Below are 85,721 nucleotides of genomic sequence, written 5' to 3' on the forward strand. Positions count from 1 at the left end.
TACGAGCCCAAAATCGGTCCCTGTATGCTAAATCAAAGCCCGATTGCATGGAAATCGGCACAGCCAAAACGGTAGATCAGACGTTCCTTTTCACAATGGTGGTTCTGCACCGCCGGTTTGAAGCCATTATCCGCGATATGATAAACGCGCTGTTCAAGTCCGGCCGTTCGGGCGTTCTGAACACCGCGATGGATTTTTCCTGCAGCCTGACGGACGACAAGTTCCAGACCGTGAGCCTGACGCTGGGTCTGCCGGTGCATGTGGGCGCCATCGACCTGATCCCGCGCGCCGTGGCCGAGAAATTCGGCGACGACATCCGGCCCGGCGACTGTTTCGTGAACAACAGCAGCTATCTGGGCAACACGCATTGCGCCGATTTCACCGTCTGCACCCCGGTCTTCGTGGGCGGCGAGGTGGCCTTCTACACCATCGCGCGCGCGCATCTGGGCGACATCGGCTTTCCGACCCCCACGACCTACAGCGCGCGGGCGCGGGATCTCTATGAAGAGGGGCTCACGCTGCCCTGCGTGCGCATCCAGCGCGATTACAAGGACGTGCCCGAGGTCATCGACATCTGCCGGGCCAACATCCGCGTGCCCGACCAGTTCTATGGCGACTACCTCGCGGTGCTGGCCGCGGTGCGCACCGGCGAGGCGCGGCTTCAGGCGCTGTGCGAGAAATACGGCATCGGGCGCCTCAAGTCCTTTCTGGATTCCTTCCAGAACTATGCCGAGCGCATGGCGGTCGAGGCCATCGGCAAGCTGCCGAAAGGGCGGACCACCAAGGAAATGCTCTACGATTCCGAGCTCGACGCCTATCCCGACGGCATTCCCATCCGGGCCACGATCGAGGTCGACCCGGACGCGGGGAATGTGACCATCGACCTGCGCGACAACATCGACAACCTGCCGCTGGGGATCAACATGACCGAAAGCACGACGCTGGCGTCGTGCATGACGGCGGTGCTGACCGTGCTCGGGCCGGACGTGCCCCGTTGCAGCGGCTCGTTCCGCCGGGTGAAGGTGCTGATGCGCGAGGGCTCCGCCATCGGCAAGCCGCGCTTTCCGGCGGCGACCTCGGCGGCCACCACCAATCTCTGCCAGGCGCTTGTGCCGCATCTTCAGTCGATGTTCGCGGAGATGCGCGACGGTCTTGGCACCGCCTATGGCACCAGCGGCATGCCCGGTTCCTGCGCGGTGGTCAGCGGCACCCATATCGGCGCGCCCGACCGTCCCTTCGTCAACCAGCTCATCCTCGGGCACTGGGGCGGGCCCGCGCTTTCGGGCCATGACGGCTGGCTGACCTACGGCAGCGGCGGCTCGCAGGGCATGCTGCTTCAGTCCAGCGTCGAGATGGTCGAGCAGCAGCAGCCGATCCTGATCGAGAAGCTCGAGGTCCGGCAGGATTCCGGCGGTGCCGGGCAATACGAAGGCGGGCCGGGATCGGAATGCATCATCCGTCCCCGCGCGGGGCAGGTGCGCTTTATCGCCAATACGGCGGCGCGGGCCTTTCCGCCCGAGGGCGTGCGCGGCGGGCAGCCGGCCGCGCCGATGTATGTCTACCGCCTCGACGCGGCGGGCGCGCAGCACCTGCTGCCGATCTCGGTCGATGTCACCATCGGGCCGGAGGAACGCTACCTGTCGCAAAGCTGCGGCGGCGGCGGATACGGCGACCCGCTCGACCGCGACCCCGAGAAGGTGCGGGCGGGTGTGCTGTCCGAGCGTATCTCGCGCGGGCGGGCAGAGCAGGTCTACGGGGTGATCCTTTCGGACAGCGGCGAGGTCGATCCGGCCGCAACCGAAACGCTGAGACAGAAACGACGCGCGGAAAGAGTGGCGACGGCATGAGAATTGACATTGCGGTAGACGTGGGTGGAACCTTCACGGATCTCATCCTGCGTGAATCTGGCGGCCGGGTCCGCTCTTACAAGGCGCCGACGACACCGGGCAGCATCGTGGACGGCATCCTCGACGGTCTGACCCTTATCGCGCAAAGCTACGGGATCGACCGGCCCGCGCTGCTGGCGCGCTGCGACAAGATCGCCTGCGGCACAACCGTGGCCACCAATGCGATCCTCGAGGGCACCTATGCCCGCACCGGGCTTTTGTGCACCGAAGGGTTCCGCGACACGCTGCTGATCCGCGAGGGCGGCAAGGACGGCCCCGACGCGATCCGCATCGCGATGGATTATCCCGAGCCCTATATCCCCAGACACCTGACCTTCGGCATCCGCGAACGCATCGACAGCGACGGCGGCGTGGTGACCGAGCTTGACGAAGGCAGCGTGCTCGATGCCATCGAACGGCTCAAGGCGCAGAAGGTCGAGGCCATCGCGGTCTGCCTGCTCTGGTCCATCGCCAACCCCGCGCATGAGCGCCGGATCGGCGAGCTGCTCGACGCGCATTGCCCCGAGATCCCCTACAGCCTCAGCCATTACACCTGCCCGACCCTGCGCGAATACCGGCGCAGCTCGACCACGGCCATCGACGCCTCGCTGAAGCCGGTGGTGCGCAGGGCGGTGAGCGAGCTGGAAGGCAAGCTGCGCGAGGCCGGGTTGCAGGGGCTGCTCACGCTGGTGACCTCCTCGGGCGGGCAGACCTCGCTGCAGGAGGCGATGGAGCGTCCGGTGGCGCTCTGCCTCTCCGGCCCGTCGGCGGCACCGGAGGCGGCCCGCACCAGCATCGCGGCGCAGGGCGCCGAAAGCTGCAACGCCATCGTGGTCGACATGGGCGGCACCAGTTTCGACATCAGCATCGTCAACGACTGGGACATCTCGATGCACCGCGAAGGCATCATCGCGGGCAATGCCTTCAGCATCCCGGCGGTCGAGGTGAACACCATCGGCTCGGGCGGCGGGTCGCTGGCCACGGTGGATGCGGGCGGGCTGATCCATGTCGGTCCGAAAAGCGCCAAATCCTATCCCGGCCCGGCCTGCTACGGCCGTGGCGGCACCCACGCCACGGTGACCGACGCCAATCTGGTGCGCGGCTTTCTCGACCCCGAGAGCTTTGCCAGCGGCACCATGACCCTCAGCCCCGGCAATGCCGAGGCGGCCATCAAGGCGGATGTCGCCGATCCGCTCGGGCTCGGGACCGAGGAGGCGGCGAGCCTCATCGGCTTCACCGTCGAGCAGGACATGGTGGCCGCCATCGAGGAGTTCACCGTGCGCCGGGGGATCGACCCTCGGGAATATGTCATGGTCGTCGGCGGTGCCGCGGCGGGGCTGCACGCGGTGCCGATTGCGCGCGAGCTGGGCATGAAGACGGTGCTGGTTCCCGCCACCGCCGGTGTGCTGAGCGCCTCGGGCATCCTGGTCAGCGACATCAAGTCGAGCTTTTCGCAAAGCCAGTACACGACAAGCGAAACGTTCGATTTCGACAGCGTCAACGCGATCCTGTCGAGCCTCGAGGCGCGGGCCGCCGAGTATCTGACGGGCATGAACGTGGCGCCCGCCGACCGCGAGATGCAGTTCACCGCCGAGGCGCGCTATCGCGGGCAGGTCTGGCAGCTGACGTTGCCGCTCGACGGGGCGCGGATCGAGGGGGAGGAGATGCTGGAGGCGCTGGTCGAGCGGTTCCACAAGCTGCACGAAAAGACCTATTTCGTGCGCGGCACCGATGCCATCGAGTTCACCGAATGGTCGGTGGCGGCCATCGGGCGCCTCAAGACCGGCCCGCTCGATCACGGCACCGCGCGCGAGGCCGATCTCGCCGGGCACAGCAAGGGTGTGCGGCAGGTCTATATCCGCGAGCTGGGCGGGCAGATCGAGGTGCCGGTCTATGACGGCAGCAAGCTGGTGCCCGGCACGCGGGTTGCCGGACCGGCGATCATCGACCAGCCGCTGACCTCGATCGTGCTTTATGCGGACACCATGGCGGAGATGGCGGATAACGGCACCGTCGAGATCACGGTCGGGTAGTGTGGACCGGATCGGGATGGCCGGGTCGTGGCTCCGCGGCTTGCGGGGCGCTTCGGGACACGCAGGAGCTGCAGTGTCCGACGGTCCTGATGCCGCCGCAGGCAGACAGGCGATAGCAGATCCGCATGTGGCATAAAAAATCGGCATTAGTCTTGCCCAAGGGCGGTCATATGCTTGAAATCGGGGCCTGACGGGCCAGAGCCAGCGCGGAAGGGGCACCCGATCCAGACGACACCGGACGCAAGTCCGGTGCGGTCGGCGCGGCGGGAGCCTGCTTCTCGCGACAACCGCTTGAGCTGCGGGAAGCGACCGGAGGTTCCGCGCCCGGCGTGTGTTTGCCGGGAGGAAGGCCCGAGGCGGGTACAAATGTCTGCAAACGGCGGGAGGCGGCGCGGACGGCAAAACGTGGATGCTGCTGGTCTTAGGGAGAGCCAGCCCAACAGGTAGGATCTATGACGAAACCCAATCCTCTCGAGAAGCTGTCGGACGCGATGCTGACGGCGGCGGCGGTTCCGGTGCTTGCGATGCTTGCCCACACGACCGCCGATGTGGGCATGAAATACCTCTTCAACCAGCCCATCGCGGGCACGCTCGAAATCGTCTCCTATTACTATATGGTCGGCATCGTCCTGATGCCGCTGGCGGCGGTCGAGCTGGCGCGGCGGTCCATCGACGTGGACCTGTTCTATGCCATGCTGCCCCGGCCGCTGCAGTTCGGCGTCATGGTCTTTGTCCTGCTGCTGAGCGCGTCGGCCTACGGCCTGCTGGCGGCGATCTCCTGGCCGGACGCGCTGCGCGCGATGGAGCGCCGCGAAATGGTGATGGGCGCGATCAACGTCACCATCTGGCCGGCGCGGTTCCTGTTGCCGCTGGCCATGTCGGTCTCGGCGCTGGTCTGCCTGATGTTATGTGTCCGTCTTCTGACCGACCGCGAGGCCGCGGCGCGGCTGCTGGCCAGCGGCAGCGCCGATTTCGAAGACGGGGTGGAATAACATGTCGCTGCTGGAAACCGGCTTTGTCAGCCTCGGCTGCGTCCTTGCCCTCATTGCCCTGCGCGTCCCCATTGGCATCGTGCTTCTGACCGTGTCGTTCGGCGGGGTCTGGGCGGGGCTTGGCTTCAACGTCGCGTGGGGGCTGTCCCGCGCGATCCCGTTCGAGATCATCGCGAACTGGAGCTTCAGCGCGGTGCCGATGTTCCTGCTCATGGGGTTTGTCGCAAGCAACTGCGGCCTGACACGCGGCATGTTCGCGGCGCTGCGCATCCTGCTGCGGCGGCTGCCGGGCGGTCTGGCCTGTTCGGGCGTGGCGGCCTCGGCGATGTTCGCGGCGGCCTCGGGCTCGTCGCTGGCGACCGCCGGGGCGATGTCGCGCATCGCCATCCCCGAGATGCTGCGCGCGGGCTATGACAAGTCGCTGGCCGCCGGGTCGATCGCGGCGGCGGGCACGCTGGGCTCGCTGATCCCGCCGTCGCTGCTGATGATCATCTTCGCGATCTTCGCGCAGGTCTCGGTCGGCAAGCTGTTCCTGGCGGGGTTCCTGCCCGGCCTCCTGTCGACCTTCATGTATATGCTCCTGATCGTCGTCCGGTGCCGGCTGCGCCCGGATCTCGCGCCCGCCATCGACTTCGAACCGACGCGCGAGGACAAGATCGCCGCGATCCGGGATGTCTGGCCGCTGCCGCTGCTGGTCCTCGGGGTGCTCGGCGGTATTTTCGCCGGGATCATGACCCCGACCGAAGCCGGTGCCGTCGGCGCCTCGCTCGCCCTGCTGATCGCGCTGTTCCGTCGGTCGCTGACCCTTGATGTGCTGAAAAAGTCGATCCGCGACACCGTCTTCGGGACAAGCACGATCTTCGTGATCGTGATCGGGGCCTCGCTCTTCACCAGCTTCATGGGGATGTCGGGTGTTCCGCGTGCGATCTCCAGCGTCATGGCCGAGATCGCGGGCGACAACGTGGTGCTGCTGGTTCTGATGATTGCCGTCGTCTACATCCTGATGGGCATGTTCATCGACTCCATCGGGATCATGCTGCTGACGCTGCCGATCTTCTTTCCGCTGCTTCAGCAGGCGAATGTGGATATGATCTGGTTCGGCATCATCGTGATCAAGCTGCTCGAAATCGGGCTGGTGACGCCGCCGGTGGGGCTCAACTGCTACGTGATGGCCTCGGCGCTCAAGGGCACGATTTCGTTGCAGCGGATCTTTCAGGGCGCCAGCTATTTCATCCTCATGGATATTGTGACGCTGGTTTTGCTGGTGCTGTTCCCGGCCATCTCGCTCTACCTTCCGTCTCTGATGCGATAGCGTCGCGCCGATCCCGGGGCGTTGTGCGGACCCGGCGACGCTGCCGGTGCTTTCCGGCGGCGGGGAGCCCTTCCGTGCAAGATTCGGAGCCGTCTCTAAGGGCTCGTTAGGAAATGCCAAGTAACAGTGCGGAAAGGCATTCTCTAACGACAGGCTCTTGGACTGATGAAATCGTTCTTCTTTCGGCTTCCGGTCCGCATCTATGCGGTGGTTGTGCTGGCGATCGCGCTTGCAAGCGTTCTGACGCTGGTGCTGCTGACGCGGGCCGTGGACAACGCCTATGCGATGCGGGAACGCGACCTGCGGGACATCACCGATACGGCGATCAGCCTGCTCGACGGGCTCGAGGGGCAGGTCCGGGACGGGACGCTCGATCTGGAGACCGCCCAGCAGCGCGGCCGTGCGCTGATGACGACGCTGCGCTTCGGCGACGCGGGCTATCTCTTTGTACTCGACCACGACTCCGTCATGCAGGTCCACCCGACGATCCCGGATTGGGTGGGCACCGACCAGTCCGGCTATACCGATGCCAAGGGGCTCAAGCTCTTTCAGGAAATGGTCCGTGTCGCCGAGCGCGATGGCCGCGGCGCCGTGCACTACTGGTTCCGCAAGCCCGATGCCCAGGAGCCGGAGCCCAAGATCGGCTATGTGCAGGATTACGCCCCCTGGGGATGGATCGTCGGCACGGGCTCCTATGTCTCCGATATTCGCCGCGATCTGGCGCATATGGTCTGGGTTTCGCTTGCGGTCCTGGCGGTCATCCTGATCGTGATGGGCACGGTTTCGTTCTTCCTGGTGCGCAGCGTGACCCGGCCGCTGGCGGCGATGAACCAGCGCATGGGCACATTGGCGGATGGCGACACGGCGAGCGATATTCCCGGCCTGTCCGCGCGCAGCGAGATCGGCGATATGGCACGCAGGGTGGATGTCTTCCGCACCGGGCTGATCCGCCAGAAGGAGCTCGAGCAGGAGGCGCAGGCGCGGTCGGCCGAACAGCAAGAGGTCGTCACGACGCTGAGCGGCGGGCTGATGGGACTGTCGCAGGGCGATCTGACGACGCGGCTCGAACGCCCCTTCCCGCCGGCCTATGAAAACCTTCGCCGCGATTTCAATGCCGCAATCGAACGCGTGTCCAACCTGGTGGGCGCCATTGTCGATGGGGTGCGGCTGATCATGTCCGAGACGGAGACGCTGGACCAGGCGGCACATGAGTTGAGCCGCCGGACCGAGACCCAGGCGGCCTCGCTGGAGGAAACCACCGCGGCGCTGCATGAGATCGTGGGCTCGGTGACCACCACGACGGGGGATGCCCGGGCCGCCGCCGAAAAGGCGACCCATGCGCGCGAGCGGTCGCGGACCGGCCATGGCGTGGTGCAGCAGACCATCGAGGCGATGCGCGGAATCGAAAAGAGCTCGGAGCAGATCTCGAGCATCACCGGCGTGATCGACGACATCGCCTTCCAGACCAATCTTCTGGCGCTGAACGCCGGGGTCGAAGCGGCCCGCGCCGGTGCGGCCGGGCGCGGGTTTGCCGTGGTTGCCGAGGAGGTGCGGGCGCTGGCGCAGCGCTCCTCCGACGCGGCGCGCCAGATCGCGCTGCTGATCGACAGCGCCGAGCAGCAGGTCAAGACAGGGGTGACCATGGTGGACGAATCCGGCGAGGCCCTGGACGACATCGCCCGCTCGGTCGATGAGCTCGAGACGATTGTCACGACCATCGCCACTTCGGCGAAGGAGCAATCGACCGGGCTGACCGAAATCACCTCGGCCGCGACGCAGCTCGATCAGGTGACGCAGCAGAACGCCGGCATGTTCGAACAGACCTCGGCGGCGACGCAGCGGCTGCGGGGCGAGGCGTCGGCGCTCGAACGCGATGCCGGGCAGTTCCGGCTGGCCCGCGATCCGGGGAGCAGCCGGGCGCCGGACAGGATGCGGCTGGTGTCGTGATCGGACAGGCCGGGCGCCTGTCCACACCGGAGGTGATCTGGCCGGCGCCGGGTTTGGCGGGGCCTGCCTCTTTTTTCGGAACAAGCGTGCCGAAAAATGGACTTCTCGCACAAAGCCCTTCATGCTGGGCGCGGCACTTGCGCCACTCATCCTCTCCGCTCCTTCCGGGTGAGGGCCACGGCTCTCCCTCCAGATCATGCTTGCCGATTTTCTCATTCTTCTCGCGCTCATCGCCCTGAACGGGCTGCTTGCCATGTCCGAACTGGCCATCGTCTCCGCGCGGCCGGCGCGGCTGCGCGCCCAGGCCGCGCGCGGCGTGCCGGGGGCGGAGGCAGCTTTGCGGCTTGCGGAAACGCCGGGCCGCTTCCTCTCGACAGTGCAGATCGGGATCACGCTGGTGGGGGTCGTGGCCGGGGCCGTCTCGGGCGCGACGCTGGGCAACCGCCTGGCAGAGCGGCTCGTCGGGATCGGTCTTCCGCCCGCGGTGGCGGAGCATCTCGGCGTCACGCTTGTCGTGCTCATAATCACCTATCTGTCGCTGGTCGCCGGAGAGCTGGTGCCGAAGCAGATCGCCCTTGCCGCACCGGAACGGATTGCGACCCGGGTCGCGCCGGCGATGCTGGTTCTGTCGCGGATCGCGGCGCCTGTGGTCTGGCTGCTCGACCGCTCCGGCAAACGGCTGCTGGCGCTGCTCGGGCAGTCCGGGGAGCGGGAAAACAGGGTCAGCGACGAGGATGTGCATCTGGTGATCTCCGAAGCCGAACATGCGGGGGTGCTCGAGAAGGAGGAAACTGCGCTGATCGGCGGCGTCATGCGGCTTGCCGACCGGCGCGCGCGGGGGCTGATGACGCCGCGCCACGAGGTCGAGATCGCGGAGGCGGGGGAATCGCTGGCGACGCTGCTCGAACGGTTCCGCGAGTCCGGCCATTCCCGTCTGCCGTATCGCGCCGGCGGCCCCGACGAGATCGCCGGAGTGCTGCACAGCCGCGACCTGCTCGCCGCGACGGAGGAGGGGTTCGACGCGGAGGCGCTGCTGCGCCCGGCCATCGCGATTCACGACGCGCTGCCGGCGCTGGAGGCCGTTGAGCAGCTTCGGGCGTCGCCGGGCCACATGCTGCTGGTCTATGACGAATACGGTCATTTCGACGGCATCATCACGCCGATGGATATTCTGGGCGCCATCGCCGGCGGCTTCGACGAGGCGAATCCGGAAGAGCCCGAGCTGGTGGAACGCGAGGACGGCTCTTTTCTGGTCGCGGGCTCCATGCCGGTGGACGAATTCGCCGCCCGCACCGGCTTGCGGCTCGAAGCGGAGGCCGCCTATGAGACCGTCGCGGGGCTGGTGCTGGAGCGTGTTCACGATCTGCCGCAGACCGGGCAGACCTTGCATATCGGCGACTGGCTGGTCGAAATCGTCGATATGGACGGGGTGCGAATCGACCGGCTTTTGGTCCGCCGCGCGCCGGTGCCCGAGGCGGGCCCGGCCAGCAGCGGGGCGAGCGAAAGCTGACCGTTTCAGACGGGTTTGATCTGGGTCATTCCGGTGTCGTGGACGGCATCTATGCTCGGCCTCAATAGCCCCCCGGAAGGATTGCGCGCAGGGCGCGTGCGGTTTCGAATTCCGGTCGCAAATCCCCGATAGACCCATGGGTGAGCCCGCCGCCTGCCGGCGGCTGCCCCCGGACGAAACGCCGACGATGCGCGGCCAGCAGAAGGTGAGAGACGATGCCGGGTCAGCCGGATGTACATGCACAGACCGTTGCGCAGGTGCTTGCCGCGCTCGAGACCTCGGAAGCGGGTCTGACGCAGGAAGAGGCACAGGCGCGCCTGCGGGCGCGGGGGCCGAACCGTTTGCCCGAGCCGCCGCAGCGCAGCGCGCTCCGGCGGTTCCTGCAACAGTTCAACAACGTGCTGATCTATGTGCTGATCGGCGCGGCGGTGGTCACGGCGGCGCTGCAGCACTGGGTGGACACCTCGGTGATCTTTGCGGTGGTGCTGGTCAATGCGGTGATCGGGGTCATTCAGGAAGGGCGGGCGGAACAGGCCATGGGCGCGATCCGGGGCATGCTCGCGCCGCATAGCGCCGCCTTGCGCGGGGGGCGGCGGGTCAGCCTCGATGCCGCCGATCTGGTGCCCGGCGACGTGGTTCTGCTCGAGGCGGGCGACCGGGTGCCCGCCGATCTGCGGCTGGTGCAGGCACGGGGGCTGAAGGCCGAAGAAGCCGTGCTGACCGGCGAATCCGTGCCTGTCGAAAAGAGCACCGGCCCGGCTGCCGCAGAGGCGGCGCTGGGCGACCGGACGTCGATGCTCTACAGCGGTACGCTGGTTGCGGCGGGCACCGCGCGGGGGGTGGTCACGGCCACCGGCGCGGCCACCGAGATCGGTCAGATCAGCGGGATGCTCTCCGGGGTCGAAACCCTGACCACGCCGATCGTGCACCAGATGGATCTTTTCGCGCGCTGGCTGACGGTGTTCATCCTGATCGTGGCGGCGAGCCTGCTCGCCTATGGCTATTACGTCGGGCATCAGGAATTCGGCGGGCTCTTCATGGCGGTGGTCGGCCTGTCGGTGGCGGCGATCCCCGAGGGGCTGCCGGCGGTGCTGACCATTACGCTGGCCGTGGGGGTGCGCGCCATGGCGAACCGCAACGCCATCGTCCGCCGCCTGCCGGCGATCGAGACGCTGGGGGCGGTGTCGGTGATCTGCTCGGACAAGACCGGAACCCTCACACGCAATGAGATGGCGGTGGCCTCGCTGGTTGCCGCCGAGCATCTCTATTCGGTCGATAGCAACGGCTATGCGCCCGAGGGCGCCGTCCGCTGGCGCGATGCCGACGCGGACCCGTCAGAGCATGCGGTTCTGGGCGAATTCGCCCGCGTGGCGGGGCTGTGCAGCGACGCGGTTCTGCACGAGGACGCGGCCGGCTGGCGGGTCGAGGGCGACCCGATGGAGGGCGCGCTTGTGGCGCTCGCGGGCAAGGTCACCGGCGCGGGGGCGGACCCCTTTTCGGAATGGCGGCGCCTTGATGCGATCCCCTTCGACGCGGCGCATCGTTACATGGCGGTGCTGCATCGCGATCCCGGCGGGCGGCGGCAGATCCACGCCAAGGGCGCCCCCGAGGCAGTGCTGACGCTTTGCGCCGACCAGCGCATGCCCGGCGGCGGGACGGCGCCGCTCGATACCGCCCATTGGCATCGCGCGGTCGAGGAATTGGCCGCCGAGGGTCAGCGTGTGATCGCGGTGGCCGCCGGAGAGATGCCCGAAGGCGACGCCCCGTTCGAGATGGGGCGGATGGCCGGGCGTCTGACCCTGATCGGACTGATCGGCCTTGTCGATCCGCCGCGTCCCGAGGCGGTGGCCGCGGTGGCCGAGTGCCAGGCGGCGGGGATCGCGGTGAAGATGATCACCGGAGACCATGCGGCGACCGCGCGGGCCATCGGCGCGCGCATCGGCCTTGTGCATCACGACCGGGTTCTGACCGGCGCCGACATCGAGGCGCTCGACGACAGCGAGCTGGCCGATGCCGCGCTGGCCACCGACATCTTCGCGCGCACCTCGCCCGCGCATAAGCTGCGGCTGGTGGCGGCGCTGCAATCGCGCGGGCTGACCGTGGCGATGACCGGCGACGGGGTGAACGACGCGCCGGCGCTGAAGCGCGCCGATGCGGGCATTGCCATGGGGCGCAAGGGCAGCGAAGCGGCCAAGGAGGCCGCCGAGCTGGTGCTGGCCGACGACAATTTCGCCACCATCGCGGCGGCGGTGCGCGAGGGGCGGACGGTCTACGACAACATCAAGAAGGTGATCAGCTGGAACCTGCCCACCAGCGCGGGCGAGGCGATGACCATCGTCGTCGCGCTGTTCCTTGGCATGACCCTGCCGATCACGGCGGTTCAGATCCTCTGGGTGAACCTCATCACCGCGATCACGCTGGGGCTGGCGCTTGCCTTCGAACCGTCCGAGCCCGGCTCCATGCGCCGCCCGCCCCGCCCGCGCGGCGAATCCCTGCTGACCGGTGGGCTGCTCTGGCACATCGTTCTGGTGTCGCTGCTGTTCGTCGTCGCGGTGTTCGGGGTCTACGCCTACGCCATCGACAAGGGCCATGCGCCGGCGCTGGCGCAGACCATGGCGATGAACATGCTGGTGGTGCTCGAAGTCTTCCACCTGTTCTTCATTCGCAACATCTATGGCACGTCGCTGACCTGGGCGGCGGTGCGGGGCACCAGGGTGGTCTGGTTCAGCGTGATCTCGGTGACGGCGGCGCAATTCGCGGTGACCTATCTGCCGCCGTTGCAGGCGGTGTTCGGCACCCATCCGGTGCCGCTGGCCGACGGGCTGCTGATCGTGGCGGTGGGGGCGGTCTTCTTTGCGCTGATCGAGACGGAAAAGCAGATGCGCCTCGCGTTCCGGCGCACCGGCCCCGGCGCATGAGCGCGTGTCAATGCCCTGCCCGGCGGTATCAGCCGGGCAGGATCAGCGAGACCACATGCCGGCCGCCGCTGTCGCGCTGGCCGAGTTCAAGACGTCCTCCAAGGCGCTCGACGGCGCTTGCGACGATGGCGAGGCCCAGCCCGCTGCCGCTGCCCGAAGGCCCCCGCACGAAGCGTTCGACCATGTGGGCGCGCTGATCCGGGGCAATGCCCGGGCCGTCGTCCGAAATGTCGAAGCGCAGGCCATCCGGACCCCGGCGCAGGGCCACGCGGACCTGCCCGGCGCGGGGCGAGGCGTTGATGGCATTCTCGATCACGTTCCGCAGCGCTGCGCGCAGCAGGAAGGGATTTAGGGCGACGGTGCAGCGCTCGGCGGGCAGGTCACAATCCAGCGACACGGCCCGGCTGCGGGCCAGCATGTCGAGTTCGGCAACGGTTTCCGCCACCAGCGCGGGAAGATCCGTGGCGGTGTGGCTGGGGGTCTCGCGGTCGACCTCGGCCAGTTCCAGCAACTGGCGGACCAGCCGGTCGGTGCGGTCGACCGAGGTTTCGATGGCGCGCAGCGCCGCGTCGCGGGTCGCCGCGTCGGGCGCCATCCGCATCACCTGCGCCTGCGTCCGGACGCCGGCGAGCGGGGTTTTCAGCTCATGCGCGGCATAGGTGGTGAAATCGCGTTCGACGTCGCGCGCGGCGGCCACCCGGGCAAACAGCGCGTTGAGGGCCCGGCGCACCGGGCGGATCTCCTGCGGGCTCGGGCCCTCGGGCAGCGGGCTGAGATCCGAGGGGTCGCGGGCGCGCAGGGTTTCCGCCAAGCGGTCGAGCGGGGCGAGGCCGCGGGCCACGCTGATCCAGATCAGCGCGCCGAGCAGCGGCAGGATGACCGCGGCAGGCAGCAGCAGCCCTTCGATTACGTCCCTGACCAGCCGGTCGCGCACCGCAAGGCTGTCGCCCACCATGACGCGCACGCCCAGATCTGGGTTGATCACGGTGAACACCCGCCAGGGCTCGCCCGCGACAACCGAGCGGGAATAGCCTTCGGCATCGGCGGCGGTGAGCTGCTCATCGGGGGCCCCGTCCGACCGGCCGACCAGCCCGCCATCGTCGAGCGACCAGATCTGACAGGAAAGCTGGCGCGAATAGCCTTCGGCCCGGCCCATCGGGATCGGCACCGTGGCCAGGCCATCCTGGCCAAGCGCGATCCGGTGGTCCGAGATCAGCGACGAGACCATGGTTGCCGCCTCGGCCAGCCGGGCGTCGAGTACGCGCTCGACCTCGGCGCGGGTCGAGGTTTCGATCCAGACCACCGCCGAGAGCCAGACCGCGCCGGTGGCAAGGGCGAGGATCAGGAACAGGCGCAGGCGGATCGAGACGGTCATCGGGTTTCGGCCGCGACGCGGTAGCCGAGGCCGCGCACCGTTTCGACAAAGCCGCGTCCGAGCTTGCCGCGCAGCTTGTGGATATGCACCTCGACCGTGTTGCTTTCGACCTCTTCCTGCCAGCCGTAAAGCCGCTCTTCCAGCGCCGCGCGCGACAGCACGCGCCCGGGGTATTCCATCAGCGCGTGCAGAATGGCGAATTCGTGCCGCGAAAAGCTCAGCGCCGCACCGTCGCGGGTGCCGCTGAGCGTTGCCGGGTCGATGTCCAGCCCGTTCCAGCGCAGCCCGCCGCTGGCGCGGCCCTCGCGGCGGCGGAGCATGGCGCGCAGCCGCGCCGCCAACTCGTCGAGATCGAAGGGTTTGCCGAGATAGTCGTCGGCTCCGGCGTCGAGCCCACGCACCCGGTCGCGGACCTGATCGCGCGCGGTCAGCAGCAACACCGGCAGGGCCGAGCCCCCGGCACGCATTTCGGCGAGCAGATCGAGCCCGAGCCCGTCGGGCAGCATGATGTCCAGCACCATCCCCTCGAATTCCGAGGTCTCGAGCGCGGCGCGCGCGTCGGCCAGCGTGGCGACCCGGTCGGCGGTGAAGCCCGACAGGCGCAGGCCGACCGACAGCCCGTTGGCCAGAACCTCGTCATCCTCCACGATCAAAATGCGCATCTTGCCTCCTTGACGTGGCTCTTGTTTCGTAAACCTTAAGGCTGGCTTAAGCTCCACAGTCCAGCCCGCAGCCCATGACAATGACGCGAGACCTCTTCCCCCTGTTCGATCCCGCTATCCGCGTGCGAGGGCGCCCATGAACGCGGTGTCCTTCGGGCCGGTGGTGTTCGATGGCGCGCGCTTTGTCGTGGTGGTGGGGATCGGGATCTTCCTGCTGGCGGCGGAGATCGCCGACCGCTGGCTGCGGCGGCGTGGCCGTGACGTGCCGCTGTCGGCGAAGGCGGGGTTGTTGGTGCTCGTCTTTGCGGTGGCGGCGCGGGTCGCCTATGTGCTGGGCAATCTCGACAGCTATCTGGCCGCGCCGCTGGACGTGCTGCGGGTCTGGCAGGGCGGCTTTTCGGGCGGCTGGGGGCTGGCCGCGACCGCTGCCTTGGCCGCCTGGTCGGCAGTACGGACCCCGAAACTGGCGCTGCCGCTGGCATCGGTGACGGCGCTGGGCTTGGGCGCCGCGCTGGTGGCGTTTCTGGCGCTGCCGGGCCCGCGCGCGACGATGCTGCCCGAGCTGGTTCTGCGCGATCTCGATGGCACCGAGCTGGCCCTGGCGGAGCAGGGCGCGCCGCTGGTGCTGAACCTCTGGGCAAGCTGGTGCCCGCCCTGCCGCCGCGAGCTGCCGATGATGATCGAGGCTGCCGAGAGCCCCGGCGCGCCGCGTTTTGTCTTTGCGAACCAGGGGGAGGGCGCGGCGCAGGTCGCGGGTTTCCTGGCGCGGGGCGACCTGTCGGGCGCGCATATGGCGCTGGATCCGCAAAGCGCGCTGATGCAGAGGCTGGGCGCCCGAGGGCTGCCCGCAACGCTGTTCTTCGATGCGAGCGGACGGCTGGTCGCGTCTCACACCGGAGAGATTTCGCGCGCCGAATTGACCCGGCGCATGGCGGAGATCACGGAGGAAACTCCGTGACTGGCGGGGACGGGCTCCAGGTCTTTGCGCGGCTACCGGCCTGCGCATCGACGCCGCAAGATGTAGCGGGCGCCCTGGGCGCCGAAACGCAAGGAGAAAGACAATGATCCTGTCCCGCAGACGGGCGCTTGCCCTGACCGGAGCCACCGCGCTGGCCGGCGTGTTGCCGCGTGACGCGGCGGCGCAGGAGTTGACGGTCGAGGCGGTGCTGCGCGACCCCGACGCGCCGGTCCTGGGCAATCCCGACGGGGATGTGACCATCGTGGAATATTTCGATTACCAATGCCCGTTCTGCAAATCCATGCATCCGATCCTGACCGAATTGCTGGCCGAAGACGGCAATATCCGTCTCGTCCTGAAGGACTGGCCGATTTTCGGCGCTCCGTCCGTGCGCGCAAGCCAACTGGCGCTCGGGGCGCATGATCTGGGCCGGTACGAGGCCGTGACCGAGGCGCTCATGGCGACCAAGGGGCGGCTGACGCAGCGCCAGGTCGATGCGGCGGTGGGCGAGGCGCTGCCGGCGCGGGACGCGCTGCGGGCCTATCGCGGTAACCGTGCCAAATGGGACGGGCTGCTGGCGCGCAACGGGTTTCAGGCCGTGGCGCTGGGGTTCCGCGGGACCCCTGGGTTCGCCGTGAATACCACGATCTACGATGGCGCGCTCGACGCCGAGATGCTGCGGCAGGCCATCGCGGAGGCGCGGGCGGCCTGAGGCGCCGGGGCTTAAGGTTCGATTAAGCCTGATCTGTTCGACAGGCCGCGCGGCCCGGTTCCCGGCCGCGGCTGAACAAGGAGCAGACAGATGAGCGACACCTTCACCCGGCGCAGGGCTCTGGCTCTGGGCGCCGCAACGGCGGGCTCTCTGGCGGTGCCGGCGGCGGCGCGTGCCGAGGGTTTTGCCCGACACAATATCTCGAGCTTTTCGATGCAGGACTGGCGCGACCATTTCGAGACGCTGGGGGTGGCGAGCATCGTTGCCGACACCGGCTCGCGCGCGCTGCATTTCTGGAGTGGCGACGGTGCGGATTACCGCATCTACCCGACCTCGGTGCCGCTGACCGAGGAGCTGACCAAGCGCGGCTATACCCGGATCGTGCGCAAGAAGGTGGGCCCGTCCTGGACCCCGACTCCCTCGCAGCTCGAACGGTATCCGGACTGGAAGCCGATCCCTCCGGGGCCCGACAACCCGCTTGGCACCCATGCGATGTATCTGAGCTGGCCCGCCTATATCATCCACGGCACGCATGACACCCGCAAGATCGGGCGCCGCAGCTCGGATGGCTGTATCGGGCTTTACAACGAGAAGATCGCAGAGCTGTTCCAGCTCTGCCCGGTCGGCACGCAGGTGCGGGTGATCTGACCCGTTGGCCGGATCGTCGCGATGCGCCCTTGCGGGCGCGTCGCAGGGCGGTGACCTCTCCGGCAGGCTGGTTGCGGAGCGGCCCCTTGACGAAGGGGGATTCCGGCGCAACCAAATGGGCGTGACCAGCGGCCTCGCGAGGCCGCGGCGGCGTGAATGTCAGGGACAAACAGAGATGACCTATCAAGATCCGGCAGCCGAGCTGCGCAGCACCGTCGCCACGCCGTTCGAAGCCGCGCGGGCGATGCCGGTGTCCGTCTATACCAGCGATGCGTTCCTCGCGCTGGAGCAGGAGCATGTCTTTGCGAAAAGCTGGCTGTGCGCCGGGCGGGCCGATGCGCTGCGCGCGCCGGGCGATTACCTGACCATGGAGATCGCCGGCGCGCCGGTGATCGTGCTGCGCGACCGCGACGGTGTGTTGCGGGCGATGTCGAATGTCTGCCGCCACCGCATGTCGATCCTGCTGGAAGGGCGCGGAAATACCCGTACCATCACCTGCCCGTACCATGCCTGGACATACAATCTCGACGGTTCGCTGCGCGGGGCTCCCGCGATGGAGCTGAACCGGTCGTTCTGCAAGGAAGCCCTGGGCCTGCCCGCGATCCGCTGCGTGGATTGGAAGGGCTGGATCATGGTCACGCTCGACCCGGATCTGCCGGAGCCGCATGAGACGCTCAAGGAGATGGACGATCTTGTCGGCTATCTGCCGATGGAGGACTATGTGGAGGTGTTCCGGGAGGAGCATCGCTGGAACACGAACTGGAAGATCCTCGCCGAGAATTTCATGGAGAGCTATCACCTGCCCATGTGCCACGGCGGGACCATCGGCGGGGCGGTGGATCTCAGGAAGATGACCTGCCCCGAGGGTTATCCGGGCTTCAATTTCCACCACATCCTGAAAGATGACAGTATCGCGCTGTCGATCGCCCACCAGGACAACACCGCGCTGCAGGGCGAGGACCGCTACCGCACCTGGCTGCTGTCGGTCTATCCCTCGCTGCTGATCACGCTGACGCCGGGCTATTTCTGGTATCTCTGTCTCACGCCCGACGGGCCGGGGCATGTGAAGATCCTTTATGGTGGCGGGCTGCATCCGGATTTCGCCGCGGATGCCGAGGCGCCGCAGCATTTCGCGGCGCTTAAGGGGCTGCTCGATGCGGTGAACGACGAAGATCGGGGCTGCACGGAGCGGGTCTGGAAAGGCATGCAGTCGCGTCATGCGATGCCCGGGGCGCTGTCGCATCTCGAACGACCGAATTACGAGTTCGCCCGCTGGATCGCGGAGCGGATCCCGGGCTGAACACCCTGAATGCCGTGTGCGGCTGATGTGGTGCTTTTGCCCAGGGTGTTTTGGGGTGGCACCGTTTTTTGCGTATTTTCAGAAAGATGAAAGGGGGTAGGGGCACCCTCGCCCGCTGCCGCGCTTTGTGGCTGGCTGGCGAGGGGCTGTCTTGTGGAGGGCTGCCGGTCAATGGGCCCGGATCGCCGCCGAGAAATCCGCCGTATCGCCCGCGGCCTGAGCCTTGGCGGTGATGAGGGCCGCGGCGCGGCGGTCGGCCATCGTCCCGTTGCCGCCCAGAACGCCCAGAGCTTCGATATATTCGGGCAGGCGGCCCGAGAGGATCAGCCGCCGGTCGATCGGCAAATCCGCTTTCAGGACCTGGGCCAGCCCGTAGACCACCGTCGTGCAATTGGCGAGCAAGGTGTTGTAGAAGCGCGGTCGGGCCTCGAGCTGCTGGGCCAGCCCGACATAGGCCATGAACAGTGCGCGCCGCTGCGCCGCATCGAGCGTGACCGGATAGAGGCTGACCTGCTCCTTGCGGTAATTCGTGCGGAGCTTGACGATGTCCTCTTCGGTCGCGCCGATCAGCACCAGCTCGAACTGGCGGAAGAACCCGCCCAGCTCGTTGAACACCTCGTCGGCCTCGCGGCGGATCTCGACGGAAAACACCACATGCTGGCCGTCGGCAAAGCCGAAGCTGACCAGAAGATGTGCGATGTCGGGATTGTCCCAGACCGAGGTCAGCATATCCACGGTTTCCAGGTGCCGCAGATCGACGGTGCGGTCGATCCAGCGGACAGTCGCCTCGTCCCGGTCGTGCCACTGGAAGTCGCGCAGATCCGACAGGGTAACGAGATCGCCCGAGACCTCGGCCTTGACGCCGCGCGCGACGTCGATGGCCCAGTCGCGGTCTTCGGCGGGGGAGATGGTCATGTACCAGCCGCCGACAAGCAGCGCTGTGCCGGCTAGCACGGCCCAGCCCAGACGGCGGCAACGCATCCGGGCGCGGCCTGCGAGCAGCAGCGCGGCGGCGAGCAGGGTCAGGGCGGCGGGGCGGGCGAAGCCGTCGAGATGCAGCCAGATCGCCGTGGCGCTCCAGGCGGCCCCGGCGAGCGCGATGAGGGCAAAGCTCAGATGGGCGCAGAGGCGGAAAGAGCGGGTCATGACGGTCTCCTCTGGGCGGGCGGTGGGGCCGCCCGCCTGTCTCGCGGTCAGATGTCGTCGCCGGCGGCTTCGGCCAGCAGGCGCTCGGTGCGGGCATCTTCGAGCTTGTTGTAGATGCGATCCGATTCTTCCTTGTCGCGCAAGGCTTTGGTGATGGAGGCTGTGGAGTAAACCAGCATCAGCGCGGCCATGGCGTAATAGCCTTTGGCCGAGAAGCTGGCCTGGAGCGCATAGATGCCGCCCGCCATCATCAGCGCCGCAACGGCGAAGTTGAAATAGGTGAAGATCGTCCAGGCTTTGGAAACTTTCGGGGTGTATTGGGTCATGGGTCTGATGTCCTGTTGATTGGCGTGAGGGTGGGTCAGGTCTGCGGGGTTTTCAGCCGCGCCAATACGGCAGCGGCATCTGGGCGGAGCGGGGCGCCGCAGCCGGCGGCGGCGAGCCGCGCGCTGGTGGCCTCGGCGCTGGAGCTGGCGGAGAGATCGGCCATCGCGAGAGCGGTCGCTTCGGAGAGTCCCTGGCGCTCTTGCAGACGCTCCAGCGTGGCTTCGGCCTCGCGCAGACTGTTGAGTACCCCATCGGGCATGGTGCCGCGCACGCGCTGCGATTTCGCCGTGGCATCGGCGAGCTGCTTGCCGCGCTGAAGCGTGCGCAGCCGCTGTTCCGCGAGCGACAGCTCTTCGCGCAGGCGGCGGATCTCCGTGTCGTAGGTGGCGACCGCCCGTTCGGTGGTGGCGCGTTCGGCCTCGAGCTCGGCAATGGCGGCAGCGGCCTCGGTGGCGAGGTCCTCGCGGTCTTTGCGAAGCGCGTCCAGCGCGCGGGCCTCAAGGTCGGAGAGCTGCGCCGAGATGCGGCGCAGCGCCTTTTTCTCGCGGTCGCAATAGGCCATCACCACCGCGACCGAGCGTTTCGCGGCCTCGACGCCATGGGCCGCATCGCGTAGCTGCTGGCGCAGGATCGACATGGCATTGGCGTCGGTGAGGGCCTGGGCGGCATCATGGCTTTGCCCGCGGACCAGCGTGATCAGGGTCTTGAACATCGGCGCCTCCATATCTATGAACCATGTTCAGGAATATCTATGCCGCAAGTATGAACGATGTTCAAGAAATATTTTGAACGACGTTCAGAAATTTTTCGGAGGCAGAATGGCAACCACTCGCGAAGCGAAACGCGCCGATCTGAAGCGGCGTCTGGTCGATGCGGCCGAGGCGCAGATTCTGGACAGGGGGCTGGCCGGTCTGAAGGCGCGCGAGGTGACGGCGCAGGCGGGCTGTGCGCTGGGCGCGTTATACACCGCGTTCGAGGATCTCGACATGCTGGTGCTGCATGTGAACGCACGCACGCTGGCCCGGCTCGGGGCGGCGCTGCATGCGGCCTGTCCAAAGGACGGGGCGCCGGAGGACATCCTGCAGGCGCTGGCCGGGGCCTATGTGGCCTTTGCCTGCGCCAACCAGCGCCTGTGGTCGGCGCTGTTCGAGCATCGCTTGCCCGAGGGGGTGGAGATGCCCGACTGGCACCGGCAGGACCATGCGGTGCTGATCGCCGAGATCATCGCGCCGCTGGGCAGGCTGCGCCCCGATCTGGAGCCGGACGCGCTGCGGCTGCGGGCGCAGACCACCTTTGCCGCGGTGCACGGTGTGGTTCAGCTCTCGTTGCAGGGGCGCTTTGTCGGGGTGCCGCAGGCACGGCTGGCCGGCGAGGTCGCGGCGCTGGTCTCCGCGATGACGCGCGGCACGCATCTGGCGGCGCGGGACTGACCGGTCAGATCCGGCGGGCGCGCAGGGCGAGCACCTGCTTCAGCGTTTCCATCGGGGGCACGGTGCGGAAGATGTCGCCCAGCATGGCGGCATCCGCGCGCAGCCCGGCCAGACGGCTGCCGCGCTTGGCGTGTTTGAACGGGCTTTCCACACCGGGCCATCGCACGATGGCCAGGCGCAGCCCCGCGTTCAGCCAGAGCCGGTTGATGAACACCTCCAGCCCGAAGCGGGGCAGGCTGCGCAGCGTGTCGGTCTGACCGGCGAGCAGGGCGCGGGGCATCACGCGTTCGCCCGAGATATAGTCGATGCCGATCATCCGCCAGGGCAGGGGCGCGTTGCGGCGCAGGCTGATGGCGGCCTCGGCGCGGGCGTCGAGAACCGGGGCGATGAGCGCGCTCAGGTGATCGGCGTCGAGTCCCAGAAGATCGCTGTCGAGCAGCAGGATATGGGTGCCGCGGGCGGCCTCGATCCCGGTGGCCACCGCGCGGCTCTTGCCGCCGTTCCGGGGTTGGCGGATGACCCGCAGACCCGGCGCCTGCGCGGCCCGCGCCTCGGCTCGGTCGGCGGTGCCGTCGGACGACCCGTCATCGACCACGATCACCTCGCAGATCAGCGGGTGGCCAAGCACGGCGTCCAGCACAGCGCCGATGCGCGGTGCCTCGTTAAAGGCGGGGATGATGCAGGACAGGATCGGTCGGTCGGTCATTTGCGGGTCGCTCTTTTCAGCAGCCAGATGATGCCGGCCATGACCAGGACGCCCAGCAGCAGCAGCGAGATCCGCGCGATCCAGTCGTCGATCTTGCTGTAGGCCGATCCGAAGGCATAGCCGAGGGCCACGAAAAACAGGCTTTTCGGGATCGTGGCCAGGAGGTTGATCCAGAAGAAGCGCAGCATCGGCATGCGCGCCAGGCCGGCGGCCACCAGAACCGCGGCGCCGGCGGAATGGGTCAGCTTGCCGAAGACCAGCGTGCGCCCGCCGTGGCTCTGGAAATGGCCAGCGAGCTGGGCGAGACGCGCGCGGCTGAGCCCCATCCGATAGCGCCAGCGCAGGGGCAGCCGGTGCAGGCCCCAGCGGCCCAGCGCATAGAACATCAGGTCGCCGACCACATCGGCGAGGATCACCACCACGCTGACGCTCCACACATCGAGCAATCCGCGGCTCGCGAGCCAGGCGGCGATCACCGTCACGATGGGCCCCTCCAGCACCGCGATCGGTGCCAGAATGGCCAGCCCGTCCTTGGCGATCAGGGCTGCAACTGTTTCAAGTCCCAACAAGTTCTACTCCGCCGGGCCCGCCGATTCCGCAGGCGCCATCTCTGTGCCGCGCCAGGTAAAGCCGCGCCCTGTCCATGTGGCGACCCAGAGCGCCGGAAGCAAGACATCGCGCATCAGCATCGCGGCGGCATCGCGCGGCGCGGCGGGCCAGCCGGCACGCCGGGCCAGCGCCAGCTCGGCGCCGTACCAGACCGGGGGCAGCGCCAGAAGCGCGGCGGCGGGGGCCGCGCCCAGCAGGGCCAGCGCGGTCAGCGCGCCAAGCGGCACCAGCGGGCCCTGGGCGATCTCGGCGGCGAAGATCAGAGGAAACCCGTCGCGGCGCACGCGGCTCCAGCGCAATTGCCTGTCCCAGACCGCGCGCGCCTTGCGCGCACCGATGGGCTGGGCAAAGAGCTTTGGGGTCAGCCGCACGCGCAACCCCTGCTCGCGCACCAGCTTGGTCGAGGCGACATCTTCGGCAAGGTTGCGCCCCAGCGCGGCAAGACCGCCGCCGGCGTCCAGTACTTTGCGATTCCAGTAAAGCGTCTTGCCCTGAGCGAAGCCGAAACCGAGCGAATCCGCCGCGAGCTGCCAGCGCCCCTGCGAGCTGTTGAGAAAGGCGCATTCCACGGCGCCCCAGAAGTTGCCGGGCCGGATCCCGGCCGGGGGCGAGGTGACAAGCCCGGTGCCCGCCTGCCAGGTCGCAACCAGCCTGCGCAGGTAGTCCGGCGGCAAGAGCAGGTTGCTGTCGGTCATCGCAACCCATTCGCTGCGGGCCTCGCCATACCCTTTATACAGGTTGTTGAGCTTGGGGTTGCGGCTGATGGCGGTCTCACCGCAGAGCAGGCTGGCTTCCACCTCCGGATGCGCGGCGATCAGATCGCGCAGCAGCGCGACTGCGGGATCGGTTTCGGAGGGGGCGCAGAAGATCACCTCGTAGCGCGGGTAATCCTGGGTGAAGGACGAGGCCAGCGTTTCGGCATCGAACGTGTCGAGGCCGCAGACCGGGCGGATCAGCGAGATATAGGGCAGCGTGGTGTCGTCGCGCGGCGCTTCGGGGGCGGTGCGGTAGCGGCGGGCGGTCAGCCAGGCGGTGAGCAGGTGCGCGCCGAGGGTGATCGCTACGAGGCTGACGAGAACGGGGATGATCATGCGATGCCTCCGGCCAATGCGCCGCCATCGCTGGGCGCCTGTTTCGGCGGCAGCGGCCGCGCGGGGGTGCGGGCGCGTTCGGGGCTGTATTCGATCAGCCGCATCTGCCCGTTCCGGTCTTCGGCCAGCGCGGTCAGGCTGTCGATCCAGTCGCCGCAATTGGCGTAGAGAATACCGTCACGGTCGCGCAGGGCGGGTTTGTGAGAGTGACCGCAGATCACCCCTCCGGTTCCGGTGGCGCGCGCCAGCTTGATGAGGCGGGATTCGAACCGGTCGCCCATGGCCATGAGCTGATTGGCGCGGTCGATCACCCGCTGTGCCGGGCTGCGGCGGTCGTCGGAGAGCCGGCCATGGCTGCGCTGCCAGTCGTCGATCTGCCGCAACAGCGCATCCATGCGGCTGCCCAGGCGGGTCATGAAATGCCAGCGCAGGAAGCGCGGGTCGCATTGATCGCCGTGCAGCACCAGATAGCGCCGCCCGTCCGCCGCGCGGTGGACCACCACCTCGCGCAGCTCCCAGCTTTCGATCCGTGTATCGGGCGCGCGCATGACCGAATCGTGATTGCCGGGCAGATAGACGACCCGCGCCCCCGCCCTGGCGCGGTCGCGCAACTCGCTCAGCACGGCTTCGTGGTGATCGGTCCAGTGGATTCGCCCGCCATGCCAGAGATCGAAGATGTCTCCGACAAGATAGATGGTCTCGGCCTCGATCTGCCGCAGGAACTCGAGCACTTGGGCGGGACGGCTGGCGCGGGCCCCCAGATGCAGGTCGGACAGAAACAGGCTGCGGAGGGTGCGGCGGGCGTCGGTGCCGGCAGAAGAGGACGGCATTCGGGCAACTTCCTTTTTCGCTCGCCCGCCTTATGGCGGCAGGATGTATCGGGAATGTGACGCTACTCTAACGCGATACGAACCATGCAGGTTCCGACCGGAGGACGGTATGTCGCGGTCGACCTGCACGTCTGGGTTGACCTTATCCCTCCGCCCGGGCGCTGTCCAATGCTTCCCGCGACTGGAATGCTGCGCCGGCGCTCATCGGCGGATTCGCGCAACGCCCGGGCGCTCTTCGCCCGATCTTGAGGCGATGTGTGGGGCCGCGCCGCAATCGCGGCTTGCCCGCGCGGATGCGGCGCGGTTGAGTGGAAGACCGGAGGCCCGACATGTTCGACGCAAGACTTCTGCCGTTGCAACGGCGCCTGCTGCACGGGCCCGCCCGGGCGCTGCACGCAAGAGGGGTGCGGGCCGACTGGATCACGCTGGCGGGATTCGCCGTGGGGCTTTGTGCGGTCGCCGCAGCGGCGGCGGGGGCCTTCGGGCTGGCGCTGGCGGGGCTTCTGGCCAACCGTCTGGCCGACGGGCTGGATGGCGAGGTGGCGCGGCTGGCGGGGCCGACCGACCGGGGCGCCTATTTGGACATCGCACTGGATTTCCTGTTCTACGCGCTCTTTCCGCTGGGCATGGCGCTGGCCGATCCGGTCGCCAATGCGCTGCCCGCGCTGGTGCTTGTGGCGAGCTTTGTGGGCACCGGTTCGTCCTTTCTCGCCTTTGCCGTGATTGCCGAACGGCGCGGGATCCGGGCCGAGGACTATCCGACCAAGGGCATCTTTTACCTCGGTGGGCTGACGGAGGGGGCCGAGACCATCGCGCTCTTCATTGCGATGTGCCTGTTTCCCGGCGCCTTCCCGGGGCTGGCGCTGCTCTTTGCCACGGCCTGTTTCCTGACCACGCTGACCCGCTGGCTGGCCGGCTGGCGGCTGTTCGGCTGAGCGTCAGGCGCGCAGCAGGCGGGCGGGCAGACGGCGCAGGGCGTGCGCGAGGAATTCGGGATAGTCGGTCTCTCCGGCAAGCAGCGCCATATAGCGCATCCGGGCGCTCTCGGAGCCGCGCAGGACACGGGTCATCCGGGGGCCGAGCCGCTCGGAAAAGAGCAAAGGGCGCAGCATCCGCGCGAGCCGAAGGTCGCGGTGCAGCGGGCGCAGGGCCTGCCGGTAGCGGCGCAGGGCGCTGTCCGGGACACCGGCGGCCAGAGCCGCCACGATGGACTCGGCGGCAAGCCGGCCGCTATGCACGGCGTGGCCGATGCCTTCTCCGGTGATCGGATCCACCAGCCCGGCGGCGTCTCCGGTAAGCAGCACCGCGCCGCGTCCGGGGTGCGCGCGGAAGCTGCCGAAGGGCAGGAAATGGCCCTTGATGCGCAGATCCGGCGCGGCACCGATCTCGGCGAGATAGCGCGCCATCGCCGCTTTCATGCCGGGGTTGCGCGCGTGCAGCCCGCCGACCCCGATCGTGGTGCTGCCGGGTTTCGGAAAGCGCCAGCCATAGCCCCAGCGGGCGGCTCCGAAGTCGATGCGAAGCGTTGCTTCCGGGTCGGGCGGCGCCTCGGTTTCCAGGGCGAAGCCGATGGTGGCCGGATCGAAGGCGGCCCCGAAGAGCTGCCGCGCCACAGCGCTGTTCACCCCATCCGCGCCGATCAGGGCGCTGAACCCCAGGCGCGGACCGCTTGCCAAGGTGACATGCGCCGGCCCGATCTCCTGCACCCGCGTGCCGGTGAGGTCCTCTGCACCGGCCGCGCGCGCCTGCGTCAGAAGATGATGATCGAACGCATGGCGGGTGGTGAGATAGACCGGGGGGCAGCCCGAAACCGTACCGAGCTCTGCGCCGTTGCGGAAGAACGTCACGCGGTCCTGGCGTGTCAGCAGGCCGGGCGGGGGCAGGGCGCCGAGCGCCGTGAGATGGCCGAGGCAGCGGCCGGTGATCAGCCCGCCGCAGAGCTTGTCGCGGGGAAAGACAGCCTTGTCGATCAGCGCCACCCGCAGCCCGGCGCGCGCGGCAACCCGTGCCGCGGTCGCGCCGGCGGGACCGGCGCCAAGGACGATCAGGTCGAAACGGGTGGTCATCGGGGCTTGCGTCGGATCGGGCTGCGCCGAGGATGCGGCGATGATGCCGGCGCGGCAATGCGGAAAACGTATTCTGAATATTGCATTTGTATACGTAACGGCCTATTTTACCCGGCAAGACGCGGGCGAAGAGGGTTTGCTTGCGGGTATTGGACAGGAGATTGGAAATGACGCTCGATCGTGCCGTGATGGCGTTTGCAGGGGTAATGATCCTGCTGAGCGTGGCGCTGACCGTCTGGGTTTCGCCCTATTGGATCTGGTTCACGGTGTTCATCGGGGTGAACATGATCCAGTCGTCCTTTACCGGGTTCTGCCCGGCGGCGATGATCTTTCGCAAATTCGGCGTGAAGACCGGCTGCGCCTTCGAATGAGGCCATGAAAAAAGGCGCGCTCTTGCGGGCGCGCCTTGCACTGGTCTGTCCGATCCGGATCAGAGCAGTTCGATGTTCACGGCGCTTTCGCGGCCGTCACGGCCGGCTTGCAGCTCGTAGGACACTTTCTGGTTGTCCTGGAGGCCGGTGAGGCCCGAACGCTCGACGGCGGAGATGTGGACGAACACGTCCTTGGAGCCGCCCTCGGGTGCGATGAAGCCATAACCTTTGGTGGTGTTGAACCACTTCACGGTGCCAGTTGCCATGGGTAAAACCCTTTCCTGTTTCATGCTGCCCGCGGAGGTGCGGCAGCCCGGCGTTTCGTCAGTGCAGTATCGGTAGCGCTGCTGCCGGTAAGGAAGACAGGTAGGTCGATAGGCGTAACGTTAGCGCCGAAGGGTATGCCAGAGGGGCGTGATTCCAGCAAGAGAAATCGGAGGGCAGGGCTTTCGTGCCAAGTGACGGCAACGGCGCGAGAGCGCGTGATTCCGGAGGATTTCGCCGGTTGGAGAGGCGCGCTCCGAAGGCTGCCAGGATGCAGTCGTTGTCACCATTCGGCGTAGCGTCGTTGCCGCGGGGCGGGCGCTTCCGGTTCGGGCGCGTTGCGTCAGATGCCTTTGTCAAAGGCATCTGACGAGGGTGACCACCCTTTTCGGCACTCCCAGAGGACGCGCCAGCCGCATGTGGTGCAGAGCGATCCTGTGCGCGACCGACGGTATGCGATCCCGGCAGAGAGGACGGCATTTGCGCACAAGAGGGCGACCGGGTGCGGGTGGCGGAAAACCGCCCGCACTCCGTAAGCCGCCAGCTCTTATCGGGTGAATTTCTTGAACTTCACCCGCTTCGGTTCCAGCGCATCGGCGCCCAGACGGCGTTTCTTGTCTTCCTCGTAATCCTCGAAGTTGCCTTCGAACCACTCCACATGCGCCTCGCCCTCGAAGGCGAGGATATGCGTGCAGATCCGGTCGAGGAAGAAACGGTCGTGCGAGATCACCACCGCGCAGCCGGCGAAATCGACAAGCGCGTCTTCGAGGGCGCGCAGCGTTTCCACGTCGAGGTCGTTGGTCGGTTCGTCGAGCAGGATGACGTTGCCGCCGGATTTCAGCAGCCGCGCCATATGCACCCGGTTGCGTTCGCCGCCCGAAAGCAGCCCGACCTTCTTCTGCTGGTCGCCGCCCTTGAAGTTGAACGCACCGCAATAGGCGCGGCTGTTCATCTGCGCGTCGCCCAGCTGGATGATCTCCGCCCCGCCCGAGATCGCCTCCCAGACGGTGGCGTTCGCGTCCAGATCGTCGCGCGACTGATCGACATAGCTGAGCTGCACCGTGTCGCCGAGCGTGATCGCGCCCGCGTCGGGTTTTTCCTGCCCGGTCAGCATCTTGAAGAGCGTCGACTTGCCGGCGCCGTTGGGGCCGATGACACCGACAATGCCGCCCGGCGGCAGCGAGAAGCTCAGATCCTCGATCAGCTGCTTGTCGCCCATGTGCTTGGACAGGTGTTCGACCTCGATCACCTTGCCCCCCAGACGCTGGCCGTTGGGGATGATGATCTGGGCCTTGCCGATCTTCTCGCGCTCGGACTGGTCGGCGAGTTTCTCATAGGCCTGGATCCGGGCCTTGGATTTCGCCTGCCGCGCCTTGGCGCCCTGCCGCATCCATTCCAGCTCGCGCTCCAGCGTCTTCTGCTTGGCCTTGTCCTCGCGGGCTTCCTGCTCCAGCCGCTTGGCCTTCTGCCCCAGCCAGGAGGAATAATTGCCTTCGTAGGGGATGCCCCGACCGCGGTCGAGCTCCAGAATCCAGCCGGTGATGGCGTCGAGGAAATAGCGGTCGTGGGTGACGATCAGGATCGTGCCCTTGTACTCGATCAGGTGGTTTTGCAGCCAGGCGATGGTCTCTGCGTCGAGGTGGTTGGTCGGTTCGTCGAGCAGCAGCATGTCGGGCGCTTCGAGCAGCAGCTTGCAGAGCGCCACCCGGCGGCGTTCGCCGCCCGAGAGCGTGGTCACGTCGGCGTCGTCCGGCGGGCAGCGCAGTGCCTCCATGGCGACGTCGATCTGGCTGTCGAGATCCCAGAGGTTCTGCGCGTCGATCTCGTCCTGAAGCGCCGCCATCTCGTCGGCGGTCTCGTCGGAATAGTTCATCGCCAGTTCGTTGTATTTGTCGAGCTTGGCTTTCTTCTCCGCCACGCCCAGCATGACGTTCTCGCGCGCGGTGAGCTTGGGATCGAGATCGGGCTCCTGCGGCAGATAACCGACCTTGGCGCCCTCGGCGGCCCAGGCCTCGCCGGTGAAATCCTTGTCGATCCCGGCCATGATTCGCATCAGCGTCGATTTACCGGCGCCGTTGACCCCCACGACGCCGATCTTCACGCCGGGCAGAAAGCTCAGGCGGATGTTTTCAAAACACTTCTTGCCGCCGGGATAGGTCTTGGACACCCCATCCATGTGATAGACGTACTGATAGCTGGCCATGCGGTCCTCCGGCGAAATCTTCGGGGGTCTGTATCGCACCACGGCAGGGGAATGCAAAGGCCCGTCCGTGCCGGGCGCATCTCGGGGCCAGATGCCGGAAAATCCCGGAATAGGCGACGGGTTTAAGCCGATCGTAAGCCTTTGCGGTGCATGTGCAGTCTCGGAACGTCTCGGGCCCGCCGCTGGCCGAGTATGGGAGTGCCGATGTGACCCAACCGAAGCGTAAATTCCGCCGCAGCCGGTGGAAAAGGCTGAAGCTGAAGTGGAAGATGCCGGTCCTGATCGGCCTGCCGACCATTGCTCTGATGCTCGCCGTGGTCGGGGTGAGCTATTATTATGCCCGTGTCGAGATGGCGACGCAGCGCGAGGCGGCGTTTCGCAATCTGCTGAATGACCGCGAGCGGGCGCTGGAAACCTGGCTCGGTCAGACCGAGACCGATCTGCGCGACCTCGCCGGGAGCCGGGCGGTGCGCACCGCGCTGCCGCTTTTCGCGCGAAGCTGGAACCGGATCGAGGGCGATCCGGGGGCGTATCTGCGCCGCGCCTATATCGAAGAAAATCCGAATCCCGTCGGCGAAAAGGATGTGCTGCTTCAGGCCGATGACGGTTCCGTCTGGTCGCAGATCCACGCGAGCTATCACGACGGTCTGCGCAACTTTCAGCGCCAGCGGGGATATTACGATCTCTTCCTCTTCGATCTACAGGGAAACCTGGTCTATTCCGTGTTCAAGGAGCTCGATTTCGCGACCAATCTGGTGAATGGCCCCTACAAGGAGACGGGCCTTGGCGCCGCCTTCCGCGATGCGGCGCGCGCGCCGGAGGGGGGGATCGTCTTCACCGAATTCGACCGCTACGCCCCCAGCGCGGGCGCCGCGGCGAAATTTGCGGCAATGCCGGTCTTCGACGCCGAAGGCGGGCGCATCGGGGTTGTCGCGCTGCAAATTCCCATCGGGCATATCGCGCAGGCGCTGTCCGAATCGGGGCTTTTGGGGCGCACCGGGCGGGTCTATGCGGTCGACCGGCAGGGCCGCGCGCTCAGCGCGGTCTCCGGAGAGACGGAATATGCGGTGCTCGACGGGCTGCCCGCCTCGCCGCAGATCCAGGCGGCCAGTGGCGGGCGCGCGGAGGCGTTCCGCGACGTGCCGGGAATCAGTGGCAACGCGGTGGTCGCGTTTACCGATTTCACCCAATTCGCGGGAACCGACTGGGGCTTTGTCGTCGAACAGGACATGGCCGAGGCCTTTGCGCCCGAACAACATCTGCTGCTGCTGACGCTGGCGCAGATGCTTGTGGTCGGGATCCTTGTGGTGGGCCTCTCCTTCTTCGTGGCGCGGTTCCTGACAACGCGAATCTCTTTGCTGTCGGCCAGTGTCTCGATGATGTCGGACGGGGATTTCGAGACGATCGTGAACCAGACCAAGACCGGCGACGAGCTGGGCGACATCGCGCGCGCACTCGAACGGTTCAAGACCGATCTCGCCAAGGGGCAGGCGGCCGCTGCCCGGCAGGAGGCGACGCAGCGCGAACAGCGCGAGATCGTCGAGCGGCTGAGCAAGGCGCTGTCCGAACTCGCCTCTGGCAGCCTCGTCTGCCGGATCGACCAGCCGCTCGGCGAGGATTACGAGCAGCTTCGCGAGGATTTCAATGCGACGGTGGATGCGCTGAGCGGGATCATCGCGGAGCTTCGCGAGAGTGCGCATCGCATCGACGAAGACGCGCGCGGGCTCAGCGAAAACACCGATCAGCTTTCGCAGCGGACGGAAAACCAGGCGGCGACGCTGGAGGAAACCGCCGCGGCGATGGAAGAGATCACGAACAACGTGAAATTCACCTCGGACGGAGCCAATGCCATTGTGCAGGCGATCAGTTCGGCGCGCAGCGAGGCCGAGAAGGGCGAGAAGGTGCGCGGCAGCGCGGTCGCGGCGATGTCGAGCATCGAGGAATCCTCCAAGCAGATCGGCCAGATCATCCGGGTGATGGAGGATATCGCCTTTCAGACCAACCTGCTGGCGTTGAACGCCGGGGTCGAGGCGGCGCGCGCCGGCGAGGTGGGGCGCGGGTTCGCCGTTGTCGCCTCGGAAGTCCGGGCGCTGGCGCAGCGCTCTTCGGACAGCGCGGCAGAAATCCGGGATCTGATCGTAAATTCGACGGAGAGCGTGAGCAACGGGGTGAAACTGGTGTCGGAACTGGGTCGGTCGATCGAGACGATCCTGCAAGAGATCACCGATATGTCCTCTCAGATCCAGGATATCGCCACGGGGGCGTCCGAGCAGGCGACCGGTCTCGGCGAGATCAATTCCGGCATCACCATTCTCGACGAGGTGACACAGAAGAACGCGGCGATGGTCGGGGAAAGCGCCGCTGCGGGCCGCGCCCTGCTGCAGAAGGCCGGGGATCTGCGTGACCTTGTGGCGCGCTTCGATACCGGGGAGCTGCTGGCCGGCCAGCAGGTTCTGTCGCCGCATCCGGCGCCGGTTGCGCAGGGCTGGGAGCTGTCCGATCCCCTCGCCTCCGAGGGGGTGGAGGCGGAGCCTCTACCGCGTGCCCGCGTGGCGGCGTCCGGCGGCGCCAGCCCCGTCTGGGAGGACTTCTGAGGGGCGAATACACGCTGCGTCTCGTGCCCGGCGCGTCTCCGGAACCGCTCGGGGCGCGGTGGGCTGACGGTAGACAGATGTCTTTTCTGTTGAAATCCCATATGGTTCCGGTGTCTGGTGCGGATATTCCGATTGGGAAAAGGCCGGATGCTCTGGAATGCGCATGAAGCCGGGCTCCGGCTGGTGCCCGGACAAACGGTAGGTTTGCTGGGGGGGTCCTTCGATCCGCCCCATGCCGGCCATGTTCATATCACGCTCGAGGCGCTGCGCCGTTTCCGGCTGGACCGGGTGGTCTGGCTGGTCAGCCCCGGCAACCCGCTCAAGGCGCATGGACCGGCACCGCTGGACGAACGCATGGCGGCGGCGCGCGCGATCATGCGGCATCCAAGGGTGATCGTCAGCGATTTCGAGCGGCTCGCCGGAACCCGCCATACCGCCCGCACGCTCGCGGTGTTGCAGCGGGCCTATCCCGGTGTGCGCTTTGTCTGGCTCATGGGCGCGGACAATCTGGCACAGCTTCACCGCTGGGAGGACTGGCGGCAAATCATGGATCGTATGCCGGTTGGCGTGCTGGCGCGCTCCGGCAGCCGGATGGCCGCGCGCGGATCGGTTGCGGCGGAGATCTACCGGCATGCGCGGCTGTCGGCCCGGCTGGCGCCATTGCTGGCGCGGTCGCGCCCGCCGGCCTGGTGCTTTCTGAACGTGCCCATGGTCGATCTCAGTTCCACGGAGCTGCGCCGGGCGCGGCAGGGGGACGCATGAAATGTGATTGCGCCCGGTCATCCTGCCGCTTGTCGAGCCGCGCGCGCTGAGGTTAGATCATCGGCATGACGCAAGGATTTTCACGGCGAGGATTTCTGACTTCGGTCTGTGCGGCGGGCCTCTTTGCGGCGGCGCCGGCCCGGGCCAATGCGCCCTTGCGCTCGCTGCGCCCCGCCGCCCGGGGCGAGGATCTGCGCCTGCGCAGCCTCAGGACGCCGGAAGATCTGATCGCTGCGGCGCGGCTGGACGGTGAGGTCGGCTTTGCGGTGGTGACGCTGTCTTCGGGGAGGGTGCTGGAACAGCACGGCGCCGCGATCGGGCTGCCCCCGGCGAGCGTCGCCAAGGCGCTGACCGCGTCCTACGCGCTCGACACGCTGGGGCCGGGCTATCATTTCGCGACCGAGATCCTGATCACCGGCGCCATCGCCGAGGGTGTGGTCGAGGGCGATCTTGTGCTGCTGGGCGGTGGCGACCCGACGCTCGATACCGACGGGCTGGCCGAGCTGGCGGGGATGCTGCGCGAAAAGGGGGTCACCGGGGTCAAGGGCCGCTTCCTCGTCTGCGGCAGCGCGCTGCCCTACACCCGCTCGATCGACCCGGACCAGCCGGAGCATGTGGGCTACAGCCCGGCGGTGTCGGGGCTCAACCTGAATTACAACCGGGTGCATTTCGAATGGCGCCAGGGCGGCAACGGGTATCAGGTCAGCATGGACGCGCGGTCGGAGACATTGCGCCCGGCGGTGCATATGGCCCGCATGGGCGTGGTGGCGCGGGATGTGCCGGTCTACACCTACCGCGACGGTGGCGCGCGCGACGAATGGACGGTGGCGCGTGGCGCACTCGGCAAGGGGGGCGCGCGCTGGCTGCCCGTCCGCAAACCCGAGCTTTACGCCGGTGAGGTGTTCCAGGCATTGGCGGGTGGTCAGGGGATTGCGCTGCCGGCGCCGGGCGTTGTCGAGACCTGTCCCGAGGGCGAGGTCGTGGTGCGGCGCGAAAGCGCGCCGCTGCGCGTCGTTCTGCGCGACATGCTGAAATGGTCCACCAACCTGACCGCCGAGATCGTCGGTCAGACCGCGACCCGCGCGCGGCATGGCGCGGTCGGATCGCTGCGCGAATCGGCCGAGGCAATGAACCTTTGGGCGCGCGAGGCGCTTGGGCTCAGCCATGTGCATCTGGTGGATCATTCGGGGCTGGGCGATCAAAGCCGGATCTCGGCGGCGGATATGGCGCAGGCGCTGGTACAGATCCGCACGCGGCTGGGGTTGAAGCCGCTGCTGAAGAGCTTTCCGATGCGCGATGCCCAGCGGCGGATCATCAAGGATCATCCGATCCAGGTGCATGCCAAGACCGGCACATTGAACTTTGTGAGCGGTCTGGCGGGCTTTGCCGACCTGCCCGACGGAACCGAGCTGGTCTTTGCGATCTTCTGCGGCGATCTCGACCGCAGGGCGGGGCTCAGCCGCGCGGAGCGCGAACGCCCCGAAGGCGCGGTGGCCTGGAACCGCCGTGCGAAGGCGCTGCAACAGGGCCTGATCGAGCGCTGGGCGGTGCTTTCGGGAAGCTGAGCGCGGCGCGCTCAGTTCTCGATCACCACGCGCATGTTGGCTTTGCCCACGGTCTCAACGAGGCTGAAGAGCCGTGCCGCGTGATCGGGGTGCAGGCGCACGCAGCCTGCCGAGGCCGGACGGCCCAGCCGGCTGATCTGGTTGGTGCCGTGGATCGCGTAATTGCCCCGGAAGAAGATCGAATAGGGCATGGGCGCGTTATTGTAGAGGCTCGACTTGTGATAGCGCGACAGGAACTGCGGAGAGAAGGTGCCGCGCGGAGTCCATTTGCCCTCGCGGGCAGTGGAGACGGGCCAGGTATAGGCGACCTTGCCGTTGTGAATGACGGTCATGGTCTGGCTGGAAATATCGACCTTGGCGACAAGCGGAGCGGCGGCCCCGATGATCGGCAGCAGGCAGAGAACGAGCGCGCCAATGAGCGTGAAGGCGAAGCGGTTCATGAAATCATCCCCCAATAGAGTAACGTTCGGAAATATCGGCTTAAAAATGCCAAGATTATGTTTAGAGCAGATTCGGGCATGTCGCAAAGTCAGAAAATCCTGACCCTGCGGTTTTCCGGCGCCGCGGCCGGAAGTGGGAGTGGTTTTGAGGCGCCGGAGGGGGAGCCGGCGGTTTTGCGGACCGGTCAGGCCGAAAGATGACGGGCCCGCGCACCGCGCTCGATGGCGGCGGCGTGCAGGCGGTCGATGTCCAGCTCGTAGCGGATCTCTTCCAGCAGCCGCAGCTCTTCCTCGCGCAGCGTGCCGTCGGCGGCGGCCACATCGCAGGCCAGCGCATAGGCGGTCTCGAACAGCCGCTCGGGCAGGTTGTCGCGGATCAGCCCGAAAAGCGCGTCGAGCCCGTCTTCCTGCTCGAAGAGCTCGAACACGAGTTCCGACATCGTGCGGATGCGGTCGATGTCGTAATCGGCGAAGATCGGCAGCATGTTCACCGAGGATTCGATCTTGACCAGCTCGGCGGTGCGCAGGTTCTGGTCGGAGGCGGAGACGGCGATCATGAGCGCCACAAGGCAGTCTTGCGCAGTCAGCGGGTGCGGGGCGGCTTCGGTCACGGCTACTCTTTCTTTGCGTGTCTGCTGGCGGGCAATTTATTGACCCTGCACCCCGTCTGCAATAGGACGCGGGCGCATCTGCCCCTGCTGTGAAGGGGTGTTATCCCATGGAGTGTTTCGGATGTCCGATCTGCGCGAAGCTGCGATGAGCTCGAAGGCCTGGCCCTTTGAAGAGGCGCGCCGCGTCCTGAAACGCTATGAGAAGAAGCCGCCCGAAAAGGGCTATGTGCTGTTCGAGACCGGCTATGGCCCCTCGGGTCTGCCGCATATCGGCACTTTCGGCGAGGTCGCGCGCACCACGATGATCCGCCGCGCCTTTGAGCTGATTTCGGATATTCCGACGCGGCTCATCTGTTTCTCGGACGATATGGACGGGATGCGCAAGGTGCCGGAGAACGTGCCGAACCAGAACCTTCTGCAGGCCAATCTGCAAAAGCCGCTGACCAGCGTGCCGGACCCGTTCGAGGAGTTTGAGAGTTTCGGGCATCACAACAACGCCATGCTGCGGCGGTTTCTCGATACCTTCGGGTTCGAGTATGAATTCTATTCGGCCACCGAGTTCTACAAGACCGGCCAGTTCGACGAGATCCTGCGGCGCTGCGCCGAGAAATACGACGATCTCATGGCGATCATGCTGAAATCGCTGCGGGAAGAGCGTCAGCAGACCTATTCGATCTTCCTGCCGATCCACCCGGAAACGGGCCGGGTGCTTTATGTGCCGATGAAGAATGTGGATGCCGCCGAAGGCACGATCACCTTCGACGATGACGACGGCAAGGAATGGACCCTGCCGGTCACCGGCGGCAATGTGAAGCTGCAGTGGAAGCCCGATTTCGGTGCGCGCTGGGCGGCGCTGGGCGTCGATTTCGAGATGTACGGCAAGGACCACTCGACCAACACGCCGATCTATGACGGCATCTGCCGGACGCTGGGCGTGCGCCCGCCCGAGCATTTCACCTATGAGCTGTTCCTTGACGATCAGGGGCAGAAGATCTCGAAATCCAAGGGCAACGGGCTGTCGATCGACGAATGGCTGACCTATGCGGCCTCGGAATCGCTGAGCTATTTCATGTATCAGAAGCCGAAGACGGCCAAGCGGCTGTGGTGGGATGTGATCCCCAAGGCGGTGGACGAGTATCACCAACAGCTGCGTGCCTATCCGGGGCAGGATGCCAAGGGGCAGCTGAACAACCCGGTGTGGCATATCCACGGCGGTGACGTGCCCGAGTCGAAGATGGTGGTGCCGTTCTCGATGCTGCTCAACCTCGCCTCGGCGGCGGGGGCCGAGGACAAGGACGCGATGTGGGGGTTCATCCGCCGCTACGCGCCCGAGGCGAGCCCCGAGAGCCATCCCGACATGGATCAGGCCGCGGGCTTTGCGGTGCGCTATTACAATGATTTCGTGAAGCCGACGAAATCCTTCCGGGCGCCGGACGCGCAGGAGCGCGCGGCGATGGAGGATCTTGCGCAGCGGCTGCGGGACTACGATGGCGCGGTCGAGGACGAGGCGCTTCAGACCCTCGTCTTCGCGGTGGGCAAGGAGCACGGGTTCGAGAACCTGCGCGACTGGTTCAAGGCGCTTTACGAGGTGCTTCTCGGGCAAAGCCAGGGGCCGCGCTTTGGCGGCTTCGTCGCGCTTTACGGCGTGGCCGAGACGGTCGCGCTGATCGAACAGGGCCTGGCTGGCGCGCTGGGCTGAGCCATCCGGCGGCTGACGGCCCCCGCAGGGGCCGTCAGACCTGCGCTGTGCAGGGGGCCGCAACGCGGGTCTTGTCTGCGGGGCTGCCCCGAGATCGGGTCAGTGCCGTTTCGCCCAATGCTTCCAATGCTTTGACCAGTCGTTCGGAAGCGCATCGGGGCCGCCGGCGAACAGCGGGGCGGCGAGCGTCCGGCTTTCATAGGCGAGGGTATCGCGCCGGGCCAGCGCGCGCAGGCGCAGATCCTCTGCGGTTTCCGGAAGCTCCGCACGGTCGAGATGTCCGAGGAAAACGGACAGATCCTGATAATCGCCGAGCAGCTCCGACAAGGTCTTGACCGTCTCGCGGTGGGCGCGGATCGGGCCGGGCCAGAACCCTTGCAGAAGGCGGCTGTGATACCAGTGATCCTTGATCCGTTTGCGCCAGTCGTGAAACGCCTCCGCATCGGCGCCCCGGCGGGCGGCCTCCATATCCGCGGCGGCACGATGCCAGGTCTTTGACAGGCCGGTCCGCAGCACCGTGCCGGGATCGCCCGCCACCTTCCAGTCGCGGCTGCGTTTGCGGATCGTCTTGAATGCCTTGCGCTGACGGACCAGCGCGGCGCCGATCTCGTCCGGGGTCAGCGCGGCGCCCGTTTCCCCGGTCAGCGCCTGCCGAAGCGGCGCGTAGGGCGCGGGATCGCTCCCCTCGAGCAGCGCATCGAAGGTCTTGAGCAGGACGCCGGCGTCGCGCAGGGACGAGGACATGCGCGCGGCGTCGCGCGCGGCGGCATTCTCTTCGGCGTAGTCCGCAAAGCCCGACCGCATCAGCCGGTAGAGGCCGCGCAGCTTTTTGCAGTGTTTGCGGATGTTGTGGATCGCCTCGTCGGCTTCGGCCACGGGGCGCTTTGTCTCGGCAATGGCGGCGCCGAGTTGCTCCTCCGCGATCCGGCGCAGGGCGGCGGTCAGCGAGCGATCGGATGTCTGGATCCGGTAGGCCATGATGCACTCCGGCTGTTGCGTGAACGCGTTGAGGACCGTCACGGTGGTCCCAGAGCCTCTTAACACATCGTTGATACTTGCTGTTTGCGCGGGGTCAAACGCGGTGGGTGATCGCGGCCCCGGGGACCGGCGCAGCAACAGAGGATCGAACGGATGAACAAGGCGGTTACGGATGGTGTGGTCTTTATGCCCACGCCTTTTTCGGAAGGGCTGGATGTATGGTCGCGGGGGGACGGCACGCCGGGTTCGGATACCTATGACGGTCTGGCCACGGCCGCCTATGTTCCGGCGGACGCGGATTTTGCCGGCTGTTTGGAGATCCAGAAGACCGAGGGCACGCAAAAGCTGCGCTATATGGGCGACACGCCGATCCTGCCGGGGTGCTATTTGCAGGTCACGGCGCGGATCAAGGCGGTGTCGGGCGTGATGCCCGCGGTTCGGATCGCGGGCTGGGCGGGGCGGCCCAACGGCACGCAGGTGACCGGGCTCGATACCACCGGAGACTCGGTGCAGCTCACCTCCTATGGCGAGGCGGTGGAAGTGACCGCCATCGTCGGCGGCGGGGCGCGCAACGGTGTGGATATGGTCTGGGGCACCGAGCCGAGCTTCGGGCATTTCGGGATCGACCTGACCGGTTCGAACGGCGGTGTCGTGCGGGTCGATGACATCGAGATCGTGGACATCACCAGCGTGTTCCTGCGCGATATGATGAACTGGGTCGATGTGCGCGACTACGGGTCCGTGGGCGACGGGGTGACCGACAACAGCGCGGCCTTCGAAGCGGCGGATGCCGCGGCCGACGGGCGCAAGATTCTGGTGCCCGACGGCACCTACCGTCTGGCGAGTTCGGTGACGCTGGAACACCATGTCGAGTTTCAGGGCAAGCTGCTGATGCCGGCGGACGCGATCCTGTCGATGACCAAGGACTTTCATCTTTCGGCCTATGTCGATGCCTTCGGCGGCGACGAGGAGCAGGCGCTGAAGAAGGGGCTTCAGTCTCTGATGAACAATGCCGACCACGAGAGTTTCGACCTCTCGGGGCGTCGGGTGTCGCTCTACGAGCCGCTCGACGTGCAGGCGGCGGTGAACAACCGCGACACCTATGCGCAGCGCCGGGTGCTGCGCAACGGCCAGATCCGCGCCGAGAGCAGCGGCACCTGGACCAAGCAGAGCGTGACCAGCATCGCGACCTATTCCGCCAACAACAAATGGGAGCTGACCAATGTGGGCAATGTCGCGAACATCCCCGTGGGCAGCCTGGTCGAAAGCTCCGGCGTCGGCCGCGAGATCTATGTGAAGTCCCGGAATGTCGGGGCGCAGACGCTGTCCCTGTCGCAGCCGCTCTACGACGCGGAGGGGACACAGAACTACACCTTCACCCGGTTCCAGTATCTGCTCGACTTCAGCGGCTTCACCAAGTTGGAGAAGTTCGAAATCGAGGATGTCGAGTTTCAGTGCTCCGAGCTGGCCAGCGGGGTGATGCTGCCGCCGTCGGGGCCGGTGAACGTGATCCGTAACTGCGTGTTCAACCGTCCGAGCGACCGGGGCATCACCTCGATCGGCGAAGGCTGCCAGGGGCTGTTGGTGGACCACAACCAGTTCATCAGCGCCGAGGGCGGGCTGACCACGCAGAACCGCAGTTCGGTGGCGCTGAACACCAATGCCAACGATGTGAAGATCCGCAACAACCGCGCCTCGCAGTTCCGCCATTTCGCCGTGGTGTCGGGGGCGAACGGGGTGATCGCGAACAACCATTTCTTCCAGGGCGACAGCAGCGACGCCGGAACCCGCAGCGCGGGGATCGTGCTCTGCCTGAAGGCCACCAACACGACGATTTCGGGCAATTACGTGGACAATTGCTTTATCGAATGGACCAATGAGCGCGAGCCCGATCCGGATTTCATTTCGGGCTTCGGCTTTTCCGGCCTGTCGGTGACCAACAACGTGTTTCTGTGTTCCAACGTGGCGGACTGGTTCTCGTTCATCGTGGTCAAGCCCTATGGGCAGAACAACCGGGTGAACGGGCTGAATGTCTCGGGCAACCTGTTCCGCTCGGTGGGCGGGACGATCAAGCGGGTGGAGCGGGTCGATAATTCCTTTGCCGATCTAGATCTGTCGGCGATGCGCAATGTCTATGTGTCGAACAACACCTATCTCAATATCCAGAACGGTTCGTCAAACCCGCTGCTGGTGACGCATGCGCAGAACACCCATGCCCAGACCTGGGTGGTGACCACTGACAGCCGGCTGCCCTTCAACGGCTATGCGATGGAAGTGTCGAGCCTGGTGCTGCGTTCGCGGCCGCGCGATACCAACAACGTCAGCAAATACGTGACGCCTTACACCTCGACGCGCGAGGGCAGCGGGCAGAATCTTGTCCATGCGATCTGGCCGGAGCCGATTCTGGGCGATCTGACCATGCTGGTGCGCATGGACAACTGACATCGGTCTCTTGCGATGCGCGGCAGGGCCGGCCCCTCGGGGACCGGCCCTTTGTCATGTTTCCGGGGCGCCAAGATCCTGCGGAGTCAGGACAAAAGCCTTGCCGAAGCCGCCGTTCAAATGGGCGCCGCGGATCTCGAAGCGCAGCAGCGAGAAATCGGCGAAACCGATATAGAGTTTTGCCTTGGGCTGCTGGCGCAGGTAATGCGCGGCCAGTTCGGCGTGCTCGGGCGCGCCGTGGCGCAGGAAACGGGCGCGGGCCTGCAGGCTCAGGCGCGGGTGGGTCAGCGGGTCGCCCTTGGGGCCGGGTTCCCCGAGCAGCAGCGCGCAGGCCGGGTCGGCTTTCAGGGCCTTGGCATGAAAGGCGAGATCCGAGACCAGGCTGAGGGGCATCCCGTCGGGCCCCGGCACCACGGAAACCCGGCTGACCATCGGTGTCGCGGTGTCCGGATCGGTGACCGCGAGGGCGCCGAAACGGGCGGTTTCGATCAATTGCCGGGCCAGCGCGCGGGCATCGTCGTCGGTGGGGCGGATCGGGTTTGTCATGCGCCGGAGTCTAGCGTGAAAGATGGCTGACTGAAAAGGTCAGAATTCACTCCAGAGACCGAAGGTCAGCCCGACCGCGCGCTCGCCGGTCAGTTCCCAGGAGCCGCCGATCTCGGCCTTGAACGTCCCGCGCAACGGCAGCACGACCGAGGGCGCGAACCGTGCAAAGGCCGGGTCGCCCCGGGGTTTCCCGGTCTGCATCTGTACCACGAGCTTGCGGTCGTTGCGCAGGCTGCGGCCCCAGGTGAAATCGAGCTTGTAATCGGTGCGCCCGTCGCTGGGCGATACTTCGGCCTGAGCCTCCGCCGACAGCCAGCCGCGCGCGCGTCCAAGGCCCAGCGACAGGCCCGGGCGCAGCACCGCACGGCCGTCGATCTTGCCGAGCCCCAGTTCTGCGGCGATCTTGAGCCCGTTCGCACGGTCGCGCAGGGGCAGGCGCAGAAAGGCGATGCTCTTGCCGTCGCCCGAGACCGAGCGGCCAAGGTCGAGCCCGGCGGTCAAACGGTCCGTCAGCCCGTATTCCGCGTAGAAGGTGTAATATTGCCCGGAGGGTTTCAGCGAGGCTTGCTTGGCCAGATCCCGGGGCCAGGACAGCCGCACCGTCGTACTGGCAAAGCCGTGGCCCTGCTTGCGCGGCCAGGCCCCCGCCCCGGCCATCGTGGCGCCGAGTAGCAGGCAGATCGTCGCGGCAAGAACATGGGTTCGGCGCATCGGGGTTTCCTCGCGTGGGCGCCAGCTTGCGGTCACTGTGGTTAATGGGCGGTTAAGTGCACTGGACGGGGCGCGGGGAAAGCCTATGCTGCAGGTGCAAAATAAGTCTGCTATACGTTCTGGGAATCGGGGGAACGCCATGGCCGGAGCGGTCATCACAGTCGCACAGCAGAAGGGCGGGTCGGGCAAGACCACGCTTTCGGCCAATCTTGCCGTGGGGTTCCGCGCCATGGGACGCTCTGTCGCGCTGATCGACACCGATCCGCAAGGCAGCCTTGGCCGCTGGTTCATGACCCGGCTCGAAAAGAACCCCGACGCAGCGGAGGGGATCGAGTTCGCCACCTCCTCGGCCTGGGGGATCACCTATGAATGCCGCAAGCTGGCCGAGCGCTTCGATCTGGTGATCGTCGATACGCCGCCCAAGGCGGACAGCGATCTGCGCCCGGCACTACGGGCAGCCGATCTGGTGCTGGTGCCGGTGTCGATGAGCCATCTCGACCTCTGGGCGACGGAAAGCGTGCTCGATCTGGCCCGGCGCGAGAATCGCGAGGTGCTGATGGTGCTCAACCGCACGCGCCCGGGCACGCGGCTTTCGGGAGAAATCGCGGCGGCGGCGCAGAAGATGGAGGCGCGGATCGCCGAGGCGCAGCTTGCCAATCGCGTGGGCTATGCCGAGGCGTTCGGGCATGGGCTCAGCGCCGCCGAGGGGCGCAAGACCCCGGCGCGCGGCGAGGTCGAGGCCCTCTCCGCAGAGGTGGCGCAGGTGCTGGCGAACGGGTAAAGGGGGCGCAACCCCGCGTCGCGCGGGAAAGGAGTGCCCATGACCGATCTTGCCGCCCTTGCCGAGACGATCCGCCGACACGAGGCCGCGCAGGGCCAGCCGATTTCGCGGCTGGGGTATTTCTGTGCCCCGTTCCGACCCGCCGAGGGGCCGTTTTCCGACCGTGTGATCAAGGTCTATCGCGGGCTGCCCGATGCGGCGGCGCTCGACCGGCTGGCCGCGGCGCATGACGATTATGTCGACGCGCTGCGCGCGACGGGGGTGCCGCTGCCCGAAACCGATTTTCATCTGCTCGAAAGCGATGGCGCGCGGGTGCCGGTGATCGTGCAGGAGGCGCTGCCGGAAAGCGCTCTGATGCGGCCCCGGATGCAGCGCGAGGGGCTGGAGGCCACGCTGGCGATGATGGAGGCGGCGGGGCAGGTGATTGCCCGGTTCTGGAACGCCTCCGACCGGTTCGAGACGCGGATCGGCTTTCACCCCTCGATCCGCAACTTCGCGGTTCTGGAGGGGCAGGCGGTGTTCTACGACACTTTTCCCCCGCTCATCCACTATTCGCGCGACGAGATGGGCCGGATGCTGCTGCTCTTCTCGGAAAAGCGGCTGATGCGGCTGGTCGGCCCTTTCATGCGGGCGCGGGTGACCGGAATCCAGGACGAATGGTATTCGGCACCGGAAACCCTGGTGGGGCTGGTGGGCTCGGCCTGCCGGCTGCGGCCTGAACATACCGGCGCCTATCTGGCCTGGGGCCGGGAGTTCGCCGCGCGCGAGATGCCGCGCTGGGCCGAAGAGGCGGTGGCGGGGATGCAGGACGCGCCGCGTCTGCCCGGCTATTGGACGGGGTTCCGCAAGCTCCTCGGGCTTCAGGGCGAGCCCAACCTCTGAACAGAGCGCCCCAAGAATTTTCGGACGAAAATTCTTGGGGCCCGACCGGCGTTCAGTCCGGTTCGAACATGTCCATGATCCGGGTGAAGACATCGCCCGGCAGGGCGGCGGCAAAGCTGTCGCGGAAGACCGGCCATTCGTCCGATCCGTCGCGGGCCACGTCGCGCATCGCCAGAAGCACGTCGCGCGTGCCCTGCGACAGCACCTTCATGCGGTCGCCGTTCTTGAGCGAGGCATCGAGATGGGCGTCGAAATCTTCGCCGAAGATTTCGATCGGAACCCCGTGCATCTCGAGCTGATAGGCCTGATAGGCAAGGATCACCGCCCGCTTGTCCAGCAAGCTCAGCGCGGCATCGACCTGCCGGACGGTGGGCGGGATCCTCCGGGTCATGATCAGACGATCTTGATTCCGGCCTTCTCGGCATCGGCGAGGAAGGCGGCGAGGCCCTTGTCGGTCAGCACATGGTTGGCCATGGCCTTGATGACGGCGGGCGGCGCGGTGGCCACGTCGGCGCCGATCTTGGCGCAGTCCGACATGTGGTTGGCCGAGCGGATCGAGGCGGCGAGGATCTGCGTCTCGAACCCGTAATTGTCGTAGATCTGACGGATGTCGGCGATCAGCTCGAGCCCGTCGAGATTGATGTCGTCGAGCCGGCCGATGAAGGGCGAGATAAAGGTCGCGCCCGCCTTGGCAGCCAGAAGCGCTTGGTTGGCCGAGAAGCAGAGCGTCACGTTGACCATCTTGCCCTCGCCGCTCAGCGTCTTGCAGGCGCGCAGCCCGTCGAGCGTCAGCGGTACCTTGACGGCGATGTTCGGCGCGATCTCGGCCAGCTTGCGGCCTTCCTCGATCATCTGCGCGTAATCCGTGGCCACGACCTCGGCCGAGACCGGCCCCTCGACCATCTCGCAGATCTCCTTCGTGACCTCGAGAATATCGCGGCCCGATTTGGCGATCAGCGAAGGGTTGGTGGTCACGCCATCGACAAAGCCCAGATCGTTGAGCTCGCGGATTGCATCCACATCGGCGGTGTCTACAAAGAATTTCATATGCGTCAGCCCTCCCGGCTTGCTTGGCATTCGCTCGCGCGTGTCTTACCCCATGCAAAGGCGGGCCGAAAGCCCTTCAAGTCTAGCGCTAACGGAAGCCCCTGCATGGATGCGTTCTACGACGAAGGCACGCTGGTCGCGGTATTGACCACGCAGCCGCTCGACCGGCTGCTGGATTACCGCGCGCCGCAGGGCGGGTGCTTTCAGGGCGCCTTTGTCGAGGTGCCTCTCGGGCCGCGCAAGGTGCTGGGTGTGGTCTGGGGGCCGGGCAAGGGCGATTTCGACTATGCCAAGGTGCGGTCGGTCATCCGGGTGCTCGACGCGGTGCCGATGCGCGACGAGCTGCGCAGCTTTCTGGAGCGCGCGGGCGAGTACACGCTGACCCCGATGTCCGCGATGCTGCGGCTGGCCACCCGCGCGCCGGGGCTGGGCGACGCGCCCTCGATGCGCAAGATCTTCCGGCTGGGAGAGGCCGAACCGGACCGGCTGACCGATGCCCGCCGCCGGGTGCTCGAGGTGCTGCGCGACATGGGCGGGTTGGCGCTGACGCAGGGCGAGCTGGCCGAGACCGCGGGAGTGACGCCTTCGGTGATCAAGGGGCTGGTGAAGCTGGGCGCGGTGCGCGAGGAGGAGGCGCCGCGCGACACGGCCTTTCCCCGGCTCGATCCGGATTACGGCGGCAAGGATCTTGCCGAGGATCAGGCAGCGGCGGCGGAGGTGCTGCGCGCCGGTGTGGCCTCCGGGCGCTACGGGACGGTGCTGCTCAAGGGGGTGACCGGCTCGGGCAAGACCGAGGTCTATCTCGAGGCGGTGGCCGAAACGTTGCGCAAGCGGCGGCAGGCGTTGGTGCTTCTGCCCGAGATCGCGCTGACCTCGGAGTTCCTCACCCGCGTCGAGGCGCGCTTTGGCGCGAAACCCGCCGAATGGCATTCCGGCGTGACGGTGACCGAGCGCCGGCGCGTCTGGAAACAGGTGGCGCTGGGCGGCGCGCAGCTTGTGGTGGGCGCGCGCTCGGCGCTGTTCCTGCCGTTCCGCGATCTCGGCCTCATCGTCGTGGATGAGGAACACGACACCTCCTACAAGCAGGAGGAAGGCGTGCTCTACAACGCCCGCGACATGGCGGTGCTGCGCGCCTCGGTCTGTTCCGCGCGGGTCGTTTTGGCCTCGGCCACGCCCTCGCTGGAAAGCTGGGCCAATGCCGATGCGGGCAAATATACGCGGCTCGACCTGACCTCGCGTTTCGGCGCGGCGGTGCTGCCCGAGATGCGCAGCATCGACATGCGAGGCGAGGTTCTGCCGTCGAACCGCTGGGTCTCGCCCAGCTTGCAGGCGGCGGTCAACGCGCGGCTGGCGCGGGGCGAGCAGGCGATGCTGTTCCTGAACCGGCGCGGCTATGCGCCGGTGACGATCTGCCGGGCCTGCGGCCATCAGATCGGCTGTCCGCATTGCGACGCGCGCATGGTCGAGCACCGGTTCTTGCAGCGCCTCGTCTGCCATCAATGCGGCGAGACCATCCCCAAGCCCGAGACCTGCCCGAGCTGCGGCGCCGAGGACAAGCTCGCCGCCGTCGGTCCGGGGGTGGAGCGGCTGGCCGAAGAGGCGGCGGCGCTGTTCCCCGAGGCGCGGCTGGCGGTGCTGTCCTCGGATCTCTTCGGCTCGGCGCGGGCGCTGAAGGAGGAAATCGAGAAGATCGCCCGGGGCGCGGCGGACATCGTCATCGGAACGCAGCTTGTGGCCAAGGGGCACAATTTTCCGCTGCTGACGCTGGTGGGGGTGATCGACGCGGATCTGGGGCTTCAGGGCTCGGACCTGCGCGCCGCCGAGCGGACCTTTCAGCTCATGCGGCAGGTGGCCGGGCGCGCGGGGCGGGCGGAAAAGCCCGGCGTGGCGCTGCTCCAGACCTATCAGCCCGAACATCCGGTGATCCGGGCCATCCTGTCGGGCGATGAAGAGGGGTTCTGGAAGGCCGAGGCCGAGGAACGGCGCGCGGCGGGGATGCCGCCCTATGGGCGGCTGGCGGGGGTGATCCTGTCCTCGACCGAGGTGCAGGAGGTGTTCGACCTCGGCAATGCCATGGCGCGGCAGGACGCGCCGCTGCGCCGGGTGGGGGCGCAGGTCTACGGGCCCGCGCCGGCGCCGATTGCCCGGGTGCGCGGGCGGCATCGGGTGCGCCTGCTGGTCAAGGCGCCGAAAGGCGTGGCGTTGCAGCCGGCGCTGGCGGAATGGGCCGCGCAGTTCCGCCTGAAAGGCGAACTGCGCATGGCCATCGACATCGACCCGCAGAGCTTCTTCTGAACGCGGATCCCGTGCCGCCGCGCGCCTAGGTGTTCAGTCCCGGGTCTTCACCCGCTCATAGCGCTGCCGGGCGATGTCCTCGTCGCGCGCGGCCTTGCGGTCGGCGGCCAGCGCCGTCTCGACATAGTTCAGATGCGCCTCGACCGCGGCGCGGGCCGCGGCGGGATCGCGGGCCTGAAGCGCGTCGTTGATCGCGCGATGCTGGTCCAGCAGCGCCTCGCGCGTGGTGCGCTGCTTGAACATCACGGAGCGGTTGTAGAACACGCCTTCGCGCAGAAGCTGATACATCGAGCGCATCATGTGCAGCATGATCACATTGTGGCCGGCCTCGATGATCGCCAGATGGAACTCGGCGTCCAGCCGGGCCTCTTCGCTCGGGTTGCGCTTGGCATGGGCGGCTTCCATCTGCCCGAAAAGCGAGTCGATCACCTTGAGATCGGTCTCTGTCCCGTGGTGGGCCGCGCGTTCTGCGGCGAGCCCCTCCATGTCGCGGCGAAAGCTGAGATAATCGAACACCGCCTCGTCGTGATTGGCGAAAAGCTGCACCAGCGTGTCCGAAAACGCCGATCCCAGCGCCTCGGTGACAAAGATCCCGGCGCCTGCGCGCGAGGTCAGCAGCCCGCGGGCCTGCAAATCCGCCACCGCCTCGCGCAGCGACGGGCGCGAGACGCCCAGACGCTCCGAAAGCTCGCGCTCGGCAGGCAGGCGCTCTCCCGGGCGGAGGATGCCACGCAGGATCAGTTCCTCGATCTGCCGGATCACGGCCGAGGCGAGTTTCTCCGAATGCACGGGGCGGAAGGGCATGACAGGTCTCTGACTGGCGGAATTGGTCAGGTTATATGACCGCACCGCGCCGCGGCGCAAGTGGGACGGGCGGGGTGGCCCGTCACGCGCCTACCAGCGGTCGAGCGCCGCTTCGTCCTCGTCCTTCGCGGCCACCCAGGATTGCCCGCCTTCCGCGCGTTCCTTCTTCCAGAAGGGGGCGCGGGATTTCAGGTAATCCATGAGAAATTCCGCCGCCTCGAAGGCGTTCTTCCGGTGCGGTGCGGCGGTGGCGACCATCATGATGCGCTCGCCGGCCGTCATCTTGCCATAGCGATGGATGACCAGAACCTCGCCCAGCGACCAGCGCGCCTGCGCCTCGGCGGCGATCTTGGCCAGCGCCTTCTCGGTCATGCCGGGGTAATGCTCGATCTCCATCCCCTCGAGCCCGCCGGTGACGTCGCGCACCACGCCGGTGAAGGTGACCACCGCGCCCATGTCGCTGCGCTCTGCCGCAAAGCGCTCGGCCTCGGCGCCGAAATCGAACGGTTCCTCCTGAACGACAACCCGCAGACCGGCATCCTCGGCCATGGCTCAGCCCCCCGTCATCGGCGGAAAGAAGGCCACTTCCCGAACACCGGCCAGCGGCGCGTCGAAATCGGTCAGTTCCTGATCGACCGCCACGCGCAGCGCGGAGAGATCGGAAAACGCCATGGCATAACGCTCTTCGCGGGCGCGCAGCTCGTCGATCAGCGCGGCCACCGTGGCGGCCTGCGTCTCGATCTTTTCTTTCGGCAGCCCGATCCGTTCCCGGACCCAGGCGAAATACAGCACGTCCATCATCGCTCCTCCTGCAGATGGGGAAGGGCCTTGGTGAAATAGTCCCAGCCGGTGATCAGCGTCAGCGTCGCCGCGATCCACAGCAGCGTGAGCCCGATATGCCCGGCCCAGGTCATGCCCTGTTCCTTCCAGAGCAGGCCATGCACGTCGGCGGAGTCGCCGCTCAGGATCGCGCTGACCTGACGCGGGTCGAGCTCTATCACCGTCACGGCAAGATAATGCTCGAAGACGCCCTGGGCAAAAAGCACCGCAATGGCGATCATCTGGAAGGTGGTTTTCCACTTCGCCAGCTTCGTCACCCTCAGCGTGCCCGCCACATCGCCGAGATATTCCCGCAGCCCGCTGACAAAGACCTCGCGGAACAGGATGAAGGTCGCCGGCAGCACCAGCCAGGGCGACATCGAGGAATATCCCACGATCACCATCAGCGCGATCACCACCATCGCCTTGTCGGCGATCGGGTCGAGCATCGCGCCCAGCTTCGATTCCAGCGACCAGGCGCGGGCGATATAGCCGTCGAACCAGTCGGTGATGGCGGCGCTGACGAAGAGCAGCAGCGCGAACCAGTCCGCCAGCGGGCGCGAGAAATACAGAAACATCACCGCCAGGCCCGGAGCGGCGAGCAGGCGGAGCGCAGTGAGGGTATTGGGTAGGGTCCAGCGCATGGTGGATACGTAACGCTCTTTGCCGGGCGAGGGAAGAGAGGCCGCGAGGAGCGGCACCGTGCCGCGCCGGGGCGGCTCAGCCCGCCTGCCGCGCGAAGCGTTCGACGAATTGCGCGCGGGCGGCGGGCAGCGGACGGTCGCGCAGTTCGGGGGCCAGCCGCTGTTCGAGGAAATAGCCGGTGGTGCGCAGCGCGGTCAGGATTCCTGCATCGCCGGCCTCGCCCCGGCCCAGCAGCACCGGCGGCAGCGGCAACAGCCGCGCCGCCCAGTCGCCCGCGCCGATGGCCGAGACGGCCCGCCCGCTGCGGGGCGACACGTAATCCAGCGGCTCGTTCACCCCGGTGACCGCGCAGGCCGAGAGATCGAGCCCGAAACCCATCTCTTCCAGCAGCGCCTGTTCCCAGCGCAGATAGGCCAGCGGCCAGAGCTCGCGCTGGCCGAGCAGGTCGAGCAGCCGTTCGGATTGTGCGTAGAGACGGGGATGCGACTCGCGCTCGGGCAGGCAGAACGAGAGCAGCGCCACCACCGCGTTGAGCCCGGAAAGCGACAGCCGGTCGCCCATGGCCGCCGCCGCGCGCGAGCGCTGCGGCTCGACCGTCCAGGCGCCCATGTGATCCTCGAGCCGCGCCCGCCAGCTCAGGTCGAGCTGCGCGCCGGGTTGCAGGCTGGGCGCGACCTTGCGCGAGGCGCCGCCGCGCAGCACACCCAAATGGCGCCCGTGCTCGGCGGTGAACACCTCGAGAATCGCCGAGGTCTCGCCGTGCCTGCGGGCCGAGAGAAGAATGCCTGTGTCGCGCCAGTCCATGGCCGGACTATCGAACGGCTTGCCGCGCTCGGCAAGTTGCGACAGGGTTTTGTCATGACCAAGGAACAACGCCTCTTTGCCGTTCTGATCGCCGGGCTCACGCTGGCCGCGCTGGTGGTGCAGTTCATGGCCACCGCAGGGAACAACCCCGATTACACCCCGCCCGAGACGCTGTGGCGGCTGGCGCGCTATTTCACGATCCTCACCAATGCGCTGGTGGCGGGCACCTTCCTGTGGATGGCGCTGGGCAACCGCATGGCGGCCGCCGCCTGGCTGGGCGGGCTGGCGCTCTGGATCGGGATCGTGGGGGTGGTCTATCATCTGCTGCTGGCCAAGCCGCTGACCGGGCTCGACGCGCTGGCCGATCTGGGGCTGCATACGGTGACGCCTGTGCTGACCGTGCTGTTCTGGGTCTTCGCCGCGCCGAAACACGGGCTGCGGTTCAAGACGGCGCTGGTCTGGATGCTCTGGCCGCTGGCCTATGTGGGCTATGCGCTGCTGCGCGGCCAGATCGAGGGGATCTACCCGTATTTCTTTGTCGATCCGACGCAGATCGGCTGGGCCGGCGTGCTGCGCTGGTCGGGAATCCTCTGCGTGGGCTTCGTCTCGGCGGGGGGCGTGCAGGTCGGGATCGCGCGGCTGCTGCGCTAGCGGCGGCTCGGCTATGCGGCGCAGGGCAGGCACGCCGCCCTAGCGCTCAATCCGCCAGCCCCTCTTCGTCCAGCAGGTGCCGCCCTGCGCGGTCCTCGACCTCGATCACCCAGAGATCCGGGTCGAAATCGCGCTGTTTCGCGATCGAAATATCCACCTCGCGCTCGTCGCCCGAGGCGAGTTCGGTCCATTTCCGCGCGCCCGACATCAGGTCGAAGCCACGTGTGAACGCCTGTGCCCTGCCATCGAGCGTTGCGAGCTTCACCAGCACGGCCCCGGCGGTATCGTCGCCATGGGCCGTCACATAGGCGGGAATGTTCTGGAACGAGAGCCGTGCCAGATAGGCATCGACCCAGAACCGCGTGGTCAGCCGCGCCATGGGCTCAGTTGCCGTCCTTGAAATCGAGCCCCATCTCGGAATAGCGCTCGGCCTCTTCCAGCCAGTTCTCGCGCACCTTCACCTGAAGAAAGAGATGCACCTTGCGGCCGAGGAATTCCTCGATCTCGGCGCGGGCCGCCTGGCTGATGGCCTTGATCGTCTCGCCCTTCTTGCCCAGCACGATGCCCTTGTGGCCGTCGCGGGCGACATAGATCATCTGGTCGATCCGGGCCGAGCCGTCGGCGCGCTCTTCCCAGTTTTCGGTCTCCACGGTGAGCTGGTAGGGCAGTTCCTGATGCAGCCGCAGGGTCAGCTTTTCGCGGGTCATCTCGGCGGCGATCATGCGCATGGGCAGATCGGCGATCTGGTCCTCGGGATAAAGCCAGGGCCCTTCGGGCAGTTCCTGGGCCAGCCATTTGCGGAGATCCTCGACGCCATGGCCGCGTTCGGCCGAGATCATAAAGGTCTTTGCGAAGGGGAAGCGTTCGTTCAGATCCTGCGACAGCGCCAGCAGCTTCGGCGCCTCGACACGGTCGATCTTGTTGATCGCAAGCGCCACCACGCGGCCCTTGGGCAGATCGGCGAGCCCTTCCAGAATGCGCTCCACCCCGTCGGTCACGCCGCGATGGGCCTCGACCAGCAGCACGATGATGTCGGCATCCGCCGCGCCGCCCCAGGCCGCCGCGACCATGGCCCGGTCTAGCCGGCGGCGCGGTTTGAACAGGCCGGGCGTGTCGACGAACACAAGCTGGCTGTCGCCTTCCATGGCCACGCCGCGGATGCGCGCGCGTGTCGTCTGCACCTTGTGCGTGACGATGGACACCTTCGCCCCCACCATGCGGTTGGTCAGGGTGGATTTGCCCGCATTGGGCTCTCCGATCAGGGCGACAAAGCCGGCGCGTGTGGTCATGCGGTCCTCGGGGGTCAAGATCGCGCAGGAAATAAGGGATTTCCGCCGGAAAGGCTAGGGGAACCGCACGGGCCCGCGATGCGAGGTCATTGACCCGCGACCGGGCCGCTGGGCGGCGCCTCGGACCCGTCCGTCCCGCCGCTGCCGCCATCGCCGGGCGCGGGGGGCACGGGCTCTGGCGCCTCGTCCTGAAAGAAGGTGGCCAGCAGCAGGCGGATCTCCACATCGCCCGCCTCCGAAAGCGTCACCGGCACGCCCAGGCAGGTCAGCCCCTCGGGCAGATCGGTCAAGGGGAGGCTCTGCGCGACGCGCACGCCGGGAAAGCCCGCGCGGATCCCGTCTTCGATATTGTCCTCCAGCCACCAGAGCAGGAAATCCGCGTTCACGCCGAAATTGCTCGTGGTGATGGCATAGCTGATCTGGTCGCCCGAGCTGTTACAAGCGGCGGCGATGTCGAGATCGACGTGAATCGAGATGTCCGCCGTCGTTCCCGCCGGACCATCGCCCTTGAGCCCGAGGGACACGCGGTAGCTGTCCTCGTCCACCACCGAGATCTTTACCGTGCTGCTGTCGCCCGATGCGGGCGGGCTCCAATAGGCCTCTGGAATGGCGCCGATCACGTCGCCCACGATGGCCTCGATCCGGCTTTGCATGTCGCGCTGGGTGAGCCCCAGCTTGTCGCTGGGCAGGGTCACCGTGACAAGCTGGCCTTCGGGAAGCGGGTCGTCGTCCGTTTGCAACGCGCTGGTGGTGATCTCGCTGAACAGCACCAGCAATTGCGGATCGAAGCGCCCCCAGGACGGGTGCCCGCGCAGGTCGTCATAGGGCACGACCAGCCGGTTCTGCGTGTCCGCCCGCAGCCAGTGGCAGCCATCGGGCTGATCGTCATAGGTCTTCTGGAAATAGTCGATCCCGTTGACCGTCAGCGTGACCTGCTCGACGCACCAGTCGTCCGAGCCCGATTTCTCGACGAAGATCTGCGTGATGTCGCTGATCCGGCGCAGATCGGCGAAATTCAGATCATAGGTGAAGCGGTCGTCGCGCTCGAAATCGTTGCGGCTGTAATCGACCCAGGTGCTGTTGCCCCGGGGCTCGATGACGGCGCGACTGTTCAGCAGTACAGCGATGTCGTCGTCGGTGCCCGCGTTCGCCACATCCGCGGTCTTGAACCCGATCTGCACCCGGAACACCGGGTTGTCGCCGGCGGCGGGGGTAAAGGCGCAGCGGATCGGCGAGGGGATGTCAACGGTATCGCCAAGCGCGACCACCCGGTAGCAATAGAGCCGCTCCGGCGTGAGCCCGCTATCGGCGATCTGCGGAAAGCCGTCCTGCGGCCCGAGCGCGGCCACCTCCTGCCAGTCGCCGGCCTGCGGTGTCCGCCACCGCTGCCCCAGATCGCTGCGGTCGATACGATAGCCGGTTTCCACCTCGGTCCGGTCGCTCCAGAGGACGGTCAGCCGGGTGGGACGGCGGTCGCGCAGGAACACCGATTTCGGTGCGCGCAGCCGGTCCTCGCCGCTGCCCGGCGGGGCGATGGGCTCGGGGACGGGGCCGGTGTTGCCGGCCGGCACAAACGGTCGTTCGGCGGCGGCGGGGCTAGCCAGCGCGGCGAGGGAAAGGGAAAAAACGGCACCGATCAACAAGGGGAACGCGAAGGGATTTCGCATCTCGGTCTCCAGAAAGGTCTTTGACAAATCAAGCAATCCGGCCCGGGCCGGTGCAGTTCACCCTATCACATCGGGCGGTTTCGAGCGACTCCGCGCTGCGGCATCCGGTCGGGGCAGAACCGTTGCCTGCGCCGGAGGGCCGGCGGTCAGGCCTTTCGGGCGCTGCGGATCAGCGTGTAAAGCCCGCTGCTCACGATCAGCGCGCCGCCCGCCAGGGTCCAGAGATCCGGACGTTCGTCGAAGAAGAGAAAGGCGAAGAACAGCGCCACCAGCAGCCGCGAATAGCGGAAAGGCGCCACGACCGAGACCTCGCCGGTGCGCATGGCGCGGGTCAGTGCGGTATAGGCGGTGACACCGACAAGGCCGGTCAGCAGCAGCCGCCCCAGCTCGATTCCCGTGGGCAGGCGCGGCGGGGCGGGGTCGAAGGGCAGCATAAGAAGCCCCGCCAGGATGATCACCGCAAAGCCCAATACGCCAAGCTGGTTGGTCGAGACGGCGGGCGGGCTGGCGCGGGTGTAGAGATCGCGCATGGCAAAGCCGATCATCCCGGCGACCGCGAGCAGCGCGTCGGCGCGAAAGGCATCCGGCGTCGGGCGCAGGATCATCAGCACGCCCAGAAACCCGATGGCCATGGCGACCCAGCGCCGGGCGCCCACCTGTTCGCGCAGCAGCAGCGCGGCGCCCGCCGTGACCACCAGCGGCGCCGCCTGAAGGATCGACGAGGTGACCGACAAGGGCGTATAGGCCAGCGACAGCGCGAAGAAGAGCCGCCCCATGATCTCGAAAAACGTCCGGATCAGCAGCGAGGGCCGCAGGATGGCCGGGTGCAGGACCGGTTCCCGCGCCTTCAGGGTCAGCAGCACGTAAAGCGTGGTGCCCGTCAGGCCGAAGATCAGCGTCGCCTCGCCCGGCGGCAGGCCGGGGGCGACGGATTTGAACAGCGCGTCCTCGACGGCGAACAGCGTCATGGCCAGCACCATGAACCCCGCACCCAGCGCATTGCTGCCAGAGGAGCGGAGCCCCTGGTCAGCCACCGTCCGAAACCTTTTCGAGCAGCGCCGTCGCCGCCTGCTGTTCAGCCTTGCGCTTGGCGCCCGCCGTGGCGCGTGCGGTTTCGCCGCTTTCCAGACGCGCCTCGATGGTGAAGACCGGGGCGTGATCGGGGCCGCTGCGTTCGATCTCGACATAGGCGGGCGGCGCCATGCCGCGCGCCTGCGCCCATTCCTGAAGCGCGGTCTTGGCGTCGCGTGCATCGGCCTCGACCTGCGCCACGCGGTTGCCCCAGAGCCGCAGGATCATCTCCCTGGCGGTCTCGAACCCGGCGTCGAGATAGACCGCGGCGATCACCGCCTCCATCGCATCGCCCAGAAGCGCCATCTTGCGCCGCCCGCCCGACATCATCTCGGAGCGGCCCAGTTTCAGCGCCGCGCCCAGATCGACCTCGCGCGCGACCTCGGCGCAGGCTTCCTTGCGCACCAGCGCATTGTAGCGCGGCGCAAGCTGGCCCTCGGTGGCCTTGCGGTCTTCCGAGAGCAGCGCCTCGGCCATCACCAGCCCCAGCACGCGATCGCCGAGGAACTCCAGCCGCTGGTTGTCCTCGCGGCCCGGCCCCGACATCGAGGAATGGGTGAGCGCCCGGCGCAGCAGCTCGGGCCGCCCGAAACGGTGGCCGAGACGCGCCTCGAGCGCTTCTATCTCGGCGGAACGTTTCATTTCAGCTTGTGGAAGAAGCGGTCGGCGCGCCAGGTCCAGAAGAACAGCATCGAGCGGCCGGAAGAAGAGAACATCACGCGGTTCGCCTTGCCGATGAGGTTCTCGAAGGGCACGAAACCGACGCCGCCCGCGGCATTGGGCACGCGGCTGTCCGACGAGTTGTCGCGGTTGTCGCCCATCATGAAGTAATGGCCCGCCGGCACCGTATAGACCCGCGTATTGTCCGAACCCTGCATCGCGATGTTGAGCACGTCGTGGCTCACGCCGTTGGGCAGGGTTTCCGTCCAGCGCGATTTCTCGCAGACGCCGCCGGTGCCCACCGGGCCGTTCTCGCAGCGCGGGCGCAGCTGCTGCGGCCCCTGCGGTTCGGCGATCTCGGTGAAGGTGCCGTTGCGCTCGATCTGAACCGGCTCGTCGTTGATATAGAGCAGCCCGTTGCGGACCTGGATGCGGTCGCCGGGCAGGCCGATCAGACGCTTGATGAAGTCGCGCCCGGTGACCGGATGGCGGAAGACGACGATGTCGCCGCGCTCGGGGTCAGAGCCGAACAGGCGCTCGTTGTCGCCGCCCAGCCAGCCGCAGATGTCCTTGGCGTCGATGTCGATGCCGAAGCGCGGAAGGTAGAGCGACGGGCAGGAGGCGTAGGAATAGCCGTAGCTCATCTTGTTGACGAAGAGAAAGTCGCCGATGAGCAGCGTGTCTTTCATCGAGCCCGAGGGAATCCAGAAGGGCTGGAAGAACAGCGTCCGGAACACACCCGCGATCAGCAGCGCATAGACCACCGTCTTGACGGTTTCCACGAAGCCGCCGGATTTTTCGTCTTTCGCCATGAACCCTGCCTCTTGCTCGGTTGGTCCCCGGCTTCATGGGCGGCAGGCCCGCGACTGTCAAGGCGGCGGCCTGTCGTGGGGTTTGGGGGTGCCGGGCTTGTGAAAGCGGCATTCGTTCGCCTCGGCAGGGCTTTGCAGGGGCGAACGCGTTGCGGTGCCGCGCAGGCTTTGGCATACCGGGCTTACGCAGAACGTAACACAAGGACGAGATGCGTGACGGATCAGCGCGAGACCAAGCCCACCGACCTCTTCATCATCGGTGGCGGTATCAACGGCTGCGGCATTGCCCGCGACGCGGCGGGACGCGGCCTGTCGGTGACCCTGGCCGAGATGGGGGATCTGGCTTCGGCCACGTCCTCGGCCTCGACCAAGCTGTTTCACGGCGGGCTCAGGTATCTGGAATATTTCGAATTCCGTCTGGTGCACGAGGCGCTGGTCGAGCGCGAGGTGCTGCTGCGGGCCATGCCGCATATCAGCTGGCCGATGCGTTTCGTGCTGCCCTATCACCCCTCGATGCGCTTCGAGAGCGAGACGCCCACCTCGAAGCTGCTGACGCTGGTCATGCCCTGGATGAAGGGCCGCCGCCCGGCCTGGCTGATCCGGCTGGGCCTGTTCATTTACGACCATCTGGGCGGGCGGAAGATCCTGCCCGCCACCTCCTCGCTAAGCCTGCGCGGCACGCCCGAGGGGGCGCCGCTCGATGACCGCTTCGAGAAGGCCTATGAATATTCCGACTGCTGGGTGCAGGATTCGCGGCTTGTGGTGCTGAACGCGCGCGACGCCGAGGCGCGGGGCGCCACGATTCTGACGCGGACCAAGGTCGTGTCGGCGGCGCGCGAGGAGGATCTCTGGCGCGTCGAGGTCGAGGACGTCGAAACCGGCGAGACGGCGGTGCATCATGCAAGGATGCTGGTCAATGCGGGCGGCCCCTGGGTGGGCGAGATCATCCAACATGCCGTGCATCTGAACGTGCAGGAAGGCGTGCGGCTGGTGCGCGGCAGCCATATCGTGACGCGACGCCTTTACGAGCACGACAAATGCTATTTCTTCCAGGGCACCGACGGGCGGATCATCTTCGCGATCCCCTATGAGGAGGATTTCACCCTCATCGGCACCACCGATGCCGAACATCACGACGCCGATGTCCGGCCCGTCTGCACACCGGAAGAGCGGGATTACCTGATCGCCTTCGCCAACCGCTACTTCAAACAGGCGATCACCCCCGAGGATGTGGTCTGGACCTATTCCGGCGTGCGTCCGCTTTACGACGATGGCGCGTCGAGCGCGACGGCGGCGACACGCGATTACACGCTGAAGGTCGAGGGCGGCGGGCCGCCGCTGCTCAACGTCTTCGGCGGCAAGATCACCACCTATCGGCGGCTGGCGGAAAGCGCGCTGGAGAAGATCGGCGCCGAGCTGGGCGATGTGCCCGCCGCCTGGACCGCCGGGGCGCCGCTGCCGGGCGGCGATTTCCCGGTGGACGGCGGGCGGCGGCTGGTGGTCTCGCTGCGCTCGGCCTACCCGTTCCTGAACGAGCACTGGGCGCGGAGGCTGATGCGCACCTACGGCACCGAGGCGCGGGCGCTGCTGGGCGAGGCGGAGACCGCCGAGGCGCTGGGCCGCGACTTCGGCGCGACGCTGACCGCCGCCGAGGTGGACTGGCTGATGGACCGCGAATTCGCCCGCTGCGCCGAGGACGTGCTCTGGCGCCGCACCAAGCTGGGGCTGCATTTCAGCGCGGCGCAGGTGTCGGCGCTGGAAAGCTATATGCGCGGACGCCGGGTGGCGGGCGCCGGGCAGGCTGGCGTGGCTGCGGGGCGCACCGATACGACCGTGTGAGATCTATTCGGCAATGCTCTATGCATCCGGCCTGTAGGCCGGGGCCGTGCTCTGGCCTACAGCGGAGATGCGGCGTTCAGGGGGAGACGCCGAAAGCGAGAACACCAAGGGAGGACGCGTATGAGTTATATTCTTGCAATCGACCAGGGCACCACGTCCAGCCGGGCGATCCTCTTCGACAAGGATCTCAGGATCGCCGCCGTCGTGCAGGAGGAGTTCGCCCAGCACTACCCCGATTCCGGCTGGGTGGAGCATGATTGCTCGGATCTCTGGACGACCACGGCGGCGACCTGCCGGGGGGTGATGGAAAAGGCGGGGCTCCGCGCAGCCGACATCGCCGGGATCGGCATCACCAACCAGCGCGAAACCACGCTGGTCTGGGACCGCAGGACGGGGGAGCCGATCCACAATGCCATCGTCTGGCAGGACCGCCGCACCTCGGCATTCTGCCGCAAACTGCGCGAGGAGGGCCACGAGCCCACGGTCACCGAAAAGACCGGGCTGCTGCTCGATCCCTATTTCTCGGCCACGAAACTGGCCTGGATCCTCGATCATGTGGAGGGCGCGCGGGCGCGGGCCGAGGCGGGAGAGCTGGCCTTTGGCACGGTCGATACCTGGCTCATCTGGAAGATGACCGGCGGCAGGTCGCATGTGACCGACGCCACCAACGCCGCGCGCACCATGCTTTACGACATCCGCGAGGGGCGCTGGTCCTCGACCATGTGCGAGATGCTGGGCGTGCCGATGGCGATGCTGCCCGAGGTCAAGGATTGCGCCGCCGATTTCGGCATGGCGCGGGCGGATCTCTTCGGGGCGGAGATTCCCATTCTGGGGGTTGCGGGCGATCAGCAGGCGGCCACCATCGGGCAGGCCTGTTTCCGACCGGGGATGCTGAAATCCACCTATGGCACGGGCTGTTTTGCGCTGCTCAACACCGGAGACGCGCCGGTCCGTTCGCAGAACCGGCTGCTCTCGACCGTCGCCTATCAGCTCGACGGCAAGCGCACCTATGCGCTGGAAGGCTCGATCTTCATCGCGGGCGCCGTGGTGCAATGGTTACGCGACGGGTTGCAGATCATCCGTTCGGCGCCCGAAACCCAGGCGCTGGCCGAGGCCGCCGATCCGGCGCAGGGGCTGGTGCTGGTGCCTGCCTTCACCGGGCTCGGCGCGCCCTACTGGAACGCCGAATGCCGGGGTGCGGTCTTTGGCCTGACGCGCAACAGCGGGCCGCGTGAATTTGCCCGCGCGGCGCTGGAAAGCGTGGGCTATCAGACCCGCGATCTGCTGGAGGCGATGCATGCGGACTGGTCGGGCGCCGAAGAGGCCGCGCTGCGCGTCGATGGCGGCATGAGCGCCAGCGACTGGGCGATGCAGTTCCTTGCGGACATCACCGGCGCGCCGGTGGACCGCCCGCAGGTTCTGGAGACCACGGCGATGGGCGCCGCCTGGCTGGCGGGGCAGCGGGCGGGGATCTACCCGGATATGGAGGGCTTTGCCGCCACCTGGGCGCTGGAACGGCAGTTCGCGCCGGTCATGGCCGCGGGCGCGCGCGAGGAGAAATACGCCGCCTGGAAACGCGCCGTGGCGGCGGCACAGGCTTTCTGAGCCCCGCCCGATCTTGACAATGCCCGAGCGCTGGCGCCGTGTTGCGCGGGACGCCGGCCCGCCGGGGCGGCGTTTTCCCAAACGAAGGGGGCAAGGCGATGCAGACCGAGCGCGGCGGCAAGACCGTTTTTGGGGCCAATCTGGGCATCCTGATGCTGGAAACCCGGTTTCCGCGCATTCCCGGCGACATCGGCAATGCCACGACCTGGCCCTTTCCGGTGCAGTACCGGGTGGTGCGCGAGGCGACGCCCGACCGGGTGGTGCGCAACGACGCCCGCGTTCTGGTCGACCGCTTTATCGAGGCGGCAAAGGATCTGGTGGCCAGCGGCTGCGACGGGATCACCACCAATTGCGGCTTTCTCTCCATCGTGCAGGACCAGATCGCCGCCGCCGTGCCGGTGCCGGTGGCGACCTCGTCGCTGATGCAGGTGCCGATGGTGCAGGCCATGTTGCCGCCGGGCAAGCGGGTGGGGATCCTCACCATTTCGCAGGGCACGCTGACCGAGGCGCATCTCAAGGCCGCGAACGTGCCGCTCGACACGCCGATCATGGGCACCGAGGGCGGGACGGAGTTCACCCGCGCGATTCTCGGCGATGAGCTTGAGATCGATTTTGCCGCCTGCCGCCGCGATCTGCTGGAGGCCGGACGCGCGCTGGTCGCGGCCAACCCCGATCTGGGCGCCATCGTGCTGGAATGCACCAATATGACGCCCTACGCGGCGGATCTGCGCAAGGTCACGGGCCTGCCGGTGTTCTCGATCTACAGCTTCCTGCGCTGGTTCCATCAGGCGCTGGTGCCCGACCGTTTCGCGCAGGGGCTCGACGACCCGCGTTATTGAGCCGGGCGGTGGGCAGGCACTGCCCACCCTACAGCAGAGGCCGGATCAGTCGGGGACGTAAAGCTCGGAATAGGCCAGCCGCACCAGGTCGCGGGTTTCCTCGCTGCGCCTTTCGATGTGGCGGCGGAGCGCCTCGACCGCGCCGGCGCTGTCGCGGGCGCGCACCGCTTCGGCGATGCGGCGGTGGGCGGTCCGATCCTCGCCACTGCCCGGCTGGGACCGGAGCTGGCGCAGGTTGATGAGCCGCACATAGCGGATGCGCTCGTAGACGTTGCGCAGCATCCGGCACAGCTCGCCATTGCCCGAGAGCCCCGCCAGACGCATGTGGAATTCTTCATCCATGCGCAGCAGCTCGGGCAGATCGGTGCAGTTCGCATAGGTCTCTTCGGTGGCGTCGAGATGGGCACAAAGCGCCGCGATCCCGCTGTCGTCTGCCTGCGCGATTCCGCGCAGCACCGCCTCGGTCTCGAGCCCGGACCGGATCTGGTAAAGCTCCAGCACCTGACCGGGGCTGAGTGCGCGGCAGAAAAAGCCGCGTCCCGGCGACACCGTCAGAAAGCCTTCGGCCACCAGCCGGTTCAGCGCCTCGCGCAGCGGTGTGCGGCTGACCGCAAGCGTTTTCGACAGCGCGGATTCGTTCAGCCGCTCGCCCGGCTTGAAGTCGAAGCCGATGGCCATCTCGCGCAGCGCCTCATAGGCCCGGTCCGCGCTGCTGAGGTCGTCTTTCATCGCCTGCTGTCCCCCCTCTGGCCGCACCCTGTTCCAGCCTGTCGATAGGGGCGGAGATCTTTCCCTGCAAGGTGGCTGTCAAATCGTCTTCCGGGCTGTATACAGATTGGAAGACGATTCTGGAAGACGAGCCGGAGGCAACCATGGCAGAGCCGAAGACAAACGCGATGAACGGGGCCGAGGCGATGGTGCGCTCGTTGCAGGCGCATGGGGTGACGCATATCTTCGGCCTCTGCGGCGACACCACGCTGCCGTTTTACGACGCCATGCTGCGCCTCGATCACGGCATCACCCATGTGCTGACCCGTGACGAACGCTCTGCCACCTATATGGCGGACGGGTTCTCGCGGGTGACGGGCCGTGTGGGCGTCTGCGAGGGGCCTTCGGGCGGCGGTGCGACCTATATTCTGCCGGGGCTCATCGAGGCGAACGAAAGCTCCTATGCGGTGCTGTCGATCACCACCGACATCTCGGTCGCCTCCTACGGGAAATACCCGCTGACCCAGGTGGATCAGGAGGCGCTGATGCGCCCGCTGACCAAGTGGAACACGGTGATCCGCCGCGCCGACCACATCCCGCGCATGGTGCGGCAGGCGTTCCGGGCGATGACCACCGGGCGTTCGGGCTCCGCCCATCTGGGGCTGCCCTATGACATCCAGTACGACGCGGTGCCCGAAACCGAGATCTGGGCCGATCCCAAGCACCAGAGCTATCCCGCCTATCGCGCAGCGCCCGAACCCGGCGCGCCCGAGGCGGCGGTGGCGGCGATCCTGACCGCAGAAAAGCCGCTGATCGTCTGCGGCGGCGGGGTGGTGATCGCCGGTGCCATGGACGAGCTGGCGCGCTTTGCCGAACGGCTCGATCTGGCGGTGGCGACCTCGATCTCGGGGCAGGGGGCGCTGGCCGACACGCATCCGCTGGCGCTGGGCGTGGTTGGGTCGAACGGCGGCACCGATGAGACCTGGGAGATGATGGAGGCCGCCGATCTGGTGATCTTCATGGGGTGCCGGGCAGGATCGACCACAACCGCGCGCTGGGAGGCGCCGAAGCCGGGCCAGCGCATCGTGCATCTCGACAGCGACCCGATGGTGATCGGGGCCAACTACCCGACCGAGCTGGGCGTGGTGGCCGATCTGAAACTGGCGCTGGCGGAGATGAACGCGGCGCTGGACGGGCGCGAGGATCTGCCGGGTTTTGGCGGTGCTGCCGCCGTGGCCGACATCAAAGCCCGCAAATTCGCCCGCTTCGCCGCGCTGGCGCAGGCCGACGAGGCGCCGGTGCGCCCCGAGCGCGTCATCGACGCGCTGAACCGGCTCTTGCCCGAGGATGCCATCGTTGTCTCCGACCCCGGCACGAGCTGCCCCTATTACAGCGCCTACGGCCTGCAAAAGCGGCCCGGGCGCCAGTTCATCACCAACCGGGCCCATGGCGCGCTGGGCTATGCGCTGAGCGCCGCTCTGGGCGCCTGGTTCGGTCGGCCCGAGAGCAAGGTGGTGGGGCTGATGGGCGACGGCTCTTTCGCCTTTACCTGCGGCGAGCTGGAAACCGTGATGCGGGTCGGGGCGCCGATCACCTATATCGTCTTCTCCAACGCCTCCTTCGGCTGGATCAAGGCCAGCCAGCGCGACGATTGCGACCGGCGCTATTACAATGTGGATTTCAACCGCACCGATCAGGCCGCCGTGGCCGCGGGTTTCGGACTCAAGACCTGGAGCGTCACCGAGCCGTCCGAGCTGGAGCCTGCGCTGCGCGCGGCGCTGGCCCATGACGGGCCGACGCTGATCGACATGCGCTGCCAGCCGCTGGAAGAGGCCGAGGCCCCGGTGCGGCGCTGGATGGGCTGAGGTTTTCGACAGGAGCTTGAACATGAGCGACCACAAGATCGCGGGTCTCCGCGTTCACCGCCTTCTGATCCCCGGCAAGGCGGTGCATTCCCATGGCATCGGCGACGTGGCGGGCATCCATACGGTGATCCTGGAACTGATCACCGACACCGGCCTGACCGGCTGGGGCGAGGGATCGCCCTGGCCCGCCTTCACCGGCACCGCCGAGGCCACCGCTGCGGCGCTGCATGTCTATCTGCGCCCGCATCTCATCGGGCAGGATCCGGTGCAGGTGGAGCCGCTGATGAAGACGGCGGAGGCCGCGCTGGTGGGCCATCCCGAGGCCAAGGCGGCGCTGGAAATGGCCCTGCTGGATCTGGCGGGCAAGATCTCGGGCCTGTCGGTGAGCGCGCTTGTCGGCGGGCGGATGCGCGAGGATATGGGGCTGAGTTTCTCCGTCGCCAACCCGGATTTCGGCAAGGATCTGGAGGATGTCGCCGCGATGTGGGCCGAGGGCGTGCGGATCTTCAAGATCAAGACCGGCTTTGCGGGCCACGGCTTCGATGTGATGCGGCTGGAGAAGCTGCGCGAGATCTATGGCGCCGAGGCGGATCTGCGCGTCGACTATAATCAGGGCCTGCCGGCCTATGACGCGGTGCGCTGCATCCGCGATCTCGAGGCGTTCCGCCCGACCTTCGTCGAACAGCCGGTGAAGATGCACGAGCGCGAGGCGCTGGCGCATATCGCCCATGTCATCGACACGCCGATCATGGCGGATGAATCCGTCTTCGACGCGAAACAGGCGCTTTACGGGGTGCAAATCCGCATGGCCGACATCTTTTCGCTGAAGGTGATGAAATCGGGCGGCATACGGCGGGCGCTGGAGGTGGGCGCGATTGCGCGCGCGGCGGGGATCGAGGTCTATGGCGGCTGCATGTTCGAGACCGGGCTCGCCCATGCGGCAGGCGCGCATCTGATGGCGGCGCTGCCCGAGCTGCGGCTCGACTGCGAGTTTTACATGGCGACCTATTATGCGGCGGAGGACATCCTCACCGAACCTTTCCCGGTGCGGAACGGGCGGGTGCATGTGCCGAAAGGCCCGGGACTTGGGGTGGCGGTCGATCCGGCGATGCTGGCGAAATACGCGGTGGAGCCGGCACTGGGCTGAGCGGGGTGATTGTTCGGGGTGGTGGGCAAGAATTGCCCACCCTACCTGTGTCGCGAGGGGCGCGACCTGTTCTGCAACCTCCACGCCTCCCGCCCGCCCCGGGTTCAAAGCCCGGCCACCGGTCTGGTCGGTTTAGGAGGCTGCCGGTTGGTCGAACCAGCCTGTCGGGGGGGCAATCCTTGCCCACCGTCCTCCAAAGAACGCAGACCTAAGCGAAGAACGCCCGCCGCAGCAGGTTCAGCGCGGCGATCAGCAGCACCCAGAGCGTGATCTTGCGGAACACCGCCTGGTCGATCCGGTCATGCACCTTCATCCCAAGCCACATGCCCGCCAGCGCGGGCACCAGCAGCAGTGCGGAGAAGCGCACCGTCTCGGTGTTGAGCACGCCCGAGACCACATGCGCGCCGGTCAGCGCCACGGCGCCCAGCCCGTAGGCCACGCCCTGCACCCGGATCTGTTCGCGCTTTTCGGTGTCGATGGCGGTCAGATAGGCCACCAGCGGCGGGCCCCAGACGCCGGACATGCCGCCGATGAACCCGGCCACCGCGCCGATGACCGCTTCCAGCGCGCGGCTCGGACCGTTCGGCAGATGCGGACGCCAGCCTGCAAGCTGCATCACGCAGAACAGCGCCACCGGCCCGCCGATCAGCGCCAGCAGCACCGGGACCGGAAGGATGCGCACGAGCTGCGAGGACATCAGCAGGAAGACCAGCCCGATGCCCAGGAACAGGCCGAAGCGCTTGAGCGATTTCAACGCCGCGCCCGCGCCGCCGCGCAGCGCCTGGATGGCGTTGGTGACCAGGGTCGGCAGGATCAGCCCCGCAAGCGCCAGTTCCGGCGGCAAAAAGCTGCCCAGCCCCGAAATCAGGATCATCGGCATGGCAAAACCGACCATGCCCTTGATCAGCCCCGCCAATGCGGCAATGCTGAGAGCCAGCGCCAGAGCCCCCGGCGAAACAAGCGAGAAGATCACGTCCATCCGCCGGGCATAACACGGCTTTTCGCGTCGCGCAGCAGCATTCCTTTGCGCAACAATAGAACTCACCCGTGTCGCATACAGCATTTTTGTTGCGCTGCACCTGCAAAATAGCTATCCCCCACACGACCCAGGAGAAGGAAGTGATTCATGGCACATGACGGACAGGACGTAAGCCTTGGCGAAAGCCTCCTGCTCGACGATCTGCTGGCGCTGACCAAGGCGTCCATCGCCCCCGCGGAAGCGGTGCTGGAGGCGGCGCGGCAATCGGTGCGCGCCATGGTCGAGGAGGACGGGCGCGTCTCGGGCAAGCTGATCGAGGCGAACCAGTTCGCGGCGCACGGGCTGGCCTGGCTCGCGACCTATGTCGAATCGCTGCGTCAGATGCAGTACTGGGCCGACAAGCTGACCGGCGAGGGCAGCTTTGGCGAGGTCGAGCAGCTTATTCACCAGATCGCCTTTGGCGAATATCTCAGCCAGATCGCCGGCGGCATCCAGATGAACCAGGGCGAGATGGTGCGTCTGGGCGATCTCGGTCTGGGCGCCGAGGTGCTGACCGCCTTCCGCACCCCGGCGGTCGAGACGCTGATGGCCCGGGGCAACGGCCAGAGCGTCCGCGCCCGTCTGGTTGCGCTGATGCAGGAACGCTCTGCCGAGATCACCGTGGGCAAGACCGGGCTCGACGAAGAGCTGGAGATGATCCGCGAGCAGTTCCGCCGCTATGCGGTCGATAAGGTCGAGCCCTTTGCCCATGAGTGGCACCTCAAGGACGAGCTGATTCCGATGGAGGTGATCGAGGAACTGTCCGAGATGGGCGTCTTCGGTCTGACCATCCCCGAGGAATATGGCGGGTTCGGTCTGTCCAAGGCGTCGATGTGCGTGGTCTCGGAAGAGCTGTCGCGCGGCTATATCGGCGTGGGCTCGCTGGGCACGCGCTCCGAGATCGCCGCCGAGCTGATCCTTGCGGGCGGCACGGAAGAGCAGAAGCAGACATGGCTGCCGGCGCTGGCCAGCGGGGAAAAGCTGCCCACCGCGGTCTTTACCGAGCCCAACACCGGCTCCGACCTCGGCTCGCTGCGCACCCGCGCGGTGAAGGGCGAGGACGGCGATTACACGGTGACCGGCAACAAGACCTGGATCACCCATGCCGCGCGCACCCATGTGATGACGCTGCTGGCGCGCACCGATCCGAACACCTCGGATTACAAGGGGCTGTCGATGTTCCTGGCCGAGAAGACGCCGGGCACCGACGAGGATCCGTTCCCGACCCCGGGCATGACCGGCGGCGAGATCGAGGTGCTGGGCTATCGCGGCATGAAGGAATACGAGCTGGGCTTCGACGGCTTCAAGGTCAAGGGCGAGAACCTGCTTGGCGGCGAAGAGGGCAAGGGCTTCAAGCAGCTCATGGCGACCTTCGAAAGCGCCCGCATCCAGACGGCGGCGCGCGCCATCGGCGTGGCGCAGGCGGCGCTGGATGTGGGGATGCGCTATGCCGAAGATCGCAAGCAGTTCGGCAAATCGCTGATCGCCTTCCCGCGCGTGTCGGGCAAGCTGGCGATGATGGCGGTGGAGATCATGATCGCCCGTCAGCTCACCTATTTCTCGGCCCGCGAGAAGGACGAAGGCATCCGCTGCGATCTCGAGGCCGGCATGGCCAAGCTGCTGGGCGCCCGCGTGGCCTGGGCCAATGCGGACAATGCTTTGCAGATCCATGGCGGCAACGGCTTTGCGCTGGAATACACCGTGAGCCGCATCCTCTGCGATGCCCGCATCCTCAACATCTTTGAGGGTGCAGCCGAGATCCAGGCGCAGGTGATCGCCCGCCGTCTCCTCGGGTGAAGATGTCAGGCAGCCTCCAGTGGAGGCTGCCCTCGGCTGCACGCCGAGAGCCAGGCGCAGGTGATCGCCCGCCGTCTCCTCGGGTGATCCGTAGGGTGGGCAATCTGCCCACCTTTCGCCCAAGCAATTGCTCCGAATGCAAAAAAGACCCCGCCGAAATCGGCGGGGTCTTTTTTGTCGGAAAATATTCATGTTTTTCTACCTATGACGAAAGCGAAAGGCGGCTTTCACAGTCATGTCTGATTTCGATCAATGCCGCGCTGCGGCGTACATGGTTTTAAACGGGCAAATTCCGAATGGAGGGAAACATGAGCTACAAGGAAACGCTTTCGGGCCTGAAACCGCAGGTCAAGAGCTTCAACGGCGCCATCGGCGACACGGCGCAGGGCTTTGGCATGATCGCCAAGAGCCTGAAGGGCGACAGCGCACTGACCCACAAGGAAAAAGAGCTGATCGCTCTGGGCATCGCCGTGGCCATCCGCTGCGAACCCTGCATCCTCTTCCACACCGAGGCGCTGGTCCGCATGGGCACCACGCGCGAGGAGATCGCCGAAACGCTGGCGGTCTGCGTCGAGATGGGCGGCGGCCCCGGCGTGATGTACGGCTCCAAGGCGCTGGCCGCCTATGACGAGCTGTCCGGCGAGGCGTAAGGTCGCAACAAATTGCGGCGGAAATCCTGCAGCCCTGCGTTATATGCGCAGGGCTGAATATTTTGCAGGAAAGGGACGCCAGATGACACGGTTCATCACAGCCACCGCCATTGTGTTTGCCGCAGGTCTTGCCGGGGTTGCCTCGGCGCAGCCGCTTGGCGGGCATTTCATCGAGAACTGGGATCTCGACGGCGACGGGCAGGTCACGCTTGCCGAGGCGCAGGAGCGCCGTGGCGATGTGTTCTACAGTTTCGATGCCGATGAGAACGGGTTCCTCGACGCCGGGGAATATGCCGTTTTCGACCAGGCGCGGGCCAATGACATGGCCGGCCAGCCGGCGCATGCGAAAGGGGCGATGCAGGCCGCCGCGCAAGGGATGCGGCTGACCGCCAATGACAGCGATGGCGACGGCCGGGTCAGCCGCGACGAGTTTGTCGCCGGCACGGGCCGGTGGATCGAGGCCATGGACCGCGATGGCGACGGTGTCGTCACCGGGGCCGATTTCGGTCAGCGCGGCCAGATGCCGGGCAAGGGGATGCAGCAAGGCCAGATGCAGGGGCAGGGTCAGGGGCCGGGTGCCGGCAATTGCGTCCCGGGCTCCGGGCAGGCCTGCCCGCGTCTCAACAACTGACCGAAGAGCTCTGACATGAAAAAAGGCGCGGTCCCGGTGGCCGCGCCTTTCCCGATCCGTCAGGCAGCGCGCGTCTTAGCCGCGCAGCGTGCCGCCGGTGGCTTTCCCGACTTTCTCGACGATCTTGCCCGCCACGGCCTCGATGTCCTTCTCGGTCAGCGTGGTCTCGCTCGGCTGCAGCCGCACCGTGATGGCAAGCGATTTCTTCCCGTCGCCGAGGCTGCCGCCGATGAACTCGTCAAAGACGCGCACCTCCTCGATCAGCGCCTTGTCGGCCCCGGCGGCGGCGTTGACCAGATCGAGCGCCGCCACTCCGGCATCGACCACGAAGGCAAAGTCGCGCTCCACCGGCTGAAGGTCGTTCAGCACCAGCGCCGGGCGCGTCGCTCCGGCCTTGCGCGGCAGCGGAATCTCGGCGGGGTAGAGCGTGAAGGCGACGGCAGGTCCCTTGACCCCCAGCGCCTGCAGCACCTTGGGATGGATCTCTCCGAAGACCCCGAGCACCTTCTTGGGGCCGAGGCAGAGCTTGCCGTGACGGCCCGGATGCCACCAGCCCTCGGCGCCGCGCAGGATCTGCATCTTGGCGGGCGCGCCGATGGCCGACAGCACCGCCTCGGCATCGGCCTTGGCGTCATAGATGTCGACCGGGCGCGCGGCGCCATGCACATCCTTGGGGCCGGTGCGCCCGACCAGAAGGCCGGTCGCCTGCAGATGCTGTTCGCCGGGTTCGCCGCCCTGGAAGGCGGCACCGACCTCGAAGAGCGCCAGATCGGTAAAGCCGCGCGCCTGGTTGCGCGCCGCCGCCTGAAGCAGACCCGGCAGGAGCTGCGGGCGCATATGGCTCAGCTCCGAACTGATCGGGTTCGCCAGCATGGTGGCGTCGCTGCCGCCGCCGAAAAGCTCCGCCGAGGCCTTGTCGATAAAGCTGTAGGTGACGCATTCGTTATAGCCGAGCTCGGCCACCGTACGGCGGGCGATCTGCTCGCGCTTCTGCATCGGCGACAGGATCGGCGCGGGCACACCCGCCTGCGGGCGCGGCATCGGCTGACCCTTGAGCTTGGTGAGCGAGGCGACGCGCGCCACCTCTTCCACCAGATCCGCCTCGCCCATCACGTCGGGGCGCCAGGAGGGCACCTGCGCCATGTCGCCGTCGAGCGTGAAGCCGAGCGCGGTCAGCGTCGCGCGCTGCTCTTCCGCCGGGATCTCCATGCCGACCAGCGAGACCACGCGGTCGGTGTCGAGCCTGTAGGCGCGCGACGTATCGGGCGTCTGGCCTGCGATCACCACCTCGGAGGCCTCGCCGCCCGCGATGTCGAGGATCATCCGCGTCGCCGCCTCGATCCCCTGCGCCGCCGAGGCCGGGTCGATGCCGCGCTCGAAACGGTAGCGCGCGTCGGAATTGATCTTGAGCGCACGGCCGGTATAGGCGGTGCGGATCGGGTCGAAATAGGCCGCCTCGAGGAAGACGTTCACCGTCTCCCCGCTGACACCCGAGGCTTCGCCGCCCATGATGCCGCCCAGGCTCTCCGGCGCCGCATCGTCCGAGATCACCACCATGCCGGGTTCCAGCGTATAGGTGCGCTCGTCCAGCGCCTCCAGCGTCTCGCCGCCCTTGGCGGCATGCACGCGCAGCGCGCCGGTCACCTTGTCCGCGTCGAAGACGTGCAGCGGGCGGTTGCGGTCATAGGTGAAGAAGTTGGTGACATCGACGAGGAAGGAGATCGGACGCAGCCCGATGGCCTTCAGACGGTCCTGAAGCCATTGCGGCGAGGCGCCGTTCTTCACGCCGCGGATGTAGCGGCCATAGAAGACCGGGCAATGCGCCAACGTGTCTTCGTCGATGGTCACGGGGATCGGGCAGGGGAAACTGCCGGGCACGGTGACCTCGGCGATCGGCTTCAGCGTGCCGAGCCCGCGCGCTGCCAGATCGCGGGCGATGCCATGCACGCCGAGCGCATCGGGACGGTTGGGCGTGATGGCGATCTCGATCACCGGATCGACCTTGGAAGGATCGTTCTCGGCCAGCCAGTCGGTGAAGCTCTGCCCGACCTCACCCGAGGCCAGCTCGATGATGCCGTCATGCTCCTCGGACAGCTCCATCTCGCGTTCCGAGCACATCATGCCGAAGCTCTCGATGCCGCGGATCTTGCCGACCTGGATCGTGGTGTCGATGCCGGGCACATAGGTGCCGGGCTTGGCCACCACGACGGTGATGCCGGCGCGCGCGTTGGGCGCGCCGCAGATGATCTGGCGCTCGCCCTCGTCGGTTACGACGGTGCAGACTCGCAGCTTGTCCGCGTCGGGGTGCTTTTCGGCGGTCAGCACCTTGCCGATGGTAAAGCTCGCCAGCCTGTCGGCGGGGTTTTCCACCCCTTCCACTTCCAGACCGAGATCGGTCAGGGCCTCGGCGATCTCATCGACCGAGGCGGTGGTGTCGAGGTGGTCTTTCAGCCAGGAAAGCGTGAATTTCATCGCAAAGGCGCCCGTGTTGCTGTCACGTATCGCGTGGCTCTTAGCGGATCGCGGCGCGGGGGGAAAGGGGCGCGGGGGCTTGGCCGCCCCCGAAACCCCCGCAGACCGTCGGCGCCGCTGCCCCGCTCGGGAAAAGGGGTGTGGCGGAACCGGAAGCAGGCTTGTGTCCGGGGCAGGGCGCATGCTTTGGTCAAGAGCCGGTGGCGAGGCTGGCTTTTGCGTATTTGGAAAGAGAAGAAAGGGCAGGTGCGCGCCCATGATCTTCTTCTCTTTCCAAATACGCCCGCCGGAGGCGTCCGACTTTGCCAACTGCGATACGCCGGGCGAAGGGTGCCCGTGTAGGGTGGGCAATTTGCCCACCCCAGGCGCGGTCAGCGTGGTTCGAAATAATCGAGCGGGATCTTCAGATAGCTGCGGCCATTGTTTTCGGCTGCGGGTTTGCGGCCGCCGCGGATATTGATCTGCAGTGCCGCCAGCATCAGCTTGGGCAGCGGCAGGGTGGCATCGCGGGCATCGCGCACCGCGCGGTATTCTGCCTCGGAAGGCGCGTCCTTGAGGTGGATATTCGCCGCCTTGTGCTCGGCCACGGTGGCCACGCATTGCGCTGCGCGGCCCTTGGGCGCGTAGTCGTGACCGACGAAGAGTCGGGTGTCGTCGGGCAGCGCCAGGATGCGCTGGAGAGACCCGTAGAGCTCTTTCGACGAGCCGCCGGGGAAATCGGCGCGCGAGGTGCCGCTGTCGGGCATCATGAACGTGTCGTGCACGAAAGCCGCGTCGCCCGCCACATAGGTGACCGAGGCCAGCGTGTGGCCCGGCGAGAACATCACCTTGACCGGGATCTCGCCCACCATGAATGCATCGCCATCGGCAAAGAGCCTGTCCCACTGGCTGCCGTCCTGCGGGACATCGCCGGGCAGGTTGTAGATGCCCGTCCAGAGTTTCTGCACGCCGGTCACCTTTTCGCCGATGGCGGTGGGGGCACCCAGCTTTTCCTTGAGCCAGGGGGCGGCGGAGAAATGATCCGCATGCGGGTGGGTGTCGAGGATCCAGACGATCTCGATGCCCGTCTCGCGCACATAGTCGAGTATCTTTTGCGCGTTGGTCGTGGCGGTGGCGCCGGCCTGCGGATCGTAGTCCCAGACGGGATCGACGATGGCGCCCTTCATCGTGGCGGGGTCGTGGAAGACGTATTGCCAGCTGCCGGTGGCTTCGTCCCAGAAGGATTTGACGGTCGGATGGTGGGTCATGGTGTCCTCGTTTCTTGTCGTGGTGCAGAGGCCCTCGGAGGGGCTTGCAAGACTAATGTTCGAAAATGCGCATGTGTTCCGTATCGCGCTGTTGGGGGCGCGGCTGTCGCGCCGCCTGGGTCACTTGCGGCTGGCCGTCATCATCCAGAGCTGCTGCTCGTGCCAGGCCAGACGGTCGGTGAGCAGCCCGGCGGAGGGCTCGTCGCCGGCCTCCTGCGCGGTGGCGATGGCGGTGCGCAGCTCGGCCGCCAGCGCGTCATGTTCCGCGATCAGCGCGTCCACCATGGCGGCGGCGGATTGCGCCGGGGCGGGGTCTTCGCCGCCGAGCGTCAGGAACTCGGCGAGGCTGCCGGGCGCATAGGCGCCGAGACTGCGGAGGCGCTCGGCGATCTCGTCGAGGCTGTTCCAGAGATCCTGGTACTGCTCTTCGAAAAAGCCGTGAAGCTGGCGGAACTCGGGCCCTTCGACATTCCAGTGATAGCCATGGGTCTGGACATAGAGCCGGAAGGTCCGGGCGAGGATGCGGGTCAGGCTGTCGGTATGGGCGGTTGCGGTCATCGGAGCGGTCCTTTTGGGGCGTGGAAAAAGCAACGGTTCGGGAGGTCCCGGCGCGCGGGAGGCGCGCCGGGGGAGCGGTCAGAGCTGGCGGGTGGAGAAATACCAGTCGACCGTGTCATAGCCTTCGCCGGCGCGGGCCATGGCGGCCTCGGGCGTGGCGGGGGTGGGCACGATGACCGGATCGCCGGGCTTCCAGTTCTCGGGCATCGCGCATTTGTTCTCGTCGGCGGTTTGCAGCGCCACGAGCAGGCGATGGATCTCGTCCACCGAGCGGCCCGCGTTCATGGGGTAATAGACCATGGCGCGCAGCACGCCCTCGGGGTCGATGATGAAGGTCGCGCGCACCGCCGCCGTGTCCGAGGCGCCGGGCTGGATCATGCCGTAGCTTTGCGCCACCTTCATGTTCAGGTCGGCGATGATCGGGAAGTTGATCTCGACTCCGAACTTCTCCTTGATGTTCAGCATCCAGGCGATGTGGCTGTAATGGCTGTCGATCGAGAGGCCGAGCAGCGCGGTGTTCATCGCCGCGAACGCCTCCTGCTTCTTGGCGAAGGCAATGAATTCGGTGGTGCAGACCGGGGTGAAATCCGCCGGGTGCGAGAACAGGATCAGCCACTTGCCCTTGTAATCGGCATTGGTCTTGCGGCCGTCGGTGGTGGGCGCATCGAAGGCCGGGGCCGGTTCGTTGAGGCGCGGCATCTGCGGTTGGGTGTCTTCGGTCATGGATCTGGTCCTTTTCTGTCAGGGTCTTTCGTGAGGCATCGTCTTGCGATGACCCTGATGTAAGGCGTGCAGATAAATTAATGAAATTGATTGTATCTACATATATGATAGACGTTATCTATGATGAATCCCCAGATCACCCTGCGCCAGCTCCGCTTCCTGCTGGCCTTGTCCGAAGAGTTGAATTTCTCGCGCGCCGCCGAGATCTGCCATGTCACCCAGCCGACGCTCAGCGCCGGGCTGCGCGAGCTGGAGGAGCGGCTGGGCATACAATTGGCCGAGCGGACGAAGCGCTCGGTCATCATGACACCGCTCGGCGCCGAGATCGCCGAGCGGGCGCGGGCGCTGCTGCTGGCGGCGGAGGACATCGAGGCGCTGGCGGCGTCGAAGGGCCGGCCAGATCAGGGCGATCTGCGGCTGGGGGCCATTCCCACCATCGGGCCGTTTCTCATTCCCCGCGCCCTGCCGCAGATCCGCGCAGAGTACCCTGAGCTGCGGCTGTTTCTGCGCGAGGAGATGACGGAATCGCTGGTCGAGGGGTTGCTGGCGGGGCGGCTGGATCTGATCCTCTTCGCGCAGCCTTTCGACGTCGAGGGGATCGAGGTGATGCCGCTTTTCGAAGACGGCTATCATCTGGCCATGCCGCCGGGGGTGTCGCGCTTTGGCGCCGGGCCGGTGAGCGGGCAGGCGCTGGAAGGCGCGCGGCTGATGCTGCTGGAGCGCGGCCATTGCCTGCAGCGCCACGCGCTCAAGGCCTTCCCGGAGCACGACATCGAACAGGACGACAGTTTTTCGGCGACAAGCCTCGCCACGCTGATCTCGATGGTGAGCGAGGGGCTGGGAATCACGCTGCTGCCGGATCTGGCGATTCATGCGGGCGTTCTGACGGGGCAGGACATTGCGCTGTCGCCGCTTTCGGGGGCCTGCCCGCGCCGCGTGGCGCTGGGCTGGCGGCCGGACTCGCCGCGGGCCGGGGTGTTCCGCGCGCTGGGAGAGATGCTGCGCGCGACGCACGAGGCGATGTCCTGAAACGCAGCGCGCCGCCCGGGTTTCCCCGGACGGCGCGGCAGGAGTTCTGTTCGGACCGCGTTACGCGGTCTTGGCGTCGGCGCTTTCCTTGGCGCGTTTGCGGCCAAAGATCCGCTGCACCACCACGAAGAACAGCGGCACGAAGATCACGCCCAGCACGGTGCCGGTGATCGTGCCCCCCAGCACCGCCGAGCCCACCGCGGTGCGCCCGCCGGCGCCCGCGCCGGAGGACAGCACCAGCGGCACCACCCCCAGCGTGAAGGCGAGCGAGGTCATGATGATCGGGCGGAAGCGCTGCTTGGCCGCCTCCTTCACCGCGTCATAGAGGTTCTCGCCGGCGTCATAGCGCTCGCGGGCGAATTCCACGATCAGGATGGCGTTCTTGCCGGTCAGACCGATGACGGTCAGCAGCCCCACCTGGAAGAAGACGCCGTTCTCGAAGCCGAAATAATAGGCCGCGCCCATGGTGCCCAGCACGCCGATGGGCATGGCCAGCATCACCGAGAAGGGAATGGTCCAGCTTTCGTAGAGCGCCGCGAGGCAGAGGAAGATCGCCGCCAGCGACAGCGCGTAGAGCAGCGGGGCCTGGCCGCCGGATTCGCGTTCTTCCAGCGACAGGCCGGTCCAGGCGATGGCATAGCCGGGCGGAAGCTGCTGCACGAGCCGCTCCATCTCGGCCATGGCCTCGCCGGTGGTGACGCCGGGTGTGGGCGAGCCCTGGATCTGCATTGCCGGGACGCCGTTGTAGCGGGTCAGGCCCTGCGGACCATAGGTCCAGCGTTCGGTGGTGAAGTTGGCGAAGGGCACCAGCTCGCCGCTGGAGTTGCGCACCCGCCACTTTTGCAGATCCGACGGGGTGGCCCGGCTGTCGGGGGCGCCCTGCACATAGACCCGCTTGATGCGGCCGTTGTCGTTGAAGTCGTTCACATAGGACCCGGCCCAGGCGATCGACAGCACGTTGCCCACATCGGTGGGCGACACGCCCACCGCGCCCGCCGCGCGCCAGTCGATGTCCAGCGCGAACTGCGCCGCATCTTCCAGCCCCGAGGGACGGACCGAGGTGATCAGCGGGCTTTGCGAGGCCATGCCCAGAAGCATGTTGCGCGCTTCCAGAAGCTGTTCATGCGTCTGGCCGGCCTGTGCCTGGAGGTAGAAGTCGAAGCCCGAGACGTTGCCCAGCTCGATCACCGAGGGAGGCACGATGGGAAAGACCATCGCGTCGCGGATGCCCATGAAGGCGGGGAAGGCGCGGCCTGCCACCGCCTGCACGCTTTGTGCGGGGCTCGGGCGTTCCTCCCAGTCCTTCATCCGCACGAAGGCAAGCCCCATGTTCTGGCCCTGACCGGCAAAGGAGAAGCCGACCACGCCGAACATCGAGGCGACATTGTCGCCCTCGTTCTCGCGGAAATGCGCTTCTACCTGTTCGACCACGTCGCGGGTGCGCTCGGCGGTGGCGCCGGTGGGCGCCTGGATCAGCGTCATCAGGATGCCCTGGTCCTCGGCGGGGAGGAAGCCGGTGGGGGTGTTGTTGAACAGAAACACCATGCCGTAGGCCAGCGCCGCATAGACCGCCAGAACCCGGAACGGGCGCTTGATCAGCCAGCCCACGGTGCCGGCATAGCCGCCGGTGGTCTTTTCGAACCCGGTGTTGAACCAGCCCAGCGGTCCGCGCTTGGCGTGATGGGCGTCCTTGCCGCGCAGGATCGTGGCGCAGAGCGCCGGGGTCAGCGTCAGCGCCACCAGCACCGACAGGCCCATGGCCGAGACGATGGTGATCGAGAACTGGCGGTAGATGACGCCGGTCGAGCCGGGGAAGAAGGCCATGGGCACGAACACCGCCGACAGCACCAGGGCGATGCCCACCAGCGCGCCGGTGATCTGATCCATGGATTTGCGGGTGGCCTCGCGCGGCGAGAGCCCCTCTTCCTCCATGATCCGTTCGACGTTTTCCACCACCACGATGGCGTCGTCCACCAGCAGGCCGATGGCCAGCACCATGGCGAGCATGGTCAGCGTGTTGATGGTGAAGCCGGCGGCGGCGAGAATGCCGAAGGTGCCGAGGATGACGACCGGGACCGCCAGCGTCGGGATCAGCGTCGCCCGGAAGTTTTGCAGGAACAGCAGCATCACCACGAACACCAGCCCGATGGCCTCGAAGAGCGTCTTCTGCACCTCGTGGATCGAGATCTCGATGAAGGGCGTGGTGTCGTAGGGGATCACATAGCTCACCCCCTCGGGGAAGAACTGCGAATATTCCTCGATCCGCTCTTTCACCCGCTCCGCCGTGTCCAGCGCGTTGGCGCCGGAGGCGAGCTGGAGCGCCATGCCCGAGGCCGGCTGGCCGTTGAACCGGGCGATGGTGGAATAGTTCTCGGCGCCGATCTCGACCTCGGCCACGTCCTGGAGCAGCACCAGACCGCCGTCGGTTTCCGAGCGCAGCACGATGTTGCGGAAGTCTTCGGGGGTCGAGAGCAGCGACTGCGCGGTGATCGTGGCGTTGAGCTGCTGGCCCTCGGGGGCGGGCAGGGTGCCGAACGCCCCGGCCGAGATCTGCGCGTTCTGCGCCGAGACCGCGCCGACCACATCCGAGGGGGTCATCTCGAAGGCCGCGAGCTTGGAGGGGTCGAGCCAGATCCGCATGGCATATTGCGCACCGAACACCTGCGCCCCGCCGACGCCCTCGATCCGGCTGAATTCATCCACCAGATTCGAGTTCATGTAGTCCGACAGGTCGGCCTGATCGAGCCGGCCATCGTCGGAAATCAGCGCCAGCACCATGAAGAAGGAGGACGAGGCCTTTTGCACCCGCACCCCCTGGCGCTGCACCGCTTCGGGCAGAAGCGGTGTTGCTTGGGCGAGCTTGTTCTGCACCTGAACCTGGGCCACGTCCGCATCGGTCCCGGCCTCGAAGGTCAGCGTGATCGAGGCGCTGCCCGCCGAGGTCGAGGACGAGGACATGTAGCGCATCCCGTCGAGCCCGGTCATCTGCTGTTCGATGAGCTGGGTGACGGTATTGGCCACGGTTTCGGCCGAGGCGCCGGGATAGGACGCATTGATCCGCACCGAGGGCGGGGCGATCTGCGGATATTGCGCGATCGGCAGGGTGAGGATCGACAACACGCCGATCCCCATGATCAGGATCGAGATCACCCAGGCAAAGACCGGGCGGTCGATGAAGAAACGGGCCATGACGGACTCCTGGCGCCTGTGGCGCGGCTTATTCGGAAACGGGCTGCGCGGGCGCGGCGGGGCGCTCCTGCGGCGTGACGGTCATGCCGGACGAGACTTTCTGCAAGCCGGCAACGATGATCCGGTCGCCGGCGGAAAGCCCCTCGGTGACGACCCAGTTCGGCCCCTGATCGCGTTGCACGGTCAGTTCGCGGGTCTCGACCACGTTCTGGGCATTCACCACAAGCGCGATGGGTCGGCCGCGGCGGTCGCGGGTCACGCCCTCTTGCGGGGCCAGAATGGCGCCGGTCACCACGCCCTGGGGCAGTTCGACCTGGATATACATGCCGGGCAGCAGGAACTGTTCGGGATTGGGGAACTCCAGACGCAGCACGACGACGCCGGTCTGCTCGTTCACATGCGGTTCGGCCGCGGCGAGGTGGCCGGTGTGCTCGTAGATCTCGCCATCGGCAAGACGCAGTTGCACGAGCTGGTTTTCCTCTTCCGCCACGCCCTGGCCCGAGCGGCGCCAGCGCAGGATCTCGGCGGCCGACTGGGTCACGTCCACATAGACCGGGTCGAGCTGGCGGATCGTGGTCAGCGCGGTCGCCTGGCCAGAGGTCACCAGTGCGCCCTGGGTCGCCGCGCTGAGCCCGGCGACGCCGGTGAGCGGCGCGCGGATCGTGGTGCGTTCGAGGTCGATCTCGGCGGCCAGAAGATTCGCTTCGGCCACCTTCACGGCGGCGGCGGCCACGTCCCGGGCGGCGATGGCGTCGTCCAGGTTCTGCTGGCTGGTCACGTTGCGCTGGCGCAGCTCGGCCTGGCGGGTCTCTTCGCGCTCGGCCGAGGAGAGCTGGGCCCGGGCCTGGGCAAGCGAGGCTTCGGCAGCGGCCTTGGCCGCCTCGTAGCTTGCCGCGTCGATGCGGTAGAGCGCGTCGCCCTCATCGACGGGCTTGCCTTCCTCGAAGAGCCGTTCGGTGATGATGCCGCTGACCTGGGGCCGCACTTCGGCCACACCCGACGCCGCCACACGGCCCGGCAGGGTCGAGGTCAGCGTCACGTCGGATGCCTGAAGCGTCACCACGGTGACGGGCTGGGGCGGCGGCGTACCGCCCTGTTGCTGCGCGGTCGCCGGAAGCGCCGCGGAGGCGGCCAGCAATCCGGCAGCCGCAAGGCTGCGGCGCAGGGTTCGGGGGAAACCTTTGAGCATGTCGTTACTCCGAGAAAGGCAAAGGGCCGCTCTTCTGGCGGAACTCTCTTGCATCGCGATAAGGAAACCGGCAGGTTTTGTAAAGCGTGCTGCGTGACTGGCAAAGGATTTTCCGGTTTTGACGCATTTGGGAGGCACTTTTTGCGACACTGTTCATCGAAGGGCGTGACGGAAGGTGCGCGCAGGCGCGGCCGTCCGGTACAGATAGATCAGGAAACCCGCGAGATGATGGTGCTCGACGCGGCGGCGGAGCTGCTGGCGACCCATCGGCTCGAAGAGGTCAGCATGGCGGCCATCGCGCGCCGGGCCGGCATGTCCAAACGCACGTTATACACCGTTTTTTCCTGCCGCGAGGAGCTGTTGGGTGCCAGTTTCGCGCGCATCGGACAGACCCTGTTTCGTCGTCTGACCGAGGTCGAGCGCCAGCAGCCGCTGGCCGAGCGCCTGCGCACCCTGCTGACGCTGAACCACGTGCCCTGTTTCGAGGAAACGCCGCTGGAATTGTTGCGCGCGGTGGTGACCGAGGCACCGGTCTTTCCGGGCATCGCGCGCCAGCTCGACACCGAGGGGCGGGGCGCCCTGATTCGCTACGTGGGCGAAGAGCTGACGGCGGCCGCGGCGGAGGGCGAGGCCGATCTGAAGGGCATGCGCGCCGAGGATGCCGCCGAGCTGCTCGTCGATATGGTGATCGGCGACACGCTGCACCGGCTGCTGATCCCCGAGGATTCCTGTTCCACCCCGGCCGAGCGCGATCTGCGCCGCGACCGGGCGATCGCGCTCTTTCTCGACGGTGTGCGCCCGCGCTGAGCGCGGCGCGCGGCCCCAGGCTGCGGCGATGTCCGGCAGAGGGCGCCAGTGCTAGAAATCCCGCAGCCGGCGCGTCGTCTCGGGGTCCATGAACCCGGCCACGGTCGCCTCGGTCTCAAGATGCAGCGCGTGGTTGAGATCGGGCTGCGCAGCGGCGTTCAGCACCCGTTTCATCGCGCGCAGCGACAGCGGCGGCAGCTCTGCCAGCCGCCGCGCGGTGGCCTGCGCCGTCTCCATCAGCCTGTCCCCCGGCACCACCTTCCAGGCCAGCCCCAGCGCGTGCAACTCCTCCGCGCCGTAGCGGTCGCCGAAGATCAGCATCTCGCGGGCCTTCAACAGCCCGACCATGGCCGGGAGCAGCGCGGTCACCGCGCCGGTCACGAAGAGGTTGAGCGAGACTTCGGGAAAGAACCCTTTCGCATCCTCTGCCCAGATCGGGAAATCGCAGTTGATCGCCCATTCGAACCCGCCGCCCACCGCCCAGCCGTTGATCGCGCCGACGACGGGTTTCGGCCCCATGACGATGGCCTGCGTGGCGCGCTGGATCGCCATGACCAGATCGCGGGCGGCCTCTTCGTTCTCGGGGTGCAAATGATCCTGACGGTCGTCGCCCGCGCAGAACGCCTTGCCGGCGCCGCTGAAGACGATGGCGCGTGTCGCCGGATCGGCGTTGGCATCGTCGAAGGCGCGGGCGACATCGTCGATCAGCGCGCGGTTCATCGCGTTGAGCCGCTCCGGGCGGTTCAGCAGAAGGGTCCGCACGCCATGCCCGTCGAGGCTGCTCTGCATGGTGTCATAGGTGAAACGGCTCATGTGTCGTACTCCTTCAGCACCCGGCGCGTCTTGCCCTCGGTGCGCGGCAGGCTGCCCGCCGGGCACAGCGTGACCTGCGCGGTCGCCCCCAGCCGCGCCTTGAGCTCTGCGGCGATGCGCGCCGCCAGCGCCGGGCCGCCTTCGGCCCCCTCCGCCAACTCGGCGAGAACCGGCAACATGTCATAGGGCGGGGGTGCGGACAGGCGGATGCGATAGTCGCCGGAGAGCTCGGCAAAGCCGTTGATCACGGCGGCGACCATGGTCGGGAACATGTTGAGCCCGCGCACCACCACCATGTCGTCGGACCGGCCCACCACCGCAAAGCGGAATCCGCTGCGCCCGCATTGGCAGGGCTCGGTCGCGGCGATGCGGATGATGTCGCCGGTGCGGAACCGCACCAGCGGCTGGCAGTCGCGCACCAGATGGGTCAGCACCAGCTCGCCGGTCTGGCCCGGTTCCAGCGGCAGCGGCGCGCCGCTGTCGGGGTCGATTAGCTCGGGGTGCAGCACGTCGGCCGCCATGAAATGCAGATGCAGGTCGTGCGGGCATTCCGAGGCGAAATTGCAGAACACGTCCGAGACGCCGTAATTCGCGTTGCGCGGCTGCATCCCCCAGGTCTCTTGCAGACGCGCCCGCAGTGCCGGGTTGTCGAGCCCGGGCTCGCCCCCGAAGAGCCCCAGTTTCAGCCCCAGATCGCGCGGCTTGAGGCCGGGGAATTTCTCGGCGATCACCCGCTCCAGCACCGCCGGGTAAGAGGGCGTGCAGGAGATCGCGTTGACGCCCACCTCGAGGATCGTGCGCACCAGCAGCTCGGTCGAGCCCACGCCGAAGGGGATGACCAGCGCGCCCGTCGCCTCGAGCGTCATGTGATCGGTCAGCCCGCCCATCCACATCTGATAGTTCAGGCAATGCACCACCGTGTCGTCGGGGCCGAGCCCCGCCGCCCGGTGGCAGCGCCCGCCCACCTCCTGGGTGATCGCCGTGTCGCGCGCCGACAGCGCGAGGTTCATCGCCTGTCCGGTGGTGCCCGATGTCCGGTGCAGCCGGTTCACCGTGCTGCGCGGCGTGGCGAGATAGTCGCCAAAGGGCGGATGCGCCGCCTGCGACAGCCGGAGCTGTGCCTTGTCCGACAGCGGCAGCGCGGGCAGGTCGCGCAGGTCTTCGGGCGGGGTCTGGCCCTGCCAGAGCGCGCGATAAAAGGGCGAATGCGCCATCACATGCGCGCGCTGGCGCTGCCAGGCGCGCTCGATATGCGGGCGCAGTTCGGCAACCGTCCGCCGGTCGCCGTCTTTCAGGGCCATCATAGCTCCATGCCTCTTTTCCAGATCAGGGTCAGTGTGTTCAGAACCGCATCCGCGTCCTCCGAGATGGCCATCAGCGCCGGGTCGCGCGACAGCAGCAGACCCGAAAGATACTGATCGACCATGCCCCCCAGCGCATAGGCGCGGCGCATGAGTTCGTCATGCGGCACCGCAGGCCCCGCGCCGCTGCGCAGCCGGCGCCGCTCGACCGAGGCCACCACGGTTTCCAGCCAGTCCCTGTTCAGCCGGTGAAACGCCTCGCGCGCCTCGGGGAAACTGTCGAGATGATGCACGAGGCAGCGCATGAGCCCGCGATTCCGCCGGAAGAGCGCGCAATAGGCGCGCGTCGCGGCGCGGATCGTGTCATCGGGCTGGCTGTGCCCGGCCGCGCGCATCGCCCTCTGGATCACCGCGACGAAGCCCAGCAGCAGATCCTGGATCAGCACGATGCGATCGGGGAAATAGATGTAGAAGGTGCCCTGCGACACCTCCGCCCGCTGGCAGATCGCGGCGATGGTCAGATCCTGCGGCGCGGTCTCGTCCAGCAGGGCGCAGGCGGCGGCGGCGATGCGCGCGCGGGTGCGCGCGCCTTTCGAGCCTTGCCGCGCCTCGGCAACGAGAATCGCGGGGTAGCTGTAGAGCGGGGCGTCGGGGCGGTCTGGCTGCGAATCTGGGGTCATATCTTCGCTATAACAAAATATGACGTCATGTTCATTTATTTTCTGTCACGCTGGCTTCGGTGGCCGAACCGATGCGGCGGAGCCGTCTTTGACGCCTGTTTGGGCCCGGTGCCCCGATGGGGGAACCGCCGCGCCGCGCAGACATCGGCACCGCAAACCGACCGGGCGAGGCGGCTTCAGCGATAACCGGTTGGATCTTTTGCCGAATACCCGTTTGCCGTGCATCGCGCATGAAACGGGCTGCGCAAAATCCGGCAGCGTGGCGGCAATCCCGCACCGGCCGGGCGAAAGCCCCTGCGCGCGCTTGCCAAATCGGCGCCGCGCTCGCAAAGTCGGGTCATGCAGATCTACCTCCCCATCGCCGAGGTATCGGTCAACGTTTTCCTGCTCTTCGGCCTTGGCGGGCTGGTCGGAATCCTGTCCGGGATGTTCGGCGTGGGCGGAGGTTTTCTGATCACGCCGCTGCTCTTCTTCATGGGAATCCCGCCCGCCGTGGCCGTCGCCACCGGCGCCAACCAGATCGTGGCGAGTTCCGTCTCGGGGGTGCTGGCGCATCTCAAGCGGCGCACCGTCGATCTGCGGATGGGGACGGTGCTGCTGATCGGCGGTCTGTTCGGCGCGGCGCTTGGGGTCTGGGTGTTCAACATGCTCAAAGAGATCGGCCAGGTCGATCTGCTGGTGCGGCTCTGTTACGTGCTTTTCCTGGGCATCATCGGCGCGCTGATGTTCGTCGAGAGCGTCAACGCCCTGCGCCGCTCGAAACGGGGCGGGCCGCCCAAGCGGCGGCATCACGGCTGGGTGCACGGGCTGCCCTTCAAGATGCGCTTCCGCACCTCGGGGCTTTATATCTCGGCGATCCCGCCGCTTCTGGTCGGGGTGTCGGTGGGGGTGCTGGCGGCGATCATGGGCGTGGGCGGCGGGTTCATCATGGTGCCGGCGATGATCTATCTTCTGGGCATGCCCACCAAGGTCGTTGTGGGCACCTCGCTGTTCCAGATCATCTTCGTCACCGCCTTCACCACGATGCTGCACGCGGTCACCAACCAGACCGTCGATATCCTGCTGGCGCTGGTGCTGCTCATCGGCGGGGTGATCGGCGCGCAGATCGGTACGGCGGTGGGGATGCGGCTCAAGGCCGAGCAGTTGCGCATCCTGCTGGCCTCGCTGGTGCTGATCGTCTGCGCCAAGCTGGCCTTCGATCTGTTCCTGACCCCGCAAGATCTTTACGAGCTGGGGGGGCAATGATGCGCTGTCTGCTTCTCCTGCTCGCCCTGCTTGCGCTGCCAGCCCAAGCCGAAGAGGTGGTGATGGGGCTGAGCCAGGACAGCGTGTCGATCACCACCGATTTCAACGGCTCCGAGATCCTGATCTTCGGCGCCGTCAAGCGCGAGGCGCCGATCCGCACCGATCCGCCGCTTCAGGTCATCGTCACCGTCGCCGGCCCGGCCGCGCCGGTCACGGTCTGGCGCAAGGCCCGGCGGCTGGGGATCTGGGTCAACGCCGATGCGGTCGGGATCGACGCCGCGCCCTCGTTCTATACGGTGGCCACCTCGGCCCCCTGGGACGAGGTGATCTCGGAGGTCGAGGACCTGCGCCACAAGGTGTCTGTCCCGCGCGCCATCCGCTCGGTCGGCGCGCCCATGGAGATTGTCGATTCCCAGAGCTTCACCGATGCGCTGATCCGGATCCGCGAGCGTGAGGGGCTGTACCAGCTTCGCGTCAACAGCGTCGAGCTGCGCGAATCCACGCTCTTCGACACCGCCATTTCCATGCCGGCGAATATCGTCGAGGGCCGCTACACCACGCGCGTGTTCCTGACCCGCGGCGGCCGGGTGGTTTCGCAGCATGCCTCGGTGATCGAGGTGCACAAGGTCGGGCTGGAACGCTGGCTCTTCAACCTGTCCCGCAACCAGTCGCTGATCTATGGCCTGTTGTCCCTGGTGATTGCCGTCGCCGCGGGCTGGGGCGCTTCGGCGGCCTTCAGAGCGCTGAAATCCGGATGACACGACACCCGCCCGCCCCCCGTACCGCCTTTCGCAGCTTTCACCCGGTGCAGACCCGGTGGCAGGACAACGATCAATACGGTCATATCAACAACGTCACCTATCTCGAATATATGGATACCGTCATCTGCCTCTGGCAGATCGAACAGGGCATGGACATGAGCGGCGAAAGCGCCGTGCGTTATCTGACGGTGGAAAGCGGCTGCCGCTATCACGCCGAGGCGCGGTTTCCCGATGTGCTGACGGCGGGGCTGCGGGTGGGCACGCTGGGCAACAGCTCCATGCGGTTCGAGGTGGCGCTGTTCCGCGAGGGCGAGGAGACCGCCTGCGTCGAGGGGCATTTTGTGCTGGTGGCCGTCGATCCCGAGACCCGGCCCATGCGCATCCCCGACCGCGAACGCGCGATCCTGGAGACGATCCTCGTCTGACGGGCGTCAATTTATCATGATAAATTGACTTTCCGTCCCGCCGGGCCCAGAGTCCGGCGGAAAGGAGAGCTGCCATGCTGCCCGTCGATCCCGCGCGTTTCCTCGAAGATCTGCACGCGCTGCGCCGTTTCGGCGCGGCGGGGGTGGGCAAGGGCGTGTGCCGCCCGGGCTTTTCCGAGGCCGACATCGCCGCGCGCGACTGGCTGGCCGGGCGGATGTCCGAGGCCGGGCTGGTGCCGCAGTTCGATCCGGTGGGGTCGCTCTTCGGTCTCGCGGAGGGGCGCGGGCTGCTGCTGGGCTCGCATTCCGACAGCCAGCCCGAGGGCGGCTGGCTCGACGGGGCGCTGGGGGTGATCGCCGCGCTGGAGGTGGCGCGGGCGGCGCGGGAGGCGGGCGGGCCGCCGGTCTCGGTGGTCTCTTTCGAGGACGAAGAGGGGCGGTTCGGCGTGACCACCGGCAGTTCGGTCTGGGCGGGCAACCAGACGCTGGAAGGCGCCGATGCGCTGCACGACCCGCAGGGCCTTAGCTTTGCCGAGGCGCGGGCGCGCTTCGGCGATCGGCGGCAGGGCTTTGTCGATCCCTCGGCGTTTCGCGGCTATATCGAGATGCATATCGAACAGGGGCCGGTGCTGGACACCAGCGGCGAGAAACTGGGCGTGGTCGAGGCCATCGTCGGCATCCGCGACATGCATGTCACCCTGACCGGCCAGCAGAACCATGCGGGCACCACGCCGATGCATCTGCGCCGAGATGCGTTCCAGGCGCTTTCGGCCTTCAACGCGGCGCTGGCCGAGCGTTTCGCCAATGTGGTCACGCCGCAGACGGTCTGGACCATCGGCCATGTGGCGCTGCATCCCAATGCGCCCTCCATCGTGCCGGGCCGTGCGCGGTTCTCGTTGCAGTGGCGGGATGGCGATGCCGAGCGGCTCGACCGGATGGAGGCGATCATCCGCGACACCCTGGCCGAGATCGCCGCGGCGCATGGGATGGAACTGGGATTTGGCCCGATGCTGGGGCTCGATCCGGTGGCGATGGATGCCGGATTGCGCGGCGCGCTGGAGGCCGCGGCGGAGGCGGAGGCACCGGGGCGCTGGCGGGTCATGCCCTCGGGGGCGCTGCATGACGCGACCAATGTGGCGCGGCTGATGCCGGTGGCGATGCTCTTTGTGCCCTCCATCGGGGGCATCAGCCACGATTTCGCCGAGGATACCGAGGAGGCGGATCTGGTCACCGGGCTCAATACGCTGGCACGGGCGGTGGCGGCGCTGGGGTGAGGGCGGGCAGGGCGGGCGGGGGGGGGGGGGGGGGGCCC

General features: G+C 67.0%; 78 protein-coding genes. 37 read left to right on the forward strand and 41 right to left on the reverse strand.

The features are described from left to right. The first annotated feature begins 95 nt into the window (after nucleotides 1–95). From M4578_RS08270 to M4578_RS08300, 7 genes are all read left to right on the forward strand, one after another. Nucleotides 96–1,847, forward strand: coding sequence for a hydantoinase B/oxoprolinase family protein (locus M4578_RS08270; protein WP_258092975.1), 1,752 nt, complete (start codon nucleotides 96–98; stop codon nucleotides 1,845–1,847). Next, nucleotides 1,844–3,919, forward strand: coding sequence for a hydantoinase/oxoprolinase family protein (locus M4578_RS08275; protein ID WP_258092976.1), 2,076 nt, complete (start codon nucleotides 1,844–1,846; stop codon nucleotides 3,917–3,919). The genes M4578_RS08270 and M4578_RS08275 overlap by 4 nt, the downstream gene beginning before the upstream one ends. A gap of 452 nt (nucleotides 3,920–4,371) precedes the next feature. Then, a complete protein-coding gene (locus M4578_RS08280) occupies nucleotides 4,372–4,911 on the forward strand; it encodes a TRAP transporter small permease subunit (RefSeq protein WP_258092977.1) in 540 nt (179 codons plus the stop codon). Nucleotide 4,912: 1 nt separating this feature from the next. Beyond that, nucleotides 4,913–6,223: a TRAP transporter large permease gene (locus M4578_RS08285; RefSeq protein ID WP_258092978.1), complete on the forward strand. Its 1,311-nt coding sequence runs from the start codon at nucleotides 4,913–4,915 to the stop codon at nucleotides 6,221–6,223. A 165-nt stretch (nucleotides 6,224–6,388) separates the two neighbouring features. Beyond that, nucleotides 6,389–8,170 (forward strand): methyl-accepting chemotaxis protein, encoded by a 1,782-nt coding sequence (locus M4578_RS08290; protein WP_258092979.1) that lies wholly within the window; start codon nucleotides 6,389–6,391, stop codon nucleotides 8,168–8,170. Between the two features lie 196 nt (nucleotides 8,171–8,366). After that, nucleotides 8,367–9,680 (forward strand): hemolysin family protein, encoded by a 1,314-nt coding sequence (locus M4578_RS08295; protein WP_258092980.1) that lies wholly within the window; start codon nucleotides 8,367–8,369, stop codon nucleotides 9,678–9,680. A 215-nt stretch (nucleotides 9,681–9,895) separates the two neighbouring features. Then, complete coding sequence (locus M4578_RS08300) at nucleotides 9,896–12,598, forward strand: cation-transporting P-type ATPase (protein ID WP_258092981.1); 2,703 nt, start codon at nucleotides 9,896–9,898, stop codon at nucleotides 12,596–12,598. 28 nt (nucleotides 12,599–12,626) lie between these two features. Here M4578_RS08300 and M4578_RS08305 read toward each other — a convergent pair whose 3' ends face one another. Further along, nucleotides 12,627–13,973: an ATP-binding protein gene (locus M4578_RS08305; protein ID WP_258092982.1), complete on the reverse strand. Its 1,347-nt coding sequence runs from the start codon at nucleotides 13,971–13,973 to the stop codon at nucleotides 12,627–12,629. After that, the gene (locus tag M4578_RS08310; RefSeq protein ID WP_258092983.1) at nucleotides 13,970–14,635 is read right to left on the reverse strand and encodes a response regulator; all 666 of its coding nucleotides are present in this window, start codon (nucleotides 14,633–14,635) and stop codon (nucleotides 13,970–13,972) included. Before M4578_RS08310 ends, M4578_RS08305 begins: the two co-directional genes overlap by 4 nt. A 136-nt stretch (nucleotides 14,636–14,771) precedes the next feature. On the opposite strand from M4578_RS08310, the gene M4578_RS08315 reads away from it, so the two are divergent. The 4 genes from M4578_RS08315 to M4578_RS08330 all read left to right on the forward strand — a co-directional run bounded on the left by M4578_RS08315 (nucleotide 14,772) and on the right by M4578_RS08330 (nucleotide 18,253). Then, on the forward strand, nucleotides 14,772–15,593 hold the full coding sequence (locus M4578_RS08315) for a TlpA disulfide reductase family protein (protein WP_258092984.1): 822 nt from the start codon (nucleotides 14,772–14,774) through the stop codon (nucleotides 15,591–15,593). 103 nt (nucleotides 15,594–15,696) lie between these two features. Then, nucleotides 15,697–16,305, forward strand: coding sequence for a DsbA family protein (locus M4578_RS08320; protein WP_258092985.1), 609 nt, complete (start codon nucleotides 15,697–15,699; stop codon nucleotides 16,303–16,305). 90 nt (nucleotides 16,306–16,395) lie between these two features. Further along, nucleotides 16,396–16,953, forward strand: coding sequence for a L,D-transpeptidase (locus M4578_RS08325; RefSeq protein ID WP_258092986.1), 558 nt, complete (start codon nucleotides 16,396–16,398; stop codon nucleotides 16,951–16,953). Between the two features lie 175 nt (nucleotides 16,954–17,128). Beyond that, complete coding sequence (locus M4578_RS08330; protein ID WP_258092987.1) at nucleotides 17,129–18,253, forward strand: aromatic ring-hydroxylating oxygenase subunit alpha; 1,125 nt, start codon at nucleotides 17,129–17,131, stop codon at nucleotides 18,251–18,253. A 168-nt stretch (nucleotides 18,254–18,421) separates the two neighbouring features. Here the strand turns inward: M4578_RS08330 and M4578_RS08335 are convergent, their stop codons facing one another. The 3 genes from M4578_RS08335 to M4578_RS08345 are packed head-to-tail and all read right to left on the reverse strand — an operon-like array spanning nucleotide 18,422 to nucleotide 20,438. Next, nucleotides 18,422–19,399 (reverse strand): Lnb N-terminal periplasmic domain-containing protein, encoded by a 978-nt coding sequence (locus M4578_RS08335; protein ID WP_258092988.1) that lies wholly within the window; start codon nucleotides 19,397–19,399, stop codon nucleotides 18,422–18,424. A gap of 47 nt (nucleotides 19,400–19,446) precedes the next feature. Further along, nucleotides 19,447–19,725, reverse strand: a complete 279-nt coding sequence (locus tag M4578_RS08340; RefSeq protein WP_258092989.1) for a YiaA/YiaB family inner membrane protein — start codon at nucleotides 19,723–19,725, stop codon at nucleotides 19,447–19,449. Nucleotides 19,726–19,760: 35 nt separating this feature from the next. Beyond that, the gene (locus M4578_RS08345) at nucleotides 19,761–20,438 is read right to left on the reverse strand and encodes a PspA/IM30 family protein (protein ID WP_258092990.1); all 678 of its coding nucleotides are present in this window, start codon (nucleotides 20,436–20,438) and stop codon (nucleotides 19,761–19,763) included. Nucleotides 20,439–20,544: 106 nt separating this feature from the next. Here M4578_RS08345 and M4578_RS08350 point away from each other — a divergent pair, with 106 nt between their 5' ends. After that, on the forward strand, nucleotides 20,545–21,156 hold the full coding sequence (locus M4578_RS08350) for a TetR/AcrR family transcriptional regulator (protein WP_258092991.1): 612 nt from the start codon (nucleotides 20,545–20,547) through the stop codon (nucleotides 21,154–21,156). A 4-nt stretch (nucleotides 21,157–21,160) separates the two neighbouring features. Here the strand turns inward: M4578_RS08350 and M4578_RS08355 are convergent, their stop codons facing one another. From M4578_RS08355 to M4578_RS08370, 4 genes are read right to left on the reverse strand one after another with little or no spacing between them, the layout of a single operon-like run. Beyond that, nucleotides 21,161–21,862: a glycosyltransferase family 2 protein gene (locus tag M4578_RS08355; protein ID WP_258092992.1), complete on the reverse strand. Its 702-nt coding sequence runs from the start codon at nucleotides 21,860–21,862 to the stop codon at nucleotides 21,161–21,163. Beyond that, on the reverse strand, nucleotides 21,859–22,431 hold the full coding sequence (locus M4578_RS08360) for a DedA family protein (RefSeq protein WP_258092993.1): 573 nt from the start codon (nucleotides 22,429–22,431) through the stop codon (nucleotides 21,859–21,861). Before M4578_RS08360 ends, M4578_RS08355 begins: the two co-directional genes overlap by 4 nt. A gap of 3 nt (nucleotides 22,432–22,434) precedes the next feature. Next, nucleotides 22,435–23,562, reverse strand: a complete 1,128-nt coding sequence (locus M4578_RS08365; protein WP_258092994.1) for a ceramide glucosyltransferase — start codon at nucleotides 23,560–23,562, stop codon at nucleotides 22,435–22,437. Then, complete coding sequence (locus M4578_RS08370) at nucleotides 23,559–24,392, reverse strand: UDP-2,3-diacylglucosamine diphosphatase (RefSeq protein WP_258092995.1); 834 nt, start codon at nucleotides 24,390–24,392, stop codon at nucleotides 23,559–23,561. Before M4578_RS08370 ends, M4578_RS08365 begins: the two co-directional genes overlap by 4 nt. 329 nt (nucleotides 24,393–24,721) lie before the next feature. Here M4578_RS08370 and M4578_RS08375 point away from each other — a divergent pair, with 329 nt between their 5' ends. Further along, nucleotides 24,722–25,327 carry a CDP-alcohol phosphatidyltransferase family protein gene (locus tag M4578_RS08375; protein ID WP_258092996.1) on the forward strand — a complete coding sequence of 202 codons (606 nt, stop codon included), beginning with the start codon at nucleotides 24,722–24,724 and terminating at the stop codon, nucleotides 25,325–25,327. 3 nt (nucleotides 25,328–25,330) lie between these two features. On the opposite strand, the gene M4578_RS08380 is transcribed toward M4578_RS08375, so the two are convergent. Then, on the reverse strand, nucleotides 25,331–26,458 hold the full coding sequence (locus tag M4578_RS08380; RefSeq protein WP_258092997.1) for an NAD(P)/FAD-dependent oxidoreductase: 1,128 nt from the start codon (nucleotides 26,456–26,458) through the stop codon (nucleotides 25,331–25,333). 167 nt (nucleotides 26,459–26,625) lie between these two features. Between M4578_RS08380 and M4578_RS08385 the strand changes: the two genes are divergently transcribed. After that, on the forward strand, nucleotides 26,626–26,829 hold the full coding sequence (locus M4578_RS08385; RefSeq protein ID WP_258092998.1) for a YgaP family membrane protein: 204 nt from the start codon (nucleotides 26,626–26,628) through the stop codon (nucleotides 26,827–26,829). A gap of 59 nt (nucleotides 26,830–26,888) precedes the next feature. Here M4578_RS08385 and M4578_RS08390 read toward each other — a convergent pair whose 3' ends face one another. After that, on the reverse strand, nucleotides 26,889–27,095 hold the full coding sequence (locus M4578_RS08390) for a cold-shock protein (RefSeq protein WP_076697089.1): 207 nt from the start codon (nucleotides 27,093–27,095) through the stop codon (nucleotides 26,889–26,891). 545 nt (nucleotides 27,096–27,640) lie between these two features. Then, the gene (ettA, locus tag M4578_RS08395; protein ID WP_258092999.1) at nucleotides 27,641–29,296 is read right to left on the reverse strand and encodes an energy-dependent translational throttle protein EttA; all 1,656 of its coding nucleotides are present in this window, start codon (nucleotides 29,294–29,296) and stop codon (nucleotides 27,641–27,643) included. 206 nt (nucleotides 29,297–29,502) lie between these two features. Between ettA and M4578_RS08400 the strand changes: the two genes are divergently transcribed. The 3 genes from M4578_RS08400 to dacB all read left to right on the forward strand — a co-directional run bounded on the left by M4578_RS08400 (nucleotide 29,503) and on the right by dacB (nucleotide 34,217). Beyond that, a complete protein-coding gene (locus M4578_RS08400; RefSeq protein ID WP_258093000.1) occupies nucleotides 29,503–31,890 on the forward strand; it encodes a methyl-accepting chemotaxis protein in 2,388 nt (795 codons plus the stop codon). A 147-nt stretch (nucleotides 31,891–32,037) separates the two neighbouring features. Continuing rightward, nucleotides 32,038–32,652, forward strand: coding sequence for a nicotinate-nucleotide adenylyltransferase (locus tag M4578_RS08405; protein WP_258093001.1), 615 nt, complete (start codon nucleotides 32,038–32,040; stop codon nucleotides 32,650–32,652). A gap of 65 nt (nucleotides 32,653–32,717) precedes the next feature. Continuing rightward, nucleotides 32,718–34,217, forward strand: coding sequence for a D-alanyl-D-alanine carboxypeptidase/D-alanyl-D-alanine endopeptidase (gene dacB, locus M4578_RS08410; protein WP_258093002.1), 1,500 nt, complete (start codon nucleotides 32,718–32,720; stop codon nucleotides 34,215–34,217). Between the two features lie 11 nt (nucleotides 34,218–34,228). On the opposite strand, the gene M4578_RS08415 is transcribed toward dacB, so the two are convergent. Continuing rightward, nucleotides 34,229–34,657 carry a L,D-transpeptidase gene (locus M4578_RS08415; RefSeq protein ID WP_258093003.1) on the reverse strand — a complete coding sequence of 143 codons (429 nt, stop codon included), beginning with the start codon at nucleotides 34,655–34,657 and terminating at the stop codon, nucleotides 34,229–34,231. A 185-nt stretch (nucleotides 34,658–34,842) separates the two neighbouring features. After that, nucleotides 34,843–35,268 (reverse strand): tellurite resistance TerB family protein, encoded by a 426-nt coding sequence (locus tag M4578_RS08420; RefSeq protein WP_258093004.1) that lies wholly within the window; start codon nucleotides 35,266–35,268, stop codon nucleotides 34,843–34,845. A gap of 121 nt (nucleotides 35,269–35,389) precedes the next feature. Here M4578_RS08420 and M4578_RS08425 point away from each other — a divergent pair, with 121 nt between their 5' ends. Further along, complete coding sequence (locus M4578_RS08425) at nucleotides 35,390–36,967, forward strand: lysine--tRNA ligase (protein ID WP_258093005.1); 1,578 nt, start codon at nucleotides 35,390–35,392, stop codon at nucleotides 36,965–36,967. Nucleotides 36,968–37,066: 99 nt separating this feature from the next. Here the strand turns inward: M4578_RS08425 and M4578_RS08430 are convergent, their stop codons facing one another. Next, complete coding sequence (locus tag M4578_RS08430) at nucleotides 37,067–37,945, reverse strand: CHAD domain-containing protein (protein ID WP_258093006.1); 879 nt, start codon at nucleotides 37,943–37,945, stop codon at nucleotides 37,067–37,069. Nucleotides 37,946–38,098: 153 nt separating this feature from the next. Here M4578_RS08430 and M4578_RS08435 point away from each other — a divergent pair, with 153 nt between their 5' ends. Then, entirely contained in the window at nucleotides 38,099–40,387 is a 2,289-nt protein-coding gene (locus M4578_RS08435) for a right-handed parallel beta-helix repeat-containing protein (RefSeq protein ID WP_258093007.1), read from the forward strand. Between the two features lie 54 nt (nucleotides 40,388–40,441). Here the strand turns inward: M4578_RS08435 and M4578_RS08440 are convergent, their stop codons facing one another. Together M4578_RS08440 and M4578_RS08445 are read right to left on the reverse strand one after the other, a co-directional pair. Beyond that, nucleotides 40,442–40,933: a HugZ family pyridoxamine 5'-phosphate oxidase gene (locus M4578_RS08440; RefSeq protein WP_258093008.1), complete on the reverse strand. Its 492-nt coding sequence runs from the start codon at nucleotides 40,931–40,933 to the stop codon at nucleotides 40,442–40,444. 39 nt (nucleotides 40,934–40,972) lie between these two features. Next, a complete protein-coding gene (locus M4578_RS08445; RefSeq protein ID WP_258093009.1) occupies nucleotides 40,973–41,644 on the reverse strand; it encodes a hypothetical protein in 672 nt (223 codons plus the stop codon). A gap of 139 nt (nucleotides 41,645–41,783) precedes the next feature. Between M4578_RS08445 and parA the strand changes: the two genes are divergently transcribed. Further along, entirely contained in the window at nucleotides 41,784–42,425 is a 642-nt protein-coding gene (parA, locus tag M4578_RS08450) for a ParA family partition ATPase (protein WP_258093010.1), read from the forward strand. Between the two features lie 39 nt (nucleotides 42,426–42,464). Continuing rightward, entirely contained in the window at nucleotides 42,465–43,307 is an 843-nt protein-coding gene (locus M4578_RS08455) for a DUF6206 family protein (protein WP_258093011.1), read from the forward strand. A gap of 52 nt (nucleotides 43,308–43,359) precedes the next feature. On the opposite strand, the gene M4578_RS08460 is transcribed toward M4578_RS08455, so the two are convergent. Continuing rightward, complete coding sequence (locus M4578_RS08460) at nucleotides 43,360–43,698, reverse strand: hypothetical protein (RefSeq protein ID WP_258093012.1); 339 nt, start codon at nucleotides 43,696–43,698, stop codon at nucleotides 43,360–43,362. Nucleotides 43,699–43,700: 2 nt separating this feature from the next. After that, nucleotides 43,701–44,354, reverse strand: a complete 654-nt coding sequence (gene fsa / locus M4578_RS08465; RefSeq protein ID WP_258093013.1) for a fructose-6-phosphate aldolase — start codon at nucleotides 44,352–44,354, stop codon at nucleotides 43,701–43,703. 105 nt (nucleotides 44,355–44,459) lie between these two features. Here fsa and M4578_RS08470 point away from each other — a divergent pair, with 105 nt between their 5' ends. Continuing rightward, a complete protein-coding gene (locus M4578_RS08470) occupies nucleotides 44,460–46,649 on the forward strand; it encodes a primosomal protein N' (RefSeq protein ID WP_258093014.1) in 2,190 nt (729 codons plus the stop codon). Between the two features lie 33 nt (nucleotides 46,650–46,682). Here M4578_RS08470 and M4578_RS08475 read toward each other — a convergent pair whose 3' ends face one another. From M4578_RS08475 to recO, 5 genes are all read right to left on the reverse strand, one after another. Next, complete coding sequence (locus M4578_RS08475) at nucleotides 46,683–47,453, reverse strand: FCD domain-containing protein (RefSeq protein WP_258093015.1); 771 nt, start codon at nucleotides 47,451–47,453, stop codon at nucleotides 46,683–46,685. Between the two features lie 90 nt (nucleotides 47,454–47,543). Beyond that, the gene (locus M4578_RS08480; RefSeq protein WP_258093016.1) at nucleotides 47,544–48,002 is read right to left on the reverse strand and encodes a molybdenum cofactor biosynthesis protein MoaE; all 459 of its coding nucleotides are present in this window, start codon (nucleotides 48,000–48,002) and stop codon (nucleotides 47,544–47,546) included. Between the two features lie 3 nt (nucleotides 48,003–48,005). Then, the gene (moaD, locus tag M4578_RS08485; protein WP_258093285.1) at nucleotides 48,006–48,251 is read right to left on the reverse strand and encodes a molybdopterin converting factor subunit 1; all 246 of its coding nucleotides are present in this window, start codon (nucleotides 48,249–48,251) and stop codon (nucleotides 48,006–48,008) included. Beyond that, a complete protein-coding gene (gene pgsA, locus M4578_RS08490) occupies nucleotides 48,251–48,916 on the reverse strand; it encodes a CDP-diacylglycerol--glycerol-3-phosphate 3-phosphatidyltransferase (RefSeq protein WP_258093017.1) in 666 nt (221 codons plus the stop codon). Before pgsA ends, moaD begins: the two co-directional genes overlap by 1 nt. A 76-nt stretch (nucleotides 48,917–48,992) precedes the next feature. Next, nucleotides 48,993–49,721, reverse strand: a complete 729-nt coding sequence (recO, locus tag M4578_RS08495; protein ID WP_258093286.1) for a DNA repair protein RecO — start codon at nucleotides 49,719–49,721, stop codon at nucleotides 48,993–48,995. Between the two features lie 54 nt (nucleotides 49,722–49,775). Between recO and M4578_RS08500 the strand changes: the two genes are divergently transcribed. Further along, on the forward strand, nucleotides 49,776–50,372 hold the full coding sequence (locus M4578_RS08500; RefSeq protein WP_258093018.1) for a Pr6Pr family membrane protein: 597 nt from the start codon (nucleotides 49,776–49,778) through the stop codon (nucleotides 50,370–50,372). 46 nt (nucleotides 50,373–50,418) lie between these two features. Here M4578_RS08500 and M4578_RS08505 read toward each other — a convergent pair whose 3' ends face one another. The 6 genes from M4578_RS08505 to lepB form a co-directional block, all read right to left on the reverse strand. Then, the gene (locus M4578_RS08505) at nucleotides 50,419–50,751 is read right to left on the reverse strand and encodes a DUF1491 family protein (RefSeq protein WP_258093019.1); all 333 of its coding nucleotides are present in this window, start codon (nucleotides 50,749–50,751) and stop codon (nucleotides 50,419–50,421) included. 4 nt (nucleotides 50,752–50,755) lie between these two features. Then, on the reverse strand, nucleotides 50,756–51,661 hold the full coding sequence (gene era, locus M4578_RS08510; RefSeq protein WP_258093020.1) for a GTPase Era: 906 nt from the start codon (nucleotides 51,659–51,661) through the stop codon (nucleotides 50,756–50,758). 86 nt (nucleotides 51,662–51,747) lie between these two features. Further along, complete coding sequence (locus M4578_RS08515; RefSeq protein ID WP_258093021.1) at nucleotides 51,748–53,328, reverse strand: hypothetical protein; 1,581 nt, start codon at nucleotides 53,326–53,328, stop codon at nucleotides 51,748–51,750. Nucleotides 53,329–53,474: 146 nt separating this feature from the next. Beyond that, nucleotides 53,475–54,308 (reverse strand): DMT family transporter, encoded by an 834-nt coding sequence (locus tag M4578_RS08520; RefSeq protein ID WP_258093287.1) that lies wholly within the window; start codon nucleotides 54,306–54,308, stop codon nucleotides 53,475–53,477. A 46-nt stretch (nucleotides 54,309–54,354) separates the two neighbouring features. Beyond that, nucleotides 54,355–55,041: a ribonuclease III gene (rnc, locus tag M4578_RS08525; RefSeq protein ID WP_258093022.1), complete on the reverse strand. Its 687-nt coding sequence runs from the start codon at nucleotides 55,039–55,041 to the stop codon at nucleotides 54,355–54,357. Continuing rightward, nucleotides 55,038–55,871 carry a signal peptidase I gene (lepB, locus tag M4578_RS08530; protein WP_258093023.1) on the reverse strand — a complete coding sequence of 278 codons (834 nt, stop codon included), beginning with the start codon at nucleotides 55,869–55,871 and terminating at the stop codon, nucleotides 55,038–55,040. The genes rnc and lepB overlap by 4 nt, the downstream gene beginning before the upstream one ends. Nucleotides 55,872–56,084: 213 nt before the next feature. Here lepB and glpD point away from each other — a divergent pair, with 213 nt between their 5' ends. The 3 genes from glpD to M4578_RS08545 all read left to right on the forward strand — a co-directional run bounded on the left by glpD (nucleotide 56,085) and on the right by M4578_RS08545 (nucleotide 60,154). Continuing rightward, nucleotides 56,085–57,710, forward strand: coding sequence for a glycerol-3-phosphate dehydrogenase (gene glpD / locus M4578_RS08535; RefSeq protein WP_258093024.1), 1,626 nt, complete (start codon nucleotides 56,085–56,087; stop codon nucleotides 57,708–57,710). 120 nt (nucleotides 57,711–57,830) lie between these two features. Beyond that, nucleotides 57,831–59,315 (forward strand): glycerol kinase GlpK, encoded by a 1,485-nt coding sequence (gene glpK, locus M4578_RS08540; protein ID WP_258093025.1) that lies wholly within the window; start codon nucleotides 57,831–57,833, stop codon nucleotides 59,313–59,315. 98 nt (nucleotides 59,316–59,413) lie between these two features. Next, nucleotides 59,414–60,154, forward strand: coding sequence for an aspartate/glutamate racemase family protein (locus M4578_RS08545; RefSeq protein ID WP_258093026.1), 741 nt, complete (start codon nucleotides 59,414–59,416; stop codon nucleotides 60,152–60,154). 45 nt (nucleotides 60,155–60,199) lie between these two features. Here the strand turns inward: M4578_RS08545 and M4578_RS08550 are convergent, their stop codons facing one another. Then, a complete protein-coding gene (locus M4578_RS08550) occupies nucleotides 60,200–60,883 on the reverse strand; it encodes a GntR family transcriptional regulator (protein WP_258093027.1) in 684 nt (227 codons plus the stop codon). A gap of 143 nt (nucleotides 60,884–61,026) precedes the next feature. Here M4578_RS08550 and M4578_RS08555 point away from each other — a divergent pair, with 143 nt between their 5' ends. Continuing rightward, the gene (locus tag M4578_RS08555; RefSeq protein ID WP_258093028.1) at nucleotides 61,027–62,727 is read left to right on the forward strand and encodes a thiamine pyrophosphate-binding protein; all 1,701 of its coding nucleotides are present in this window, start codon (nucleotides 61,027–61,029) and stop codon (nucleotides 62,725–62,727) included. A 22-nt stretch (nucleotides 62,728–62,749) separates the two neighbouring features. Next, nucleotides 62,750–63,874, forward strand: a complete 1,125-nt coding sequence (locus M4578_RS08560; protein ID WP_258093029.1) for an enolase C-terminal domain-like protein — start codon at nucleotides 62,750–62,752, stop codon at nucleotides 63,872–63,874. A gap of 208 nt (nucleotides 63,875–64,082) precedes the next feature. Here the strand turns inward: M4578_RS08560 and M4578_RS08565 are convergent, their stop codons facing one another. Further along, complete coding sequence (locus M4578_RS08565; protein WP_258093030.1) at nucleotides 64,083–64,853, reverse strand: sulfite exporter TauE/SafE family protein; 771 nt, start codon at nucleotides 64,851–64,853, stop codon at nucleotides 64,083–64,085. Nucleotides 64,854–65,000: 147 nt separating this feature from the next. Between M4578_RS08565 and M4578_RS08570 the strand changes: the two genes are divergently transcribed. From M4578_RS08570 to M4578_RS08580, 3 genes are all read left to right on the forward strand, one after another. Continuing rightward, entirely contained in the window at nucleotides 65,001–66,689 is a 1,689-nt protein-coding gene (locus tag M4578_RS08570; protein WP_258093031.1) for an acyl-CoA dehydrogenase family protein, read from the forward strand. Between the two features lie 308 nt (nucleotides 66,690–66,997). Further along, on the forward strand, nucleotides 66,998–67,339 hold the full coding sequence (locus M4578_RS08575; protein WP_258093032.1) for a carboxymuconolactone decarboxylase family protein: 342 nt from the start codon (nucleotides 66,998–67,000) through the stop codon (nucleotides 67,337–67,339). Nucleotides 67,340–67,421: 82 nt separating this feature from the next. Next, entirely contained in the window at nucleotides 67,422–67,970 is a 549-nt protein-coding gene (locus tag M4578_RS08580) for an EF-hand domain-containing protein (RefSeq protein ID WP_258093033.1), read from the forward strand. A gap of 75 nt (nucleotides 67,971–68,045) precedes the next feature. Here M4578_RS08580 and pheT read toward each other — a convergent pair whose 3' ends face one another. The 4 genes from pheT to M4578_RS08600 all read right to left on the reverse strand — a co-directional run bounded on the left by pheT (nucleotide 68,046) and on the right by M4578_RS08600 (nucleotide 72,970). After that, nucleotides 68,046–70,442, reverse strand: a complete 2,397-nt coding sequence (gene pheT, locus M4578_RS08585) for a phenylalanine--tRNA ligase subunit beta (protein ID WP_258093034.1) — start codon at nucleotides 70,440–70,442, stop codon at nucleotides 68,046–68,048. Nucleotides 70,443–70,813: 371 nt separating this feature from the next. Beyond that, complete coding sequence (locus tag M4578_RS08590) at nucleotides 70,814–71,689, reverse strand: MBL fold metallo-hydrolase (RefSeq protein WP_258093035.1); 876 nt, start codon at nucleotides 71,687–71,689, stop codon at nucleotides 70,814–70,816. 120 nt (nucleotides 71,690–71,809) lie between these two features. Continuing rightward, the gene (locus M4578_RS08595) at nucleotides 71,810–72,247 is read right to left on the reverse strand and encodes a Dps family protein (RefSeq protein ID WP_258093036.1); all 438 of its coding nucleotides are present in this window, start codon (nucleotides 72,245–72,247) and stop codon (nucleotides 71,810–71,812) included. 78 nt (nucleotides 72,248–72,325) lie between these two features. Then, nucleotides 72,326–72,970: a peroxiredoxin gene (locus tag M4578_RS08600; protein WP_258093037.1), complete on the reverse strand. Its 645-nt coding sequence runs from the start codon at nucleotides 72,968–72,970 to the stop codon at nucleotides 72,326–72,328. 120 nt (nucleotides 72,971–73,090) lie between these two features. Here M4578_RS08600 and M4578_RS08605 point away from each other — a divergent pair, with 120 nt between their 5' ends. Then, nucleotides 73,091–73,999 (forward strand): hydrogen peroxide-inducible genes activator, encoded by a 909-nt coding sequence (locus M4578_RS08605; protein ID WP_258093038.1) that lies wholly within the window; start codon nucleotides 73,091–73,093, stop codon nucleotides 73,997–73,999. 60 nt (nucleotides 74,000–74,059) lie between these two features. On the opposite strand, the gene M4578_RS08610 is transcribed toward M4578_RS08605, so the two are convergent. Continuing rightward, the gene (locus M4578_RS08610; protein ID WP_258093039.1) at nucleotides 74,060–77,188 is read right to left on the reverse strand and encodes an efflux RND transporter permease subunit; all 3,129 of its coding nucleotides are present in this window, start codon (nucleotides 77,186–77,188) and stop codon (nucleotides 74,060–74,062) included. 28 nt (nucleotides 77,189–77,216) lie between these two features. Then, a complete protein-coding gene (locus tag M4578_RS08615; protein WP_258093040.1) occupies nucleotides 77,217–78,377 on the reverse strand; it encodes an efflux RND transporter periplasmic adaptor subunit in 1,161 nt (386 codons plus the stop codon). Nucleotides 78,378–78,602: 225 nt separating this feature from the next. On the opposite strand from M4578_RS08615, the gene M4578_RS08620 reads away from it, so the two are divergent. Continuing rightward, complete coding sequence (locus tag M4578_RS08620) at nucleotides 78,603–79,184, forward strand: TetR/AcrR family transcriptional regulator (RefSeq protein WP_258093041.1); 582 nt, start codon at nucleotides 78,603–78,605, stop codon at nucleotides 79,182–79,184. Between the two features lie 51 nt (nucleotides 79,185–79,235). Here the strand turns inward: M4578_RS08620 and M4578_RS08625 are convergent, their stop codons facing one another. Genes M4578_RS08625 through M4578_RS08635 form a run of 3 tightly spaced genes read right to left on the reverse strand, consistent with a single transcriptional unit; the run spans nucleotide 79,236 to nucleotide 81,978 of the window. Continuing rightward, the gene (locus M4578_RS08625; protein WP_258093042.1) at nucleotides 79,236–79,997 is read right to left on the reverse strand and encodes an enoyl-CoA hydratase/isomerase family protein; all 762 of its coding nucleotides are present in this window, start codon (nucleotides 79,995–79,997) and stop codon (nucleotides 79,236–79,238) included. Continuing rightward, nucleotides 79,994–81,301, reverse strand: coding sequence for a phenylacetate--CoA ligase family protein (locus M4578_RS08630; RefSeq protein WP_258093043.1), 1,308 nt, complete (start codon nucleotides 81,299–81,301; stop codon nucleotides 79,994–79,996). The genes M4578_RS08625 and M4578_RS08630 overlap by 4 nt, the downstream gene beginning before the upstream one ends. Continuing rightward, nucleotides 81,298–81,978: a TetR/AcrR family transcriptional regulator gene (locus M4578_RS08635; protein ID WP_258093044.1), complete on the reverse strand. Its 681-nt coding sequence runs from the start codon at nucleotides 81,976–81,978 to the stop codon at nucleotides 81,298–81,300. Before M4578_RS08635 ends, M4578_RS08630 begins: the two co-directional genes overlap by 4 nt. Nucleotides 81,979–82,317: 339 nt before the next feature. On the opposite strand from M4578_RS08635, the gene M4578_RS08640 reads away from it, so the two are divergent. The 4 genes from M4578_RS08640 to M4578_RS08655 all read left to right on the forward strand — a co-directional run bounded on the left by M4578_RS08640 (nucleotide 82,318) and on the right by M4578_RS08655 (nucleotide 85,683). Then, on the forward strand, nucleotides 82,318–83,223 hold the full coding sequence (locus M4578_RS08640) for a sulfite exporter TauE/SafE family protein (protein ID WP_258093045.1): 906 nt from the start codon (nucleotides 82,318–82,320) through the stop codon (nucleotides 83,221–83,223). Then, complete coding sequence (locus tag M4578_RS08645) at nucleotides 83,220–83,981, forward strand: TIGR02186 family protein (RefSeq protein ID WP_258093046.1); 762 nt, start codon at nucleotides 83,220–83,222, stop codon at nucleotides 83,979–83,981. Before M4578_RS08640 ends, M4578_RS08645 begins: the two co-directional genes overlap by 4 nt. Continuing rightward, the gene (locus M4578_RS08650; RefSeq protein WP_258093047.1) at nucleotides 83,978–84,409 is read left to right on the forward strand and encodes an acyl-CoA thioesterase; all 432 of its coding nucleotides are present in this window, start codon (nucleotides 83,978–83,980) and stop codon (nucleotides 84,407–84,409) included. The genes M4578_RS08645 and M4578_RS08650 overlap by 4 nt, the downstream gene beginning before the upstream one ends. Nucleotides 84,410–84,483: 74 nt before the next feature. Next, complete coding sequence (locus M4578_RS08655; protein ID WP_258093048.1) at nucleotides 84,484–85,683, forward strand: hydantoinase/carbamoylase family amidase; 1,200 nt, start codon at nucleotides 84,484–84,486, stop codon at nucleotides 85,681–85,683. Nucleotides 85,684–85,721: the final 38 nt, after the last annotated feature.

It is taken from the genome of Salipiger pentaromativorans (assembly GCF_024721115.1).
Lineage (GTDB): Bacteria > Pseudomonadota > Alphaproteobacteria > Rhodobacterales > Rhodobacteraceae > Salipiger > Salipiger pentaromativorans.

What these genes read in the sequence shown, in the direction of transcription:
- M4578_RS08550 (WP_258093027.1), bottom strand. Translation starts at nt 60,883, where the DNA reads ATGAAAGACGACCTCAGCAGCGCGGACCGGGCCTATGAGGCGCTGCGC.
- recO (WP_258093286.1), bottom strand. Translation starts at nt 49,721, where the DNA reads ATGGACTGGCGCGACACAGGCATTCTTCTCTCGGCCCGCAGGCACGGC.
- era (WP_258093020.1), bottom strand. Translation starts at nt 51,661, where the DNA reads ATGACCACACGCGCCGGCTTTGTCGCCCTGATCGGAGAGCCCAATGCG.
- M4578_RS08310 (WP_258092983.1), bottom strand. Translation starts at nt 14,635, where the DNA reads ATGCGCATTTTGATCGTGGAGGATGACGAGGTTCTGGCCAACGGGCTG.
- M4578_RS08575 (WP_258093032.1), top strand. Translation starts at nt 66,998, where the DNA reads ATGAGCTACAAGGAAACGCTTTCGGGCCTGAAACCGCAGGTCAAGAGC.
- M4578_RS08385 (WP_258092998.1), top strand. Translation starts at nt 26,626, where the DNA reads ATGACGCTCGATCGTGCCGTGATGGCGTTTGCAGGGGTAATGATCCTG.
- M4578_RS08470 (WP_258093014.1), top strand. Translation starts at nt 44,460, where the DNA reads ATGGATGCGTTCTACGACGAAGGCACGCTGGTCGCGGTATTGACCACG.
- M4578_RS08275 (WP_258092976.1), top strand. Translation starts at nt 1,844, where the DNA reads ATGAGAATTGACATTGCGGTAGACGTGGGTGGAACCTTCACGGATCTC.
- M4578_RS08370 (WP_258092995.1), bottom strand. Translation starts at nt 24,392, where the DNA reads ATGCCGTCCTCTTCTGCCGGCACCGACGCCCGCCGCACCCTCCGCAGC.
- M4578_RS08340 (WP_258092989.1), bottom strand. Translation starts at nt 19,725, where the DNA reads ATGACCCAATACACCCCGAAAGTTTCCAAAGCCTGGACGATCTTCACC.
- M4578_RS08505 (WP_258093019.1), bottom strand. Translation starts at nt 50,751, where the DNA reads ATGGCGCGGCTGACCACGCGGTTCTGGGTCGATGCCTATCTGGCACGG.
- M4578_RS08270 (WP_258092975.1), top strand. Translation starts at nt 96, where the DNA reads ATGGTGGTTCTGCACCGCCGGTTTGAAGCCATTATCCGCGATATGATA.
- M4578_RS08300 (WP_258092981.1), top strand. Translation starts at nt 9,896, where the DNA reads ATGCCGGGTCAGCCGGATGTACATGCACAGACCGTTGCGCAGGTGCTT.
- lepB (WP_258093023.1), bottom strand. Translation starts at nt 55,871, where the DNA reads ATGGCGAAAGACGAAAAATCCGGCGGCTTCGTGGAAACCGTCAAGACG.
- M4578_RS08280 (WP_258092977.1), top strand. Translation starts at nt 4,372, where the DNA reads ATGACGAAACCCAATCCTCTCGAGAAGCTGTCGGACGCGATGCTGACG.
- M4578_RS08625 (WP_258093042.1), bottom strand. Translation starts at nt 79,997, where the DNA reads ATGAGCCGTTTCACCTATGACACCATGCAGAGCAGCCTCGACGGGCAT.
- M4578_RS08545 (WP_258093026.1), top strand. Translation starts at nt 59,414, where the DNA reads ATGCAGACCGAGCGCGGCGGCAAGACCGTTTTTGGGGCCAATCTGGGC.
- M4578_RS08640 (WP_258093045.1), top strand. Translation starts at nt 82,318, where the DNA reads ATGCAGATCTACCTCCCCATCGCCGAGGTATCGGTCAACGTTTTCCTG.
- rnc (WP_258093022.1), bottom strand. Translation starts at nt 55,041, where the DNA reads ATGAAACGTTCCGCCGAGATAGAAGCGCTCGAGGCGCGTCTCGGCCAC.
- M4578_RS08620 (WP_258093041.1), top strand. Translation starts at nt 78,603, where the DNA reads ATGATGGTGCTCGACGCGGCGGCGGAGCTGCTGGCGACCCATCGGCTC.
- M4578_RS08600 (WP_258093037.1), bottom strand. Translation starts at nt 72,970, where the DNA reads ATGACCGAAGACACCCAACCGCAGATGCCGCGCCTCAACGAACCGGCC.
- M4578_RS08425 (WP_258093005.1), top strand. Translation starts at nt 35,390, where the DNA reads ATGTCCGATCTGCGCGAAGCTGCGATGAGCTCGAAGGCCTGGCCCTTT.
- M4578_RS08630 (WP_258093043.1), bottom strand. Translation starts at nt 81,301, where the DNA reads ATGATGGCCCTGAAAGACGGCGACCGGCGGACGGTTGCCGAACTGCGC.
- M4578_RS08440 (WP_258093008.1), bottom strand. Translation starts at nt 40,933, where the DNA reads ATGACAAACCCGATCCGCCCCACCGACGACGATGCCCGCGCGCTGGCC.
- M4578_RS08460 (WP_258093012.1), bottom strand. Translation starts at nt 43,698, where the DNA reads ATGACCCGGAGGATCCCGCCCACCGTCCGGCAGGTCGATGCCGCGCTG.
- M4578_RS08565 (WP_258093030.1), bottom strand. Translation starts at nt 64,853, where the DNA reads ATGGACGTGATCTTCTCGCTTGTTTCGCCGGGGGCTCTGGCGCTGGCT.
- pgsA (WP_258093017.1), bottom strand. Translation starts at nt 48,916, where the DNA reads ATGCGCTGGACCCTACCCAATACCCTCACTGCGCTCCGCCTGCTCGCC.
- M4578_RS08615 (WP_258093040.1), bottom strand. Translation starts at nt 78,377, where the DNA reads ATGCTCAAAGGTTTCCCCCGAACCCTGCGCCGCAGCCTTGCGGCTGCC.
- M4578_RS08605 (WP_258093038.1), top strand. Translation starts at nt 73,091, where the DNA reads ATGATGAATCCCCAGATCACCCTGCGCCAGCTCCGCTTCCTGCTGGCC.
- M4578_RS08590 (WP_258093035.1), bottom strand. Translation starts at nt 71,689, where the DNA reads ATGACCCACCATCCGACCGTCAAATCCTTCTGGGACGAAGCCACCGGC.
- M4578_RS08595 (WP_258093036.1), bottom strand. Translation starts at nt 72,247, where the DNA reads ATGACCGCAACCGCCCATACCGACAGCCTGACCCGCATCCTCGCCCGG.
- ettA (WP_258092999.1), bottom strand. Translation starts at nt 29,296, where the DNA reads ATGGCCAGCTATCAGTACGTCTATCACATGGATGGGGTGTCCAAGACC.
- M4578_RS08320 (WP_258092985.1), top strand. Translation starts at nt 15,697, where the DNA reads ATGATCCTGTCCCGCAGACGGGCGCTTGCCCTGACCGGAGCCACCGCG.
- M4578_RS08560 (WP_258093029.1), top strand. Translation starts at nt 62,750, where the DNA reads ATGAGCGACCACAAGATCGCGGGTCTCCGCGTTCACCGCCTTCTGATC.
- M4578_RS08455 (WP_258093011.1), top strand. Translation starts at nt 42,465, where the DNA reads ATGACCGATCTTGCCGCCCTTGCCGAGACGATCCGCCGACACGAGGCC.
- M4578_RS08350 (WP_258092991.1), top strand. Translation starts at nt 20,545, where the DNA reads ATGGCAACCACTCGCGAAGCGAAACGCGCCGATCTGAAGCGGCGTCTG.
- M4578_RS08555 (WP_258093028.1), top strand. Translation starts at nt 61,027, where the DNA reads ATGGCAGAGCCGAAGACAAACGCGATGAACGGGGCCGAGGCGATGGTG.
- M4578_RS08500 (WP_258093018.1), top strand. Translation starts at nt 49,776, where the DNA reads ATGACCAAGGAACAACGCCTCTTTGCCGTTCTGATCGCCGGGCTCACG.
- M4578_RS08325 (WP_258092986.1), top strand. Translation starts at nt 16,396, where the DNA reads ATGAGCGACACCTTCACCCGGCGCAGGGCTCTGGCTCTGGGCGCCGCA.
- M4578_RS08415 (WP_258093003.1), bottom strand. Translation starts at nt 34,657, where the DNA reads ATGAACCGCTTCGCCTTCACGCTCATTGGCGCGCTCGTTCTCTGCCTG.
- dacB (WP_258093002.1), top strand. Translation starts at nt 32,718, where the DNA reads ATGACGCAAGGATTTTCACGGCGAGGATTTCTGACTTCGGTCTGTGCG.
- M4578_RS08655 (WP_258093048.1), top strand. Translation starts at nt 84,484, where the DNA reads ATGCTGCCCGTCGATCCCGCGCGTTTCCTCGAAGATCTGCACGCGCTG.
- M4578_RS08435 (WP_258093007.1), top strand. Translation starts at nt 38,099, where the DNA reads ATGAACAAGGCGGTTACGGATGGTGTGGTCTTTATGCCCACGCCTTTT.
- M4578_RS08335 (WP_258092988.1), bottom strand. Translation starts at nt 19,399, where the DNA reads ATGACCCGCTCTTTCCGCCTCTGCGCCCATCTGAGCTTTGCCCTCATC.
- M4578_RS08445 (WP_258093009.1), bottom strand. Translation starts at nt 41,644, where the DNA reads ATGCGCCGAACCCATGTTCTTGCCGCGACGATCTGCCTGCTACTCGGC.
- M4578_RS08480 (WP_258093016.1), bottom strand. Translation starts at nt 48,002, where the DNA reads ATGGCCGAGGATGCCGGTCTGCGGGTTGTCGTTCAGGAGGAACCGTTC.
- M4578_RS08570 (WP_258093031.1), top strand. Translation starts at nt 65,001, where the DNA reads ATGGCACATGACGGACAGGACGTAAGCCTTGGCGAAAGCCTCCTGCTC.
- M4578_RS08295 (WP_258092980.1), top strand. Translation starts at nt 8,367, where the DNA reads ATGCTTGCCGATTTTCTCATTCTTCTCGCGCTCATCGCCCTGAACGGG.
- M4578_RS08520 (WP_258093287.1), bottom strand. Translation starts at nt 54,308, where the DNA reads ATGGTGCTGGCCATGACGCTGTTCGCCGTCGAGGACGCGCTGTTCAAA.
- M4578_RS08580 (WP_258093033.1), top strand. Translation starts at nt 67,422, where the DNA reads ATGACACGGTTCATCACAGCCACCGCCATTGTGTTTGCCGCAGGTCTT.
- M4578_RS08405 (WP_258093001.1), top strand. Translation starts at nt 32,038, where the DNA reads ATGCTCTGGAATGCGCATGAAGCCGGGCTCCGGCTGGTGCCCGGACAA.
- M4578_RS08365 (WP_258092994.1), bottom strand. Translation starts at nt 23,562, where the DNA reads ATGATCATCCCCGTTCTCGTCAGCCTCGTAGCGATCACCCTCGGCGCG.
- glpK (WP_258093025.1), top strand. Translation starts at nt 57,831, where the DNA reads ATGAGTTATATTCTTGCAATCGACCAGGGCACCACGTCCAGCCGGGCG.
- M4578_RS08650 (WP_258093047.1), top strand. Translation starts at nt 83,978, where the DNA reads ATGACACGACACCCGCCCGCCCCCCGTACCGCCTTTCGCAGCTTTCAC.
- M4578_RS08330 (WP_258092987.1), top strand. Translation starts at nt 17,129, where the DNA reads ATGACCTATCAAGATCCGGCAGCCGAGCTGCGCAGCACCGTCGCCACG.
- M4578_RS08375 (WP_258092996.1), top strand. Translation starts at nt 24,722, where the DNA reads ATGTTCGACGCAAGACTTCTGCCGTTGCAACGGCGCCTGCTGCACGGG.
- fsa (WP_258093013.1), bottom strand. Translation starts at nt 44,354, where the DNA reads ATGAAATTCTTTGTAGACACCGCCGATGTGGATGCAATCCGCGAGCTC.
- moaD (WP_258093285.1), bottom strand. Translation starts at nt 48,251, where the DNA reads ATGGACGTGCTGTATTTCGCCTGGGTCCGGGAACGGATCGGGCTGCCG.
- M4578_RS08305 (WP_258092982.1), bottom strand. Translation starts at nt 13,973, where the DNA reads ATGACCGTCTCGATCCGCCTGCGCCTGTTCCTGATCCTCGCCCTTGCC.
- M4578_RS08355 (WP_258092992.1), bottom strand. Translation starts at nt 21,862, where the DNA reads ATGACCGACCGACCGATCCTGTCCTGCATCATCCCCGCCTTTAACGAG.
- M4578_RS08290 (WP_258092979.1), top strand. Translation starts at nt 6,389, where the DNA reads ATGAAATCGTTCTTCTTTCGGCTTCCGGTCCGCATCTATGCGGTGGTT.
- M4578_RS08515 (WP_258093021.1), bottom strand. Translation starts at nt 53,328, where the DNA reads ATGCGAAATCCCTTCGCGTTCCCCTTGTTGATCGGTGCCGTTTTTTCC.
- pheT (WP_258093034.1), bottom strand. Translation starts at nt 70,442, where the DNA reads ATGAAATTCACGCTTTCCTGGCTGAAAGACCACCTCGACACCACCGCC.
- M4578_RS08645 (WP_258093046.1), top strand. Translation starts at nt 83,220, where the DNA reads ATGATGCGCTGTCTGCTTCTCCTGCTCGCCCTGCTTGCGCTGCCAGCC.
- M4578_RS08475 (WP_258093015.1), bottom strand. Translation starts at nt 47,453, where the DNA reads ATGCCCTTCCGCCCCGTGCATTCGGAGAAACTCGCCTCGGCCGTGATC.
- M4578_RS08315 (WP_258092984.1), top strand. Translation starts at nt 14,772, where the DNA reads ATGAACGCGGTGTCCTTCGGGCCGGTGGTGTTCGATGGCGCGCGCTTT.
- parA (WP_258093010.1), top strand. Translation starts at nt 41,784, where the DNA reads ATGGCCGGAGCGGTCATCACAGTCGCACAGCAGAAGGGCGGGTCGGGC.
- M4578_RS08430 (WP_258093006.1), bottom strand. Translation starts at nt 37,945, where the DNA reads ATGGCCTACCGGATCCAGACATCCGATCGCTCGCTGACCGCCGCCCTG.
- M4578_RS08285 (WP_258092978.1), top strand. Translation starts at nt 4,913, where the DNA reads ATGTCGCTGCTGGAAACCGGCTTTGTCAGCCTCGGCTGCGTCCTTGCC.
- M4578_RS08635 (WP_258093044.1), bottom strand. Translation starts at nt 81,978, where the DNA reads ATGACCCCAGATTCGCAGCCAGACCGCCCCGACGCCCCGCTCTACAGC.
- M4578_RS08390 (WP_076697089.1), bottom strand. Translation starts at nt 27,095, where the DNA reads ATGGCAACTGGCACCGTGAAGTGGTTCAACACCACCAAAGGTTATGGC.
- M4578_RS08610 (WP_258093039.1), bottom strand. Translation starts at nt 77,188, where the DNA reads ATGGCCCGTTTCTTCATCGACCGCCCGGTCTTTGCCTGGGTGATCTCG.
- M4578_RS08380 (WP_258092997.1), bottom strand. Translation starts at nt 26,458, where the DNA reads ATGACCACCCGTTTCGACCTGATCGTCCTTGGCGCCGGTCCCGCCGGC.
- M4578_RS08345 (WP_258092990.1), bottom strand. Translation starts at nt 20,438, where the DNA reads ATGTTCAAGACCCTGATCACGCTGGTCCGCGGGCAAAGCCATGATGCC.